Source organism: Yersinia sp. 2541 StPb PI (genome assembly GCF_052217145.1).
GTDB lineage: Bacteria > Pseudomonadota > Gammaproteobacteria > Enterobacterales > Enterobacteriaceae > Yersinia > Yersinia enterocolitica_E.
Window position 1 is genome coordinate 1,152,315 of the sequence record NZ_JAZGQB010000001.1, and the last position, 115,343, is coordinate 1,267,657.

The following is a 115,343-nucleotide window of genomic DNA, read 5'->3' on the forward strand; positions in this document are numbered from 1 at the left end:
TTTCACCATGATTACATTTAAAAGACCATGGTATATGAGTGATTTTAGCCAGTTGTCATTCTTTTTAATTACATCAAATACTATTTTTTTTCCTCGGGATAAAGAGTTTAAACTTACTATCCCGACATGCATGACTTGTTGATGGATTATTGTGTTTATCAGCGGGTAAGCATTAGTTATATTATTAATTATAATATTCCATGGCTGCAATTTAGAGGTGCGAAATGCCATTGTGTTAATTTTGCCATTAGGGTTTACTCCTGTATGGTATTTATGAATGTATTGTATTTTATTAAATGTAATAAAATAGACATTTCCACTGTGATGATTGAAGACCCGTACTCCTTTCTCATAAAGAAAGTAGGTAAACATTGGATTACAGTGTAAGCGCAAATACAGGAAGGTACTCAGCGAGATAGCTGCAATAGCGACACATAAGATCGAAAGAATTGATGGGGTTGAAAAAATAGATGTCGCTATTGATAAGGTAATTATTATAAAACTAAATACTAATATAAGTATTATTGCGACGATAGTGGCTCTGGAGTTATTTTTTCTAAACTCATGGCGGCTCAGTATTTTTCCTTCATCGATCATAATATTCTCCATATGGCCGCCAAGAGGATATTTCACTTGGTTGTTATAAAGTCACATGAATACTTTAAATTATTATCCGACAGGGTAAATGAGCATTTTCCGAAAATGAATTAATCATCAGTTCGACAAAATAGAAATATGTGCACCCCTAAATTAGGCAGGTAGGGTATCTATCGTGCTGATTATAATCAGTTAAATAATAGACACTAGTGCGCTTTATAAGCGATAGGTACAATAAAGTTATTGGTATTAAACTATTTTTACCGGGATATCAGCACGGAACAGCGCTAAGAGTATGTACTATCAATAGCGATGTAAGGTAAGGCGTTGATACATTTTTACAGGATAAATCAGCTAACAAGCTAAGTGTGATGCCTTTCACGAGGCAGACTTACAGTGTAAGATGCGTGCATATTTATGTGGGTAGTTTTGGGTTTGAGTCCATCGCTGTGTCCACCAATAATTAATTAAAGACAACGACTAGAGAAAAATTCATATAAATGAAGCACATAAGAAACTTTTCTATTATTGCCCATATTGACCACGGTAAGTCGACGCTGTCGGACCGTATTATTCAGATTTGTGGCGGATTATCTGAGCGTGAAATGGCCGCTCAAGTACTGGATTCTATGGATCTAGAGCGTGAGCGTGGTATTACCATCAAGGCACAGAGTGTGACGCTTGATTACCATGCTAAAGATGGTCAAACCTATCAGCTCAATTTTATCGATACCCCTGGTCACGTTGACTTCTCTTATGAAGTTTCCCGCTCCTTAGCGGCTTGTGAAGGGGCGTTGCTGGTTGTTGACGCAGGGCAAGGCGTTGAAGCACAAACGTTGGCGAACTGCTACACCGCGATGGAAATGAATCTGGAAGTGGTTCCTGTTTTAAATAAAATCGACCTGCCGGCTGCTGACCCTGAGCGTGTTGCGGAAGAAATTGAAGACATCGTGGGCATTGATGCAACTGATGCGGTACGTTGCTCAGCGAAAACTGGTGTAGGTGTACCCGATATCCTTGAGCGTTTGGTGCGTGATATTCCGCCGCCAGAGGGTGATCCTGATGGTCCATTGCAAGCGCTAATTATCGACTCCTGGTTTGATAATTATCTGGGTGTTGTATCGTTAATTCGTATTAAAAATGGCTCATTGCGTAAAGGCGATAAGGTTAAAGTAATGAGTACCGGGCAGAGTTATAATGCTGAGCGCCTCGGTATTTTTACACCAAAACGTATAGATCGCGATATGTTGAACTGCGGTGAGGTTGGCTGGTTGGTGTGTGCGATAAAAGACATTTTAGGCGCACCGGTCGGCGACACATTGACTCTGACCCGTAACCCGGCGGAGAAGTCATTACCTGGCTTTAAGAAAGTAAAACCACAGGTTTATGCAGGTCTGTTCCCTATTAGTTCAGACGATTATGAAGCTTTCCGTGATGCACTGGGCAAGTTGAGTCTTAATGACGCCTCTTTGTTCTACGAACCAGAAAGCTCCACCGCATTGGGCTTTGGTTTCCGCTGTGGCTTCCTTGGCTTACTGCACATGGAGATCATTCAGGAGCGTCTGGAGCGTGAGTACGATCTGGAGTTGATCACCACCGCACCGACGGTCGTATATGAAGTGATCACCACCAGTCAGGAAACTGTTTACGTTGATAGCCCATCCAAGCTGCCTGCGTTGAACAACATCGAAGAGCTACGTGAGCCAATTGCTGAGTGTCATATGCTGTTGCCGCAGGAATACCTGGGTAACGTCATCACGTTGTGTATTGAAAAACGTGGTATGCAGACCAACATGGTTTACCACGGTAACCAAGTGGCGCTGACGTATGAAATTCCGATGGCTGAAGTGGTGCTCGATTTCTTCGATCGCCTGAAGTCGACATCCCGTGGCTACGCCTCGCTGGATTACAATTTCAAACGTTTCCAGACCTCTGACATGGTGCGTGTTGATGTGTTAATCAACAACGAGCGTGTAGATGCGCTGGCGCTTATTACCCATCGTGATAATGCGCAATACCGTGGCCGTGATCTGGTTGAGAAAATGAAAGAATTGATCCCGCGCCAGCAATTTGATATTGCAATTCAGGCTGCTATCGGTAACCACATCATTGCCCGTTCTACTGTGAAACAGTTACGTAAAAACGTACTGGCGAAGTGTTATGGCGGTGACGTTAGCCGTAAGAAGAAACTTTTGCAGAAACAGAAAGACGGTAAAAAACGTATGAAACAGGTCGGTAACGTTGAATTACCGCAAGAGGCTTTCCTGGCTATTCTGCACGTTGGAAAAGACAGTAAATAAGGAGTTTTGATGGCTAACATGTTTGCCTTGATTTTAGCGATAGCAACACTGCTGACAGGGATTATCTGGTGCTTCGAGCGGTTTAAATGGGGACCGGCTCGCCAGGCAAAAATTGCGGCAGTTAATGCGCAAACTGCGGCGATCAAGGCACAAACGGGTTGTGCTGTAGATAATAAGACTTTAGCACAGACGGCAAGGCAGCCTGGCTGGATAGAGACTTGTGCTTCAGTCTTCCCGGTGTTAGCTCTGGTATTTATCGTTCGTTCGTTTATTTACGAACCGTTCCAGATCCCTTCTGGTTCGATGATGCCAACGCTATTGATCGGTGACTTCATTCTGGTTGAGAAGTTTGCTTATGGTATTAAAGATCCCATCACGCAAACTACGCTGATCCCTACGGGACATCCAAAACGTGGTGATATCGCGGTATTTAAATATCCGCTCGATCCGCGTTTGGACTATATCAAACGTGTAGTGGGCTTGCCGGGTGACCGCGTTAGCTATAATCCAATCAGCAAGGAAGTGACGGTGCAGCCTGCATGTAATACCGGTACTTCTTGTGATAGTGCGTTGCCAATTACTTACAGTGCATCTGAGCCAAGCGATTTTGTGCAGACATTCCGCTATAGCGGCAATGGCGAGGCTTCTGCTGGCTTCTTCCAAATCCCGACAAATCAGGCAGTGCCTGATGGTGGTGTACGTTTGCGTGAGCGCACCGAAACTCTTGGACCGGTGGCACACCATATTCTGACCGTCCCTGGGCGTCAGGAGCAGATAGGCGCTTATTATCAACAACCTAACCAGCCTTTAGGGGTTTGGGTGGTGCCGGAAGGTCATTATTTTATGATGGGCGACAACCGGGATAACAGTGCAGATAGCCGCTTCTGGGGGTTTGTGCCGGAACGTAATCTAGTTGGCAAGGCCACTGCTATTTGGATGAGTTTTGAAAAGCAAGAAGGTGAATGGCCAACGGGTATTCGTTTAAGTCGAATTGGTGGAATTCATTAGTATCGGCTATACCCAGATGGTGGAGTTGCAGCCAGGTAGCAAACGAGCACATCCCGATGAACCGACAAAAGTCAGTAATTCGGGTGACAAATCTGCTGGGAGTAGATTTGAACGCCGCTAGCACTGCTGCAACTTCAAGTAAGCAGGGTATTTAAACGCAGCATTATATTTCCACTCGTTGTAGAATAACCCTTCGAGCGATAAAAGTTGGCTTCTTTATGGGAGCCACTGCAAACGAAACAGTTTTGTCCTGCAATATTGGCGGATCAGACCTGTTCCGTATGCTGTAGTTTTTGACGCATTCTTGATCTATTGGTAACTCATGAACCCCATCGTAATAAACAGGCTACAGCGGAAGCTGGGCTACACTTTTCAACAGCAGGAGCTCTTGCTGCAAGCACTGACTCATCGTAGCGCCAGTAGCAAACACAATGAGCGTTTGGAGTTCCTGGGTGACTCTATATTAAGTTTCGTTGTTGCCAATGAGCTGTATCGTCGCTTTCCCCGTGTCGATGAAGGGGACATGAGTCGGATGCGTGCCACATTGGTTAGAGGAAATACACTCGCTGAAATGGCCCGTGAATTTGACCTCGGTGAATGTTTACGCCTTGGGCCGGGTGAATTGAAAAGTGGTGGTTTCCGCCGTGAATCAATTTTGGCAGATACCGTCGAAGCCTTAATTGGCGGTATATTCCTCGATAGCGATATTCATATGATTGAACGGCTGATTCTCGACTGGTATCGCAGTCGGTTGGAAGAAATCAGCCCAGGTGATAAGCAGAAAGACCCGAAAACGCGCTTGCAAGAATATTTGCAAGGCCGTCATCTGCCATTGCCCTCTTATCTGGTTGTGCAGGTTCGCGGAGAAGCACATGACCAGGAATTTACTATCCACTGCCAGGTGAGTGGCTTGAATGAACCGGTAATAGGTACCGGCTCAAGTCGCCGTAAAGCTGAGCAGGCGGCAGCGGAACAAGCGCTGAAACAGTTGGAGCTTGAATGAGCGAAGTAGAAAAAACGTATTGTGGTTTTATTGCAATTGTAGGTCGCCCGAATGTGGGTAAATCTACTTTGCTAAATGAACTGTTGGGGCAAAAAGTCTCCATCACTTCACGTAAACCACAAACCACACGCCACCGTATTATGGGGATCCATACTGAAGGGCCTTATCAGGCCATTTATGTTGATACCCCGGGACTGCATATTGAAGAAAAACGCGCGATTAACCGCTTAATGAATCGCGCGGCAAGCAGCTCTCTCGGTGATGTGGAATTAGTGATTTTTGTAGTCGAAGGCACCAATTGGACTGCCGACGATGAAATGGTTGTTAATAAGCTGCGCAGTTTACAATGCCCGGTATTATTGGCGATCAACAAAGTTGATAACGTAACAGACAAAACCAAGCTGTTGCCCCATATTCAGTTCTTAAGTAAGCAGATGAATTTCCTGGACGTCGTACCAATCTCTGCCGAGAAAGGGATGAACGTGGATACCATCGCTGGCATCGTGCGCAAGCTTATGCCGGAAGCGGGTCATCATTTCCCGGAAGATTATATCACTGACCGCTCTCAGCGTTTTATGGCGTCAGAAATCATTCGCGAAAAGTTGATGCGCTTCTTGGGTGAGGAATTACCTTACTCAGTCACAGTTGAAATTGAACAGTTTGTCCCAAATGAGCGCGGTGGTTATAACATCCATGGGCTGATTTTGGTTGAACGCGAAGGCCAGAAGAAAATGGTCATCGGTAATAAAGGTTCGAAAATCAAGACCATTGGTATTGAAGCCCGTCAGGACATGGAACAAATGTTCGAAGCAAAAGTGCATCTTGAGCTGTGGGTGAAAGTGAAATCAGGCTGGGCAGATGACGAACGTGCATTGCGCAGCTTAGGCTATACCGACGATCTGAAGTAAGACTTGCCAATGGACGGTTGGCAACGCGCATTTGTCCTGCATGGGCGACCCTACAGTGAAACCAGTTTGATGCTGGATTTATTTACTGAAGGAGAGGGCCGCATGCGGGTGCTGGCCAAAGGTGCGCGGGGTCGCCGCTCCAATCTAAAAGGCTGCTTGCAGCCTTTTACGCCATTATTGGTTCGCTGGACCGGGCGTGGTGAAGTTAAAACCTTACGCAGTGCTGAGCCAGTATCACTGGCTCTTCCATTGACTGGCTCTATGTTGTATAGCGGTTTATATGTCAATGAGCTGCTTTCCCGCGTGTTAGAACATCAAACCAATTACTCTGCTTTATTCTTCGATTATCTGCATTGCTTACAGGCTTTGGCAGGCAGTGATGGATCGCCCGAATATGCCCTGCGCCAGTTTGAATTGGCGATATTGGCTCATCTTGGCTATGGTGTGGATTTTCTCCACTGTGCGGGGAGTGGTCAGCCGGTGTCTGAGACCATGACCTACCGCTATCGGGAAGAAAAAGGATTTATCGCCAGCTTGGTGGTTGATCACTATAGCTTTACTGGCCGCCAATTATCGGCTTTGGCTAACCGTGAATTTCCTGATGCCGATACTTTACGTGCAGCCAAGCGCTTCACCCGCATCGCCCTCAAACCCTATTTGGGGGGTAAACCGTTAAAAAGTCGCGAACTGTTTCGTCAGTTTGTGATTAAGCCACCAGCGGATCCAGTGCCGTAGTAGCAATACCTTCATTTTTAAACTGCCCATCATCAACTTTCCCGTACAGTAACCTATCCGCTGACAGTCTAGTCGGTGTAAACTGCAAGGCACTTATGCGTTTAAGGGCCGGTTTTTGCGTGCTCATTGACCTATTAAAGATGCATCCATATCTGGAGGGCTGTCATGGCTGATTTGTTGTTGGGCGTCAATATCGATCACATTGCGACATTACGAAATGCACGTGGGACCATTTACCCCGACCCTGTTCAGGCCGCGTTTATTGCCGAGCAAGCGGGTGCCGACGGTATTACCGTGCATTTACGTGAAGATCGCCGCCATATCACTGATCGAGATGTACGCATCTTGCGCCAAACTATCCAGACCCGCATGAATCTGGAGATGGCGGTTACCGATGAAATGGTTGATATTGCCTGTGAGTTACAACCGCACTTTTGCTGTCTGGTGCCGGAAAAACGCCAAGAAGTTACCACCGAAGGCGGGCTAGATGTTGCCGGTCAACTCGATAAAATGACCATTGCGGTGAGCCGATTATCTGAGGCCGGCATTCTGGTGTCACTGTTTATCGATCCCGATATGCGCCAGATTGATGCAGCCGTTACTGTGGGTGCCCCTTATATTGAAATCCACACCGGCGCGTACGCAGATGCCACCACCGATTTGGTGCGTCAAGCTGAATTAGTGCGTATCACCAAAGCTGCGACCTATGCCGCAGGCAAAGGGTTGAAAGTGAATGCCGGTCATGGCCTGACCTATCACAATGTGCAACCGATCGCAGCCTTACCAGAGATTCATGAGCTGAATATCGGCCATGCAATTATTGGTCAGGCAGTAATGACGGGCCTTGCGGCTGCCGTTACTGAGATGAAAGTATTAATGCGGGAAGCGCGTCGTTAATGGCGATTTTGGGGTTAGGCACTGATATTGTTGAAATTTCAAGGATTGAAGCGGTGGTGGAGCGCAGTGGCGAAAAACTGGCGCGGCGTATCCTTAGCCCATCGGAATGGCAGCACTATCAGCAGCATCAGCAGCCAATTCGTTTTCTGGCAAAACGCTTTGCCGTTAAAGAGGCCGCGGCCAAGGCATTTGGTACTGGTATTCGTAATGGCTTGGCATTTAATCAGTTTGAAGTTGTTAACGATGCACTGGGTAAGCCGACGCTGCGTTTACATCAGCGCGCGGCAGAATTGGCCGCTGAGCTGGGTGTCAAATCCTTACATGTAACGTTGGCCGATGAACGACGTTATGCCTGCGCAACCGTAATTATTGAAAGCTAGGCCCGTTTTAGCCGCGAATAGTGGTGAAAGAGAGCAGGGGCGTGCATGCGAATGCCGCCCTTTTTGTTATGCGCGAATATATTGTTGGTATTAAAAACGAGTCTTGCTGCGGGGATTACAAACGTTCGGCGTGATGCAGTTGGACAAACTTATCCCACAATTGTTCGTTACTCTCAACCCAGGCAGGATCGATAGCAATCGTATTATCGATAGGACAGACCAACTGGCAGGTTGGTGTTTCGTAATGACCGACACATTCCGTACAGCGCATCGGATCAATCTGATAGATCTCTGCACCCATGGAAATTGCCTCATTAGGGCATTCCGGCTCGCACATGTCGCAATTAATACATTTACGAGTGATCAACAGGGCCATGCTTTCTCTTACCTTAGGTCGGGTATTCTCAACTGCGGGGGATTATACCCCTCTGGTATCCTTAGACCAGTTTTTTTACCAGTGCCGCACTGTGCTTAATACTCGCCTGCGCTCTTTCCAAGTCTTGTTGGATCATCGCCATAAATAATAGATCAGTCAGAGCATATTGCGCGGTGCTAGAGGAGATCGCGGCACTGCGAATCGCGGGTTCTTCCGAAATGGTATATAAGCAATGATCGGCACGTTGCTGCAAACTGTTGGGGGAAAAACTGGTCAATGCCAGCACTTTGGCACCACAACGCTGTGCCTCTTCAGCCGCCAGATTTATCTCACGGCGTTCGCCGCTAAATGAGATAGCCAGCAGTAAATCCCGTGCATCCAATGCTTGTACGGCGGCCAGTTGTGCATGCATATCGGTTTCGGAGACCGCCATAATGCCTATTTTCAGTAACTTATAAGCCAGATCTTTTGCCACCAGCCCCGAAGCACCAATACCGGTTAGAATAATCCGTCGTGCCGACAATAACATCTCTAATGCTTGCGTAAGTCGTTCTTCACTATTGATATCCAAGGTGGCCCGTAGTGCTGCGGCTTTCTCGCTCAGGAGTTTTTCCCCAACGATTTTTAAACTGTCAGTGCTCAAGATCTGATTATGCAGTGTCACTGCCTGTGCAGGGGCCGCGACAATTTCACTCAGGGCCAGTTTTAGCGCCGGGAAGCCTTTATAGCCTAATTTTTGGGCAAATTTAACCACTGCAGATTGGCTAACCCCGGTTTGCAGCGCCAACTTTTGCGAACTAAGATGACGTGCCTGCTCAGGATTGGTTAGCAGAAAATCGGCTAACTTACGGTCATTTTGTGCCAGCGTTGGATAAAGCTGACGAATGCGAAGAAGACTACTCATAAATCAGTTCCTGAATGCGGGAGAACTTAATAATACCCGGAAAGACTCAAGATAAAGGGCAAGTGATGGAGCATAGCACCCTTTTTTGCTGATCATTCGATGAATGGCGCAAGAAAATAGTCGCTTTATAGAATATAATATTCAATTATATATTTAATTTTACGAATTAAATATTCAAAGAGGAATATGTCATGAATCTAGGATCATTGATTTCAGAAAGTCGTAATCCGGCCACGATGGAGCTGGATAAGTTCTCTACGCTCGAAATGTTGACCTGCTTTAATGATGAAGATCGCAAAGTGCCGGAGGCCATTCGTTTGGTGTTACCGGCTATCGCTCAAGCGGTAGATTTAGCCGCGGAGTCCTTAAAGCAAGGTGGTCGGCTCATTTATCTGGGGGCCGGTACCAGTGGTCGGCTCGGCGTGCTGGATGCTTCCGAATGCCCACCGACCTTTGGTGTGCCTCATGGCAGGGTGATTGGTCTAATTGCCGGTGGCCCGGGTGCTTTATTCAAAGCGGTGGAAGGTGCTGAGGATGATATCGCGCTCGGTGTGCGGGATCTGCAAGATTTAAAGCTGATGGCAACTGATATGGTGGTCGGGCTGGCAGCTTCTGGTCGCACGCCTTATGTCATCGGTGCGCTACGCTATGCCCGCCAACTTGGGTGCCCAACGGCGGCTATTTCTTGTAACCCAGACTCTCCTATCGCGCAAGAAGCTCAGGTTGCGATTTCACCGGTAGTAGGGCCGGAAGCCCTCACTGGCTCTACGCGTATGAAGTCGGGTACTGCACAAAAGTTGGTGCTGAATATGTTATCCACTGGGGCGATGGTGAAACTGGGTAAGGTTTATCAAAATCTGATGGTCGATGTGAAAGCGACCAACGTGAAGTTGGTTGATCGCGCTTGTCGTATTGTGGTTGAAGCCACCGGGGCCAGCCGTGCAGAGGCTGAAAATGCCTTATCACAAACCGAGTTTGACGTAAAACCAGCCATTTTGATGATTCTGAAAGGCGTGAGTGCCGAGCAGGCTCGCCAGGATCTACAGCAACATAATGGCTATTTGCGTGCAGCATTGTAAGACTCACACTCAGGGGATTAGCACTCGTTGATAATTGGCCTCGATGCCGCAGGCAAAGTGATGTTGTATTTAGTCGCGATGATTGTCACCATACTTGCAGGTTTCATATTTAACTGGTTTATGGGATTCAATGATCCTGAGGAGTAACGTTTGAGCGCAGAGCAGGCCACATCGACCTTTGAGCAAACTGACAGTAACCGCGAGGGGACGGCCGAGGCATTATCAGAAAACGCCAAACGCATTGTCTTCTTTGATCTGGATGGCACGTTACATCAACAGGACATGTTTGGCAGTTTTTTGCGTTTTTTGTTGCGACATTTGCCGCTAAATCTGTTGCTGGTGGTCCCATTACTGCCGGTGATTGGGTTGGGATTGCTGCAGGGCGGTCGTTGCGCTCGTTGGCCAATGAGCCTGTTACTGTGGGCGATAACCTTCGGTCGGCGCGAAGCGCATTTGAAAGATTTGGAATTACGTTTTGTGAATGATTTTCGCCAAAAAGTTACTGAATTTCCCGTGGTCGTGATGCGTTTGCGCCAATATTTGGAGAGCCATGACGCACAGGTATGGTTGATAACTGGCTCGCCGCAACGGCTGGTGGAGCAGGTTTATCATGATTCGGCGTTTATTCACCGTTTGCGGTTGGTCGGTAGCCGCATGGCGCGGCGTAATGGCGGCTGGGTGCTACCTCTGCGCTGTTTGGGGCCAGAGAAAGTGGTGCAACTGGAACAGCGTTTGGGATCGCCGCTGAAACTTTATAGCGGATACTCGGACAGCAAGCAGGATAACCCACTATTGTATTTTTGCGAGCATCGCTGGCGGGTCAGTAAAAGCGGCGAATTACAGCAATTAGAATAAACGCCCATTGCAATCATTCGCCATTTTAAGTGGTTTTGGCTCTAGTGTGTGACGTCATTATCATGGTGGCCGAGCCGCCATATTCGTTCGGCATGCCGACCCAGTAACCACAAGCTAATGCCGAGCAGCAGGAAGAAGATAGTTTTCGGCATCGCATCCCAGAAGAACTCAAAGAAACGGGTATACAAGTTGATGGCCAAAAATGTCAGGCCGAAGCCGCGCAACATGGCATCATCTCGTTTTAGTCCCAGCCAAATAGCGACGCTGGCGGCAATGGCAAACAATAGACTCCAATGCAGCAACTCTATCTGGCGCACTTGATACCAATAGTCCAGGTCACCGTAATTGCCAAAAATAGACAATAACCACAGGGCAATAAACAGATAAAGCAGCCCCATCGCCTGTGACACCCGATCTAGCCGACGTTGTGCCAACTGCGGTTGCAACACCAGTGCCGCTGCACAAAGTAGCAGGCCAAAAGCAATAAAGCGTATCGGGTAGCTCATTCCCAGCCAGTAGGCACCCCAACCGGACAAATAGCCAGTTTCTGCCCCAAACGCATTACCCAGTGACAGCAAGGCAAATAGCCATACTAATGGCGCACGACCAAACCAGCCCACCACACCATAGATGACGGTACCCAACAGCAGTAATACTGAGATGCGGCCACTACCATTATCCAACCACTCACCGAGTTGGCCGATGGCGGCTGCGGTAAATATTACGCCGAGAAAGAGTACGGCTTCATTACTGTAGATCTTACTGGGATCTCGCCGGCGGCGGTTAAAGCCCCAGCCGTAAAATACGGCGGCCAATATCGCCGTGACCACCACCCGTACCGGGGGATCAAAGCGGAAAAACTGGCTTATCCAGTTGAGTAAGAAAGTATCAGCCATCAGGCTGCCAATGGCGATAACCAGCGAAGCCAGTGCGGCAAGAAAGGCGTAACCGGCTAATCTGCGCCAGTCAAACGGTTGAACATCGATATTCTGTAACAAACGTTGATGCTCTTCCTCAGGGATAACGCCTTCACTGGCCCATCCATTCAGGGTTTTACGTACTACCGCGGCATTTTTCTTGCTGAGCTTCATGTAGCTGGCTTCCATATGCTGATAATTTATATCAGGAATGATTTATATCCTGCCGGAACATTAACCGATCATTATGGACTGAGCTACTTTATATTGGAGATAGTGGGTATAGCGGTTGTCGCTGGCTGTGTATAATGCACGCCGCCAAAGTACCAGAGAGGTTAATGTGTCTGCTGATAAAAGTTTGTTTTCTGAATTTGATTTACCTGTTGAATACAGTGATGAGTACTGGATGCTACGGGCGTTGACGCTGGCTCTGCGGGCACAAGAAGAGGGAGAAGTCCCGGTTGGCGCGGTGTTAGTGCTGGGCAACCAGGTGATTGGCGAAGGGTGGAATAAGTCTATTCGCGATAACGACCCTACCGCTCATGCAGAAATCATGGCGCTACGGCAAGGCGGGCAGGTGGTGCAGAACTATCGCCTGCTGGAAGCCACGCTATATGTGACGCTGGAGCCATGCGTAATGTGTGCCGGAGCCATGATACACAGCCGGATCCGTCGCTTGGTCTATGGGGCCAATGATTTAAAAACCGGTGCTGCCGGTTCGCTGGTGGATATCTTGCGCCATCCGGGGATGAATCATCAAATAGAGGTCAGTGCCGGGGTACTGGCAGAGACGTGTTCCCACCAATTAAGTGCTTTTTTCCGCCTACGACGTGAGCAGCAAAAGGCGTTGAAACTCGTGCGGCAGTCATGATTCGGCCCATCCGTGGGCCTTGCGTCTAGGAGGCCACTGCTGGCAGCATCTTGAAATCTATTGATTAGTTACGTGTTTTCGCATCATGTTAGTTATTGATTGACCAGCCTGGGCCGACAACCGGATAAGCTTTACCCAGCTCAGCTTCGATAGCGGCATGTTGGGCTGCTTTTTTCTCTCTTTCCTGCAAATATCCCACCAGACTGACCTGATAACGACGGATGTTTTCCACATAGTTATAAGCCTCATGGCCACGGGCGTAGCCATAAGTGGTACTTGGGTAGTAGCGCTTTTGACTCAACATCGGTAGGCGCATTTTTACATCAACCCAACTGTCTGGATTACCATTCTGATTTTTAGTCAGGCGACGAGCATCCAGCATATGACCATAACCCAGATTATAGGCGGCCAGCGCAAACCAGATACGCTCATCTTCTGGAATGGTCTCCGGCACTTTTTGCATTAACCGCTGCAAGTAAATGGAACCGCCTTTAATGCTTTCCTCAGGATCAACCCGGTCTTTAACCCCTAAACCATTTGCTGTGGCGCGGGTTAGCATCATTAACCCCCGCACGCCAGTCGGTGAGGTGGCTTGTGGGTTCCAATGGGATTCCTGATAAGCAATCGCCGCCAGCAGTTTCCAGTCAATTTCCCCGGCGTGTTTTTCAAACAAGGATTGGAAAGAGGGCAACACACTGTCGATGGCTGACAGGAAGGTTTTGGTATCGACATAATCAAAGCTACCGACATGGCCGAGATATTTTTCCTCCAGCCGCGCCAGACTACCGTCTTCAACCATCTGGCTGTAGAAATCGAGCATGGCGGCATACAGGCTATCATCGTCCCCTTTCTGGAAATACCAAGTTACTGGCTCTTCATCCGTAACATCAAAGGCAACCGCTAATTGCGGATGGATGCGTTGCAGTAGGGCAATTGTCACCGAATCACCCAGGGTATAGTCAAGTTTGCCGTCCGCGACCTGTTCCAGTAACTCTTTGCCAGAACGATCAACGGATGATCCCCAGTTAAGATCGGGATATTTGCTCTGCTTAAGTTGTTTGAGGGTGGTCATATGGGCCGATCCAGAGGCGACAATCAATTGGCCCTTTAGATCACTGAATGATTTTGGTCGTGGTTTACCCAATCGGTATACTAACTGTTGCGAGACTGAATAATAGGCAGGGCCGGTACGCGCCCGATTAAGACGCTCACGGTTATAAATTAGCCCGGCAGCCAGCATGTCTGCATCATCGTTATCAAGTGCATCAAACAAGTCATCAATATTATGATGAGGGGTAATGACGAGCTTAACCCCCAGATAGTCCGCAAAACGGTTGGCTAGCTCATAGTCAAGACCGGAAGGGCCATCCTTTCCGGTAAAGTAGATAAGTGGTGAGCTAATCGTGCTAACACGTAGCTCGCCACGGGCTTTTATACGGTCTAGTTGTCCTTCTTGACTACTGCGCCAGGGAATATTGGGCCACAGCGCGAGGGCCAGAAGTAAGGCAACTACACCGATAACAAAGTAATTTAATTTTATGCGCGTCAAATAGTTATCTCTCGGCAGCGCTCTTTATGTGTGTGTTGTGAAGTAAGAATCGACATGGTTAAAACCCCAGTGGAGTGGCATTTTGCGCAACAAATCGTCAGTGTGCAACTTTATTGCGAGCTTATTTATTCAGTATTGGTGTTCTCTAGATAACGACAATTTCTGACTCAATTATTAATAATAGCTACGCAAACGGTTTCGTCGGAGGCGTAGATTCACTATAATGCCCGCGTTTTCCCCTGTTTTGCGCCAATAAATGCTGCGCCCAATGAAGTGCTGTTCCAGTCGCTTCGAAGAGAGAGAAACTTAGATTATGGAAATACTGCGTGGTTCGCCCGCTTTGTCGGCTTTTCGTATTACCAAACTGCTGTCCCGTTGCCTGGATGCTCACCTTTTGGTGAGTGATATCTACGCCGAATATGTTCACTTTGCCGATGTTAGCGCTCCGTTAAGTGCTGATGAACACGCCAGGCTCCAACGGCTGCTTAAGTATGGACCCTCTCTCCCTGAACATGCGCCAGAAGGGCGTTTGTTACTGGTTACGCCAAGGCCGGGGACCATTTCTCCGTGGTCTTCCAAAGCGACGGATATTGCGCACAACTGTGCGTTGCCACAGGTTCTGCGTCTGGAACGTGGCCTGGCTTTCTATATTCAAGGCCCAGACCTGAATGAAAGCCAATGGCAGCAATTGTCGGCGCTGCTGCATGACCGCATGATGGAAACGGTATTCACCGATTTGCAGCAAGCAGAGCAGTTATTCTCTCATCATCAACCTGCCCCAGTACAACGGGTGGATATCTTAGCGCAGGGCCGCAGTGCACTGGAGCTGGCTAATATTAAGCTGGGCCTGGCTCTTGCTCCAGATGAAATTGACTATTTGCTGGCCGCCTTTACCGGTCTGGGGCGTAACCCGACGGATATTGAGCTGTATATGTTTGCTCAGGCAAACTCTGAGCATTGTCGGCATAAAATCTTTAATGCAGATTGGATAATTGACGGTGTTTCTCAGCCTAAGACACTGTTTAAAATGATCAAAAATACCTTTGAACACACGCCGGATTACGTGTTGTCAGCCTATAAAGACAATGCGGCGGTGATGGAAGGTTCTCAGGTCGGGCGCTTCTTTGCTGCACCTGATAATGGCGTTTATGATTACCATCAGGAAGCGGCGCATATCCTGATGAAAGTAGAAACTCATAACCATCCGACGGCAATTTCACCCTGGCCGGGTGCTGCTACCGGGTCTGGTGGCGAAATCCGTGATGAAGGTGCTACCGGGCGTGGTGCTAAACCTAAAGCCGGTTTGGTGGGTTTCTCTGTTTCTAACCTGCGTATTCCCGGTTTTGAACAACCGTGGGAAGAGAATTTCGGTAAGCCGGATCGGATTGTGACTGCGCTGGATATCATGACCGAAGGTCCACTGGGCGGCGCGGCCTTTAACAACGAATTTGGCCGTCCGGCGCTGCTGGGCTACTTCCGTACTTATGAAGAGCGCGTCAACAGTCATAACGGCACTGAGTTACGTGGCTACCACAAGCCGATCATGCTGGCCGGTGGCATCGGTAATATTCGGGCCGACCATGTACAAAAAGGCGAGATAACAGTCGGTGCCAAGCTGGTGGTGCTCGGCGGCCCGTCGATGAATATCGGTCTGGGTGGCGGCGCGGCCTCTTCCATGGCATCGGGTCAGTCAGATGCGGATCTGGATTTTGCTTCGGTACAACGTGATAACCCGGAAATGGAACGCCGCTGTCAGGAAGTGATTGACCGTTGCTGGCAGTTAGGTGACCACAACCCGATTCTATTTATTCATGACGTCGGTGCGGGTGGGCTGTCTAATGCCATGCCAGAACTGGTCAGTGATGGTGGTCGTGGCGGCCGTTTTGAGCTGCGTGACATCCTCAATGATGAGCCGGGCATGAGCCCGCTGGAAGTGTGGTGTAACGAGTCTCAGGAGCGTTATGTTCTGGCTGTTGCCCCCGCGCAGATGGCTCAGTTTGATGAAATTTGTCGCCGTGAACGTGCGCCCTATGCCGTTATAGGTGAAGCCACTGAAGAAAAACATCTGACACTGAATGACCGCCACTTCGATAATCAACCAATTGACATGCCTTTGGATGTCTTGCTGGGTAAAACGCCGAAGATGCTGCGTGATGTCACCCGCCTTCAGGCACAGGGTGATGCATTGCAACGTGCTGAGATAAGCATCGCTGATGCGGTCAAACGGGTGATGCATTTACCGGCAGTGGCAGAGAAAACCTTCTTGATTACCATCGGTGACCGTAGTGTGACCGGCATGGTGACACGTGATCAAATGGTTGGCCCGTGGCAGATTCCGGTGGCCGACTGTGCGGTTACCAGTGCCAGTCTGGACAGCTACTATGGTGAAGCGATGTCATTGGGTGAACGTGCGCCAGTGGCATTGCTAGACTTTGCCGCCTCAGCCCGTCTGGCGGTAGGCGAAGCACTGACCAATATCGCGGCCACTCAGATTGGTGAGCTAAAGCGCATTAAACTGTCAGCTAACTGGATGTCAGCAGCCGGTCATCCGGGTGAAGATGCCGGTTTGTACGAGGCGGTGCGTGCGGTGGGCGAAGAGCTATGTCCTGCGCTGGAGATTACCATCCCGGTGGGCAAAGACTCCATGTCGATGAAAACCCGCTGGCAGGAAGGTGATGAGCAGCGCGAAATGACCTCACCGCTCTCTCTGGTCATTACTGCTTTCGCCCGTATCGAAGATGTTCGCCATACGGTGACACCACAGTTACGCACTGATAAAGGCGATAACGCGCTGTTACTGATTGATTTAGGTGCTGGCCACAATGCCCTGGGTGCAACCGCCCTGACGCAAGTCTACCGTCAGTTAGGTGATAAACCTGCTGATGTGCGCGATGTACAGCAACTGGCAGGTTTCTTTAATGCGATGCAGTGCTTAGTGGCCTCTCAGGCATTACTGGCCTATCACGATCGCTCTGACGGCGGCTTACTGGTGACACTGGCTGAAATGGCCTTTGCCGGTCACTGTGGGGTGCAGGTTGATATTCACACCTTGGGTGATGACGCGCTGGCGGCGCTGTTTAATGAAGAGCTGGGAGCAGTGATTCAGGTACGTGCTGAACAGCGTGCTGAGGTGGAAAAAATTCTGGCAGACCACGGTCTGGCAAACTGTGTTCACTATCTGGGCCGTGCTGTTGAGGGGGATAGCTTCGATATTCGCAGTGGCACTGAGGTGGTATACCGCGAGAAACGCAGTACTCTGCGCTTGTGGTGGGCAGAAACTACCTGGCAAATGCAGCGGCTGCGCGATAACCCTGATTGTGCTGATCAAGAGCATCAAGCTAAACAGGTTGAAACTGATCCGGGCCTGAATGTCCAACTGACCTTTGATCCCGCAGAAGATATTGCCGCACCTTATATCATCAAGCAGGTTCGGCCAAAAGTGGCCGTATTGCGTGAGCAGGGGGTTAACTCCCACGTAGAAATGGCTGCCGCCTTCCATCGTGCCGGGTTTGATGCAATCGATGTACATATGAGTGACCTGCTGGCCGGCCGAACTGATTTGCAATCATTCCAGACCTTAGTGGCCTGTGGTGGTTTCTCTTACGGTGATGTGCTGGGGGCGGGTGAAGGTTGGGCGAAATCTATTCTGTTTAACAACCGGGTTCGTGATGAGTTTGAAGCCTTCTTCCATCGCCCAGAAACATTGGCCTTGGGGGTCTGCAACGGTTGTCAGATGATGTCTAATCTGCGTGAACTTATTCCAGGGGCTGAACATTGGCCACGCTTTGTCCGCAACCTGTCTGATCGCTTTGAAGCACGCTTCAGTTTGGTTGAAGTGGCCAATAGTCCATCACTGTTTATGCAAGAGATGGCCGGATCTCGCCTGCCAATTGCTGTTTCTCACGGTGAAGGGCGGGTTGAAGTGCGTGATGCGGCCCATCTGGCGCAGCTTGAGCAGAACAATCTGGTGGCATTGCGCTTTGTGAATAATCAGGGTGAGGTGACCGAGGTTTATCCGGCTAACCCGAATGGCTCAGCTCACGGGATTACTGCGGTGACTAGCGCCAATGGGCGGGCAACAGTAATGATGCCGCACCCAGAGCGGGTCTTCCGCACCGTCAGTAACTCCTGGCATCCAGAAGAGTGGGGCGAAGATAGCCCGTGGATGCGTATGTTCCGTAATGCGCGTAAGCAATTAGGTTAAGTGAATCGGCTTTGATTGTGATAACAGGGGCATCAGTTGATGCCCCTTTTTTACGCATGCTGATAAGGGCTTAAGATATATTCATTTATCTTTAATAAATTGAGTCATACCCCGTGGTCTGATTCGCTAATGTCATATGAAAGGTTTTGCTAGAAATCTGGTGGTCGGTTGCCAATCCTGTAACGACTAATCGATAGTTCCCAGGTGGCAAGTTCACTAAAAACAAGGTCATATTTTTAGAGCGATTATCAATAAGTGTCGCTGTCTGTGTTTTCTTTTGCTGCATTTTGGCAATTTCTTGTCGGTACCTGAGTCAAGTAATCAACGTTACTCATATTTGTGAGTTATCAAACCTCATAATTTATAAAGTAATAATGATTTAAACAGCATGCCTCCAAAGGGAAGAGTAACGGGCGGTCAAAAGATGCACGGATAATTAAATGCCACTATATTTTTTAACTTACTGATTTTAAATGTCTTTATTGTTTTGTCGGTAAATTGCGACAATAGCCCTGCAACCTGTCTCAAATAGGAGACATATAAATATTTGATTTATATCATTTTTATTTAATAAGGGGATTGCTGTCGGGGATTGGCGACAAAACAGCAGTAATTGATGCAAGTTGGCGGGCATTACGTGGATAATAATCGGCTCAATAAGTTTATTTTTCTTTTAAATCATAATCTTAATTTATTTTTAATAAACTTGGCACGCAAGCTGCATTATTACTTACAGTTGCTCATTCAACTTATTATGATAGTCCCGCAGTTAAGCGGAATATGCGCTTCATAAACCATCGAATGATGCCTAAGACTGGTACCTATCGTCCACCAAACCGATATCGTGTGAATTCACTTTATCAAACATCGGACGACACGTTGAGTGAGGTACCGCCTATGTCCTGCTGTGATGAATGGTTCATCAATTTTGGACATGTTTGGATGCTATTCGTCTCATCCTCCCGATGATTGCTTCGGCTTCATCAAACTGGAGACGATGCTTAAGGGCATCCACATATTCTGCGACGGGGCAATTTTTTGCCCCGTTGTCACATCTATACCCGCCATACTTCAAGCTGCATGTGCGCTGGCCGCCTTCCCGCAACTCGAATTATTTAGGGTATATTATGGTCAAAGATAAGCTACGCTCGCCGTTTTTACTGCAAATAACAATAAAAGCAGGTCTGATGATGATTCTGACGATAATGGACAAGCCGCATTAATTAAAAGCACTTAGCTCAAAGCCAGGTGCTTTTTTTTTATCTCAATCAAGAGACATTGTTCCTGGTACATACCCAATAGACTTCAAGTTGTGGGCAGGCGGCAAACGAGATACAAATCGGTCGGGAACCGATTTGAACAGCATTTCTGCTAGCCCGCAGGGTGAGCCTCAAGGATGAGGCTCATTAATCCCAATGAGCTGACATCAGTCAGTGATTCGGGTTATTGAGTGCAATCAACACACCTGCAACTTAAAATATGACGGGTAATTGGGGCACAAGCATTGTAATCCTCACGCAGTCAGTTAGCATCACCACAGAATGATAGGTAATGAGATGATTTCGTTGAAAAGATGGCGTTTATTCCCCCGTTCTTTACGTCAATTGGTGCTCATGGCATTTCTGTTGGTGCTGTTACCTTTATTGGTGCTTGCATATCAGGCTTATCAAAGCCTTGACCATCTAAGCACGCAGGCGGCCGACATTAATCGTACTACGCTGGCAGATGCGCGGCGCAGTGAGGCGATGACCAGTGTGGCGCTCGAAATGGAGCGTAGTTATCGCCAGTACTGTGTATTAGATGATGCAACACTGGCAAAGTTATATCAGCACCAACGTAAACAGTACGCTCAAATGCTTGATGCGCACGCCTCTATCCTGCCAGATGCCCGTTACTATCAGACTCTGAGCAGTTTACTGACACAACTTTCTGATATTAAATGTAAAAATAGTGGCCCGGAACAAAATGCGTCAACGCTATTAGAGCAGTTCTCCCGCTCCAATGCCGAAATGGTACAGGCAACGCGCGATGTGATTTTCTCCCGCGGTCAGCAATTACAAAAAGATATTGCCGAACGTGGGCAATTCTTTGGTTGGCAATCCCTGTTGCTGTTTTTGGTCAGTGTGCTGTTAGTGGTGTTATTCACCCGGATGATAATCGGGCCGGTTAAAGGCATTGAGCGGATGATTAATCGCTTAGGTGAAGGGCGACCATTAGGTAATACGGCGCTATTTAAAGGGCCACGCGAGTTACGCTCACTGGCACAGCGTATTATTTGGCTCAGCGAGCGCTTAGCGTGGTTAGAGTCACAGCGCCACGAGTTTTTGCGCCATATCTCTCATGAATTGAAAACACCACTCGCCAGTATGCGCGAAGGGACCGAATTGTTAGCGGATGAGGTTGCCGGGCCATTGACGCAAGATCAAAAAGAAGTTGTGGCAATCCTTGATAACAGCAGTCGTCATTTGCAATTATTGATTGAGCAATTATTAGACTATAACCGTAAACTGGCAGACGGCCCCGGTGAACATGAGAATGTTGAACTGGCGGAAATGGTTGAGGATGTTATCTCAGCCCATAGTTTACCCGCACGGGCCAAGACTCTACATACTGAGACGGATCTGCAAGCGGACATTTGTTGGGCAGATCCGACATTATTAATGCGGGTATTGGATAATCTCTACTCCAATGCGGTGCACTATGGCGAGGAATCCGGTACCATTTGGATTCGCAGCCGTCGGGTAGATAACCGCGTACAAATTGATATTGCCAATACCGGGGCGCCGATCCCGCGTTCTGAAGAAACCATGATATTTGAGCCTTTTTATCAGGGAAGCCATCAGCGAAAAGGGGCCGTCAAAGGTAGTGGATTGGGGCTGAGTATTGCTCAGGACTGCATCAGACGTATGCAGGGCGACTTGCAACTGGTAGCTGTTGATTACGCTGCGGTTTGCTTTCGTGTTGAATTGCCATTAACCGCCGAGAATGAATGAATAATGTACAAATGGTCTATGAGCAGCATTATTAAAAAGACCGTCTTTTTATCATGTCCGACATCAACTGCGGCAGCTATGCCCGCGGGCAAATCTGGTACGGGTATTTTTTGGCGAGCATTGTTGCTGGCCCCACTCTTACTTACCGGATGTACTGATAATCCCGCCAGTAGCCGTTTTTCACAAGCAGTGCAGTTGGTCATACCGGAAACGAAAATCGTTGATTATCGGACCTTATCCTGCGATGTGCTGTGGGATCTTGATGATAAAGAGACACTGGAAAACTCCCTGTACTGGCTACGGGCAATGGACTGTGCAGAGCGTATGGGGTCTACTCAAGCGCGAGCATTAGCGAAGTCATTGCCGGTAGTGGCATGGCCTTCGGCCTTCAAGCAGGGCATTTTAGTCAGCAGTGCCGAGCCTTCAATGGCGGAACGTCGTCAAGTGGTTGAGCGTTTGAACAGTTATAGCCAAAGCGTCCCTGGCGCTGTGCGCCCACTGATTCAGCTATGGCGTGAGCAACAGGTGCTGCGCATCTCTCTGGCAGAAGAGCGCATTCGCTACCAGCGCTTACAGGACGAATCGGACACCCAGATTGATCGCCTGCGAGAAAGCCAGGTCCGGTTGCAATATAACTTACTGGATACTACCCGTAAGCTGGAAAACCTGACTGATATCGAACGGCAGCTTTCATCACGCAAGCAGTTGCAGAATGAAATTCCAGAAACGGATGTGGATAGCAAACCAGCCATCGTGCCGAAACCGCTAGAAGCTAAACCACAGCCCAAAGTTGAGCCAGCTAAACCGGTTGAAGCCAAACCGACTGAAGCTAAACCGGTTGAAGCCAAACCGACTGAAGCTAAACCGGTTGAAGCCAAACCGACCGAAGCTAAACCGGTTGAAGCCAAACCGACTGAAGCTAAACCGGTTGAAACCAAACCGGCAGAAACCAAGCCGACAGCGCCTCAAGCTGATACTAAAGCGGCCCCACAATCGGTAGAAAAACCGGCTGATACTTATACTCCGCCAGTGGTACCACCAACGGATGTACCACCTGCCACCAATAAGGAATCTCATGACGCCACGCAAACCGGCCAATCTACTGCTGGTTGATGACGACCCCAGCTTACTTAAGTTACTGGGGATGCGTTTAACCAGCGAAGGGTTTAATGTCACCACGGCTGAAAGCGGCCAGGAAGCATTGCGTTTGTTAATGCGTGAAAAGATAGACTTGGTTATCAGTGATTTGCGTATGGATGAAATGGATGGCATGGCGCTGTTCGTCGAAATTCAGAAACATCAGCCAGGTATGCCAGTGATTATCCTGACCGCCCACGGCTCTATCCCTGATGCGGTGGCTGCCACCCAGCAAGGGGTGTTCAGTTTTCTGACCAAACCGGTTGATCGCGATGCTTTGTATAAAGCCATTGATGCAGCTTTAGAGCTTTCTATTCCTGCCGGTGATGATACCTGGCGTGAAGAGATAGTGACCCGCAGCCCGGTTATGTTGCGCCTGCTGGAGCAGGCCAAAATGGTGGCGCAATCTGACGTCAGTGTGCTGATTATCGGGCAAAGTGGAACCGGTAAAGAGGTTCTGGCGCAAGCTATCCATGCTGCCAGCCCTCGGGCGAAAAAAGCCTTTATCGCCATTAACTGTGGTGCATTGCCGGAACAGTTGTTGGAGTCAGAACTGTTTGGTCATGCTAAAGGCGCGTTTACCGGTGCGGTCAGTAGCCGTGAAGGGCTATTTCAAGCCGCAGAAGGCGGCACGCTGTTTTTAGACGAAATTGGCGATATGCCACTGTCTTTACAGGTTAAATTACTGCGAGTGCTGCAAGAACGCAAAGTGCGTCCGCTGGGCAGTAACCGTGATTTAAGTATCGATGTGCGGGTCATTTCAGCCACCCACCGTGATTTGCCTAAAGCCATGGCAAAAAATGAATTCCGCGAAGATCTCTACTATCGTTTGAATGTGGTGAATCTGAAGATCCCGGCACTGCATGAGCGCTCAGAAGATATCCCGCTGCTGGCTAATCATCTATTACGTGAATCAGCTAAGCGGCATAAGCCCTTTGTCCGCAGTTTCTCAACTGATGCTATGAAGCGGTTAATGACCGCCAGTTGGCCGGGTAACGTGCGTCAATTGGTCAACGTGATTGAACAATGTGTGGCACTCACCTCAGCTCCGGTCATTAGTGAAGCATTGATTGAGCAGGCACTGGAAGGGGAAAACACGGCATTACCAACCTTTGTTGAAGCTCGTAATCAGTTCGAATTGAATTATTTGCGTAAGCTGCTACAAATCACCACCGGTAATGTGACCCAGGCGGCCCGGATGGCGGGGCGTAACCGTACCGAGTTTTACAAGTTATTGTCGCGCCATGAGCTGGATGCCAATGATTTTAAAGAATAATTATTGTGAATGCGTGGCAATAGTTATTCCCTGATAAAGCTGAAATAGAGTTTAAATACAAATGAGCAGATCACTTTCCATTGCGTTAGCCCAGTTGAATTGGCTGGTTGGCGATATTGAAGGCAACACTGAACGTATGTTGCAAACCTTAAATGAGCAGCAGAAGGCGGGTGCCTCACTGGTTATGTTCTCCGAGCTGGCTTTGTCCGGTTACCCGCCAGAAGATCTGCTGTATCGTGATGATTTTTATCAACGTTGTGAAGCGCAACTGGATCGTTTGCAGGCGGCAACGCAGCATACGGCGATACTGGTGGGGCATCCGTGGCGCGAAGAGGGCAACTTGTATAACGCATTGTCCCTGTTTGCTGATGGTAAATTGCTAGGGCGCTATTTTAAACAACAATTGCCTAACTACGGTGTGTTCGACGAAAAACGTTATTTCTCTGCCGGTCATGAAAGCTGTGTCGTGGAACTGAATGGCTACCGGTTGGGGCTGCTTATCTGTGAAGATTTATGGTTCGATGGCCCGGTAGATGCCGCTAAAGCTGCCGGTGCAGAGGTGATATTGTCGATCAATGCCTCGCCATATAACCGTGAAAAACCGTATATTCGTAAAACTCTGATGGCAGCACATTGCCAGCGTACCGGGTTGCCATTGGTCTATCTCAACCAGATTGGTGGGCAGGATGAGCTGATTTTTGATGGTTGCTCCAAGGTATTCGATGCGGCGGGTAATATGACGCATCGTTTGGCGGCTTTTGCGGAACAGACTACCTTATTGCAATTGAATGAGTGCAATGTGGTCCCTATGACGGCCCCTGTCGCAGAGTTACCGCCATTAGCGCAAGTGTATGAAGCGCTGGTGTTGGCGGTGCGTGATTACGTGACCAAAAATGGGTTTAATGGCGCGGTACTGGGCTTGTCCGGTGGGATTGACTCGGCGCTGACACTGGCGATTGCAGTTGATGCGCTGGGCAAAGATAAAGTCCAGGCATTGATGATGCCGTTCCGCTACACCGCCGATATCAGTATTGCGGATGCTAAAGAAGAAGCTGAAATTCTCGGTATTGAATTTGATGTGCTGTCCATCGAGCCGATGTTTGATGCTTTTATGGGCCAACTGGCACCGATGTTTGCCGGAACAGGGCGCGATACCACGGAAGAGAATCTACAGGCACGCTGCCGCGGTGTTGTATTGATGGCCTTGTCTAACAAGCGTCGCAGTATTGTATTAACTACCGGTAACAAAAGTGAAATGGCGGTGGGCTATGCCACGCTGTACGGTGATATGGCCGGTGGTTTTGATGTATTGAAAGATGTGCCAAAGACCTTGGTGTTTAAACTGTCGGAATACCGTAATACCGTCTCTTATGTGATTCCACAGCGGGTGATTACTCGTCCACCGTCTGCTGAGCTGGCTCCTGATCAGAAAGATGAGGACAGTCTGCCACCTTATGATATTTTGGACGCTATTCTCGAAGGGTACGTCGAGCAGGATAAGTCGGTGGCTGATTTGGTCGCAGACGGTTTTGATGAAACTATCGTGCGTAAGGTCATTCGCCTGGTAGATATCAATGAATATAAGCGGCGTCAGTCGGCTGTCGGGCCACGTATTACTGCCCGCAATTTTGGTAAAGATAGACGCTATCCGATTACATCAGGCTTTGGCCGCAAGAATTGGTAAAACAGGGATTCACCATGAAAAAAATTGACGCGATTATTAAGCCATTCAAACTGGATGATGTCCGTGAGGCACTGGCTGAAGTTGGTATCACCGGGATGACAGTGACAGAAGTAAAAGGTTTTGGTCGCCAGAAAGGGCATACCGAACTATACCGTGGCGCTGAGTATATGGTGGATTTCCTGCCAAAAGTAAAAATAGAAATTGTGGTTGCTGATGATATTGTCGATACCTGCGTTGAAGCGATTATGCAAACGGCCCAGACAGGTAAAATTGGCGACGGCAAAATCTTTGTATTTGATGTCTCTCGTGTGGTGCGTATCCGCACCGGTGAGCAAGACGAAGAAGCGATTTAAATTTGGCGACTGGTGGAGAGACTGCACCGATGGGCACGCTGCTACGACCCATTCGGCACATTTCCCCACCTATTGACATGATAATAAGCCCGTTTCCACAAGCGGGCTTTTTTACACCTAAATTCGAAGTAATTGACGTTGCAGGTAGGCCGCAAGCGAACACTCCTGCAACTTCAAGTACCAAGGATTTATGCTGGAACAAATAACCCCAGCCAGTAGAACAGGTTCAACACGATACCGGCAAGAATCACCGCCACCACTGGTGCGGCAATCTTCATCACCGGGCGACCAATAGCTTCATTCAGGAAATATAAGGCGGTAGTGATAGTGAAACCGGTATAACCGGCCATCTTGATCGACGCAAAAATTGCCCCGATTAACAGCGCGTATTCCATCAGCAAGTTCATGGCGTTACGGATATTATCAGACGCATTACGTACTGATGGGAAGCGGCCTAACCATTTTCCGATGGAACGCAGCATTAGCACTTCCAGTGATATCACCACCGCGCCGATTATCCCTGCCAGTAAGGGGTTTGGAACCAGATAACCGACCACAAACACGAAAGTGAAACCTGCAACGGCATAAACACCGGTCGCCAGTGCCGTAGTAGCAATCAGCGGCACAAATCCGAGGCCACGCATAAACTCAGCCAGTGATGCCTGATGGATTAATGCCAATGACTCTTCCGGCGTGATACCCGGCGCGTAAGCTTTTGCCAGTGTATAAATTGATACTTCGCTACCACCAAAAATCTTCATACTGGCGACGGCTGAAATTAATCCACCCACTACCGCCAGCATCGGCAAGTTCTTAATAATTCGCTGGGTTCGCTCTTCAAATACCGAGTGTCCGCCACCACCTCCCAGGTGGGTTTTTGCCCGTAAGTCTTGGGCAATGGCAATGCCGATAAGCAGAATCATACCGACAAAAATTTCAATTGATTCAGGGAATAGCCCGGTGAAACGGGTAATCAGCAGACGGGTCAGCAGCACGATAAAGGCGGAAATAACCGCAGTCTTCCAGCCAAATTGGTAGAAAATAGCCACCAACGGGAATAGGGCAAAGGCGGATATCACTGGGCTACTCAACTCCCCCAGAGAACCGATAAAATTCACTGGTAATGAGGTGAGCGCAGTATTAACTGCCGGTAAGCTGGTAAGGGCCAAAATACCCCACGCAGCACCCAGAGCAAATGCCAGATAGCTATTGATTGCCAGCACACCAATGATGTCAGTTGGCAAAAACAGTAACCAGGAGTTAAGTAAGCCGGTCGAGAGGGTAAATGAGATACCGACTGAGGCGATAAAACCCACACTCAGACCAAAAGCAATACTCCCCGCTTCACGGCGGCTCATATTCCCTTCAACCAACTGTGGCAAAATAGGGCGGATACCGTCATGAAACACGGCAACGGAACGGTGAGAAAGCAGCGCGGTCATCCCTGTCAGCAGAGCAACCACAACAATATGAATATAATCCACGGTGGTGTCCCCTTTAGCGCAACTGTGTAATCAGTAGTGGGATTGCATGTTCAATATGTTCGACGGATAAGCCAAATGCCACTTTGCCCTCAGTCACCCACTTCTCTATTTGCTCAGGTTTCGCCTTGATTCCAGGCTTGGCGATAGTGGCACTTTTGTTATAACCAATAATCGCGATAGCCATTGATAATGCCGCTCCAGCACCAGTGTTACAGGCACCGATATAATAGTCCAATTGACCTTCTTTCACTTTGATAGCCGCATCCATGTCCGAGAGAATAAATGTCTCAAAGGTATTAGGTGCCGTCTGCTCAATCATTTCGCGTATTAACTCTCGTTGCAGCCCGGCAATGCCAATCTTCTTCATAATCACTTTCCTTGCGTGGCGAAAAATTTATTAGGATTGTGGCGCAACATCATTTCCACCTGAGCGTGGGAAATCCCTGCGGCCAGTAACATGGGAACAAACGAATCAACTAAGTAACTAAACCCGCTACCGCCATTCGCTTTTAAATGTGAGCGACGGGTGATATCCATCGACAACATGACTCTGTCCAGCAACCCGCGTTCAGCCAACGCCACTAACATCGCGACCCTGCGTTGGTCCGGGAAATAACTATTTTTACCTATGGTGTCGAATTGGACATACACGCCCATCTCGATCATTTGCACAATAAGATCAGTTTGCTCTTTCAGGTCACAATGGCCGATAACGACGCGATCGAGCGCTACACCATGTTGTTTGAGTAGTGCAATTTGCTGCAATCCCATGGTACTGAAACTGGTATGGGTTGAGATGGGCAGGCCAGTTGCATGATGAGTCAATGCTGCAGCATGAAACACTTTCTCCTCATCAGGGGTAATAACCCCTTCGCTGGTCCCTATCTCGGCAATGACGCCCGCTTTTAGTGCCGTGCCATCAATACCTGTCTCGATCTCATCAATCATGGTTTGTGCCAATTGCTGTGCGCTACTTTCACGCACCCTCGGCGGGTAAAAACTGTCAGTGTAGTAACCGGTTGATGCGATGATATTTATGCCACTGTCACGCATCAGATTCAATAAAAACTGAGGGTTACGGCCCATGTATCGGTTGGTCACTTCGATGATGTTCAGTACCCCTTTACTCACCAGTTCACGCATTTCGTCACAAATCGGCTGATATTGATCGAGGCGACAGTCCAGATTATTTTTAAATCCAGACAAATCAATGTGGAGATGCTCGTGTGCGTAGGTGTATCCGTTAGGATTGATCATCGGGTAGGCTCCGAAGAGGGTTTGTATAGGGGCGAAATTTCATCCAGATATCGGCAGTTTTTTATTACTGAATGCGTAATTTCATTAGTAGTGCTTACGATATCGACAACTAATATATCGGCAGTTTTATCAATCAGTACAGTAACAATATTGTTTATCGGCCATATCATTCAATAAGACCATCATTAGAACCTATTACCAGGGCTAAAGCATTGGCTTCTTGTTTTACCTGAGTTGATTACCCTGACTGTCGTAACAGCCCAGTAGCCGGGGTTTTCCGCTCTGAATTCCATCCATCAATACCACGTCACTGCGGGTAACAAATATCTGAGTGCGGAAACTCATGATAATTGGGCTACCAATTGGGAATTTACCGGCCAAACGCAGGCAGTAATCGATACTGCTATCTTCAATCGGAGATACCGCGCGTTGGCTGAACTGATTGTCATGCCAAATTAATGCGTTTTGCAAATGGCCACGGCGATAATAACCGCCGCCAAAAAAATAGCTGCTATCAGCTACATGGTGTGAGATTTCAGACAGATAAAGCATAGAAATCTGTTCTGGTTGGTCAGCATGCTGATTGGCGGGGATAGTGCCGGTGAGGGCATGCCCGGGTTCACTGTGTGTCACGCCTAATTGAGCCAATTGGGGCAGGGTAGTGCAACTGGTGGCTGACGGAGCATTGATCTGTTGAATGTTAACGCCTTGTGCCAACAGGATATCGCGGGCCGCCAGCAAGGTATGCATATTAGCGGTCGGCAAGGTCTGGCGCGAGTGGGGGTCATACAGCATGCAAGGGAAGTGTGTTATCCCGACCAGGCGCACGGCTGGCATTTCATTGATGGCAGCAATAGTTACGGGTAAATTTTCTAAGGCGAAACCGGCTTCCTGCCCGGCATACAGTACGTCTCCGGGCTGAGATACTTTCAGCATCAGCGGTTGGATAGTATGTTGGCGGTACGCGGCTTGAGAGATCTCCAGTGCCTTCTCCAACGAGAAAACAGTAATGACCTCTGGCCGCTGGCGCACTATCTCCTCGACCATTGCTGAGGGCGGCTGTACTAAATGACCTACATGAGCGACAGGAATAGCATGGCGGTATAGTTGCCGCGCCTCCTTAAAATCAACCGCGACCATTCCCTGAAAACCACATGCCAGCAGACGGCGGCATAGTTCAGGGTTACGCCCAAACTGTTTACTCATCAGATACAGTTTTATCTGGTACCGACTGGCGGTTTCAACCAGTAGACGGGCATTGGCCTCAGTTTGTTCGACGTCAATAACATAGCTGTCTGGATAAATTTCCCCCTGTTGCCAATATGAGATAGCGGCATCGATTAATTTAGTATTTTGTTTTAAAAGGGTTTTTAAAAACATTTGATGTCCTAAGGGCGCCCGAGGCAGAATTATTTTGCTAAATTATTATTATTTTGAATATTTAGTGAAAAAAGACCCTGATGTTGTTTGTTTAACGACACATCCGCGAAGCTCATTTCAGCGCAGCGGAGGTATGTCACTAGAAAGGTATAGACCGTAAAGGTTCGCGAGTAAATATCCTATTTCGTTTTCTGTCGGTTTTAGTGAAAAATAGGCCAATAAATCCTGATTGATCTCACGGATATAGTAAATTTCTTCACTTTGGGTAATTTCCGCTAATATCGCCGGATCCAGGGCATGGATCTCTTCGCCCCGGCGGGTGCGCATTAATGCATTCGCCATATGGGTAATGGCCATCATGCCCTGCTCACCCCTAACCGGTAGTTGCCAAAAATTCTCTAAGCGGTTGATAACTTGGTCTAAACCTTGACCAATGTCGGTATCGATAACCCCTGATTGACACAGAATATTAAGACGCGCATCAATACAAATTTCCAAAGAGTTGACCTCCTGAAAATGGCTTAGTTTGCAGCCAGGCAAATAATATTAATAGCGAGGCTCTATCTCGCCATTTTGTACTGCCCGCTGATGGTTAAGCAACAATGCCTCATTGATGCCTTTTTCCAGTAATAATTTGATCGGATGGTTATCTGGCCGGATGAGGATCACCGCCTGCGAAGCCTGAATATATCGCTCATCACCTTGTAATTTGATCGCCTGCAAGTGTTCATGAGGAATATCTTCGGCCAGATTCCAGATAGCAGCATCAATATCACCACGGTTAATATGTGCGATACAGTCACTATAAGGTAATTCAATCCGCTCAATGGGTTGGCCAGCAAATTTAATGTCAGTCAGCAAACATTGGTCGGGTGAGCGCGGGTCCAATCCCACCCGCCGAATTTTGTGCTGCTCACCAGGGCGGCAAATAAGCTGGTGGCCGTCCACGTAAGAGCCATTACCCAGATTTAATGCCAGTGACACTTTCCCTTCGTTCAGATAACTTTTCGCTGCCAGATGCGACACGACGGCCATATCGTAGACACCATCTATCAGGCATTCGATACGTACTTCGGCCCCGCGCATATGGGCAAAATAGAGCGGAAGTAGGGTGAATTGTTCTCTTAAGCCGCTGGCCAAGCCTTCATAAAGCTTGGTATAGGGCAGTGGCATGGCGCATACCATATTGCCTAAATCAGCCTGTTGCAGTAACTGCGGCATATTCAGGTCAATAAGCAAGGTACCATTACGGCCTCGACGCTCAACGATGATCGCCCCATCAGCTTCCAGTACTTTTAATGCGTGCTGAACTACACCGACTGAGATACCGAAATCTTCTGATAATTCATCGATGGTTTTAAGTCGATTACCGGGGCGCTCACCAATTAAATAGCGCGCCATGGATACCAATGCCAACCCTTCTTTTTTTATGAATTTCTTACTCATGGTAGGTCAATTCAGCCTTATTTCACTCAGCAATAAAATCTATTACCGAGTAATAAATAGTAAGGGGATAATTGTAGCCACACTATTAATTTTAGTTGTATGGATAGCTAGACATTCATCCGAATGTCTCATCGTGGCAATATTAAGGTAGGATATATGAGATCTGTATCACGTTCTACCAAATTTAAACGTAATAACCAGATGGTTTTTTTAGAACAGAAATAGAGGAGAGGCTGAGCAGCCTCTCGATGATAAATTCAATAGTTAGATGACTTTATGTGGGCCGAAACATTCATAATGTATATGCGCGGATGCTACCCCTTGCGCCAATAACTGGCTGCCAGCATATTGCATAAATGCCAGCGGGCCACAGAAATAATAATGTCTATTGGGATCGGCCGCCAGCCACTGATGTGAACTGAGATCCATCAGCCCTTGGCTGTGATAATCATCACCGGCACGGTCCTGAGCGGTGGGTTCGCGGTACCACACGTGGCGGCTAAGATTCGGCATATTCTGTGCAAGGGTCGCGACTTCATCGGCAAACGCGTGTACCCGGCCATTTTCAGCGGCATGTAGCCAATGTATCGGCGCTGCATGTTGGTTATCATGAAGGGTATTGAGCATACTTAACATTGGCGTCTGGCCGACACCGGCAGAAATCAATGCAACAGGCGTTTCTGGTGAGATATCGAGAAAGAAATCGCCACGAGGGGGAGCGATACGTACACTATCTCCTTCGTGCAGTTGCTGGTGTAAATAGTTAGAAACTGTGCCTTGTTCTTCGCGTTTCACCGCAATACGGTAAGTCTTGCCATTGGGTGCCGCAGTGAGTGAGTATTGGCGGATTTCCTGATATTCAAGTTGTTCATCTTCAATATAAATCCCCAGATATTGCCCCGGTTTGAAATCCAATACCCGGCCACCGTCTTCCGGCGCTAACACAAAGCTGCAAATCACCTCACTCTGCATCTCTTTTTTAATGATACGAAAACGGCGTAAGGTCCGCCAGCCACCGGTGCTGGCCTCTCCCTGCTGATAAATCTGACTTTCTCGCTGAATAAAAACATCTGCCAACACACCATAGGCCTTACCCCAGGCATCTAACACTTCTTGGCCGGGGGATAACATCTCATCCAGAGTGCTGATCAGATGATGGCCGACAATGGCATAGTGCTCAGGTTGAATATTCAGGCTGGTATGTTTCTGAGCAATACGCTCAACAGCGGGCAGTAGTGCAGCCAAATTATCGATATTGGCTGCATAGGCGCAAATCGCATTAAACAGAGCTTCACGCTGATCGCCATTAAACTGATTACTCATATTGAAAATGTGCTTCAGCTCAGGGTTGTGCTCAAACATGCGATCATAAAAATGTGCAGTGAGTTTGGGGCCGGTGGCTGCAAGTAACGGAATGGTGGACTGAACGGTAGCGATGGTTTGGTTATCTAGCATGGTGTGCTCCTTATTCCCGTGGTACTCGGCGTCACAGCGGTTTTGTTACTCGGCCCATCTACGAGCCTCGCTGTCACGCTAATTACTTTGGGTATTATAGTGTGTAAATCAATACATGTATTTTAAATGCATCTTATAGATTGCACCCTAATTTGTAAATGCAGATTCCACTTATAAGGGATTACCTTGACGTGTCAGCTCACAGAATGTGAAAAAATCACATGATGAATATGAGGATAATTCCGTTGCACTGGATGAAGTCTGAACAGGTCAAAGCCTTACGCAGTCTGAAGCCAATCGTTTGCGTAAAAACCTCTGTCAAGACCTATCTTACCGGGGGGGAAACAGTTTACACTGTGGGCTAGAACCCAAACGGGTAGCCCACTAGGTATAACTTGTTAGCTAAGTCAGGAGAGCCGGATGTTAAAGCGTGAAATGAACATTGCCGATTATGATGCAGATTTATGGCGTGCAATGGAGCAAGAAGTGGTGCGCCAGGAAGAGCACATTGAGCTGATTGCCTCTGAGAACTACACCAGCCCGCGTGTTATGCAGGCGCAAGGTTCTCAGTTGACGAATAAATATGCTGAAGGTTATCCAGGCAAACGTTACTACGGTGGCTGTGAGTATGTTGACGTTGTTGAGCAACTGGCCATTGACCGTGCTAAGGCGTTGTTCGGTGCCGATTACGCTAACGTTCAGCCACATTCCGGTTCTCAGGCAAACGTCTCTGTTTACTCTGCATTGCTGCAACCCGGTGATACTGTATTGGGGATGAACCTGGCCCATGGCGGCCACCTGACCCACGGCTCACCGGTTAACTTCTCCGGTAAACTGTACAATATCGTACCTTACGGTATCGATGAATCTGGTCAGATTGATTATGAAGATCTGGCGCGTCAGGCCGAAATTCATAAACCAAAAATGATTATCGGTGGCTTCTCCGCTTATTCCGGTATCGTTGATTGGGCAAAAATGCGTGAAATCGCTGATAGCATCGACGCATGGTTCTTTGTCGATATGGCTCACGTAGCAGGTCTGGTTGCTGCTGGCGTTTATCCTAACCCAGTTCCACATGCACATGTCGTTACCACGACCACGCACAAAACATTGGCTGGCCCACGTGGCGGTCTGATCTTGGCGAAAGGCGGTGATGAAGATCTGTACAAGAAACTGAACTCTTCTGTTTTCCCTGGTAACCAGGGTGGCCCATTGATGCATGTTATTGCCGGTAAAGCGGTAGCATTGAAAGAAGCCATGGAGCCTGAGTTCAAAATTTACCAGCAACAAGTAGTTAACAATGCCAAAGCGATGGTGTCAGTGTTCCAGGAGCGCGGCTATAAAGTGGTTTCTGGTGGTACTGAGAACCACCTGTTCCTGTTGGATCTGGTGGATAAAGATATCACCGGTAAAGACGCCGATGCCGCTTTGGGCCGTGCGAATATTACCGTGAACAAAAACAGCGTACCTAATGATCCAAGAAGTCCGTTTGTGACTTCAGGCGTGCGTATCGGTAGCCCAGCGATTACCCGCCGTGGCTTCAAAGAAGCGGAATCTCGCGAACTGGCTGGCTGGATGTGTGATGTGTTGGATAACATCAACGATGAAGCAACCATTGAGCGCGTGAAACAGAAAGTACTGGCTATCTGCGCCCGCTTACCGGTTTACGCATAATATTGCTGGATATCGTTAAGCTGTAATGAAAACCCGCGAATGCGGGTTTTTTTATATCTGATATTGATATCTGTAGCGTGAATGTAACGATGCGATAGCGGCCGCGCAATCTGTTGTTACTTTGTAAATTACCCTATTTAAATGTGAAGCTCATCTCAAACTGTATGTTTGCATAATTACAACGTTGCCAGCGGAAGAGGCCTCTGTCACAGTATCGGGCTGAGCCTGGAGGGATTCATGGTATTGCAATCAACACGTTGGCTGTCGCTCAGCTATTTCACCTATTTTTTTTCTTATGGCATTTTCCTGCCTTTTTGGGGCATCTGGTTACAAGGGGAAGGCATTCCACCGGAAACCATTGGTATCTTGCTGGGTGCCGGTTTAATCTCCCGTTTCCTTGGCAGTCTGATCATTGCCCCCAGCGTCAAAGATCCTTCTCATCTGGTGACAGCAATCCGAATTTTGGCACTACTGACATTGGCCTTTGCGGTGGGTTTTTGGTTTGGTAATGGTTGGGCCTGGTTGATGGTGGTTATTGCGGGTTTTAACCTGTTTTTTGGCCCACTAGTGCCACTGACCGATGCGTTGGCAGCCACCTGGCAGAAACAGATAACCATGGATTACGGCAAGGTCCGGCTGTGGGGGTCACTGGCTTTTGTTATCGGTTCGGCATTGACCGGTAAGCTGGTCTCTGTTTGGGGCCACACGGCTATTCTCTATAGCCTGACTTTCGGTATCGCCGCCATGTTACTCGGGGCGTTCCTCAAACCCAGTATTATGCCGCAGGGTGAGATTAAACATCGTAATGTTGTCGCCACCCACTGGAAAGTATTACTGTCTGAGCCACAGGTCTGGCGTTTTTTACTCTGCGTGACCCTATTACAAGGTGCGCATGCCGGTTATTACAGTTTTAGCTCTATTTACTGGCAAGATGCTGGTTATTCCGCCGCCACCATTGGTTATTTATGGTCGTTGGGCGTGGTCGCTGAGATTCTGGTGTTCGCATTTAGCAATGTACTATTTCGCCGCTGGACTGCCCGCAGCTTATTACTGCTTTCGGCGATCACCGGGATAGTGCGCTGGAGCTTAATGGCATCAACCACCGAATTGCCGTGGTTGATCTTGATTCAGATTTTACATTGTGGCTCGTTTACTGTCTGCCACTTGGCAGCCATGCGTTTTATTGCCGCGCGACGTGGGCCGGATGTGATCCGTTTACAGTCAGTTTATTCTGCACTGGCGATGGGCGGTGGAATTGCGGTCATGACGGTGATCTCCGGTTTCCTGTTTGAGCATTATCAGGGAGGGGTGTTCTGGGTTATGGCATTGATTGTGATCCCGGCACTGTTTATTCGCCCTCGGGTAGTGCCGAGTCAGCCAGAGTCTGCCAGTTAAGGCAGCTCCAACACACTGCGTAACTGCTTGTTTTGTTGCTCAGTGAGCGGTAGTAGTACCTGAATCAGCGGGGGCGTTGATTCAGGTTGCCGTACGGCATACGGTGTGAGCACCACAGTAGTACCGGGCGGGGCACCCGATTGCAGATAAACGTCGTGGGGCAAATATTTAATATGTAATGGCAGTAAGGTTAACTCACGTACCTGCTGTTCCACTTGCTCTTCCAATTCTGGGTTATTCCGCGTCAGCAGTAAAATCTGCTTTTCCTGTAATGCATTTTCCTGCATCAGCCAGGCACCAAAGCTAATGGCAATCAGACCGACTTCGTCGACAGAAAATTGAATCTGATATTCCTGTTCAAAAGTAGCCAGCGCCTGTCGCGTGGTTCGTAACAGCCGCGGGTATTTTTGGATAACTTCTTCCAACAAAGAATTATCAATCCCGATATTGAAATAACAGCGCTCAATTGCGGGAGCGAGATGGGCAAAAAGTTGGCTGATAAGTGCTTCATTGCTACTGAGTGTCATCCCCGAAAGTTGCTGAAAATGCGTGATCAATTGGTGAATGGCGTTGATTAGACGGGCATCTTCCGCTGATTGAGTGCTGTGATAGCTGTGTGCTTTAATCATCGTTAGCATCAGAATCAGCATATCCCGTTCAACTCTATTCAGCGCATGACCTAATAACGGATTAAATGAATCAAACAAGCTGTCAGCCGCCGCCAGTGCGGGTTTGCATTCTAACCACTGTTGCTGAGTGGGTGATAATTCCGGCAACACCTGCTGTCGATTTTCCCAAGCACAATAAGCCAAATACAGTTGTAAAAACTGACGGTCTTTTTCATTTAACTGTCGACTGAGATGGGGTTCACATTGGCTGATTATCTGTGGCAGATGCTGCGATAGCACCGTGTTATCCCATGACAAAGCCTGATACAGGTGGGGAGCAAACTGGTTCTCAACGAAATGCGGGCAATAGCGTAACCCACGCCGTAGCCAATGAATTAGGCACAGCCTTTTATCAAGATGGCTACCGTGAATCAGACAACTATCGTCACTATCGGCGCTAAGCTGCAAATGGTAGAAACGCTGGATTTCATTAGCAACCTCGGTTATATCTTGCCGGGTAGTCGCTAGCCCGACGCCATTGAATTGGCTGATGGTGTCCAGTTGTACTTTGTGTGCAGGCATGAATAGCATCAGCACCATATGGCAGCGTCGTTGTTGACCGGATAGCGGTTGATCGGATAACTGGGGCACAGAGGGAGTGTCCAAGCTCATATAACCTTCCGTGATGAATGTGTTGTTGTTTATCAGGCTTAAGCATAGCAAAAGAGATTCTATTCGGTTTAGTGGGGCTCTGGGCTTTTACATCGACTTATAACTTACATCACAGTTTTCCCCGCAGTGCTTGAGCTATAGGGTCGTTAGCTGACTGCCTGCCGGTAACACCAATGACTTTTGGCACATCATAAAATATCTAAGGATTGATTAATGTGTGATATGTTATACTATAACAATATGATGGTTAAACGACTGATAGCTTTGCTGCTGGCGGGGGGGATTTTTGTTTATAGCCAGTTGGCGCAGGCCCATCCGCACAGTTTTATTGATATGGATGCCACTTTCGTTAGCGATAAACAGATGCTGGTGGGGATGAAAATGGTATGGACTATGGATGAAATCACATCTGCCGATCTGTTATATGATGCAGAAAATGCCAAAAGTGACTCTGAAATCTGGAAAAAACTGGCGGCTGAAGTGATGGCTAATGTGCTGGGGCAGCATTATTTCACCGATATTTATCGTGACGGTAAACCGGTGAAATATAAAAACTTACCAACAGAGTATCACTTATCCCGCAAGGGGCATCAGGCAGTTTTAGAGTTTATTTTGCCACTGGCAGAACCCCAACCGTTGGCGGGGAAGCCTTTCATCATCTCCACTTACGACCCGACCTATTTTGTTGACATGACCTATGCGGGCAACAAGGCGGTAAGGTTATCAACTGACATGGAGAAAAGTTGCCAGTTAACCTTATTTACCCCAGATCCCAATGCTTCGTTACAAGCGTATGCATTATCGTTGGATAAAAGTGATTCGCCAGGAGAAGACATGGAACTAGGAAAACAGTTTGCACAGCGGGTTACTGTACAATGTCAGTAGGTATCACGGCAGTTTCACGCCCCCGGCACTGGCTGATAAATTTATGGCCGCTAATACTGTTTTTACTGATCTTAGCCGGTGCAGCCCAGCTGGCATGGCTTTATTGGCCTGAGATGCTTTTCAAAACAGTCGTTTGGCAGAAAAGCATGCATCAGCAGATGGCCCAATTACTGCAACAAGTTAAAGCTAATCCCCATCAGACCGGTTTTACATTGATGATGTTTAGCCTGATTTATGGCGTATTGCATGCAATGGGGCCGGGGCATGGCAAAGTGGTGATTGTCACTTATTTGGCGACCCATCCGGCACAATTAAAAGAGAGTCTGAAGCTAACTTTTGCCGCCTCACTATTGCAAGGTGGTGTGGCTATCTTGTTGGTAACGTTACTGCTGGGTGTTTTACAACTTTCATCACGGTATCTGCATCAAAGCAGTTTCTGGTTGGAGAAGGGCAGTTTTCTGCTGGTTATCGCACTGGGGGTTTTGCTGTGTTTACGGGCCTTAAAGCGTCTTTATCAGCAGATTAAACTACTCAAACCGCAAAAAATCAGCATCCAACGTATACAACCGTTGCCTGCCAACCATGTTCATAGTGACCATTGTGGTTGTGGGCATCGCCATCTCCCTAGTGCTCAAGAGCTACAAGCTGGTGATGACTGGCGCACTCGTCTGGCGATTGTTCTGGCGATGGGGATGCGGCCCTGTTCCGGCGCGATTATGGTGCTGTTATTTGCCAAAGTGATCGGCGTCTACGGGTGGGGGATTTTGTCAGCGATAGCGATGGCAATCGGAACATCCCTGACCATTTCGCTACTGGCGCTGTTTGTCCATTATGCGCGGCGTCTGGCGGTGTACTTAAGCCGTAATCGTGCACCGGTAGCCTGGGGGGCTATTGCGTGGTCTACTCTGGCATTAACCGGCGGGATTATTCTGCTGTTTGCCGGTGTGCTGCTCTATCTTTCTAGTCAGCCGGAGTTTATCGGCGGCATACGGCCCTTTGGCCGCTAAAGTTAACAATGAAAAAAGCCAGTCAGGATTAGCCGACTGGCTTTTTTTATATGGCTGGATGCGTATATACCCTATAGATTTCAAGGTGTAGGAAGGCGGCAAACAAGAGAACCCCGATGAGCTTACTCGAGTAAGTGATTCGGGTGAACGAGAGCAGCCAACACACCTGCAATTTGAAAGATGACGGGTATATGATATTAACGTTTCAATGCATCACTAATCTCATCGCTCATCGCTTGAACGATAGATTTAACAATACGTGGATTACCGGCTACGATATTGCCAGAACTGAAATGGTTATGACCGCCAGCAAAGTCAGTCACGATACCGCCAGACTCACGTACCAACAGTTCGCCACCAGCAAAATCCCATGGCTTCAGACCAATCTCAAAGAAACCGTCAACACGGCCAGCGGCCACATAAGCCAGATCCAGCGCCGCTGAACCGGTGCGACGAAAATCTGCACACTGTTCAAACAGTTTACCCACCACGCGCAGATAAGCTGGCGCATGTTGTTTTACTTTGAATGGGAAGCCGGTCGCCAGAATAGTGCCGTCTAAATCTTTAGCATTGGTGCCGCGCAGACGATAACCGTTTAATTGCGCGCCCTGACCACGGGTAGCTGTAAACAATTCGTTACGCATTGGGTCATAAACGACTGCCACTTCGGTACGGCCTTTGATGCGTACAGCGATAGAAACAGCGAAATGAGGGAGGCGTTTGATGAAGTTGGTAGTGCCATCCAGTGGATCAATAACCCATTGTACATCATCGTCTTCACCAACCAACTCACCGCACTCTTCACCAATAATGGTGTGTTTTGGGTAAGATTTACGGATGACCTCGACAATCAGGCGCTCTGCATCACGGTCTACATTAGTAACAAAGTCGTTAGTCCCTTTCTGGCTCGCTTCGACAGCGTCCGGGGTTTCATAATTTTTGGCAATCAGGTTACCGGCCTTACGCGCAGCGCGTATGGCGATAGTCAGCATCGGATGCATGGGTATCTTCCACTAGGATGTTAAAGAACGAGAAACGGGGCGCAGTATAGCAGGGGTTCTGATAAATGCCTATACCCGTCACCCTTCAAGATGCAGAGGTGTTGGCTGCCCTTATTTGCCCTGGTCACTTAGTTATCTAAGCTCCCAGGGACTCACTCGGTTGCCGCCTGCCTGCAACTCGAAGTAGCTTGGGTATATGTCTGTGTTAAGATATGGCGATTCCCCGTTATCTTCAGAGTTTGTATGCTACACAATATTCGTATCGTTTTGGTCGAAACCTCGCACACCGGCAATATGGGTTCAACAGCCAGAGCCATGAAAACCATGGGATTAACCAACTTGTATCTGGTTAACCCTTTAGTCAAACCCGATTCGCAGGCGATTGCGCTATCTGCCGGCGCCAGTGATGTCATTGGTAATGCTACTATTGTCGATACTTTAGATGAAGCATTGGCTGGGTGTAGTCTGGTTGTCGGTACCAGTGCCCGTTCACGCACCTTGCCTTGGCCAATGTTAGAGCCGCGTGAATGTGGTGTGCGCAGCGCCCACGAAGCAGAACATGCTCCGGTTGCATTGGTATTTGGCCGCGAGCGGGTAGGGCTGACGAATGATGAACTACAGAAATGCCATTATCATGTGGCGATCCCGGCAAACCCCGAATACAGTTCATTAAATTTGGCGATGGCGGTACAAATTTTAGCCTATGAAGTGCGGGTAGCATTCCTTGATCGCCAGCAGGCTGCGGCACCGGTAATAGAAGAAGAGGAAGCTCCTTATCCTTTGGTAGATGATCTGGAGCGCTTTTATCTGCATTTGGAGCAGGTGTTATCCCATACTGGTTTTATCCGACAGGCACATCCAGGCCAGATTATGAGTAAATTGCGCCGTCTGTTTACCCGTGCACGCCCAGAGGCTCAAGAGCTAAATATCTTGCGCGGTATGCTGACATCCATTGAAAAACAGGATAAATACCCACAGCATGATGCGGGTGAAAGTGCGTTAGATAACAAAAAATAAGGTTTTATATCAATTGGTTATTATTAAAATCCTGCCATATTATTCAAAATGGAATAGGTTAATAATACTTGAGTAAATTACTAGGTTAAATAGTTGACTAAAACAGTCAAGAATGTCAGAATTCTGGCTTGTTTTCACCAACAGGTAATTTTAGCTATGAGACTGACATCCAAAGGCCGTTATGCCGTGACCGCCATGCTTGATGTGGCATTACATTCCCAGGACGGGCCAGTTCCTCTGGCAGATATTTCTGAACGCCAAGGGATCTCATTATCCTATTTGGAACAACTGTTTTCACGGTTACGCAAAAATGGCTTAGTTGCCAGCGTTCGTGGTCCAGGTGGCGGTTACCTGCTGGGCAAAGATGCATCAGCAATCGCGGTAGGTGCAGTAATCACCGCCGTAGACGAATCTGTCGATGCTACCCGTTGTCAGGGTAAAGAAGGCTGTCAGGGCGGTGATCGTTGCCTGACTCACACCTTGTGGCGTGATCTGAGTGAGCGCATCAGCAGCTTCCTCAACAATATTACGCTGGCAGAGCTGGTGAATAACCAAGATATCCTAGAGGTTGCGGATCGTCAGAATAACGATACGCGCCGTACGGCTAATGGCCGACCGCAAGAGACGATTAACGTCAATCTGCGCGCATAAGCAGAATCTGCGGAATTTTACGTTTTGGAAGTGATGTACGGAGCATAAGAGCAATGACCGAATCAAAAATAAAGACACCGATCTATCTGGATTATGCAGCAACTACCCCGGTAGACCCTCGTGTCGCTGAAAAAATGATGCAGTATCTGACTCTGGACGGTATTTTCGGTAACCCCGCCTCGCGTTCTCATAAGTTCGGTTGGCAGGCAGAAGAAGCCGTTGATATTGCACGTAATGATATTGCTGCTCTGGTAGGTGCTGACCCTCGTGAGATTGTCTTCACCTCCGGTGCAACTGAGTCTGATAACCTCGCAATAAAAGGTGCGGCTAATTTCTATCAAAAGAAAGGCAAGCACATCATCACCTGTAAAACCGAACATAAAGCGGTGCTGGATACCTGTCGTCAACTGGAGCGTGAAGGCTTCGACGTGACTTATCTGGCACCACAGTCAAACGGTATTATCGACCTGAAACAGCTTGAAGCGGCCATGCGTGAAGACACCATTTTGGTCTCTATCATGCACGTGAATAATGAAATCGGTGTGGTGCAGGATATCGCTGAAATCGGCGAAATGTGCCGCAGTCGCGGGATCATTTTCCACGTCGATGCAACGCAAAGTGTTGGTAAATTACCGATTGATCTGAGCAAACTGAAAGTTGATTTGATGTCCTTCTCAGCCCATAAAGTTTATGGTCCGATGGGCATTGGCGCGCTGTTTGTTCGCCGTAAACCACGCATTCGCATCGAAGCACAACAGCACGGTGGTGGTCATGAGCGTGGTATGCGCTCAGGCACCTTGCCAGTCCATCAGATAGCCGGTATGGGTGAAGCTTACCGTATCGCCAAAGAAGAGATGGAAAGCGAAGCTGCGCGTCTGCGCTCACTGCGCCTGCGTTTGTGGAATGGTTTGAAAGATATCGAAGAAGTTTACCTGAATGGCGATTTAGAGAATGGCGCACCTGGCATTCTGAACATTAGCTTCAACTATGTTGAAGGTGAGTCGCTGATCATGGCACTGAAAGATCTGGCTGTTTCATCAGGTTCAGCCTGTACCTCCGCGAGTCTGGAACCTTCTTATGTGTTGCGTGCGTTGGGGATGAACGACGAACTGGCTCACAGTTCAATTCGTTTCTCTCTGGGGCGTTTCACCACTCAAGAAGAAGTAGACTACGCCATTGCACTGGTGCGTAAATCTATTGGCCGTCTGCGTGATTTGTCCCCGTTATGGGATATGTTCAAACAGGGCGTGGATATCAGCAGCATTGAATGGTCTCACCATTAATTCCAGACTTTAAGACTCAGGAGTAATCACATGGCTTACAGCGAAAAAGTAATCGATCATTACGAAAATCCACGCAACGTCGGTTCATTCGACAACGCAGACCCTACTATTGGTAGTGGCATGGTTGGCGCACCCGCTTGTGGTGATGTCATGAAATTGCAGATCAAAGTCAACGAAGCCGGTATTATTGAAGATGCTCGTTTCAAGACTTATGGTTGCGGTTCAGCCATTGCTTCCAGCTCTCTGGTAACTGAATGGATGAAGGGCAAATCTCTCGATCAGGCTGAAGCGATCAAAAATACTCAAATCGCTGAAGAACTGGAGTTACCGCCAGTCAAAATTCACTGCTCGATTCTGGCAGAAGATGCCATTAAAGCAGCTATCGCCGACTACAAAAGCAAACATACTGCCAAGTAGTTGTAACATAGGTTATCAATTGTTAGCAGAGTTGAGGAAGGTGTATGTCGATATCAATCAGCGACAGTGCTGCACAACGGGTCAGTGCCTTTTTAAATCACCGTGGTAAAGGCTTGGGTCTGCGCTTGGGCGTAAGGACATCGGGCTGCTCTGGTATGGCATATGTACTCGAATTTGTTGATGAAATGAACGACGATGACGTCATTTTTGAAGACAAAGGTGTGAAAGTGATCATCGACGGCAAAAGCATGGTCTATCTTGATGGCACCGAATTAGATTTCGTCAAGGAAGGGCTGAACGAAGGCTTTAAGTTTAACAATCCGAATGTCTCAAGTGAGTGCGGATGTGGTGAAAGCTTTAACGTCTGACTCCTGTTTTTGTTTCTACCTCAGGCACTTGTGCTTCATACAGCTCTCTTGCATAACAAGAGGGCTGTATAATATTTGCTAAGTCATCACTATATTCCAGAGCATGCTATGGATTACTTCACATTGTTCGGGCTGCCGCCCCGCTATCTGGTTGACGGCAACCAACTCACTACCCGCTATCAGGAATTACAACGTCAATTCCACCCTGACCGTTTTGCTAACCAGCCTGAACGCGAGCGTTTAGCCTCGTTGCAACAAGCCGCAACCATCAATGACGCTTACCAAACCCTCAAGCATCCGTTAAAACGTGCCGAGTATATGTTATCTTTGCAGGGTTTTGATTTAGGCAATGAACAGCACACCATGCGTGATACTGCGTTTCTGATAGAGCAGTTGGAACTGCGTGAAGAGCTTGATGAGATTGAACGCAAACCCGATGCTGAAACGCAGCTTGCTGCATTCGGTAGCCGCTTAGCATTGATGACACAAACGCGCAGTCAGCAAATGGTGGAGCAACTGGATAAGCAACAGTGGGAACTGGCGGCTGATACTGTGCGTAAATTGCGTTTTTTGGATAAGTTACAACAGCAGGTTGAACAACTTGAAGAGCGCCTGTTTGATGACTTTTCCTGAGTGCCTGATAAGGTAATGAAATTGTATCTAATTGATAAGAATAAATAAAATTCAATTTATTGATGACTGCAATGCCCAGCTACTTCTTATTAGGGCGCGTCACTAACGTTTTTATATGCTCTAAATAATTCGAGTTGCAGGAAGGCGGCAAGTGAATGAGTCCCGATGAGTTGACGGGTGTCAATGATTCTGGTGACAAATCTGCCGGGAGCAGATTTGAACGCTGCTCGCAGCGGCCTCGTAGAGGCGAGGCCTATGGATGGGCCGAGTAACGAACGTAGCCAACGAATATGCAGCTTGAAGTATGACGAGTATAGATTGATGGAAGCTCAACATGGCCTTATTACAAATTAGTGAGCCTGGTTTAACTGCGCAGCCGCATCAACGTCGGCTGGCCGCAGGCATAGACTTAGGTACGACCAATTCATTGGTCGCCACCGTGCGTAGCGGTAAAGCACAAACGCTGGTTGATGAGCAACAGCGGGATCTTTTGCCCTCAGTGGTTCATTATCAAGCAAATAGTATTGATGTTGGTTGGAATGCCCGCAATTTGGCGGCATTGGACCCAGTCAATACCATCAGTTCAATTAAACGTATGATAGGTCGCTCTTTGGCAGATATCGTACAGCGCTATCCTAATCTGCCTTACCAATTCCAGCCCAGCGAAAATGGCTTGCCGATGATCCAGACTGCCAGCGGGTTGGTGAATCCGATCCAGGTGTCTGCTGATATTCTTAAAGTATTGTCTGCACGTGCCCAAGCGGCACTGAGTGGTGATCTGGATGGTGTCGTGATCACTGTGCCGGCGTATTTTGATGACGCTCAGCGTCAGGGTACCAAAGATGCGGCACGTCTGGCGGGGCTACATGTATTACGTCTGCTTAATGAGCCGACCGCAGCGGCAATTGCCTATGGCCTGGATTCAGGTCAGGAAGGGGTGATTGCCGTTTATGATCTTGGCGGTGGCACCTTTGATATCTCTATTTTGCGTTTGAGCCGTGGTGTGTTCGAAGTGTTGGCAACCGGTGGTGATTCTGCCCTGGGGGGCGATGACTTTGACCATCTATTAGCCGATTGGCTGCGTGAACGAGCAGGTATTGACTCCCGTGATGATCATGGTATTCAGCGGCAATTACTTGATGCCGCGATCGCGGCTAAAATCGCGTTGAGTGACGCCGAGGTTGTAGATGTCTCTGTTGCTGGCTGGCAGGGGCAAATAACCCGTGGGCAGTTTGAATCGCTGATTGCAGCGTTAATCAAACGGACATTAATGTCTTGTCGCCGTGCGTTGAAAGATGCCGCAGTGACTCCTGATGAGGTGCTGGAAGTGGTGATGGTTGGTGGTTCAACCCGTGTGCCGCTGGTGCGTGAGCAAGTCGGGCAATTCTTTGGCCGCACGCCGCTAACCTCGATTGATCCCGATAAAGTTGTGGCGATCGGTGCCGCCATCCAGGCCGATATTTTAGTGGGTAATAAGCCCGATAGTGACATGCTGCTGCTTGACGTTATCCCGCTCTCATTGGGGCTGGAAACCATGGGCGGCCTGGTGGAAAAAGTTATTCCGCGCAATACCACTATTCCAGTGGCCCGCGCGCAGGAGTTCACCACCTTTAAAGATGGGCAGAGTGGGATGAACATCCATGTGCTGCAAGGCGAGCGTGAATTGGTGCAAGATTGTCGTTCATTAGCCCGCTTTACCTTGCGTGGCCTACCGCCACTCCCTGCAGGTGGTGCGCATATTCGTGTTACTTTCCAGGTAGATGCTGACGGTTTATTGAGTGTTACCGCGATGGAGAAGTCCACCGGTGTTGAGGCATCGATTCAGGTTAAGCCATCCTATGGACTATCTGATGATGAAATTGCCAATATGATTAAAGATTCGATGGCGAATGCGCAAAGTGATGTCAGTGCGCGTAAGTTAGCGGAACAACAGGTCGAAGCATCCCGTGTGCTGGAGAGTTTACAAGGCGCATTGGCAGGAGATGCAGCATTACTCAGTGAGCAAGAAAGTACCGCTATCGCTCAGGCGATGGCCTTATTACAGCAGCAGATGCAGGGTAACGACCCACACGCAATCGAAGCTGCGATCAAAGCGTTAGATGCGCAAACGCAAGATTTTGCTGCGCGCCGGATGGATGCTTCCATTCGCCGTGCGTTGGCTGGTCATTCAGTGGATGAGGTTTAATCATGCCCAAAATAGTATTTCTGCCCCATAAAGACCTTTGCCCGGATGGTGCAGTACTGGAAGCAACCCAAGGTGAGACGATACTCGACGTTGCCTTGCGCAATGGGATCGATATTGAGCATGCTTGTGAGAAATCCTGTGCCTGCACCACCTGCCACTGCGTGGTGCGTGAAGGGTTCGATTCCTTACCAGAAAGCAGTGAGTTGGAAGATGATATGTTGGATAAAGCCTGGGGTCTGGAGCCGGAGAGTCGCCTGAGCTGCCAAGCCAGAGTGACCGACGAAGACTTGGTAGTTGAGATCCCGCGTTATACCATTAACCATGCGCGGGAGCATTGATATGAGCTTAACGTGGCAAGATACTCGGGAAATCGGTGAAGCACTCTACGACAGATTCCCGGATACCGATCCGAAAACTGTGCGTTTTACCGATATGCATCAATGGATTTGCTCTCTGGAAGATTTTGACGACGATCCGCAGAAATCGAATGAAAAAGTGCTAGAGGCCATTCTATTAGTGTGGTTGGATGAGTTTGAGTGAGTATCGTAGGGTCGCGAAAGCGGCCTTTTTTGTACCTGATCTGATACCTTATACAAAGAAATATTATTGGGTCCGCCGCAGTCAACACAGGGCTGCGTATAACTAGCTGAATAACAGCAAAAAATAATAACGAGGTAATAATGACAACAGAATTGATGCAAGTATCCCTGTCGCATAATCCGGCAGATGCCCGTTGGGGCGAGAAAGCGCTGTTGAGTACCGACGCTGAAGGGATGACTATCCACCTGACGGACAACGGTCAATTAGGTGCGATTCAACGTGCTGCGCGCAAAATAGATGGGCAGGGAATTAAGCACATAAAACTGGCTGGCGAGGGCTGGGGGTTGGAGCAAAGTTGGGCATTTTGGCAAGGGTTCCGTGGGCCAAAAGGTCAGCGCAGCGTGGAGTGGGCAGAACTGCCAGAGAACGAAAAAACTGAACTGAAACAACGCATAAAAATTATCGATTGGGTGCGCGACACGATCAACGCACCGGCGGAAGACTTAGGTCCAGAGCAATTGGCTAAAAATGCCATTGATTTGATGTGTGCCGTCTCGTGCGATGCGGTCAGTTACCGTATTACCAAAGGCGAAGATCTACGCGAGCAGGGTTATGCTGGGATCTATACCGTGGGTCGTGGATCTGATCGTGCACCGGTATTGCTGGCCTTGGATTATAACCCAACCGGTAATCCTGATGCGTCGGTAATGGCCTGTCTGGTAGGTAAAGGAATTACATTTGATTCCGGCGGTTACAGCCTGAAGCAGAGTGCGTTCATGGACTCGATGAAATCCGATATGGGCGGTGCAGCCACCGTGACGGGAGCCTTGGCCCTGGCGGCGGCGCGTGGCTTGAAACAGCGTGTGAAGTTGTATCTGTGTTGTGCCGACAATATGGTTAGCGGTAATGCCTTTAAACTGGGTGATATTATCCGTTACCGCAATGGTAAAACTGTAGAAATCATGAATACCGATGCTGAAGGGCGTCTGGTACTGGCTGATGGCCTGATTGATGCCGCTGAACAAAACGCACCGCTGATTATAGATGCTGCCACTTTAACCGGTGCGGCCAAAACGGCATTGGGTAACGACTACCATGCTCTGTTCAGCTTTGATGATGAACTGGCACAAGCGCTGCTGAACAGCGCGCAAAGTGAACATGAACCTTTCTGGCGTTTACCGCTGGCGGAATTCCATCGCAGCCAGTTGCCATCTAACTTTGCTGAATTGAATAATGTGGCGGGCGCTGCCTACAGTGCGGGTGCCAGTACTGCCGCCGCATTCCTGTCGCATTTTGTGAAAAACTACCAACAAGGTTGGCTCCATATTGACTGCTCTGCCACTTACCGTAAAAGTGCGGTTGAACAATGGTCTGCCGGTGCTACAGGTTTAGGTGTTCGTACCATTGCTAATTTGTTGTTGGCGAAAGCAAAACAGTAAGTTTGGTGAATGAAGGGGCTAGCACACCCACGGGCACTCCGGCGGCTCACGCCGCTACGACCCGAACGGCGCGCTTCCCCTTCGTTTGGCTTTGTAAGCTACTAATGGGGCGCATTTACGTCCCTTTGTTCGATCTGCTTGACGTTTTTCGGAGTACAAGATGAGTTTGCTACAACCACCTGCCAATGATAACCATGATCACCACCATGATGAGGACCAGAGTCTGGAGTCGTTGCTAAAATTGGCGGCAACTGAGTCAATTTATCGCACTGCTTTTTTCCGCACGTTACTGGACGCCACGGTGTTAGTGCTGGTGGCCGGCTCAGAACCGGGCGGTGAGGATAGCGAGATGACCTTCACTGCGGGCAATGGGGTCAATATTCTGCATTGGGAAAAGCAGGATGGTGAATCAGTTATTCCTTTCTTCAGTTCGCCAGAAGTATTGCAACAGGCGCTGAGCCAGGCTGAGGATGAGCAAACTGACCTCGAAAAGCAGCCTTTTGTTGCTATGCCAGTACGAGTGTTATTTGAAATGACACAGGGTGCACATCTGTTCCTGAACCCGAAATCAGAACATGGCAAAGAGTTTTGGCCGCAAGAAGTGGCGATGCTATTGGAAAATGGCGGTTTAGCCCAACCGGCTGAAATGATGGTGGATAAAGAGAGCCAAATCTTGTTGGGCCAGCCGGAAGAGTATCCGGCGGCGATGGTTGATGCGTTGATCCAACTGTTCAGCCAGCGCAAACCGGTGCGGCGTGCTTTTCTGGCATTGATGCATGATAAAAGTGTGGATGAGCAAGCTAACTTACTGATTGGGTTAGAAGTGGATGGTTCGCCCGAAGAGATAGATCAGCTAATTCAGGAAGCGGGCAATGTGGCCAGTGACCATGCACCGGATGATCGCCCGGTCGATTTCTGTCTGGTTAATGAGAAAGAGCGTGGGGTAAGCCACTATCTGATGACCCATACGCAGGCGTTTTATCAGCGCCGTTGGGGCAGTTGGCTGAGAAATGTGATTCCCTCGACCAGCCATTAACTCGCTGTTGGCGGGTCAGGTTAGCTAGATATAGGAAAGGGAGCCGTAACTGGCTCCCTTTTTTGACACACCATTCTCATTGCTACATGAAGAACTTAACGTGTTATTTAGAAGGTGTAAGCAACGCCCATATTAATGGTCATTGGGGTCGCAATATTTTTACCTTTAGAGACTTTCACTTCAGAACCGATTGACAGGTTAGAGGTCAGGTTTACATTGACACCCACACCTGCGTTAGCTCTGGTCCCTTTCAGGCTGTTATCAAACATTTCGTTGTTAACCATCACCTTGTTACTGGCCATCAGGTCATGATCCACTGAGAAGATAGCGTAAGGCTTAATTTCAGTACCACCATTCAACACAAAGCGATAACCGGTGTTCATCCCCAAAGTACTAGTGGTAGAACGTGCGCCTTGGCTCTGTGCTTCCATGCCGTTAGACAGTTGGTACTGGCTCTTGCCGGAGCTAAAGGTGTTCAGCGCGACATAAGGAGAGATATACATCTCATTGATATTAATATGTTTACCTACCTTCATGGCCAGACCCAGACCGGAGAAGTTAGTATTGCCGGTGGCGCTGCCGCCTTTAGCGGTTACACTGAGGTTCTGTTTAAACTGGTTAGTTTTCAGCACACCATTAATGTAATAACCGCTGTTAGCCAAATATTGCGCGTAAGCACCCAATGAGTTGCTTTCCACACTGCCGCTGCTCTGGTAATCAGATTTGATATTTGAGCTGCTGTAGCTGGCGAAGCTACCGATACTGAATACGGCATTACCTAAATCAATGGCTTTATCGCCACCTAAAGTCATGCCATTCAACTTCTGGTTGAAGTTGGCCGCTGTGCCTTTCACGTTATAGCTGTCGTTCAGGTAAGTGAGCCACACACCGCTTTCGTTAGCTGACGAACTTTGTTTATCCAAACGATTCTGAATTGAACTTAACTCAGCATTAAAGATAACCGGCATGGTATTGGCGACAGCCAGCACACCCGCGGTGCTTGGTGTCAGAGCTGCTTTATCGGCTACCAGTTTGAAGCCGCCTTGACCATTACTGACTAGGTTGTGCTTATAGTTACCCAGATCTACCGGGCCATTAGCCAGTGCAAAGCGCGCGTTATTGGTACCCTGTACATCAACGACATTCAGGTTAGCCGGAGCAACACCGCTGGCATCGATCTGAACGTTGAAATCACCATTGGCATCACCCGTTACATTCAGTGGTGCCGTGGTATGGCTGTGCAGGGCTGAACCTAAGTTAAAGCTACCGTTACCTGCCAATGAGTTCATGGTCAGTTGCGCTTTTGTTTGGCTCATATCGATAGAGCCGCCCGCTAGCGTGACATCTTTAAAGGCGAATTTAGCGGGTTTGCCATTCATGGCGCTAAAGGCCGCACGGGAAGTTGGGTGTAGCCTGACATAAGGTGCATCTTCGGCCACCAGCACCATGTTACCGGCTAAATTCAGGTCTGCATTCTGGGTTGCTGCACCGTCATGGACGCTCAGGAAGCTGCCTTGGTTGGCATCAATAGTCCCTTCGACTGCGGCAGTTTGGGTGAAAATGGTGGTACCGCCATTTAACTCCGCGTCTTTCAGCGAACTGTAGATCAGCGCATAACCGTCTTCAACCAATATCTTATTGGCTTGCATGCGCGACTTAAGCTTCAAGATACCGCCGTTTACCGTGGTGTTGTCAGCTTTCGCATCGCCAATAACGGTGAATTCTGCACCGTTATTAACCGTGGTATGATGGGCGCTTGCGCTACCAGCAAGCTCGAAATGACTGTTATTCAGTTCGGTATGCTCGGCCGTGGCACCATCGTTAACAATGAACTTGCCGCCATTAACCGTCGTATACTCTGCTGTGGCACCGCTCGCCAAAGTGAAGGTACCGTTCTCTAGTGTGGTTTTATAAGCACTCGCCTTGTCATTAACCGCGAATTCGCCATCATTGATAGTCGTACGTATCGCTCCCGCACCAGCTTCAACGGTGAAAACACCGCCATTCAGCGTGGTATCTGCTGCGATAGCTTGGCTTTGCAGGGTTAAGTTCCCACCGTTGATGATGGCTTTAGAAATAACAGCTTTATCTTTGGCAGTAATGTCACCTTCACTGACCATATCACTGACAAAAGAATAATCTCCCGCTGTAACCTGGCCGCCTTTGGCAACAATAGCCCCTTCTGATTTGGCTCGTTCAGTCTCACTTATCCCTTTAAGGCTTAACTGACCTTCTGCACCAACATTGGTATTTTTATCCGTACCACCGTTATTTTCCATAATGCCTTTGGTGATAACAGTACTATTTGCCAACGCGCCAAGCGCCAACGTTACGGTGCCATCTTCGCTAATCACGCTGTTAATGATTTCGCCGTCTTTTTCCACATTTTGTGTGCCGCCTGATACTTGGGTATCGACTGCAAAGGTTCCGGTAGCGACGGTTTGTTGCTCAGTGCTGGCAATTTTTTGCTCAAATGCAGGTATATCAATAGTCGTAGTCGTTACTGTCTCTAAATTAGCTAATGCTGCTGCCGCATTGTGCATTTCTGTGGTGCTAGTGGCGAGCTTATCCGCAGCGTCAGTTTTAATATTAATGGCATTAATAGCCTTAAGCCCAATCATATTAAAATCAGCGTCGGCAGACTGATATTTATTGGTTGCGTCATCAGCTACCTGCTGTGCTGCCGCTGCATCCTTGATGGCCTTTTGCGCGGCTTCAGCCTCAGTTTTTTTGGTCGGAGGCGTGCTTGTATCATCAATCAGTTTTTGTAGCTCGTTGTCGAGATCTGGTGTGCTTGCATTCCAATTTGGATCTACAGCTGCAATTGCAGTACTTTTTTTAGTATCAAGCTGTTTTAAGCTATCTTCAGCTTGAGTTTTTTCTTTCTTAGCGTTTTCAACACTTGTCTTAAGAAGAACGGATTTAACATTCAGGACTGCAGCATCAGCTTTTGCCTTGATGTTTGCTTTTTTGGCTTCTTCTTCTGCCTGTTTAGCAACAGCCAGCTCGTTGAACTTAGCTTGTTTATCGGCAAAATAAGCCGCCAGTTTTTCTTTTTGTTCCTGGCTAATTACACCTTGAGTCAGGTAGTTTTGTACCTTAGTCAGAGTATTTTGGCTTGCTTGTTGCCGCTGTGTAACTGCCGTGGCTTTTTGCTCAAGTTCTGGCGAAATAGCTGAGTTATCGTTGGTTAATGACGCAGTAAACAGTGATTTGGCTTCTTCAGCGGTGAACTGGCCCGGTGCTTTGCTATTGAGCGAGGCTGTAAAAGCATCTGCTGCTGCTGCATTGAGTTTGTTTTTGTTGTCTTCGGTATCGTCTTTTGCATAAGCAACAACGGCCTCTAACTGCGTGATATTTTTTTCAAATACACCTTTAAATGAGTCTAGTTCTTTGTTCGCTTGTTCTTTTTGTGCCGGTGCTAATTTAGCAATGCTGGCTTCAATATCCTTAATCTGCTGCTGGTGATCCTGTTGCATTGTTGTAATTTGCGACTCAGCCCGAGTAATCATTTCTGGTGTGATTGTTTGGCCTTCAGGGAAGATGCTTTCCAGCAAGATATCTTCAGGGGCTTTGGTGTTAACCACCGGGGTGTTAGCGGGTATGGAAAAGCTGCCAGCATTGCCCATACCGAGAGTTGCACCGGGTATAAAAGTAGATGTTGATGCAGCAATTGCCCCACCAGATATCAATGATGAGACCAAAATAGATAACGGCAATAAACGTGTGTTTAATGTGTTGCGATGACCCATGGTTTTATATATTCCTATTTACAGATTAATTTAAAAGACGAAATACTCAAGAGGGGTAATAACGACAAAATGTTGGATTAAATATAAAGAAGTAAGCTACCCATTCCTATTTATTAAAATATTAATTCGGGTGGTTTATATTAATTTGATTTTTAATTTTATTTTATTGTGAGGGATTCCTTGTTTTTATGTTGATTTTATTGGTTTTTATTTTATGTTCTGCCTTGTCTTTCATTGGCAGATTGAATAATTTAATTTTTTTAAAAAAATATTAAATAGGTTTTTGGTGTGCGTTGTTTAGAAAGGGCGATATAAATGCGAGCCAATGCGCATTTTTTTATGAAGAGAATGATTTGACTCTTCCCTCCCTATATTCCCTTTCATACCAATGCTATAATCTTGCTATCAGCCAGGGAGCAAGATATGAATCACAATGGTTTGCGTCGGTTAATGTCAGGAATTAAGGGGGGTCGGGCGGCTATATTGCTCGCTGCGGCGTTGTTATTAGCCGCTTGTGATGACAGCAATAATAAGGGCGTGGTCACACCGCCTGCGGCTCAAGCCAGTACCTCGGCGGCAAAAACACCGGCGAGTAAACCCACAGATACGGTGGTACTGGCGGAGCTGGCAAAACGCCATGCTGGTCAGCCGCTCACCTTGCTGGATGCCTCTGAACTGCAACTTGACGGGGCCAGTGCCATGGTGCTGACCTTCTCGCAACCACTGAATCCAAATCAGGACTTCGCCGCACAGGTGCATCTGGTTGATACCGTCAGTGGCAACATCGACGGTGCCTGGGAGCTATCCGATAATCTAATGGAGCTGCGTTTACGCCATCTCAAACCGGAGCGTAAATTGCTGTTGACTGTCGACAGCACGCTGCAAGGGGTAGGTGGCGCGCAACTGGGTGCACAACAACAGCAACAAATCACCACGCGTGATATTAAACCGAGTGTCGGCTTTGCCAGCAAAGGCTCTTTGCTGCCGGGCAAACTGGCGCAGGGCTTGCCGGTGATGGCGCTCAATGTTGATAACGTCGATGTTAACTTCTTTCGCATTAAGCAAAGCAGCCTGGCTAACTTCCTCGCTAACTGGCAGAACCGCAGTGCGCTCTCTAACTGGGAATCGGACGAACTGCTGAAAATGGCTGATTTAGTCTATACCGGCCGTTTTGATCTCAATCCTGCGGTTAATACCCGTGAAAAGCTGTTGCTGCCCTTAGCCGATATCAAGCCGTTACAAGAATCTGGCGTCTATCTGGCTGTCATGCAGCAAGCCGGTCACTACAGCTATACCAATGCTGCTACCCTATTTACCCTGAGTGATATCGGTGTTTCGCTACATAGCTACCATAACCAGATGGATGTGTTCACTCAGGCATTAGCCGGTGGTGCGGCATTGAAAGGCGTGTCACTGCAACTGTTGGATGATAAAGGCCAGGTGTTGACTCAGGCCGAAACCGACGGCAAGGGCCATGCGCAGTTGGAAAAAAACGCTAACGCCAAACTGCTACTCGCCGCGCAAAATGGGCAGACCAGTCTGATCGACCTTAATGCGCCCGCTTTAGATCTGGCCGAGTTTGATATTGCCGGTCCAGAGGGTTTCCAGAAGCAGTTCTTTGTCTTTGGCCCCCGTGACCTGTATCGGCCAGGTGAAACCTTAATTGTTAATGGGTTACTGCGCGATGCTGACGGTAAACCCCTAACAACCCAACCAGTTAAAGTCGATATCCTCAAACCGGATAATCAAGTGGTGCGCAGCTTTACCTGGCAACCACAGGATGGCCTGTATCAATACCAATATGCCATACCTGAAGGTGGCCCAACTGGCGAGTGGTCACTACGCTTGAATGTGGGTGATAACCAGCCACGATTGTACAAATTCAAGGTAGAGGATTTTCTGCCAGAGCGTATGGCGCTCGATATTGCCACCAGTAAAGAACCGATCGCCACTGACAGTGAGGCTAACTTTGCCGTCACTGGCCGTTACTTATACGGTGCCCCGGCCTCGGGCAACCGTCTGCAAGGCCAATTATTCCTGCGCCCACTGCGTGAAGCTGTTGCCACACTGCCCGGTTTTGAATTTGGTTCGATTATCGAAGAGAACCTCTCCCGCACCTTAGATGAGTTTGATACCACCTTAGATAACGAGGGGCAGACAGATATTGCGGTGGATAACAGTTGGCAGCATGCCCAATCGCCGCTGAAATTGATATTACAGGCCAGCTTGTTGGAGTCGGGTGGCCGGCCAGTCACTCGCCGTGCGGAGCAAGCAGTGTGGCCTGCTGAGGCGTTGGTGGGGATTCGCCCGCTGTTCAATAAACAGCAGGTTTATGATTACCGCAGTGACAGCTATAAATCACAGGCGATGGTGGATCAGGATACGCAGGCTGATTTTGAAATTATCTATGCAAATGCCAGCGGCGAAAAACTGGCCGTCAATGGTATTAAAGTGAAGTTGGTACGTGAGCGGCGTGATTACTACTGGCAGTGGTCAGAAAGTGATGGCTGGCAGTCGTTATTTGATAAAAAAGATCTGACTCTGGCAGAGCAAAGCGTGAATATCGCCGCCAACGGGAGCGCTAAAGTCAGTTTCCCGGTGGAGTGGGGCGCATACCGCATTGAGGTGAGTAACCCAGATAATGAATTGATCAGCAGTTCTCGTTTCTGGGCCGGTTACAGTTGGCAGGATAATACCGCTGGCAGTGGTGCGGTGCGTCCTGATCAGGTCAAATTAACATTGGATAAACCCGCTTACCGCCCAGGCGAAAAAGTGAAGTTACATATTGAAGCGCCAGCGGCGGGTAATGGCTATCTGCTGGTGGAATCCAGCGACGGCCCGCTGTGGTGGCAGGAAGTGACTATTCCTGCGGGTGGTGCAGAGGTCGAAGTGCCGATTAACAAAGAGTGGAATCGGCATGACCTGTATCTCAGTGCCACAGTGATTCGCCCCGGTGATAAATCACAACAGGCGACGCCAAAACGAGCGATTGGTTTATTGCATCTGCCGTTGGTGGATGAAACCCGCAAGTTGGCATTGCAATTGGATGCCCCCGAGCGTATCCGGCCCAATCAAACTTTAACGGTAAAAGTGAAGGCCAGCCGCAGTGGCGCGCCGTTACCGGAAAAAGTGCAAGTTTTACTGTCAGCCGTTGACAGCGGGATCTTGAATATTACGGATTACGCCACGCCAGATCCTTACGATGCCTTTTTTGGCCGTAAGCGCTACAGCGCCGATCGCTATGATGTCTATGGGCAATTGATAGAAGGGCAAGGGCGTTTAGCCAGCTTACGTTTTGGTGGTGATGGTGATGAGGAAGATGCGCTGTCCCATGGGGGCAAGAAACCCATTACCGAAGTGACTATTGTAGCGCAGCAAGCCCAACCGGTGACATTAAACGCACAGGGTGAAGGCACCGTTGAGCTGGCGATTCCAGATTTTAACGGTGAGTTACGTTTAATGGCCCAAGCCTGGAGTGATGAAGATTTTGGCAAAGCAGAGTCGAAAGTGGTGGTGGCAGCACCATTGATTGCTCAACTGGCAGCGCCACGTTTTCTGGCCGGTGGCGACAGTACCCAACTGGCTCTGGACTTAAGTAATTTATCTGGTCAGGCACAAACCTTAGCGCTGAAATTGGCCGCCAGTGATTTACTGGCGCTAAATGGCGCGCAAACTCAGTCCGTTACGCTGGCGAACGGTGAGCGTAAAACGGTACTGATCCCGGTTCGGGCGCTGAACGGGTTTGGGCAGGGTGATCTTGGTCTGACGATCAGTGGCATGGTACTGCCAAATGAAGAACTGCCAGATTACCAGCATCATTGGAAAATTGGCGTGCGGCCAGCCTATCCGGCCCAAACGCGCCATTTCGCTAATGTGCTGCGCAGTGGTGAAAGCTGGAGCCTGCCTGAGCAGGCTACGGCGGGATTGAGTGCTGAAACATTGCAAGGTCAACTGCTGATAACCAGCCGCCCACCTCTCAACTTGGCTCGTTATATCAGCGAGTTATACGCCTATCCTTATGGCTGTCTGGAGCAGACAGTCAGTGGACTGTATCCCTCACTGTACAGCAACCATGCACAGTTGACTGCGCTGGGTATTAAGGCCGATAGCGATGAAAAACGGCGACAGACGATTGATGTCGGGATTGAGCATTTGCTCAGTATGCAGCGCTACAACGGCGGCTTTGGTTTGTGGAGCAACGACAGCCCGGAAGAGTTCTGGCTAACCGCCTATGCCACTGACTTCCTCTACCGTGCCAGCCAACAAGGCTACAGCGTGCCTGCGGCGGCACTGACGGCGGCGAATACCCGATTACAGCGTTATTTACAGGATCCTAATCAGGTTGAAATTCGCTACAGCGAGCAAACCAAGCATACCCGCTTTGCGGTGCAAGCCTATGCGGGGCTGGTATTGGCGCAGCAGCAGCAGGCTTCGCTCGGCGCATTACGGCAGTTATATAGCCGTAACAGTGAAGCGCGTTCTGGCTTACCACTGGTGCAGTTGGGTGTGGCATTGAAATTGATGGGCGACATGCCTCGTGCCAAAGAAGCCATCACTCAGGGGCTAAATACCATACGCAGTGATAAGGATTACTGGCTGGAGGATTACGGTAGCCCGATACGCGATGATGCCCTTATTCTGGCACTGTTAACCGACAACAATCTACTGCCGCAAGCACGTGATAGTCGTCTGTTGGCCCTGTCTGATGCCTTGACCAGCCGCAACTACCTATCAACGCAGGAGAGCAATGCTATATTCCTTGCGGGGCGCACCTTGATGAATGGCGCTGAAACGCCGTGGCAGGTTGCTATCGCGCCACAAGCTGAGCCAATTGCGGATAGCGTGACGCTGACCCAAAGTACCGCGTTAAACCAAAACTGGTCGGCATCACAACTGGCTGCGGGGATGCAACTGCAAAATCGGGGTGATACACCATTGTATAGCCGCGTTGCAGTGGTGGGATATCCGCAGCAAACCCCGGCACCATTCAGTAATAATTTGCATATCACCCGGAGTTACATTGGGCTAGATGGCAATCCGTTGCAGTTATCACAACTGAAAAGTGGTGAGTTAGTCTTGGTGCATCTGGATGTTTGGGCCGATAGGCGGGTACCGGATGCGCTGGTGGTTGATTTGCTGCCTGCTGGTCTGGAACTGGAAAACCAGAATCTGGGCGATAGCAGCGCCAGTTTGGGAGAGAGTGCCAGCAGCGTGACTGAGCTATTACAGGATATGCAGCAATCGGATATCAAACATCAGGAGTTTCGTGATGACCGTTATGTCGCTGCCGTCAATGTCGATGGTTACCGTCACACCACGTTGCTCTATCTGGCGCGGGCGGTCACGCCAGGCCTCTACCAGGTACCTGCGCCACAAGTAGAATCGATGTATGTACCCGATTGGCGTGCGCTAGGGAGTACTCCAGCGCAGCTTGAAATCGTTAAGTGAATACTCACTTCCCCTGAGCGACGAAACAGTTGTCGGGGGAAGTAATACGATTCATGCGCAAAAATATCTATTCCCGCTATCGGCGTATGGGCTGGGCGTTGGTGCTTATCTTGGTGTTGTTTCCGGCCACTCTTTGGCTGGCAGATAGACTTTGGCCATTGCCTCTGGCCGAGGTCCAGGTCGCGCGGGTAGTGGTTGGTGAAGATGGTACACCGTTATGGCGTTTTGCCGATGCTGACGGCGTATGGCGTTATCCGGTGACGTTGAGTCAGGTTTCGCCGTATTATCTACAAGCACTGCTCACTTTTGAAGACCGCTGGTTTTACTCTCATCCCGGGGTAAACCCATTGGCGCTAGCGCGTGCCGCCTGGCAGGATCTGCGCGCTGGTAAGATACTTTCAGGTGGCAGCACGCTATCTATGCAGGTTGCCCGCTTGATCGACCCACATCCGCGCACGTTAGCTGGCAAATTGCGTCAAGTCTGGCGTACTTTTCAGTTGGAATGGCATTTTTCCAAAGTTCAAATTCTCGAAATCTACCTTAATCGCGCTCCATTTGGTGGCACCCTACAAGGGATTGGCGCTGCCAGTTGGACCTATTTAGCTAAGCCGCCCTCTCAATTAACCGCGGCAGAAGCCGCATTGCTGGCAGCATTACCGCAAGCCCCTAGTCGGCTACGTCCCGATCGCTATCCTCTACGGGCAAAGGCTGCTCGAGACAAAGTGTTAACCCGACTGGCGGATTATCAGGTTTGGACAGCAAAGGATGTGGCTGATATTAAACAAGAAGAGGTCTGGCTGGCACCGCGTCAGATGCCACAATTGGCTCCTTTACTGGCTCGCCGTTTAACCAGTGGTAATCAGCGCGAAGTGATCCACACCACACTTGATACCGGATTACAGCGCCAATTGGAAGATATGGCGGCGAGTTGGCGTCATCAATTACCTGAGAAAACCTCGCTAGGCTTGCTGGTGGTTGACCATACCACGATGAAGGTGCGTGCTTATCTTGGGTCGGTGGATTTTCAGGACAACAGCCGCTTTGGTCATGTGGATATGGTCAGTGCATGGCGCTCACCGGGGTCGACACTCAAACCTTTCCTGTATGCCATGGCACTGGATGACGGCCTGATCCATGCTGAATCTCTGCTTCAGGACGTGCCACGTCGCTTTGGTGATTACCGGCCTGGCAATTTTGATACCGGATTCCATGGGCCGGTCAGTGCTAGTGAAGCTCTGGTGCGTTCGCTGAATTTACCGGCGGTTCAATTACTGGAAGCCTACGGCCCAAAACGTTTTACCGCCAATTTACGCAATGGTGGTCTGAACTTACGTTTCCCCTCTCACAGTGAACCCAGTCTGGCGGTCATTTTAGGCGGAACCGGTTCACGGTTGGATCAATTGGTTGCCGCGTATAGCGCTTTCGCCCGTGGCGGAATGGCAGCAACATTGCGTTTTGAACCGCAGCAACAAATACAAGAACGGCGACTATTCTCACCGGGAGCGGCATGGATTACCCGGCGCATTATGGCCGGTGAAGCCAGACCATTACCGGATGACATTTTGCCAGCTACCGTGCCACTGGCATGGAAAACCGGTACCAGCTACGGCTATCGTGATGCTTGGGCTATTGGCATCAATGCGCGTTATACAATAGGCGTGTGGGTGGGGCGTCCAGATGGCACTCCGGTTGCCGGGCAGTTTGGTTATGCTACTGCGATACCGATACTTAATCAGGTCAATAACCTGTTGATGGCAGGGTTACAGCAAAGCATTCGCAGGTTACCGTCAGATCCAAGGCCATCGTCAGTCAGTCGGGAAGAGATTTGTTGGCCGGGTGGGCAACCGCTAGCGGTTGGTGATAGCAACTGTCGACAGCGGCGTCAAAGCTGGGTGCTCGATGGCACTGTACCGCCCACACTGACCGCACCCGGCCAGGAAAATATGCAGGGTAGTCAACTCAGTATCTGGCTAAATCAGCAAGGCGAGCGGGTTGCCGCGGATTGCTTAGGAGCCAAGCCAACGCAAGTGGCCTTGTGGCCACTGCCACTGGAGCCATGGTTGCCACTGGCTGAACGGCGTAATCAACGGTTACCCGCAGCAAGCCAGCAATGTCCACCGCAAGGGGAAGGCAGTGCTGCGCCATTGCTGATTTTAGGTATACGTGATGGTGCTGTAGTTAAGCGCTTACCTGGTCATAATAGCCTTGATCTGCGCCTGGTGGCGCAAGGCGGGAGAGGTCAACATTGGTGGTTCCTCAATGGGGAGCAGGTGGCGGTAACCGAGAATAATCAGTCATGGGTACAAAGCTTATCTGTGCCGGGCGGCTATCAGCTTAATGTATTGGATGAAAGTGGCCAGGTGGGTAATATAATGTTCCGTATGGAATAGTCATACTGATAAAACTAATTAATAACAATGGCTAATTAATTTTTGTATTTATCATTAAAATAACATCCCTGTGATAAATAAAATGATATCAATGCTTTTATTAGCCAGATAAAGTAATTACATCATGGTTTTTAGCTCTGCTACTTATTGCTGGGGATTATTAGATGAACCATAATTACTTAATGATATTTTTTCACGCTAATATTAACTGAAAACGTTTCTGCTCAACAGGGAAAAGTGTGTTTCTTTGCTAATAATAACTATACGGGGAAATCAATTTGCGCGGGGCAGGGGCAAGAAGTAAGTGATCTTAAGGATGAATGGAATGACAAAATATCATCTATTTTTGTTCCCTCAGGTATGATTGTCACGGTTTATGAAAATAATGATTTCTCAGGAAAATTATTGACATTTAGAGATGATGTTGATTTATTTTCCTCTCGCAGTTGGGCTGATTTAAATAATGAGATTAGTTCCTTTAGAGTTCGAAGCGCTGCCTGTTTTTATGAGCAAGATGACTTTTTAGGTGAATCAATTTGCCTCTCTGGTAACGAGTACGTTGATCTGTTTAATAATACTGATCGCCGTAGGAAACAATCACATGTTTTAAACCCACTTAATGATCAAATTAGTTCGATAAAACTACCGCAAAATACCCAAGTGACAGTTTATAAAAATGATAACTATAGTGGTGATTATTTTACTCTGACTGATGATTACTTAACTTTTGACTTAAAAAAAATAGGCATGGATAATGGAATTAGCAGTATTCATGTTTCTCAGCAAGAATATTTTATTTGCGATCAATATTGTGCTGTAAAAGATAGAGTTATTATCCCGATACAATACACCTTTGGTCGATATTGGGGTGATGAACGAATAGGTCCAAAACAAGCTTTGGTCAGTTTTGATTTGAATGATCAAGGTGATTATTCTATAGAAATAATCGGCGGTGGTATATTTAAAATAAGAGATCGTGAGGTTTTTTTTATTCATGAAAGCAGAAATAATAGTTCTATATTCAAATTGAGCAATGAAAGCGATACATTGTCAATGTTATCGACATTTAATGGTGGCTATTTCGAAGTTCAATTTATGGAGTCTATTGGTGAACAGGTAGTCTATTACTATCCACTGATCACCTATTTGTTTGATGCGGATAAAACGAGTGTTGAGTTTTTTATTAATAACGCAAATGAAACTCAACCATTAATTATAAATAAAATAGTGTTGACGGCTGAAAAAAATAAAAGTAGGGCAGGGCGAAGTCTGGTTGGAAAAACCGCTTGTTGGTTAGTTCCCCTGCTTAATATTTATAATTATGTTATCCAAGGGCGGTGTAATCAGGTAGACCGGTTTGTCACTAATGCTTATGATTTTTTCAATGGCGATAACAATAAGATATTACAAGTATCCGGTTCTTCGAAGCCCTTCCCTAAATTAATGACGAATGAAGCGTTGTCTGCTGATGTTTTTTTGACGGAGTTGTCAACTGAGCCGGTCGGTATATTGACTCAAATTAATTCTGATATGAACGGTAAATCATTGACAGTACCGGCCAGTGCACGGGCCTGTAAAGTTTCAATGAAAGATGAAGTGCTCCCTCATTTACGCTTTCGCCGCCAGCTTATTCCCCCCTGCATTGATTGGACATTGAATATTTTGACTGATTTTACACTGCTCTTTGGTGACAGTCTTGATAGTTGGAACGCTGAAAATTTTGGTCGGGTTATTGCGCGGATTATCAGCTCAGGTGATACCGGCTATGCGGCATTAGATACAGCGACCGATGCGCGGTTTATTGAAAGTGTCCGAACCTATATCGCGGAGAATATTGATAATATCGCCCTGTTAAAGACAGCATTTGATTTTTCACAACTTAGCTATGCTGTTTATTTACATCACAATAATCTGGATTTTAATGTCGAAACACCACAAGTAGCACAGCTACTACCTCAAGGGCGCTATGAGTTGGCACTGCAAAATTTCGAGTTTGTCGAAACCATCCCCAGAAGACGGCAACACAATCAATGGCTAGAACAGCCTGAAATGCACTTTGATATTGAAATCATTAGCGGCGCAACCGAAGGCACGCTGGCTGCCAGGCAACATGTCCTCGCGGATATCGAAGAATGGCAACGGCGCTACAGTGAGGCCGCGCAGACCTTAAAAAGCGCAACGAATATTGAAAATATTGGCAATCTCAATCCGTATGAGGGGATGGATGTGGTTATTTCTGCCTCGAATTTGGTGAGTGACGTGGTGCTGAGTTGGCTAATAACACCCCGTGATGATTATATCTATGTGATCGTTCGTCTATCAGGAGAGGTTATTAGCATCACGCTGGCCGTTGATATTAATGAGTTTGATGTTGGTGTCGCCGGCTCGCTGACTCATCCAGCTTATGTGCTATATCCAACGGCTGAAGGCGTTATCAGAGGCGCAGGTACAGCGGCTATCAGAGCATTAGCCGACTATTTAGCCAAAAAAGGGAAACGCGCACTGGTATCGGATGTGATCAGCCAACCTTCAGCCATTGTGAAAAAGAAGGTGGGCTTTCAATTTATCAATGAACTTTGATATTAATAACGTTTTACCTGCAAAGCACTGCGAGTATGGCAAACGGTTTTTTATACAAAGTGTGAGTTGTACGCAAAAATGAGTAATTAAGATAAATATTTTTTAATGAAATGTTGTGATTCCCGTATGCAAGCGTTAATCGCGCACTTATAATCGGCGGCCACTGTACAGGGGTCGGCATAATTTTGTAGTAAAGGAACCGTTCGCCAGCCAAGTTTATATCCTTATTTAGGGTAGTTAGCGGGGCGGGTTCCACGTCCGGTCAATATTAGAAATTCAATAGAGGTTATCATGGCTTTAGAACGTACTTTCTCCATCATCAAACCCAATGCTGTTATCAATAACGACATTGGTGCTATTTATGCGCGTTTTGAAAGTGCTGGTTTCGAAATCATTGCTGCAAAAATGCTGCGCCTGACCAAAGAACAAGCAGAAGGTTTTTACGCAGAACATAAAGGCCGCCCGTTCTTCGATGGTTTGGTTGAATTTATGACCTCTGGCCCAATTATGGTACAAGTTCTGGAAGGTGAGAATGCCGTTCAGCGCCACCGTGATATCATGGGGGCAACTAATCCAGCTAACGCACTAGCAGGCACTCTGCGTGCTGACTTTGCCGACAGTTTTACCGCTAACGCAGTACACGGTTCTGATGCGGTTGAATCAGCTCAGCGTGAAATTGCCTATTTCTTCGCTGCGGATGAGATTATTTCTCGTCGCTAATGAGTTGATTCTGTGTAGAAATGGCCAGGATTTAATCAACTGAAACAATAAAGTTGCCCGGACGCCTTTCCAATCATGGAATCCATGCTCTAAAATTCGTACAATGCCGCGCCCCGGTGGAGACATCTCTCCCGGGGCGTTCTATTATTTATTTATCGCCGTTTCGAAAGCCTATCCGGTTTAACACGCAGCGCCGTAAAGTGTAACAACGAGGCCACGACAACTCATGTCTGAACAATTATTAACTTCATCAGCACCAATTGATGCTGTCCCTACGCCAGACAACGCGCCCGCCATTGCCGCGCCCGTCACTGGCAAAATTAATTTGCTCGACTTAAATCGCCAGCAAATGCGCCAATTCTTTGCTGAAATGGGCGAGAAGCCTTTCCGTGCAGATCAGGTCATGAAGTGGATATATCACTATTGCTTTGATGATTTCGAGCAAATGACCGACATTAATAAAGTGCTACGCGCCAAATTGCAGCGGGTAGCAGAAATCCGTGCACCGGAAGTGACTGAAGAGCAGCGATCAACTGATGGCACCATTAAATGGGCCATCAAAGTGGGTGATCAGCAAGTTGAAACCGTCTATATCCCAGAAGGCGACCGCGCAACGCTGTGTGTGTCATCTCAGGTAGGCTGCGCACTGGAGTGTAAATTCTGCTCCACGGCACAACAGGGCTTTAACCGTAACCTGCGGGTATCGGAAATCATCGGTCAGGTATGGCGTGCGGCCAAAATTATCGGCGCAGTAAAAGCCACCGGTATCCGCCCAATCACCAATGTGGTGATGATGGGGATGGGTGAACCTTTGCTCAATCTGAATAACGTGGTGCCGGCCATGGATATCATGATGGATGACTTTGGTTTCGGCTTATCTAAACGCCGTGTGACCTTGTCTACTTCCGGCGTGGTTCCGGCGTTGGACAAGCTGGGTGATATGATTGATGTGGCGTTGGCTATCTCATTGCACGCGCCGACCGATGATATCCGCGATGAAATCGTGCCAATCAATCGTAAATACAATATTGAAACCTTCCTGGCTGCGGTACGGCGTTATTTGGATAAATCCAAAGCCAATGGCGGGCGGGTTACCGTCGAATACGTTATGCTGGATCACATCAATGACAGCGTGGAACAAGCTCATCAACTGGCGGAATGTCTGAAAGACACACCATGTAAGATTAACTTGATCCCATGGAACCCGTTCCCTGGCGCACCTTATGGCCGTAGTTCAAACAGCCGGGTGGATCGTTTTTCTAAGGTATTGATGGAATATGGTTTTACCACCATTGTTCGTAAAACGCGTGGTGACGATATAGATGCTGCATGTGGGCAGTTAGCGGGTGAGGTGATTGACCGCACCAAGCGTACCTTGAAAAAGAAAATGGCCGGTGAACCTATCGCTATTAAGACAGTCTGATTGAAAGTATTGATTTGTTCTATATAACTAATTGTTATTTAACTTATAATTTGTTAGATGCTCAATACTGAAAAAGCTATACCCTAAATAATTCAAGTCGTGAGTATTGCGAACGTGCATGACGCTTGAGGTATGACGGGTATCTTCACATATAAGGACAATTGAGAAAGCATGAAGCTGACAAGACTGTGGAGAGTTTGCCTGATTGCGACCGTATTGGCTGGTTGTTCCGGTTCATCGCCGGAAAAGGTTAGCCAACCCGCCGCCGGGCAGACGCGTTTACAACTGGGTTTAGAGTATTTGGCGCAGGGTGATCTTAATGCCGCGCGGCAGAATTTTGAGAAGGCTGTAGAGGCTGATCCACAGGATTATCGCGCTCAATTGGGTATGGCGTTTTACGAACAACGTATCGGTGAAAACAGTGCCGCAGAGCAGCGTTATCAGCAAGCGATGAAACTGGCACCTGGAAATGGCACGGTACTGAATAATTACGGTGCGTTTCTGTGTGGTTTAGGGCAGTATGTACCGGCCCAACAACAGTTTAGCGCAGCAGCGCTGCTGCCCGATTACGGTCAGGTGGCAGATAGTCTGGAAAACGCTGGATATTGCTTTTTACGGGCCAATCAAAATGACCAGGCTCGGATACTGTTGAGTCGGGCATTGAAGTATGATCCTGATAAAGGTGAGCCGCTGCTTGCAGAAGCTCAAAGGCATTTTGGAGAAGGGAATCGCGCTCAGGCGCAACTATTACTGGATGTTTACCAACATACACTTCCGGCCAGTGCTGAAAGTTTATGGTTACAAATTCGTTTCGCCGCGCTAGCAGGCCGTCAAGATAGTGTTCAACGCTATGGCAAGCAGCTTGCGCGAAGTTTTCCACAATCCAAACAGTACCAGCATTTTCTAGCTAATGAATACTGAAGCCTCCCAAGATCAAACAGTTCCAGAGACGACAGGTGTGCGCCTGCGTCAAGCCCGCGAAGCTCTAGGGCTAACTCAGCAGACGGTTGCAGAACGTCTGTGTCTGAAGGTATCCACAATCCGTGATCTTGAGGAGGATAAAGCGCAAGCTAATCTCGCCTCAACATTCCACCGTGGTTACATTCGTTCTTACGCCAAATTGGTTCACCTCCCTGAAGATGAACTGTTACCCATGTTGGAAAAACAAGCACCAATCAGGGCAACAAAAGTGGCCCCAATGCAAAGTTTTTCATTGGGGAAAAAGCATAAAAAACGTGATGGCTGGTTGATGAGTTTCACCTGGCTTATTGTGTTGGTTGTGCTGGGGTTGACAGGAGCATGGTGGTGGCAAAATCATCAGGCGCAGCAAGCAGAGATAGCCACTATGGCTGATCAATCCTCTGCCCAGCTGTTGCAAAATGGCGGGCAATCTGTGCCGCTGTCTGATGAGAATAGCGATCCTAACGCGCCGACCGATACCCAGGCTCCGATTGCGAATAGTCAGCCTGCCTCTACACCTACGGCAAGTGGTACTGCACCGGTAACAAACAGTACAGCACCTGTGGATACGGTAAATAACCGTGTCGAGACAGCAACTAATCAGGGAGCGACTCCGGCGGAGTCTGTGGTCGTTTCCCCGAGTCAGGCAGTTGTGCCTGATGCTTCTACCGCGCAATCACCACTACCTACAGCAGACGCTGGGGTAAATGGTGCGGCATCATCTGTGGGTTCATTGGTAATGAACTTCAAAGCTGATTGCTGGTTACAGGTTGTTGATGCGAGTGGAAAAACATTGTTTAGCGGTATCCAAAAAGGAGGCGCGACCCTCAACCTATCGGGGAAATCCCCTTATAAACTGACTATCGGTGCACCTGGTGCGCTGACAATCACATATCAGGGTAATCCGGTTGATTTGAGTAAGTTTATTAAGGCTAATCGCGTAGCCCGCCTGACTGTCGGTGTAGAGTAATATTGTGGTTTTGACAAACTATGTTGTGGTTCAGCTAAACCGCCACTGTAGTTTTGAAAAACTGCTTTGTTGTATAAACTACACGACTGTAAAGGAGAGTGTGTAATGCATAACGAACCCCCAATTATCCGACGTAAATCTACCCGGATTTACGTCGGTAAAGTGCCAATTGGTGATGGTGCGCCGATTGCAGTGCAATCGATGACCAATACTAAAACCACGGATGTTGCTGCGACTGTTGCCCAAATCGTAGCATTGCAACGTGTTGGTGTGGATATCGTGCGAGTCTCAGTACCCACCATGGAAGCGGCTGAGGCGTTTAAATTAATCAAGCAGCATAAAGACGTCATTGTGCCGCTGGTTGCCGATATTCATTTTGACTACCGTATCGCCCTGAAAGTGGCTGAGTACGGTGTTGATTGCTTGCGTATTAACCCCGGTAATATTGGCAACGAAGCCCGTATCCGAGACGTGGTTGCTAGCGCTCGCCACTACAACATCCCTATCCGTATCGGTATCAATGGTGGATCGCTGGAGAAAGATATTCAGGAGAAATACGGTGAACCTACGCCGGAAGCCCTGCTTGAATCCGCGATGCGGCATGTCGACATTCTTGACCGCCTCAATTTTGATCAGTTTAAAGTCAGTGTTAAAGCCTCAGATGTTTTCCTGGCGGTAAACTCCTATCGTTTGTTAGCCAAAAAAATCGACCAACCTTTGCATTTGGGTATTACCGAAGCGGGTGGTGCGCGCAGTGGTTCAGTTAAATCTGCCATTGGATTAGGTTTGTTGCTGTCTGAAGGTATTGGCGATACGTTGCGTATCTCGCTGGCGGCTGATCCGGTTGAAGAAGTCAAAGTCGGTTTCGATATTCTTAAATCTTTGCGTATCCGTGCCCGTGGGATTAACTTTATCGCTTGCCCAACATGCTCGCGCCAAGAGTTTGACGTTATCGGTACTGTGAATGCTTTAGAACAGCGGTTAGAAGATCTGATTACACCTATGGATGTCTCTATCATCGGTTGTGTGGTCAATGGCCCGGGTGAGGCTTTAGTGTCGACTATCGGTGTGACCGGTGCTCATAACAAAAGCGGTTTCTACGAAGATGGTGTTCGTCAAAAAGAACGCTTTGATAACAAAAATATGATTGACCAGTTGGAAGCCAAAATTCGGGCTAAAGCATCAATGCTTGATGCTAATAATCGGATTGTTATCAATCAATTGGATGATGAATAAACATCGTTGGTCATGGGTTGTCGGTCAGCACAAAAGCGGGTTTTAGCCCGCTTTACATTGCGCCTGTAGGGGTAACAAGTTGTCATCATTGAATATATGGGTGGCAAGCCTCTATAATCGGCTTTATTTTTTGCACCATGCCCAAAGTAATTAGAGTGGCTGCGAACGGCGCTGCTGCTTCAAGTAAATAGGGTATAAAACTACAGAGAACAGACGTGGCAAAGAACATTCAAGCCATCCGTGGTATGAACGACTACCTGCCAGCCGATACGGCAGTATGGCAGCGCATTGAAAGTATCTTGAAGCAAGTACTTGCAGGCTACGGTTATAGCGAAATTCGCATGCCGATTGTAGAGCAGACCCCGTTATTCAAGCGCGCGATCGGTGAAGTCACCGACGTGGTTGAAAAAGAGATGTATACCTTTGATGATCGCAATGGCGAAAGTCTGACACTGCGTCCTGAGGGAACCGCAGGGTGTGTACGTGCAGGTATTGAACATGGTCTGCTGTACAATCAGGAACAGCGTCTGTGGTACATCGGTCCGATGTTCCGCTATGAGCGCCCACAGAAAGGCCGCTATCGTCAATTCCATCAGTTGGGTGCGGAAGTTTTCGGTCTGCAAGGGCCGGATATTGATGCCGAATTAATTTTGCTGACTGCCCGGTGGTGGCGTGCTTTAGGTATCTCAGAGCATGTGCAACTTGAACTGAACTCCATTGGATCATTGGATGCGCGTGCTGATTACCGTGAAGCGCTGGTGACTTTCCTCGAGCAACACGTTGAGGTACTGGACGAAGATTGTAAGCGCCGGATGTACAGTAATCCGCTGAGAGTGCTGGACTCCAAAAATCCCGATGTTCAATTGCTGCTAAATGATGCGCCTAAGCTATCTGAATATCTGGATGAAGAGTCAAAACAACATTTTGCAGGTCTGTGTGAACTTTTAGACCAGGCCAGCATCCCATATACCGTCAATGAGCGTTTAGTTCGTGGTTTAGATTATTATAACCGTACGGTATTTGAGTGGGTCACCAATAGCTTGGGCGCCCAGGGCACTGTGTGTGCCGGTGGGCGTTACGACGGTTTGGTTGAACAACTCGGTGGGCGTGCAACGCCTGCGGTTGGTTTTGCCATGGGCCTTGAGCGTTTGGTTCTGTTAGTGCAGGCCGTAAATGCTGACTTCCAGGTACCAGCGACAGTAGATGTTTATGTCATTTCGTCTGGTCAGGATACGCAAAGTGCTGCAATGCTACTTGCTGAGAACCTGCGTGATGCCATGCCAACGCTGAAATTAATGACCAATTACGGCGGTGGTAATGTCAAAAAGCAATTTACCCGCGCTGATAAGTGGGGTGCCCGTGTTGCATTAATGCTTGGCGAAAGCGAAGTAGCAGCACAGCAAGTGGTCGTAAAAGATTTGCGAAATGGTGAACAAGAAACGCTGGCGCAAGCGGATGTTGCTGCGCGTCTGGCTTTGATGTTGGGTTAAGGAGAGAGACACCGTGGAAGTCTATACCACTGAAAATGACCAGGTTGATGCAGTGCGCCGTTTCTTTAGTGAGAATGGTAAAGCGCTGGCCGTGGGTGTGGTGCTCGGGATTGGTGCATTAGTGGGTTGGCGTTACTGGCAGAGTCATCAGAACACTGTCTTGACGGAAGCCTCCTCTGCCTATCAGCAAGCCAGTGATGCTTTGTCAGCTAACAGTGCTGATGGTGTTGCTCTTGCTGAAAAATTTGTTCAGGGCAATAGCAATAACTACGGCGTACTGGCCGGGTTAGAGCTGGCTCATCACTTTGTTGAGCTAAATGAGTTTGATAAAGCGGCGCAACAACTCACTCAGGCGCTGGGTCAGACCAAAGATGAAAATCTGTTGTCACTGATTAATTTGCGTCTTGCACGTCTGCAATTGCAATTGAAGAAACCAGACGACGCATTGAAAACGCTGGATGCGGTGCAGGGTGATGGTTGGACTGCGATGGCTCAGGATGTCCGTGGCGATGCGCTATTGAGTAAAGGTGATACCGCAGGTGCGCGAGCTGCTTACAGCAAAGGCGTCGAATCAAATGCTTCTCAGGCGCTGCAAGCTTTGCTGCGCATGAAATTGAATAATTTGTCCAGCTAAGGGGTATTCCCATGCAATTGCGTAAAACACTCTTAGTAGGACTGGTATCTGTTGCCCTATTGAGCGGTTGTTCACTGTTTAACAGTGAAGAAGATGTGGTTACCATGTCACCACTGCCAAAAATTGAGAATCAATTCACACCAACTAAAGTGTGGAGTACCTCAGTAGGTGGTGGTGTCGGTGATTATTACTCCCATTTGCGCCCAGCCTGGCAGGGGACGACTGTCTTTGCCGCCGACCGTAAAGGCTTGGTGAAAGCCATGGACGCCGACAGCGGTAAGCAAATCTGGCAAACCGATTTGTCTGAAAAAACCAACTTCCTTTCCAGCAACCGTTCTGCAATGTTATCTGGTGGCGTCACTGCATCAGGTGCCCATGTGTATGTCGGCAGCGAGAAAGCGGTAGTTTATGCGCTTAATTCCGATGATGGTCAGGTTGCATGGCAGACCGTGGTGGCGGGTGAAGCATTATCTCGTCCGGTTGTCAGCGATGGGGTGGTACTGATCCATACATCAAATGGCATGCTGCAAGCACTGAATGAATCAGACGGTGCGATTAAGTGGACATTAAACCTCGATACACCAGCGCTGTCTCTGCGCGGTGAATCTGCACCAGCAGTCGCATTCGGTGCAGCGATTGTCGGTGGTGACAATGGCCGCGTCAGTGCGGTAATGATGGAACAGGGCCAGTTGATCTGGCAACAGCGTATTTCCCAAGTGACAGGTACCACTGAAATTGACCGCCTGAACGACGTTGATACCACGCCTGTGGTTGTTGATGGTGTGGTTTATGCTTTGGCATACAATGGTAACTTGACTGCATTAGATCTGCGTTCCGGCCAGATCCTGTGGAAGCGTGAAATGGGATCAGTGAATGACATCATTGTCGACGCGGGTCGCATTTATCTGGTCGATCAAAATGACCGAATTGTTGCGCTGAAAACAGATGGCGGTATAACCCTTTGGAGTCAAAGCGATTTATTACATCGTAACTTGACAGCTCCTGTGATGTATAATGGGTATCTGGTTGTAGGTGATGCCGAAGGTTATCTGCACTGGGTGAATACCGATGATGGCCGTTTTGTAGCTCAGCAGAGCGTAGACAGCTCCGGCTTCCTGAGTGCGCCAGTGGTTGCCAGCGATAAGTTGCTGGTTCAGGCGAGAGGCGGCACGGTATACGCGTTCACCCGTTAATCCTGATTTAGTGCCTGTTTAACAGGCCAATAATAGGTCAATACCCAAAGTTATTGGTGTTGCAGCAAGGCAGCAAACGAATGAACCCTAATGAACTGATACCGTCAGTTATTCGGGTTAGTGAATGCCGCTAATATCGCAGCAACGTTCAAAACGCAGGGTTTTAAGCGGCTCCTGAGATTCAGGGGCCGTTTGTCTTCTAAAAACTGCGCTGTTGCAGGTTTGGTACAGCGCTGTAATGATTTGAAAATTAAGTAATGAGGCTTCAACAATGATACCTGTCATCGCGCTGGTCGGGCGCCCGAATGTGGGTAAATCCACTCTATTTAACCGTTTAACGCACACCCGTGATGCGTTAGTTGCGGACTTTCCCGGGCTAACGCGTGACCGTAAATATGGTCGTGCCGAGGTCGAGGGGCATGAGTTTATTGTTATCGATACCGGAGGTATTGATGGCACAGAAGATGGCGTAGAAACCAAGATGGCAGGTCAATCGTTATTGGCGATTGAAGAGGCCGATATTGTCCTGTTTATGGTTGATGCCCGCGCAGGCTTGATGCCTGCGGATCAGGGGATTGCCCAGCATCTGCGCAGTCGTGAAAAAGCGACTTTCCTGGTTGCCAACAAAACTGATGGTATTGATCCAGATACTGCTACAGCAGATTTCTATTCATTGGGCTTAGGTGAAGTTCATGCTATCGCGGCGTCCCATGGTCGTGGTGTGACTCAGTTGATTGAAGATGTTATGGCACCTTATATGGATGCCGTAGAGTCTGAAGTTGAATTGACCGATGAAGAAGCGAATGCGGCTTATTGGGCCGCACAGGAAGCTGAGGACGACGCTGTTCCTGAAGATGACGCAGAAGATGATTTTGATCCACGGACTCTGCCAATCAAACTGGCAATTGTCGGGCGTCCTAATGTAGGTAAGTCCACACTAACCAACCGCATTCTCGGTGAAGATCGGGTGGTGGTTTATGATATGCCGGGCACCACGCGTGACAGCATTTATATTCCTATGACCCGCGATGAGCGTGAATATATCCTGATTGATACTGCGGGTGTGCGTAAACGCGGCAAAATCACCGAAACGGTGGAAAAATTCTCAGTAATTAAAACCTTGCAGGCAATCGAAGATTCCAATGTTGTACTGTTGGTTATTGATGCTCGTGATGGTATTTCGGATCAGGACCTGTCGCTGTTGGGCTTTATTCTCAATAGTGGGCGCTCACTTGTTATTGCGGTGAACAAATGGGATGGCATGACAGAAGAAGCGCGTGCGCAGGTTAAAGATATGCTGGATCTGCGTCTTGGCTTTGTCGATTTTGCGCGGATTCACTTTATCTCAGCCTTACATGGCAGTGGCGTGGGTAATCTGTTTGAATCTATTCAAGAAGCCTATGACTGCTCAACCAAACGTGTGGGCACTTCCTTACTGACCCGCATTATGCAGATGGCCGAAGAAGACCATCAGCCTCCTTTGGTGCGTGGCCGTCGCGTCAAATTGAAGTATGCCCATGCTGGGGGTTACAACCCGCCGATTGTCGTAATCCACGGCAACCAGGTTACTGACCTGTCGGATTCGTATAAACGCTACCTAATGAATTACTTCCGTCGTTCACTAAAAGTAATGGGTACGCCAATTCGCATACAGTTTAAAGAGGGCGAAAACCCATTCGCGGGTAAGCGCAATCCATTAACACCAAATCAGATGCGTAAACGTAAACGTTTGATGTCGCACCTGAAAAAAGGTAAGTAGTAACAGCAAAGCGCGGGCATTCCGCGCTTTTTGCACATTTAACGACCGCCGTCAGTAAAACGCAGCTTTGGCCGCTTAACCGTAAACAAAGGGAGTTGAAAGTCAGTCATGTCTTGGGAAACCTGGAGTTTTGCATTTAGTGTTACGATGCCTAACTTGCTGATGATGTTACTCGGTGTGCTGTTACGGCGCTTTGGCTTGATGGATGATCGTTTCTGCGATGGTGCCACCAAGCTGGTCTTCAATCTCGCCCTCCCTTGTCTGCTGTTTTTTAGTGTCGCGACCAATCATGTCAGCTTATTGGATAACCTACCCTTGGTTGTTTATGGCGCTATTGGTACGTTGGTGACCTTCTTGCTGTTGGAAGTCGCCGCCAAGTGGTTGGTAAAAGACCCAAAAGAGCGTGGTGTATTCGTGCAGGGAGGGTTCAGAGCCAATACCGCTATCGTGGGGTTGGCTTTTGCCATGACGGCATATGGTGCCGAAGGGGTGGCACTCGGCTCGATGTATCTGACGGTGACAGTGATTTTATTTAATATGCTGTCGGTGATCACCCTGACTCGCAGTCTGCAAGCTGGGCAGGGCGGCAAAATCAGTAAATTGGCACTGTTACGCAGTATTGTGACTAATCCGCTGATAATTGGGCTACTGTGCGGTTTACTCTACGCACAAACGCAATTACCTCTTCCTCAGGTGATTGTCCAGACGGGGAGTTATATCTCTGCTTTGGCATTACCATTGGCTCTGTTGTGCACCGGAGCGAGCCTCGACTGGCACGCGATGTTCCGTTCTTCCAATGTGGCAGCGTTATCTTCAACAGCTAAATTATTTGTGGTGCCAATATTGATGACCGTTGGTGGCTTGTTGATGGGCTTTCGTGGGGCGACATTAGGGATTATATTTCTGTTCTCTGCCACCCCAACGGCGGCTGGCAGTTATGTTATGACCCGCGCCATGGGAGGCAATGCCACCCTGGCAGCGAATATCATTGCCATCACCACGGTCGGTTCATTCTTTACCACCGCGCTGGGGATTTACTTCCTACGATCGCTCGGGGTGATGTAGTTTTTAAGGAGAAGTCGATGGATGCATTATGCCCGGTTTGCCAAAAACTGATGACCGAAGTAAGTGGCCACTTTCATTGCTCTAATTGCCATGGCAACTATCAGCAACAGGCGGAGTGCCCTGATTGCGTCAAACCGTTGCAGGTACTGAAGGCGTGTGGCGCGATTGATTATTTCTGCCAGCACGGTCACGGACTCATTTCGAAAAGCCGCGTTCACTTTAGTTACTTGCCGACGATTTGACTGGCAGCAATTGAGCCAGGCGGCGTTACTCTTTTGCCGCTTTCCGTTGACGAGCCTTCTTCGCCACATTGATTTGGGTGATTTCACTTTCTACCCAACCGTCCTGCAATCGGGTGGTCAGCTTATCACCAGCCTGCACCTGCTTAGTGGTTTTCAGCACTACCCCAGCCGGAGTCTGCGTGACACTGTAGCCACGGGCCAAGGTTGCTAATGGGCTGACGGCCTCTAACTGCGAGCAGGCGATACCAAAACGCTGCCGGTAACCATTAAGCTGGCGCTCTAATGCCTGGCGCAAACGGTATTCCTGCTGCTGTACTTGTTGGCTGTAACGGTGAATTTGCCCTTGCGGTTGCACTTGCGCGAGGCGCTGCTGGAGCCTTTCGGTGCGCCGGCTTAACCAGCGGATTTGGTTTTGCGCGCTCTCTTCCAGACGGCGTTGCAGCTTTAATAACAGGGTCTGCTGACGTGCCAGTCGCAAATGTGGGTGTTGTTGCTGTAAACGGTGTTCAAGGCGGGTGAATTGCTGGCCGCGCTGTGCCAGATAATAATCCATCGCCATTTCCATCCGCTGCTGCTGTCCTTGAATTTGCCTGACCAGCTCAATCTGGTTACGGCTCACTAATTCTGCGGCAGCAGACGGTGTTGGCGCCCGCAAGTCAGCAACAAAATCAGCAATAGTGATGTCGGTTTCATGGCCGACTGCACTGACTATTGGGATGTGGCTATTGAAAATAGCGCGGGCGACCCGTTCGTCGTTAAAACTCCACAGGTCTTCCAGCGACCCGCCGCCGCGCCCGACGATTAATATATCGCACTCGGCACGTAGGTTAGCTAACTGAATGGCACGGACTATCTGCAATGGAGCATCAACGCCTTGCACTGCTGTTGGGTAAATAATTACTGGCAATGATGGGTCACGGCGTTGCAAAACCTGTAGAACATCATGCAGCGCCGCACCACTGGCAGAGGTGATGACGCCAACTTGCCTGGCAGGACTTGGCAACGGTTGTTTATGATGCTGATCAAATAGCCCTTCTGTCGCCAGTTGTTGCTTGAGTTGATCAAACTGTTGTTGCAGCAATCCGTCACCGGCAGGCTGCATGCTTTCCGCAATTAACTGATAATCGCCACGCGGCTCGTACAGGGTAATCGATGCCCTAACCAACACTTGTTGACCATTTTGTGGGCGAAACGTAGTACGGCGGTTAGTGTTGCGAAACATCGCGCAACGCACCTGCGCTTGGGCGTCTTTTAGGGTGAAATACCAGTGACCGGATGACGGTTGGGAGAAATTGGATATCTCGGCCGTGAGCCAAATCTGGCCCATTTCCATTTCCAGCAGTTGTCGCACCGTCTGATTAAGACGGCTAACAGTAAAAATTGTTGATGCGGAAGATTGTGACATGTGACCTGGATCAAATTTTAAAACAAGCACTTAATTGATCGATATTACCTACCTCAGACCGGTTGGCAAGAAAAATTATGAGAAAGTGCTGGAGGCAACCGATTACGCTCTGTATAATGCCACGGCAATATTTTATCTTTTCACATCCACCTTGGTGAGATATTGCCCATGCTACGTATCAAGAAAGAAGCTCTGACATTTGACGACGTTCTCCTGGTTCCAGCCCACTCCACAGTTTTGCCTAATACGGCCGAACTTGGCACTCAACTGACCGCAACTATCCGCCTAAATATCCCTATGCTGTCCGCAGCCATGGATACCGTTACCGAAGCTCGTCTGGCCATTGCGCTGGCACAAGAGGGCGGTTTAGGTTTCATTCACAAAAATATGTCCATTGAGCGCCAGGCTGAAGAAGTCAGCCGCGTGAAAAAACACGAAAGTGGCGTTGTTACCGAGCCGCAGACTGTTACCCCAACCACCACCCTGCGCCAAGTGAAAGAATTGACTGCCCGTAACGGTTTTGCAGGTTACCCGGTGGTAACCGAAGATTATGAGCTGGTTGGCATTATCACTGGCCGTGATGTGCGTTTTGTGACTGACTTAGACCAACCCGTGACGGCGGTGATGACACCGAAAGAGCGTCTGGTTACCGTCAAGGAAGGCGAAGCTCGTGAAATTGTCTTGCAAAAAATGCATGAAAAACGTGTCGAGAAAGCATTGGTTGTTGATGATAGCTTCCATCTGCGCGGCATGATTACTGTAAAAGACTTCCAGAAGGCAGAGCGCAAGCCTAACGCCTGTAAGGACGAGCATGGCCGTCTGCGTGTTGGGGCTGCTGTGGGTGCCGGTGCTGGCAATGAAGAGCGTATCGACGCGCTGGTCACCGCGGGTGTTGATGTTTTACTGATTGACTCATCCCATGGTCACTCTGAAGGTGTTCTGCAACGAATCCGTGAAACCCGTGCCAAATATCCTAACCTGCAAATCGTTGGCGGTAACGTTGCGACGGGCGCGGGTGCAAAAGCCTTGGCTGATGCCGGTGTAAGTGCCGTAAAAGTAGGGATTGGTCCAGGTTCAATCTGCACCACCCGTATTGTGACTGGTGTAGGTGTGCCACAGATCACGGCGATTGCTGATGCAGTCGAAGCACTGGAAGGTACCGGTATTCCGGTGATTGCCGATGGCGGTATCCGTTTCTCTGGCGATATTTCTAAAGCCATTGCCGCGGGTGCTTCCTGTGTCATGGTGGGGTCTATGCTGGCAGGGACTGAAGAGTCTCCGGGCGAAATCGAACTCTATCAGGGCCGTTCATTCAAATCTTACCGTGGTATGGGCTCACTGGGCGCGATGTCCAAAGGCTCTTCTGACCGTTACTTCCAAACTGACAATGCTGCCGATAAACTGGTACCGGAAGGTATTGAAGGTCGTGTCGCATACAAAGGTTTGTTGAAAGAGATTGTACATCAGCAAATGGGGGGCTTGCGCTCCTGCATGGGGCTTACCGGTTGTGCCACTATCAATGAATTGCGTACCAAAGCTGAGTTTGTGCGCATCAGTGGTGCAGGGATTCAAGAAAGCCATGTGCATGATGTGACTATCACTAAAGAATCCCCTAACTATCGCATGGGCTAATTCCAGGGGCTTAAACCGGCGAATTTGGTCATCGTTCTCGGCTCGCATTGCTCATTGACTTAGTGTCAACTGCGTATGCTGTGCTGCGGGCGGTAACTAACTTTTTGGCTTCGCCGACTGGAATGATTCATAAATAATTATGGTAACTATTTAATTTTATTATTTCTCTGTGGAATACGCCGCACATGACAAAAAATATCCATAAGCATCGCATCCTTATTCTTGATTTCGGCTCGCAATACACCCAACTGGTGGCGCGACGCGTTCGTGAAATCGGTGTCTATTGTGAACTATGGGCGTGGGACGTAACCGAAGCTCAGATCCGCGAATTTAATCCAAGCGGCATCATTCTTTCTGGCGGTCCTGAAAGCACTACTGAGCACGACAGCCCACGCGCGCCTGATTACGTGTTCACTGCGGGTGTCCCGGTATTAGGTGTGTGCTACGGCATGCAGACTATGGCGATGCAACTGGGGGGCAAAGTTGAAGGTTCAAATCAGCGCGAGTTCGGTTATGCGCAGGTGGAAATCAAAACTGACAGCGCACTGATCCGCGATATCAAAGATGCTATCAATCCAGCCAACGAAGCAATATTGGATGTATGGATGAGCCATGGTGACAAAGTCACTGCCATCCCTGCTGATTTTGTGACGGTTGCCAGCACCGATACCTGCCCGTTTGCCATTATGGCCAACGAAGAGAAGCGTTTTTATGGCGTGCAGTTCCATCCAGAAGTCACACATACCAAACAAGGCCAACGCCTGTTAGAGCGCTTTGTGTTGGATATCTGCGGCTGCGAAGCCTTATGGACCCCGGCCACCATTATCGAAGACGCCATTGTTCGTCTGCGTGAGCAAATTGGTGAAGACCATGTGATTCTTGGCCTGTCCGGTGGTGTTGACTCCTCTGTGACGGCAATGCTGCTGCATCGCGCTATTGGTGACCGCCTGACTTGTGTGTTTGTCGATAACGGGCTGCTACGGTTGAATGAAGCCGACCAAGTGCTGGAAATGTTCGGTGATAAATTCGGCCTGAATATTGTTCATGTTGCCGCCGAAAATCGTTTCCTTGCAGCGCTGGCTGGTGTCGATGAACCTGAAGCGAAGCGTAAAATCATTGGTCGCGTGTTTGTCGAACTGTTTGATGAAGAAGCGTGTAAGCAAGATCAAGTGAAGTGGTTGGCACAAGGCACCATCTACCCTGATGTGATTGAATCAGCAGCGTCTGCTACTGGTAAAGCACACGTAATTAAATCTCACCACAATGTGGGCGGTTTGCCGAAAGAGATGAAACTGGGGCTGGTTGAGCCACTGAAAGAGCTGTTTAAAGATGAAGTACGCAAAATTGGTCTGGAATTAGGTCTGCCGTACGACATGCTATATCGCCATCCATTCCCAGGTCCAGGTTTGGGTGTACGTGTTCTGGGCGAAGTAAAAAAAGAGTATTGTGACTTGCTGCGCCGCGCTGATGCCATCTTTATCGAAGAGCTGCATAAAGCTGATCTGTACAATAAAGTGAGCCAAGCCTTTACCGTATTCCTGCCAGTGCGTTCTGTTGGTGTGATGGGCGATGGGCGTAAATACGATTGGGTGGTTTCACTGCGCGCAGTAGAAACCATCGATTTTATGACCGCACATTGGGCGCATCTTCCATACGACTTCTTGGGCCGCGTTTCAAACCGCATTATCAATGAAGTGAATGGTATTTCCCGTGTAGTTTACGATATCAGTGGCAAGCCACCAGCTACCATTGAGTGGGAATAAATACTATCACTCGTCGATAAGATAGTGTTCTGACATTAATTAAGCCTCCGAACTTTCGGGGGCTTTTTATTTTGGCTGCGATGAAATAAAAATTTATATTTTACCTTCACGGATAAATAAAAAATGAACGATGCTTTTGTGAGTATCGCTTTTAGGTAAGATTACTATATGTGAATATAAAAATTGTAACGCTTACCTTCCCATTTGATGTGAAAGATTATATTTGGTTTCTTTATAATTAACAGGTGAAATATGAATGCTAAAATTAGTATTTTGATTGTTCCTTGGATCTTTATATCAATATCCACAATAGCAGAGCATAATAATGAAGATAATGTCTGTTTTTATTCAAAAGATAATTACTCTGAAAAGGAGGACGGCACAAAATTTTGCGTGCCTTATTATACCGAGGATGAATGGCTATTTAGCCAATGGAATAATAATATTGCATCAATAAAAATTCCGCTAAATTTACGGGTTGAGGTTTTTAGTGATTATTCATTTTTGGGGAAGTCTGCTTCGCTTTATAAAAACACCAATGCGGCTGAGTTGGCTCAGTATGGATTAACAGCAGATATCAGTTCTTATCGTGTATTACCAAAGAGTTTATATCCTGAGAATAAGAGGGTGACATTCAATTACCATTCAGACATTTTAGCTGAAAAATATTTCAGCTATGATTATTATGTTAACAATGGTCATAGCATCTTTTTAACCAAGCAAAGTCAGCCTATTGGTGCTGATGGACAAAGTTCTTACTTCTTTTATAGTCATGCAGGGCAGATAATGACGGCCTTTATCGGGCAAGGGTTTGATCGCAACCTTTACTGTTTGTCACCGGTGGTTCGGCGTAGTTCCCAGCTTGATGCTGATGTGGCATTTACCTATTGTGATTTTAATAATTCTGGCCAGTATTGGTTCCCTCAGGTGGTAGAAAATGAAATAAGATTAGTCAATCAAGGGACGGGTACCGCGTTATCATTAGATCAAATCGGTTTCTATGTGAGCTTACATACTAGCCCGATTAATATTCTACATGGCAGGGAACAACATTCTCAGCAGGGGACCGTGAATAAATACACTCTATGGTTTGATGCGTCTACTATTGAAACGTGGCAGGAAAAGGCAGTAAGACCCTTTTTACAATATAAGGAAACGCTTGAATCAAGGGGTGTAAATGACCAACGTGAGGTAATAACCCATCGTTTGGACCAACCAGATGATACCTATATCTATTTGGGGAGTAAAAAAGGTAGGAATCATATTTATTATAATGCAGAAACTCAATTACTGATGGCTTATAATAAATTAAGTGAGGGTAAAGCGTTAATAGAGTCCTCGTGCCTTTCATTATTGAATGATGGCACTGACCAACCTTCGGCGATTAGCTTTACCTACCATCGCAGTAACTACAGTGATAATAGTTTAGAGTACCGTTGTGATAATGGAGTAGCTTATAATATATACAGCAAAAAATGGTACTTTATGGCTGACTGGGAATATCATTATCTGGTTAATGGATATAAAAATAAACTTTTGCATTTTTATATGAATGAAAAAACATCATATATTAACTTCAAAGGTGTGCTGACTGGGCCAAAATTAGGTGAATATATAGGTGCTGTAGTGAATTTTAATGAGCGAACCCCTCATGATGCTGTATTCATTAATAATCCGGCCTTAGGCTATGTGCTTGATGTAGAAAAGGCTATTTGTGCATTGCACGGATTTACCGATGATCAAGGCACACATTGTGGTGATCTAAGTGCCACATGGTCTGTAACAGATGCTGATACTTGGGATGTTAGCCTCAGTCGCGACTATATGCCCTGGCTGCTGGCGCAAATTTCTCACAAGTTGCATACAAGTGAATGGACTGCTGCGTTGGATGCTTACCTGCAAAAAGTTGAAACACTGGAAACCTTCTTTGAGACAAATAAAGAGCATCCGGTCGATGATGCAATATGGCAACAAACCAAAACACTGCTGGTGGAGTTTTTACGTACCTATAACTCAACCGAATATCAGCAAGTTTGGCATCAAGTGGCATATGTCCTTAATCGTATTGAAGTAATGATTGAGGTGAAGGCATGATCCGGCTCTATAGTTACAAAATGTGATATGAATCACGTTTTGCTTTACCCCTTCACTGATGAGGTATAATCTTGACGAATCTTTACAACTCAACTAAATATTTAACATCCGCATCTCATAACTTACATCGTCAATAAGACGAGAAGTCCATTCATTATTAGTCAAGATTGCCACTGCCGCTGTGTAAAACGCAGGGTAGTTTAGCTCGCAGTAGCCCGCATCTGTTAGCACATGCCGATTAGCAGCATGTTCCTAAATACAACGGATGAATACTGCGTGCGTGCTGTTTTGTGGAGAAAAAACATGTCGGTAAATCTCTCTCCGATACCTCAGGTGCGGGGTATTTCACGCCGCCGTCTGCTGGGATATATCGGCGTCGGGCTAGTCAGTAGCCTGATGAGTCCCCTTTCACTAGATGCTTTCGCGGCATCGACCCAAACCTCGCCACAGAATTTAGAAAGATTCATGTTGGTATCACGCGCATTGACCGGTAAGCGCCAGCTTAATGCGCAGATTGGTCAACGAATCTATCAGGTTCTGCTCGGGAAAATAGGCGATTTTGACCAAAAACTCTCCTTGTTACAACCGTTGCCTTCGGGTGAACCTCAGCAATGGCTACCCCTGCAACAACAAATCGCCCGGCAAATATTGCAAGGCTGGTATATCGGCGTGATCGGTGAGGGAACCGATGCGGCGGTAATCAGCTATGAGAATGCGTTGATGTTCGATGCGGTATCCGATGTGTTGGTTATTCGCTCTTATTGCCCGAATAAACCCGGATACTGGGCTGTAAAGCCTGATGTCGCCTTATAATTTTGGAGAATACATTTATGGCTGACACACTAAAGGCGGATATCGTCGTTATTGGCTCGGGTGTTGCAGGAGGGCTGGTTGCCCATCAACTGGCCATGGCTGGCAAGTCAGTACTGGTTTTAGAGGCAGGTCCGCGCCTCTCTCGCTGGGAAATTGTAGAAAACTTCCGTAATCAGCCGGATAAATCAGACAACATGGCGCCATATCCTTCCACCGCGTATGCGCCTCATCCTGAATCTAACCCAAATAATAACTATCTGATTCAAAAGGGTGAACATCCGTATGATGTGCAATATATCCGCGCAGTGGGTGGCACAACCTGGCACTGGGCGGCTTCTGCGTGGCGCTTTTTGCCTAACGATTTCAAACTGAAAACCGTGTATGGCGTCGGGCGAGATTGGCCAATTGAGTATGCCGTGTTGGAAAAGTGGTATCTGCGCGCTGAACAGGAATTAGGTGTTTGGGGGCCAAGTGATGAAGATCTAGGATCACCCCGCAGTGAACCCTATCCGATGGCACCATTGCCATTATCGTGGAATGAACAGCGCATCAAGACGGTGTTAAATAGCCATGTTTTTAACGGTGGCAGCTTTAACGGCGGAAGTTTCAATGTGGTCACTGAACCGGTCGCCCGTAACAGTCGACCTTATGATGGCCGGCCAACCTGTTGTGGTAATAACAACTGCATGCCTATTTGCCCGATTGGCGCCATGTATAACGGTATCACTCATGTCGAAAAAGCCGAGCAGGCGGGGGCAGTCGTGCGCCCCAAAGCTGTGGTTTATAAGTTAGAAGTTAATGATAAACAACAGATTACTGCGGCACTGTTTAAAGATGAACAAGGCAATGAGCATCGGGCTGAGGGTAAATACTTCGTACTGGCCGCTAATGGGATTGAAATTCCGAAACTGATGCTGATGTCCACCGATGAGAAAAATCCACGGGGAGTGGGTAATAGTTCCGATATGGTGGGGCGCAATCTAATGGATCACCCCGGAACCGGGGTGACTTTTATGGCCAGTGAACCCTTGTGGCCAGGGCGTGGGCCGCAGGAAATGACGTCGATGATCGGCTTCCGTGATGGTGCATTTCGTGCTGATTTTGCAGCGAAAAAAATTCATTTATCCAATTTGTCACGTACCGATCAAGTCACGATTGAATTACTCAAACAGGGGGATTTGCAACTCGGGCCACAGCTTGAGGCCAAAATCCGTGACAGGGCCGCGCGTTTTGTACAATTCGACAGCTTCCACGAGATTTTGCCTCATGTCGAAAATCGCATTATCCCCAGCGCTAGCGAGAAAGACGCCATCGGCATTGCGAAACCCGAGTTTTACTATGCAATGGATGATTATGTGCGAAAAAGTGCGGTACACACTCAGCAGGTCTATGCCGAGGCGGCAAAGTTGATGGGGGGAACCGAGGTTAAATTCAACAATAACTTCGCCAATAACAATCATATTACGGGTACCACCATTATGGGCAGTGACCCGAAAGACTCGGTAGTGGACAGCGATTGTCGCACCCATGACCATAAAAACCTGTTTATCGCCAGTAGTAGTGTGATGCCAACTGTCGGTTCAGTTAATTGTACTTTGACGATTGCCGCACTCTCGCTGCGTATCGCTGAAACATTAAAGGCCGAGGTGTAAGATGAGAAAACAAATCTTGGGCTGTTCAGTGAATCTCCTGCTTATCGCATTAGGTTTAGCCGTAACTGGGTATGCCAGTGCTGATGCTGACCTAATTGCACGTGGTGAGTACCTGACTAAGGCCGCTGACTGTGTGGCCTGCCATACCACCAAAGACGGTAAGCCTTTTGCCGGTGGACTTGCCTTCAAGACGCCGATGGGCACGCTATATTCGCCCAACATCACGCCCGATAAAGAGACCGGAATTGGCAATTGGACGGATGAAGAGTTCTTGCGCGCATTACATGAAGGGAAAGGGAAAAATGGTGAGAATCTCTACCCAGCATTCCCTTACACCTCATATACCTTGTTGACGGATGCTGACGTCAAAGCCATTAAAGCCTATCTGTTTAGTCTGCCAGCAGTGCATCAAGCTAACCGCGAAAATGACATGCCTTTCCCATTCAACCAGCGTTGGGGATTGTGGTTCTGGAATTTGGTCAATTTCGAGGGGGAGCGCTTTCAGCCGGACAACACTAAAGATGCACAATGGAATCAGGGTGCTTACTTTGTTGAAGCATTGGGGCACTGCGCTGAGTGCCATACCCCGCGTAATATCACCATGGGGATGAAAGAGAGCAAAGCCTATGGGGGGGCAGAGATTAATGGTTGGACGGCGTTTAATATTACCTCTGATCCACATGCCGGTATTGGCGGCTGGAGTCAGCAGCAGGTGGTGCAATATCTGCGCACCGGCCATGTTGACGGTAAAGCACAAGCTGCCGGGCCGATGGCTGAAGTTATTGAGAACAGTACTCGCCACCTGAGCGAGAGTGATCTCAATGCCATGGCGGTGTATCTGCGTACCCTGGAGCCATTAAATCCAGATGACGAAACCAAGAGTCGTTCGGATTGGGGGCAAGCGGCAAGTAGTGTTAATTCCTTACGCGGTATGCCTTTCACGGCAGATAACAACACTGACGGCGCGCGCCTGTATTTGGGGAACTGTGCCAGTTGCCACAGTTTCACCGGTGAGGGCGTGAAAGACGGTTATTACCCTTCATTGATGAAAAACTCGGTGGTCGGGGCATCCGAGCCCAATAACCTAATTAATGTGATTCTCCACGGTGTGTCACGCAAAACCAATGACGGTGAAGTCTTTATGCCCGGATTTGCTAACACCTTAACCGATGAGCAGGTTGTTAGTTTGAGTCATTATCTGCTACAGCAATTCGGACAACCGGCACTGAATATAAAAGCCGATGATGTGAAGGCGCTGCGCGGGGAATAGAAAATAAGCACAAGGAAACCCAGTTCCCTTGTGCTTATTTCTGATTTATCTGTGAGGGGAAAATAACCCATATAACGATGCAGCGATGTTTGATAGTAAGTTAGATATTAAATTTTATTTTTTAACTAATATTATCAATATTGTTCTTATTTAACCTTCTCATTATGCCAATGCATTAATGTATATTCGCCATCATTACTGATGCCGGTGGCAATAGCTACCCACCCCTGTTTTTGATAAAACGCCAGCGCCTGCTGGTTTTTTGCCAGACATTTGAGTGAGCCGTGGCTGGTAAATAGCTGTTGTGCTGCCTGCAATAAGGCTTTTCCCGTACCGGACTGTTGTAGTTCAGGGGCAATAAACAGATGATGCAGGAAACTCTCTTCCATAAAAATTGAGGCAAAACCTAAGTGTTGATCGCCATCAACGGCGACCAGCACAGTTTCACCAATGGTTGAGCGATCAAAATCTTCCAGCCTAAAGTGTTCAACGTCCAGCCAGGTAAAGGCTGCTTTACGTGATGCCAGATACAAGGTGCGCAGGAATGGCCGGTCACTTTCCTGATACTGACGAATCTTGATACTCATCCTATGGTTATACCTCCAAAACAGGGTGCTTTCGCGAAATTGATCATTGGTTGAGCCAATACATGATTGATCTTCTACCACCTGCCCATGATAATAACAATTCTGACTCGGGGTGCCTGCCACAAACAGTGGCATGGCTGAGATATTACCCGTATTACCTGATCTGGATTATGCCAGCGTAGGGAAGTCTCGGCACCTTAGGGTTCCGCCTTCTTGACCGCCGGTTAGGAGGAATATGTTCGTTCAACCTGCCGTTTTCTCTTTAGCTATTCTCGCTGTTGCTGCTATTCGATCTCCCATTGATATGAGTGTGGAGAGATATTCATGAAGCGAATTAATGCACTCACGATTGCCGGAACTGACCCTAGCGGTGGGGCCGGTATTCAGGCTGATTTGAAAACTTTCTCTGCTTTGCAAGCTTACGGCACCAGTGTGATCACCGCCTTGGTGGCACAAAATACCTGTGGTGTGCAGTCAGTTTATCCCATCGAACCGGCGTTTGTTGCAGCTCAACTCGATTCTGTTCTCAGTGATGTGCGCATCGATAGCGCGAAAATCGGTATGTTGGCTAATGCTGACATTGTCGAGATTGTTGCCACACAACTGCAACGTTATCCCATCCCATTTGTGGTGCTAGATACCGTTATGGTCGCCAAAAGCGGTGATCCATTATTGGCACCAGAGGCCGTAGACGCAGTACGTCAACTGCTGTTACCGCGAGTGGCTTTGATTACCCCGAATCTGCCAGAAGCAGCCGCGCTACTCAATTGCCAGCCTGCGCGCGATGAGCAACAAATGTGTGAACAGGGGCGAGCACTGTTGGCTCTGGGGTGTCAGGGAGTATTGATGAAAGGAGGGCATTTGAGCGGTGAAGATAGCCCCGATTGGCTGTTTACGGCACAAGGCGAACAGCGTTTTGTTACCCGCAGAGTAAATACTCGCCATACCCACGGCACCGGCTGCACCTTATCGGCCGCATTGGCGGCCTTACGGCCACGGCTCCACGATTGGGCAGATACAGTGAATGCCGCCAAACACTATCTGCAAGGTGCATTAGAACAAGCCGATACCCTTGAAGTCGGACAGGGGGTCGGGCCGGTGCATCATTTTCACCGGTGGTGGTAATCCCCTTCGTCCTTGAAGTCGCCGAGGTGTTAGCTGCGCTCACCCCCCCGAATCACTGACTTGAGTCAGCTCATCGGGATGTGTTCACTTGCCGCCTACCTGCAACTCCAATGACTTTGGGGATCCTTCGTCCTTGAAGTCGCCGAGGTGTTAGCTGCGCTCACCCCCCCGAATCACTGACTTGAGTCAGCTCATCGGGATGTGTTCACTTGCCGCCTACCTGCAACTCCAATGACTTTGGGGATCCTTCGTCGTTGAAGTCGCAGGGGTGTTAGCTGCGCTCACCCCCCCGAATCACTGACTTGAGTCAGCTCATCGGGATGTGTTCACTTGCCGCCTACCTGTAGCTCCAATGACGAAGTGCATGCCTTATTTATTGAAATGGCAGAGATTTTTATGCCAATAAATAGCGCTGAGTCATCGCAAACATCGCGATAGCACGTTGCAAGTGATGGGCATCAAAACGGTTAAGCAGATAGCTGTCCGCGCCTTTGCGTGGGCGGATACACAGTGAGAGTTTTGGCTCGCCTGTTTCATCGTTAATCAGATCAAATTGATAACTGCCGATATCTTTTTCATCTTCACGCCAGGAGATTTGTACCGCAGGTAATGGGTTGCCTGCGCTAGGTTGGCGAACGGCAAAAAAGTACTCTCCGGCCCAGAACCCGGCGTAATCCCCATCAGCCTGTAGATGTTTGGTGCGAAAAATAGGCGCATCGACTAACTGACGGATAGTCTCGGGCGTTATCTGTTGTCGGGTTTGTTGCCACAGCGGGGTGTCATTTTCAAGTTGCCAGCAGGCTGCACCAAGATAATCATTCAATTCGCGCCAATCGGCATCGAGTTGCTGTAGCAACTCTTCATCGAGGATATTACGGTACTGCTGCATACCGCTGGGTTGTTCGCCCAATGTTTCGTAGGTGATTAACTCCATGGTGCGGGGTTTACGGCGAAAGCTCATCCACAACACGGCCTTCGGAATGCGAAATTCAATGGATTGAATGCTCAGACGATAGCGATCGCCTTTATTCACCACAAAACCATTGGCTGTACCGCGCTTATTTTGGTAATTACGTACCACCACCACGCTATTTAGCCCCATCCAGCCAGTGACATAATGCTCGCTGTCGGAATTGGCAACATCCAGATCGATAACCATCTGGATAATTTTATCCGTTTCAAGCTTAGCCAGCGGGTGGGCATCCCCGGCAGAGTAATACAGCTTCTCGGGTTCTTCGGGTAACTCAACGGTTAACATGGCATGGCCTTTTATCGGGTGGGCTCGGCTGATAGCTATCTGGTTCATAGCTTAACTCAAGCTGTCATACAGATTGTGATATAACTGGAATTAGGATGAAAATTCGTGCTATGGATCAACTTTTTCGCCGGTTGATGGTCATAGACAGGCAAGCTAATACCACGCCCGCTAAGCCGTTGCACAGAGCCTGGCTCACTGTCCGGCGAGTAGATTAATCAGATAATAAGGATTTCGATAATGAAAGGTAACAAAACCCGCCATTGTCTTGTGGCTGCGGTGATGCTCAGTGTCAGCGCCTGGGCTTTCGCGCAGCCAGCCACCACAACTGTCACAGCCACGTCAGTTGCCCAGACTTCTCCTGTCAAAAGCCGCCCGACCACGGCGGATCTGCTGCAACAGCCGGTGTATAAAAATAGCTGGCAAAAAATGGTGAAAAGCCAAAAGAATCTCCCCGCCTGGGCACGCAAAGGGGTGGGGACGTCAGCACCTTATGAGGTGATAAATTGGCAAGGGCAGCAATATAAGGTGGGGCGAATTTGTAAACCTCATGATTGCAGTAATAACTTTATGTGGGTGGCGTTTAGTCAGGATAAAAAACAAGTATGGCAGGCATGGGGAATGCGTATTTCCGTGGCAGACAAGCCACAAGCACTTGATAAACCGAGTGAGTTCGCGACCTATCAATGGCTCGGTCGTCCCAATGACAGTATCCAGGCCATGCTCAAAAAGCAGTTACAGCAAGATCCTAATTGGCACTGATTGCAGGCAGGCCGCTAATAAGTAAATTTATCTAGATTAATTGATTATATTGATGAAGATGTCACTGGCGGATTTGAATGCTGGTTGCAGCGGCCTCGCAGCAGCGAGGCCTGAATCGTGAATGCAACCAACACAGCTACAACTTGAACGATGACAGGGATATCAACCAACGCCAGCTTGATGCAGGTCGTGCAGATTAATGGCTCCGACCAGTTTTCCATCCAGATTCACCACCGGTGCGGCACTGAGATGGTGCTGATGCAGTGCCTCCAGCGCTTCTCCTGCGCGCCATTGCTCAGGTAATCGGTAGCCTGGCCGTGTGATGGCATTTTCTAAGGGTTGCTGTAAGGTGCCACCTTTTACCAGCCAGCGGCGTAAATCACCGTCAGTGAATACCCCCACAACCCGTTGCTCCGGATCACATACAGCCACCAGCCCTAGTCCTGTACGGCTCAGTTCTAACATGGCTTCCATTACGCTGTCGGATTCATTCACCATCGGCAGGCGATCACCGGTTCTCATTAAGTGATGGACTCGATTAAGTAGCCTTGCGCCCAAGCTGCCGCCAGGATGTGAGCGGGCAAAATCTTCTGCACCGAAACCGCGATGGCGCATTAATGCCATTGCCAGAGCGTCCCCCATCATCAGGGTATTAACCGCGCTGGAGGTAGGAGCCAATCCCATCGGGCAAGCTTCGTGTTCGACACTGATATCCAATACACAGGCTGCACCCAGCGCCAGCGGGGACTCTTTGCCGCCAGTGATGGCAATCACGGGGATCTGGCTATCCGCCAACAAGGGCAGAATCAGGTCCAGTTCTTTGGCGCGCCCTGAGTAGGAGATAAAAATCACCACATCCTGAGGGCCAATCATGCCCAAATCGCCGTGCAATGCTTCCGCCGGATGTACAAAGAAGGAGGGGGTGCCAGTGCTGGCCAGTGATGCGGCAATCTTTTTACCAATATGGCCAGATTTGCCAATCCCTGAAACTACAGCCTTACCGGTGCAGGCTAATAATAACTCACAGGCGCGGATAAAATTATCATCTAAACGTGACAGCAGCTTATGCGCTTCTGTCAGTTCAATTTCCAGTGTTTCACGGGCATAGGTAATCAATGGATTAGTCATTTTTATCAACCAGAATGATGTTAATGCCCATGTCCTGTAGCGCTTGCAAATATTCTGGGCTAATACCTTTATCTGTAATCAGGATATCAACGGCACTTAACGGGCACACTACATTTGGGCTTTTACGGCCAAATTTGGAGGAATCGACCAGCAAAATAATGCGGCTAGCGGCACGGCACATCGCCGTACTAACATGATAAACTTCGTTAAACGTGGTGACACCTGCTTTCAGATCGACACCATCTGCACCGATAAACAGTTGATCGAAACTAAAATTATCAAATGCAGATTCTGCCAGACTACCATGAAAAGAGGCTGAACCTTTACGGTAAGTGCCACCCGGCATCAAGATAGTTTGATCGTTATCCAGCTCAACCAGTTCATTGACGATATGCAGGCTGTTGGTCATCACCGTGATATTGTTGAACTTTGTCAGGTGGGGAACCATTTGCAACACGGTACTACCGGCATCAAAAACCAGGCTATCACCGTCTTTAATCAGTTTGCTGGCAGCTTGAGCAATTTGCTTTTTCTTATCGGTATTAATGTGAGTTTTACGGTCAATGGGTTGTTCTATATCATCACGATTTAATACAACCCCACCGTAGGTACGGATAACCGCCCCTTCATTTTCAAGACTGGTTAAATCCTTACGAATTGTGGTACCGGTGGTTGAAAAATGTGCGGCGAGTTGATCGACGGCCGTCTTTCCGTGTTGTTGGAGATATTCCAGTATTGCAACCTGTCGCTGCTTTGGCTTCATAACGATCCCCGCTCAAGTATTTCCATTGCCTCTTTTTCAGGCATAACTTTCACATGAAAAAGAATAGCTTTCATTGTGAAAATATCATGATTTCGGTTTAATCGCTAATAATAGTGCAGTTTGACATGCTTTATCCGTAGGGAAGATCACATCCGGGATTAAATCCTGCTGATGTAAGCCATGAAGCTGAGGTAATGGGCGTGGGCGGGCGAAAACGCTAATGCCACGCATGATCATGCTGTCACTGACCCGCATATTCTCATCGAAAGCCAGCGCCATTACCACGCGGGGCTTAAAGCGCCCACCAGATCGGCCAACACCAACTGATTTACTGTGCTGACACAGGCGATCAAAAGCACGGTTAAACCGATTGATTTGCCACCAGCCAAGCATGATTTGCAGCACCCAGGCGATGATAACAATAGTGATCAGTGCTGATGTTGGAGACATATTTTTATCCTTCTTACTTGACGTTGCAGCAGTGTTAGCTGCGTTCGTTGCTTGGCCCATCCTTGGGCCTCGCCTCTGTGAGACCGCTAGAAACAGTCCCCTTAGCTTGCTGGGATGACAAACTGTTTTTTCAGACAACATCAAACTTAAAACATCACCTGACCACCGGTAATATTAATTGATTGTCCGGTGCAATAGGCGGCTTTATCGCTAGCGTAGAACAACAGCATGTTAAGCACATCCTGATAATCACAACCCCGTTTTAGTGGCACTTTATCGGTGTAGTATTTTTCAACTTCTTCCGGTTGAATACCCAACTTTGCAGCGTACTGCGGTAAAAGAGATTGGAACATCGGTGATTTCAACAGATTGCCTAACATCAAGGAATGCACAGTGATACCGTAGTCAGCCAAGTCCAGAGCCAATGATTGGGTCAAACCAACGCCACCAAACTTGGCAGCACTGTAACCCGAGTTGTGTTTACTGCCCACTTTACCTGATTTGGAGTTGATCTGGATAATTCGCCCGGCAACGCCATCACGGATCATCAGGCGAGAGAATTCACGAGCACATAAGAAGTAACCGACCAGATTGACCTGTAGTGAGCGGTCAAAATCATCCAGTGGGAAATCAGTAATCGGTGCGGCCTTGGCAATGCCTGCGCTGTAAACGAGCAGGTTAGTTTGATGGAAACTTTGATCTACTGCTTTTGCCAGCATCTGCACGCTGCTTTCATTGGTGGCATCAACCTGAAAACCACGGGCGCTATCTGCGCCGTATTCGGCATTAATCTGATCAGCGACTAACTGTGCGTTATCTGAATTTAAATCAGCAACTGCAACTTTATACCCTGCTTCGGCAAGACCATGACACAAGAATGCGCCCAATGTTTGTCCACCGCCAATAACTACTGCTACTTGTGACATAACTACCTCCAAAATTATCCTTGGTACTTGAAACTGCAGCGGTGTTAGTCGAACTCACTCACCCGAATCACTGACGAGAGTCAGCTCATCGGGATTTGTTCGTCTACTTCCTTTGCAATTCCAATTACTTCGGCTAATACCCTTAGTACTTGAAGTTGTCGCAGGGTTAACTGCGATGCTAATGACATCGGGTATAAATGAATAAATTAACGAATAAATTTCAGTGAGCTACCGATAGGAATATCATCGGGTGTTGGCCCTATTACATGGATAGAACCGGGGAACTCAGGTTGCTTATCACCATTAAAACGAATGGTGACATGACCCAATTCACGCAGGTTCTGAGTTGCCACCTCGCCAACTGCGGTGATGACATAGCGCAGATCAGCCAGTTCCATAATGTTGCCAGCCTGTAGCTCTCCATCGGTGTCGCTGTGCTGATGGATAAAACAGAACTCTTCAATATCTTTGGGTGCCCCTTCGCGGAAGGTGATAAGCATGTCATCAAGCAGCGCCTCGCGGGCGCTGTCGCCGATATTGGTAATAGTTGTCTGATAAATAGTATTCATACGTACATCCTTAACCGTTGAATGTATTACAGATAATTTTGTATTTAGTGCTTACTGATAGATAAAGGCTGATGCTGCCCAGGCAATCAATACTGTTGGCGCTCCGGTAAGGAAGCGGCCAACCAGAACCGAAGGGACACCGACACGAACGGTATCTTGTTTCGCTTCGGCCAGAGACAGACCTACTGGGATAAAGTCACATGCTGCTTGGGCATTAATTGCAAATAACGCTGGCAGGGCTAATTGCGGTGGAATATTCCCCAAACCAATTTGTACCCCAACCAATACGCCGATAACTTGTGCGATAACGGCCCCTGGGCCTAAGAACGGTGACAACAGCGGGAAGGAGCAGATCAGTGCCAAGAGCACTAAGCCTATCGGGCTGCTGGCCAGCGGTGTTAAGCCGTGAGCGATAAAGTCGCCCAAACCGGATGCCATAATGATGCCGATTAACGCCGAAACGAAGGCCATAAACGGTAGGATAGTTTTCAGTACGGTATCGATGGTGTCGCGGCCTGACTGGAAGAATACCGCCACAACAGACCCCATCCCCATCCCGACTTTCGCCAGTAACCCGTCACTTTGTTCGGTAATTTTCTTGCTGGTATCGTAATCACGGCCAGCTTTGCTTGCGGTTGCTGTTGCCGGTTCTGCTGGTGCAGCCGTTGCGGTGGCGTGATCGGTTCCACTGACTTTATGGATATTTTTTTCACGCACACCGGAAACATAAATATCTTCCAGTATGTATTGCGCCATCGGCCCGGATTGACCGGTTGAATGGATATTAACGGTTGGAATACGGCGTTTCGGATACAGGCCACAGCGCAGGGTGCCACCACAGTCAATAATCGCCACGGCGATCTCTTCGGCTGGTGGTTCACCTTCTTTGAACCCATCCACCGCTTCCCAGCCAGTCAGTTCACTGATACGGTCAATAATGGCCGGGCGGGTACCCGCGGTGATATAGACAATTTTCTTACCCGGTACGATTGGCAACACTAATGGGCCACCCCAGCCGCCTTCGCCTTTTTCAATCCTGATGAATTCACTCATGCTCTGCTCCACACAGTATGTATTTAATTTACATATTAAAGTTGTACGTTACGGTCCAGACGGATGCCCATTTTGCGTTCAAAGATGGAGGTCGTCAGATCGGTAACCCAGCCACGGAAGAAGTTGGTGAACAACCCAACCAGGAAGTAGCTAACAGCCAGCGGGCCGAGGGGTAAGCCCAGTGTGGTTAAACCACTGGCAATACCTAAGAACACGAACAACTCACCTGGGTTAATGTGTGGGAACAAACCATTCATTGAGTGGCAACTGTAAGAGGCGGCCGCGTAATAACTTGGTTTATATTTTTCTGGCATAAAACGCCCGAGACTTAAGGTCATCGGGTTACAAAATACAAAGGTACCGATCAGCGGCAGCAACAGGTAACGGGAAACAGGGTTACCGGCACAGCGTTGAGCCAATCGTTCAATCCTATCCTGACCAACAAACTTGATCAGTGCATTCATGATTACTAACAAACTGATTAATAAAGGTAAGATCCCGGTGACCATGCCAACAAAAACTTCGCCCCCTTTTTGGAAGAGTCCGATAAACCACTCGGCTCCATGGGTTATGAGTTCAATCATTTTTTTCTCCTGTAATCGAGGTTATGGCTGTTTTTATAAACTTTTGTTTTGAAAAGAAACTTCAGGAACCGCGTGATAAAGCGGTATTCAAAATACTGAGGTTCCAGAATGGACTTCAGCATCTTGTCTGTCGCCATGTGAACTACCATAATCATTTTTTAGATCTATTTATTGCATATGGATCACACTTTGAAAGTAAAACCTTTCAAAGTGAAAATTAAATGTAAAAGAAAAGAGGTTTGAAATGAAAGGTTTTTGCGTAAGAAAATGCGTTAACTCGAGCTAAAGCCAGGTCAACGTTGAGTTAGGCAGAGCGATAAGGGTAATAAAATCTAGAAGAATCATGGGCTAACCGAAGATAGCCCACAGATTGATATTTAGCCCAGCAGTTCACAATTTGGCGGCAGACGGCAGCCAATCGCATTGGGGATTATTTCGATACGGAAATGCTTGCCTGCCAGTGGTTCGCCATCCAGATTAAAAGTGATGTCATGGGGGGCTGTGATTTCCAGCCAAGGCAAGGTAGCCTCCACTACATTTTTATTTTTCTCACCACTGAACACGCTGGTCAGTAGAGCAGGAAGTAATTCTTCTGCGGTCAGCAACCGCAATTGCAGCAAGCCATCATTAATCAGTGCATCGGGGCAGAGAGGCTGTCCACCACCGGCTTGCCGACCGTTGCCGATACCTATTACCAGTGCATCACCCGCCCATTCGAAATCCGGCCCATGTATTTCACAACTGTCTGCTTTAATCGCATCCATGCGCATCAGGCCATGAATAAAGTATGAAGCCCCACCCAGTACGGCTTTGAGTTTTTCCGGTGTCTCAGTGGTAATGCGAGTGCCAAAGCCACCGGTCGCCATATTGATAAAGTAGTGCTCGCTATTTACTCGCGCGATATCAATGGTGACCGCCCGGCCTTTGACTGCCAATTGAAATGCATTTTCTATGTGCAGGGGAATGTTACAACTGGTGGCAAAATCGTTGGCTGTACCTAAGGGCACAATACCTAAATTGGGGCGATTGTAGGAGGGCAGGGCCATCAGCGCACTGGCGACTTCATTAATAGTGCCATCTCCCCCGCCTGCAATTACCGTATCGACCCCCAGACCGGCAGCTTCGCCAACATAACGCTTCGCATCCCCGTGTTCCCAAGTGACTCGAACATGAAGCATAATGCCTTCATCACGCAAGTTCTTGACGGCATTGCGAACTTCAAGATTACCCGATTCCTTACCGTTCAAGATGAGAAGGGTACGTGGCATTGAGGTCATAACGTGCTCCAATCGTTTCTGCGATAGGAGTAACAGTAACCCATAGCTGTTTAATTTACCTATCCCCTTCTTACTTGAACTTGCAGCGGGGTTAGCGGCATTCAAATCTGCTCCTGACAGATTTGTCACCCGAATCACCTGACTGCGTAAGCTCATCAGGATTAGTGAGGGGCTAGCATAAATGCAGCTCGAATCACTTGCTGGTAGTGGGTTTGGCTTCTTTAGCTATATGAGATTATTCCGACAATATTGCAAATATCAATTATCTTTAAGTTTAATAAAAATAGGTTTTATTTTTGTTGGGATATTTATTTAACGGAGATAATTATTATTTGATGGTGAGGTTATTCATAAAACAGGCTTTCTTATTATTAGTTAATAGCTTAACAAGAATCATTAATAATAAAATTTAGGAAAAATTAATAGTAATCAGATGGATAGGGCCATAAAAAAGAAAAGGCCAGCCCAAGGGAGATTGGGCTAGCCAAGGAGGTGGTTCCTAGTCTTGCTGTAAAACTTTTTTAGTTCTTGATTGTACTCGAGCTATGCTACCCCAGCGTAATTATAATTGATGTGATCCATTTCTAATATTTGCTAAAAATGCCATCTTGGCGATGGCATTATTTTTTTATCGCTTTACGTTACGCTTTTTCATGGGGATTTCGGCTATTTGTCCCATTTAGATTACGTACCAGTAAGCCATATTCCACGTTAATGTCCGCGGGGATGGGCAAATACATGATATGACCATTACCCGGTGCAATATCTGCCGGCTGACCTTTTTTATCTTGCATGCTGTCGAGAATAAACTGGATATTGCCGTTTGGCGTCATCAGCTCAACACTATCACCAACCGAGAATTTGTTTTTGACCACCACTTCAGCCAAGCCGTCACGACGCACTCCGGTAAACTCACCGACAAATTGCTGGCGTTCAGAAACTGAATAGCCGTAATCGTAAGTTTGTTGCTCTTCATGCACATGACGGCGCAGGAAGCCTTCGGTATAACCCCGGTGAGCCAAGCCTTCCAGTGTGGTCAACAAGGTTGGATCAAAAGGTTTACCCGCAACGGCATCATCGATAGCACGGCGGTAAACCTGCGCGGTACGCGCGCAATAGTAGAAGGATTTAGTCCGACCCTCAATTTTCAGTGAATGCACACCTAATTGCGTCAGGCGTTCCACATGTTGAATAGCGCGTAGGTCTTTTGAGTTCATGATGTAAGTGCCGTGCTCATCTTCGGTGGCGGTCATGTACTCACCAGGGCGCTGTGCTTCCTCAATCATAAACACTTTATCGGTTGGTGCACCGATACCCAGTGTTGGCTCGATATTCTTTACCGCAATCGGTTGGTGAATATGCACGATGTTGCCGATTTCATCTTCTTTGCCTTCCTGAACATTATATTCCCAGCGGCAGGCATTGGTGCAGGTTCCCTGGTTCGGGTCGCGTTTATTGATATAACCAGATAGTAGGCAACGGCCGGAATAGGCCATGCACAGTGCGCCGTGGACAAAAATCTCCAGTTCCATATCAGGAACTTGTGCGCGTATTTCTGCAATTTCTTCCAGTGATAACTCGCGGGAGAGAATAACGCGGGTCAACCCCATCTGTTGCCAAAATTTGACGGTAGCCCAGTTGACGGCGTTAGCTTGTACTGACAGATGAATATCCATCTGCGGGAATGCCTCACGTACCATCATGATCAAGCCGGGATCCGACATAATCAGTGCATCCGGCCCCATATCGATCACCGGTTTTAAATCACGCAGAAAGGTTTTCAGTTTGGAGTTGTGGGGGGCAATATTTACGACCACATAGAAGCGCTTACCGAGGACATGCGCTTCCTGAATACCTAATGCCAGGTTCTCGTGATTAAATTCATTATTACGCACCCGTAGGCTATAACGTGGTTGGCCGGCGTAAACCGCATCTGCCCCATAAGCAAAGGCATAACGCATGTTTTTAAGGGTACCGGCAGGCGATAATAATTCCGGGGTAAAAGGAATAGATGAAGACATATAAGTGGCTCTCAGTCTGAGTTCAAGTCAGAACCACGCCCGAAGGGGTGGTTAAAAGCCGGGGATTGTAACCTTGCCAATCAGGAAAATCAGCCATCGCACAATTTTTGTAGGGTTTAAATGATCTGGATCAGTTTAAGCGGATTTTAATGTCTTGGAGCATAAAGGAAAAATTCGTTAATTGAGCGATTTTTTGCTCATTTTTTGACTAAATGATTTTCTTTGAGTAATATTTTGCACATAAATACTGATTTATTCTTTATATGAGCAGTTTTTTGCTCAAGAGGTGTTTGTGGCTAAACTAACGATACAGATCTTCAATCACGGCCTTTGGCATGATGCTGCTGAACTGACTTTTACAGAGCCGGCTCGTGGAAGGCAAGGCGCGGCAGTGCTAGGCTATGACGGCGATTATGCTATTGAGTGGATGTATCGTGATGATGAATTCAGTTGTAGCATAAATTTACCGGTTGAATTAGCTCACACCTATTCGTCTAAGCATTGGTTTGCTTTTATTGACGATATAATGCCCGCAGGCGCAAGCCGCCGCTATTGGGTTAACCAACTTGGTCTGCAATCAATGTCAGCGAGCGAGCAGGATTATATTTTGCTGAAAACGGGCACTATCGCCCCTGTTGGCAATATGCGAATAAAAGATGCAATACCTGAGTTACATCCTGATAGCCAGTTAAACCATATCCGCTTTACATTGCAGGACGTAGTTGAGCGTGACTCATCTTTTTTGGAATATGCGCAGCAAAGAGGGGCCTCGGCAGGGGGGGCGACAGGGGCCGGTGGCGAAGCGCCGAAGCTACTATTATGTTGTTCAGATAATGATGAAATCTGGATTGATACTTTCCAGGATGGCATCAGTAACCAAGATACTCATTATTTAATTAAATTCCCAAGAGGGAAGCGTAGCACTATTGATTGCGATATTTTACGTGCTGAGTATCACTTTTATCAGGAACTGGCAAGCATTGGTATCGATACGATAAAGACTGAAAAGATGAGGCTGATAGAGGGAGATAATTATCCTTCTTTATGGTTACCTCGCTTTGATATTGATTCAATTGAGAATAAGCGAGTTCAATATGGTCTGGAGTCACTTTATTCAGTTATGGATGTTGCTTCGGGTAGCTATTTAAATCATTTTGAGGTAATCCGAACTTTAGTAAAAAAACTGACTTCTCAGTATCAAGTTAATGAATTAGGTCGGCCTTTAAATGTTGAAGCTCTCGTTATTGAAATGATTAAGCGAGATTTATTAAACGTCGCTTTTGGTAATTCTGACAATCATGGCCGCAATACTGCATTAATTAAACGGCCTGAGGGGATCTGGCTCTCGCCTATCTATGATTTTGCCCCGATGAAAGCAGATCCTGAAGGTATTCCCAGAGTGACTCAATGGGGGTCGCCTTATGAAGAGGGAGGGAATTTCGACTGGAAGGGTATTATTACTGAGTTATCTGATCTTGCTGACCCTGACAGTGTCTTTTTGGCATTCCAGCAAGTGGCTGAAAATCTAATAGGTTTGAAGGTTCGTCTTAAAATGCGAGGAGTACCGGACAGCATTCTTAATATGCCGGGAATGGCTTTTGATTATTTGGATGAAAAATTACAACGCTGGGCACATTTATGAAAGTGAAACTTTCACCGCAAGAGCGTGAGAACTTGTTACTGATGTTACTAAGCCAGCTATTTAGTGAACAGATATCTACAGGGGAATTACTGCGCAAACTTAGAAAAGAGATGCTAACCATGTCTCAGGACGAGTTTTCATCTTTGGTTAATATCAGCCGACGTACTCTGTCTGATATTGAAACTGATAAAGGGGGCCAGACGTTATCTGTGCTTGGGCGTGTTTTTCGGCCTTTTGGTTTGAAAATAGGTTTATTGCCACGTAACCAGCAAGTATTGAAAAAAATGCTGGCGAAAGAGTTTGCAGCGGTAACCGAAGATCAGGAGCGTTTGAAATGAGATGCGCGGTCACTCGCCCCGCGCGGGTACCTTTAAGCAACGAATGTAGGTAAAATAGCACTATCAGATAAATAAAAATTACAGCGTCAGATCTTTAATTATGGTGGTCGGGCCATTTTTTATTACGGAGGCAATGCCTTTTTTGGCAGCAGCGTCAGAACTGTAGGATTCACTGACGCCAATAACCTGATGGTTTTTCGCTTTCAAAACGAAATAAGGTTCATTTTTGACGTTGTGCTTCAGCTCATATTGGCTTTCCAGTGGCGAGTTACTCTGCACTGATGATATGCCGTTTTCAGCCGAAGCCTTACTGGCGTACATCTCACTGGAGAGAATAGTTTCGCCATTGCTGGCTTTTAGATTGAAATAGTGCTGCCCATTCTTTGCCTTATTAAGCTCATAGTGACCCATGGTCATAGTGGTTCTCCTGTTGGTTGTGATACCTCTAATGAGTGTAGTCAACGTTGACCGGATGTCAGGTCAATGCGCTATGCACCACCAACATAACGCACCTTTGGCAAAGACGGCATTACAGTAAACGACAGATCTCTGCTTCCCAGCGATACCCCATACCGTACACTGCACGGATAAATGGCTTCTTGCCATCGAGTGATTCCAGCTTGCGCCGGAGATTTTTGATATGGCTATCGATAGTGCGATCCGTCACTACGCGGTAATCGTCATACAGATTATTCAGCAGTTGCTCACGGCTAAACACATGGCCTGGTTGAGTTGCCAGTATTTTCAGCAGACGAAATTCTGCCGGGGTCAATTCCAACTGATGGCCCAGATAACTGGCCTGAAAGCGGGATTCATCAATCAGCAGTGGCACCGTATCACTTGGCTGCTGCGGTAGCGGTCGGCAGCGGCGCAGAATGGTTTTGACCCGCGCCACCACTTCCCGCGGGCTATAGGGTTTGCAGATATAGTCGTCAGCACCGATCTCCAGCCCCAGTAATCGATCAATCTCTTCGGTTTTTGCCGTCACCATCATAATCGGCACATCAGAGAAACGGCGAATTTCTCGGCAAATGGTAATGCCATCGCTACCGGGTAACATTAAATCCAGCAAAATAATGGCCGGTGGCGACTGACGGACTGCCGCCACTACCTCGTCACCCCTGGTGAGCCATTGGGTCTGATAACCCGCAGCCTGTAGGTAATCGACCAATAACTGGCCGAGCTTCGGTTCATCTTCAACAATCAATACGGAGCCAGATTGGCTGGCAGACTGAAGCGGCTCGTGCATTACAATGAATTACCCTATGGAATGGAATAGCGGAAATACTACCGTAATCCGCAGGCCACCCAAAGGTGAATGTTCGGCGCTGATTTTGCCACCGTGGGCCTCGACAATATTGTGGCATATCGCCAGCCCTAGTCCTGAGCCGCCGCTTGCGCGGTTACGTGAGCTTTCGGTGCGATAAAAACGCTCAAAAATACGTTGCAGCTGTTCATCACTAAGGCCCGGTTTACTGTCCTGCCAGTGTAGGGTTAATGTTTCTTCTTCTGGCAGTGCGATAATCTCAAGCTGCCCGCCTTCATTGGTATAACGCAGACTGTTTTCCAGTAAATTATGAAATAGCTGATTCAATCGGTCGGGGTCGCCGAACATTATTGCCTGTTCAGGCAGATGGGCAGTAATGGTGATATTTTTACTTTGGAAACGGCCATGGAAGCTGGCGATAGCGATTTGTAACAGACGCACGGCATCCAGTTGGGTTTTACGGTAGGCCAGTGCACCACGATCTGAGAGCGATAACTGATGCAGGTCGTTGACCAGTTTGGTCAGAATTCCTACCTCGGCTTGCAGTGAGATCAAGGATTCAGGTGTTGGTTGCCGCACACCATCCTGTAGCGCCTCCAACTCGCCGCGCAGTACCGCCAGTGGCGTGCGTAATTCATGCGAGACATCGGCCATAAAGTCGCGCCGCATTTGCTCGTTTTTCTCCAACGAACTGGCAAGTTGGTTAAAGTCTTGTGCCAAACGGCCCAGTTCGTCACGGCTACTGACCGCCACTCGAGTGCTGAAATCACCGGCAGCTAAGCGGTGAGTGCCTTCCACTAACCGTTTTACCGGTGCTAACATCCCGCGCGATAAAACCCAGGTCACCGCTGCCGCCAGCAGGGTTGATAAGCCGACAATAATCCAACTGGTGCGGCGCTGTTGCTGGTCAAAGTTAATATCTGCATTACGCGTCAGTTTTTCGGGGGGAGTCGACATCACCCAGCCCACCACGTTTTTATTCACCTTGATGGCGCGACGGCTAGCTTCTTTCGGCACCTGACCGGTGTGTCCGACCAGTAGATTATTGTGATTATCGACCACCCAGAACTGAGCGCGCCAGCCTCGTGGCGGCAGATTGCGGCTGTTATCACTGCTCTGCTCGAAAGAGCGCATGATCTGATAAATCACCTGATCATTATTACGCAGGAAATCCCAGTTACCGTAACGCTGATATTGCACCTCAAGCGCGTCTCCCAACATGGCGATACGCTGCTCATTGCTCTGTTTGATGTAGTCAATGAAACCGCGCTCGAAACTGGCTCTAACCCCCCAGTGCATCGTGATCAACACCAGCATGCAGGTAGCAAATATCGCCATAAACAGTTTTCCGGTAATGCCGATTCTCATTATGTTTTCACCTGTTCTATCGGTTGGCTGGTTTAATGGGTTGGCGGGCCAGATTACGATTGGTGCCGGTATCCGGTGGCACGCGATTAAATATCAGGGCGGGCAGAGCAATGATAATGGCCATGCACATATAGCTGTACAAGAACGCGCTGTGGGTGGCCGAGGTATTGGTTACCACCTGATTATGCGCAAACACGCCCAATAATATCCCGGCGGTGCTGACCCCCAGACTCATGGAGAGTTGCATCACCATCGACAGCAAGCTATTGCCGCTACTGGCAAGGCGGTTTGGTAAATCTTTCAGGGTTAAGGTATTCATGGTGGAGAAGCGCAGTGCGTTAACCATTCCCTGGAAAAATAGCACCACCGGCAGTAGCCATAGCCAGCCCATCAGTGCCACCAGTGGGAAGCTCAGACTAACCACCGCCAGCAGCAATGTCGCGCTGACCAACACTTGCCGGTAGCCGAAGCGGTTAACCACCTGCACGATAATTCGCTTCATGCCCATACTGCCGATAATCATCGGGATCATCATTAAACCTGCATGGAACGGCGTGAATCCCAGCCCGATTTGCAGGAAAACCGGGGTCATAAAGGGCAGCATGCCACTGCCAATGCGCGCAGTCATACTTGCAGTCAGGCCAAGGGCATAGGATTTGTTTTTGAACAATCGCAGTGAAAATAGCGCAGCGTTATTACCTCGGGCATGCCACCAATATCCGGCCAGAGCCAACATCCCAGACAAGACTAAACCCGCAATTGCCAGCGGTGGCAAACCCAGCCCTTTATGGCCATCTAACGCCAGTGTTAGGGTTGCCATGCCGATAGCCAGCATGATAAAGCCGCTGATATCAAAGCGACGGGTACGCATGGTGTAGTTAGGCATCAGCATCAGAGTAGCTAACGCGCCAATCACCCCCACTGGCAGGTTGATCAAGAAGATCCAGTGCCAACTGGCGTATTCCACCAGAAATCCCCCCAGCGCCGGGCCAACCAATGGCCCAATCTGGCCGGGTAGGGTGACAAAGGCCATCGCCGACATATATTGTTCGCGTGGCACGATCTTCATCACCGTCAGGCGGCCCACGGGTACCATCATTGCGCCACCGACCCCTTGAATCACGCGAGAGGCGATAAGCTCATTCAGGGTTTCAGATTGCGCGCACATCAGTGAACCAAGGGTAAACAGAATGATTGCTGAGAAAAATACCCACTTAACCCCGACACGATCAGCCAACCACCCGCTAGCGGGCAGCATCACAGCCACCGTCAACACATACGACACAATGACCGATTGCATACGCAATGGGTTTTCACCCAAACTGGCCGCAATCGAGGGCAGGGCGGTATTGACGATGGTGGTATCCAGCGTCTGCATAAAGAAACCGAAGGCAACGATCCACAGTTGCCAGCGTATACCCGTCATCTTTCAACCTGCTGCTGTGTTGACTGCATTCGCTTACCCGAATCACTTACGGGTTTTGACCTTAAAATATAAGTCAGCTCATCGGGACTCTCTCGCTTGCCGCCTGGGTATATCGCCATAGGCTATTCCAGCTTCATTAGCGGCTGCTTACTAAAGCGGCTGCGTAATCGGTCAAAATAGAGGTAAACCACCGGTGTGGTATACAGCGTTAGCAGTTGGCTCATTACCAGCCCACCGACAATGGTTATCCCCAGTGGTTGACGTAACTCTGCCCCATCACCACTGCTTAGCACCAGTGGCAGCGCCCCGAACAAGGCGGCCAATGTGGTCATTAGAATCGGCCGAAAGCGCAATAAACTGGCCTGAAAAATAGCATCGCGGGCGCTGAGATTGCCATTACGTTGCGCGTCGAGGGCAAAGTCCACCATCATAATGGCGTTCTTTTTCACGATACCAATCAATAGCATAATGCCAATAAGTGCGATCAGGCTAAAGGGGGCGTCGAACAGTTCTAGCGCCAGTAGCGCGCCCACCCCAGCAGAGGGCAGTGTGGACAGAATGGTCAGTGGATGAATATAGCTCTCATACAACATCCCGAGCACGATATACACCGTAGCGATAGCGGCCATAATCAGCCACAACTGCGATTTCAGTGTTTCCTGGAATACCTGCGCGGTACCAGTAAAGGTGCCGCGCACGGTGGCAGGCACCCCAAGTTCCGTCATTACCCGCTCAACGGCGGCGGTTGCTTCAGATAAACTTCCGCCTTCCGGTAAGTTAAATGAGATGGTCGAGGCGGCGGATAAGCCTTGATGATTAACCGACAGTGGTGCATTGGCCGGTTGCCACTTGGCGAAATAAGACAATGGAATTGACTGACCGCTGCTATTAATCACAAACATCTTATCGAGCGAACTGACATCCTGAGTGTATTGGGGGGCAACTTCCATCACCACTTTGTATTGGTTCAACGGTTGATAAATGGTGGAGATCTGCCGTTGACCAAAGGCGTTGTTTAACAGGGCATTGGCTGTGGACACATCAATCCCCAAGCGCGCCATGGTCTCGCGATCGTAAGTCAGTGCCATCTCCGAGCCTTTATCCTGCTGGTCAGAGTTAACATCTGCCAGCTCCGGCAATTTAGCCAGCGCGGCGCGGACTTTGGGTTCCCATTCACGTAGTGCGGCTAAATCGTCTGCTAACAGCGTAAATTGATAACTGGCGTTGGCTTGACGGCCACCGACGCGAATGTCCTGCACCGGTGCAAGGAACAGGCTCGCCCCCGGTTCTTTGGCTAGTTTGGCACGCAGACGAGTGATAATTTGCTGAGCGCTCTCACTGCGCTCACTCAAGGGTTTGAGCGAGATAAACATCGACCCGCTATTCGTGCGTGAGCCACCGGTGAAGCCGGTGACATTGTCGACCGCCGGATCATCGTTGACTATCTTCATGAAATCCTTCAGCTTCTGCTGCATCGACTGAAACGAAATACTTTGATCAGCTTGAATAAAACCCATCATCCGGCCAGTATCCTGCTCGGGGAAAAAGGTTTTCGGGATACTGATATAGAGCCAAACATTGAGCGCGATAGTGGAAAGCAGCACCACCATCACCCAACGTGTATGACCCAGTACCCAATTGAGTGAGCGACCATAACCTTGCTGAATAGACAGCAGCATTTTACCAAACCCGCGAATCCGGGGTTGCTGACCAACCGGGTGTGATCGTAGCAAATGGGCGCACATCATTGGCGTCAAGGTGAGGGAAATGACCAGTGAGATGCCGATAGCCACCGACAGTGTTATGGCAAATTCGCGGAATAAACGGCCCGGTAACCCTTCCATCAGCAGCAGTGGAATAAATACGGCCACCAGCGAAATACTCATCGACAACACGGTAAAGCCCACTTCGCGCACCCCGCGCAGGGCGGCGGCCATTGGTTTTACCCCCGCTTCCAGATGGCGGGAAATATTCTCCAGCACCACAATGGCATCATCAACTACGAAGCCGGTGGCGATGGTCAATGCCATCAATGACAAGTTATTCAGGCTAAAACCGCACAGATACATAGCGGTAAATGTTCCGATCAACGAAACCGGCACGGCAACCGCGGGAATAAGCGTGGCACGGCCGGAGCGCAGAAACAGGAATACCACCAGAATCACCAAAGCTACGGCTATCATCAATGAGCGCTCCACTTCATCTAACGAAGCACGAATGGTCGGCGAGCGATCTTGTGCAATAGTCAACTGAATTGAGGCGGGGATCGAGGCACGCAGGGCCGGAAGTTCTGCTCGAATCCGGTCGACGGTGGCGATAATATTTGCCCCCGGCTCGCGGCTGATTACTAACAGCACCGCCGGTTTACCATCGGACATCCCGGCGTTACGCACATCTTGCACTGAGTCCACCACCGTGGCGACATCCTGTAGCCGTACCGCTGAACCATTGTTGTAATGAATCACCAGTGGGCGATAACCCTCTGCGGTTTTGATCTCATCATTGGCCTGCACCTGCCAGTGCTGTTGGCTGGAATCGATAGCACCTTGTGGGCGGCGAACGTTGGCGGCGCTGATTGCTTGTCGCACCGCATCCAGCGAAACGCCTTGGTTAAACAGCGCCCCAGGATTCAATTCAACCCGCACCGCAGGCAGGGAACTGCCTCCCACCGAGACATCACTGACCCCCTCGGTTTGAGCAATTTTCTGCGCCAATTTGGTAGAGGCAAAATCATACAACTGACCTTGGGTAAAGGTATCCGAGGTCAGCGTCATTATCATGATGGGCGCATCCGACGGGTTCATCTTACGATAGGTCGGGCGGTTTGGCATGCCGGTGGGCAGCAAGCTTTGCGCGGCATTAAGCGCTGCCTGCACATCACGGGCCGCACCGTTGATATCTCGATTGAGGGAGAATTGCAGAATGATCCGCGTGCTGCCCAATGAACTGGTAGAGGTCATTTCATTGACGCCCGCAATTCTGCCCAGTGCGCGTTCCAGCGGTGTGGCAATTGAGGACGCCATGGTCTCAGGATCGGCCCCTGGCATCGATGCACTCACCGAAATCACCGGATAATCCACCTGCGGCAGCGGTGATACCGGCAATAAGCTAAAACCGATAATTCCGCTGAGGGTGATAGCCAGTGTCAGCAGGGTGGTAGCCACCGGGCGATGGATGAACAGAGCGAAGAATTTCACGGCTGCTCCTGTCCATGGGGTAATTCAGGTGTGTCAGTATCCTGATGGCGATAGCGATTTTTGCCATGGGAGTTGCGTGCCAGTTTATCGAACAACAGATAGATAACCGGAGTGGTAAACAGGGTTAGTACCTGACTGACAATCAGCCCGCCGACCATACACACACCCAGCGGTTGGCGTAGCTCGGCCCCGGCCCCGGTACTGAGCATTAATGGCAATGCACCAAACAGCGCTGCCAATGTGGTCATCAGAATCGGGCGGAAACGTAACAAGCACGCCTGATAGATAGCATCATACGGGGTCATCCCCTGATCCCGCTCTGCGGCCAGTGCAAAGTCGATCATCATGATGGCATTCTTCTTTACAATTCCGATCAGCAGAATAATGCCGATAATGGCAATCACATCCAGCTCATTGCCGGTCAGCATCAGCGCCAGCAAGGCACCGACACCGGCGGTGGGCAGAGTTGACAAGATAGTGACCGGATGAATAAAACTTTCATATAACACGCCGAGCACGATATACATCGCCACAATCGCGGCGATAATCAGCCACAGCGTGCTACCGAGTGCGGCCTGAAATGCCAGCGTAGAGCCTTGGAAGCGGGTGGTGATATCCGCCGGTAGCTGAATTGCCTGCTCAGCTTGTGTCACCGCGTTTACCCCCTCACCCAAGGAATATCCCGGTGCCAGATTGAAGGAGATAGTGGCTGACGGGAATTGATTCAAATGGTTAATCGATAATGGCCCGAAGCGCTCCTCAATGGTGGCAATACTGTTCAGCGGCACCCCTTTACCGTCGCTGCCGGTCAGGCGGATATCGTTAAACGCCGCCAAGCCCGGCGTGGCCTGCACGTCATGTTCTAGCACCACGCGGTATTGGTTGGCTTGGGTATAAATGGTGGAAATCAGGCGTTGACCAAAGGCGTTATATAGTGCGCTGTCGATAGCTGCCATCGTGATACCTAAACGGCTGGCGCTATCGCGATCGACATTAACAAACGCCACCAATCCTCGGTCCTGCCAATCACTGGTGACATCCTGGAAGGGAGCTTGTTGCTGCAACTGACTAACCAGCTTCGGTACCCAAGTGCTCAACTCCTCAAGTGTCGTGGCTTGCAGGGTGAACTGATATTGTGTCCGGCTCAGTTGCGTATCAATGGTCAGATCTTGTACCGGCTGTAAGTAAAGTTTAATCCCTGGGACGCCGGTAACGCTTTCCTGTAAGCGGGTAATGATCTGTGGGATGCGATCGTCACGGCTGTTGAGTGGTTTAAGGTTAATCTGCAACCGGCCATTGTTCAGCGTGGCATTGGTACCGTCAACGCCGACAAATGAGGTCAGGCTTTCTACCGCTGGATCTTTAAGGATAATGGCGGCCACTTGTTGCTGGCGTTCCGCCATATTACTGAATGAAACGGATTGCGGTGCTTCCAGGGTTCCTTGAATCAGACCATTGTCTTGCAACGGGAAGAAACCTTTCGGCATCAGCAAGTAAAGCAGCACCGTCAGGACCAGTGTGCTCACCGCTACACCCAAGGTTATCCATTGATGATTAAGCACTTTTTTTAGTGCCACGGCATAATGGGCGATCACCCAGTTAAAGAACTTCTCACTGGCGCGTGACAGGCGGTTTTGCTTACGCAGTGACTCATAACTGAGCATCCGCGCGCACATCATTGGGGTCAGAGTCAGCGAAACTACCGCTGAAATCAGGATCGCCACCGCCAGTGTTACGGCAAATTCGCGGAACAGCCGGCCCACGATATCGCCCATAAATAGCAACGGAATCAACACTGCAATTAATGAGAAGGTGAGTGAAATAATGGTAAAGCCAATCTCTCCGGCCCCTTTCAGCGCCGCATCCAGCGGTCTCTCGCCTTTTTCGATATAACGAGAGATATTCTCTATCACTACGATGGCGTCATCGACCACAAAGCCCGTGGCAATGGTCAGCGCCATTAACGTCAGGCTATTGATTGAAAACCCGAGAAAATACATCGCCGCAAAGGTCCCGATCAGTGACAGCGGTACTGCGACACTGGGGATAATGGTGGCTGCGGCATTGCGCAGAAACAGATAAATCACCATCACCACCAGCACAATGGCGAGCAATAACTCAAACTGCACGTCACTGACGGAGGCGCGGATGGTGGTAGTGCGATCGGTTAGTACCTTGACATCAACCGACTTGGGCAAGCTTTTGATCAACTCCGGCAGCATCTCGCGAATACTGTCCGCGGTGGCAATGACGTTGACCCCCGGCTGGCGCTGGATATTCAACACAATCGCCTGCTGGGTATTGGCCCATGCAGCCAGTTTGTTATTTTCCGCGCCCTGCTCAATGGTGGCGACATCCTGCAAGCGGATCGGCGCTCCATTTTGGTATGCAATGATCAGATCACGGTAATCCTCGGCAGATTTCATCTGGTCATTAGCCGACAATGTCACCGAACGGGTGGGGCCATCGATGCTACCCTTGGCAGAATTGACGTTAGCATTGCTGATGGCAGTACGAATGGTTTCGCTGTCCAGCCCCAATGCGGCGACCGCCGGGGCATTCAGTTTCACCCGCACGGCGGGGCGCTGTCCGCCGGAAATAGTGACCAGACCGACCCCGGTGACTTGCGATATTTTCTGCGCAATCCGGGTTTCGACCATATCTTCTACTTGCGTCATCGGGATGGCAGTGGAGGTCACGGCTAAGGTCATAATCGGCGGATCAGCCGGATTCACTTTGCTGTAAATCGGGGGGTAAGGCAGATCATTGGGCAGTAGATTGGTGGCGGAGTTAATGGCAGCCTGCACCTCTTGCTCTGCTACATCCAGTGGCAAAGTAAGCTGGAATTGCAGCGTAATCACTGACGCACCACCCGAACTTTGTGATGCCATCTGCTTGAGGCCGGACATTTGGCCAAACTGGCGCTCCAGCGGCGCGGTAATGGATGATGTCACCACATCCGGGCTGGCCCCAGGATAGAGTGTCACCACCTGAATCGTCGGGTAATCAACCTCCGGCAGGGCAGAAACCGGCAGCGCGCGGTAACCGAGAATCCCGGCCAGCAGAATGGCAATCATAAATAATGTGGTGGCAACCGGGCGCAGGATAAACAGCCGTGACGGCCCGCCACCAGGTGTTGGAGGCATCACTTGCATCAGGATTTCTCCGCAGGAACAGTGTTACTCGTCGCTCTTCTGCCCCGATGTGTGGCTTTCTCCTCCGTGGCTGCTTTCTCTGCGACACCCGTTTGGTTTGCTGCTGCGGCCCGTGGTGTTACCACTTCGACCTGTAAGCCTTCGGTCAGGCGATCAATACCGTCAGTGACCACGCGTTGACCCGCATTCAGGCCGGCGCTAATAACCACTTGTTTGCTGTCTTGAATACCGGTAGTGACCAGATGCTTACTGACTTTATTTTCATCATTTAGGGTCCAGACAAAGCTCCCTTCGTTACCCATTTGTACGGCGGCGGTTGGCACCACCACAGCATTTTGCAGTAAATCGACTTTGATACGGGCGTTGACAAACTGGTTGGGGAACAGGATGTCATCGTTATTGGCAAAGCGTGCTTTCAGCTTAATGGTGCCGGTGGTGGTATCAATTTGGTTATCAATACTGAGCAAATAGCCCTGCGCCAGTCGCTGTTTATTGGTGCGATCCCAAGCTTCTACTGGCACGGTAGTGTTATTTTTGGCCGCATTTTTCTGCGCTTGCATGATAGCGGGGATATCGCTTTCTGGCAGCGTAAAGACCACATCAACCGGATGTGTCTGAGTGATCACCACTATGGGGGCTGTGGTACCGCTGGTAATGTAATTACCGACATCGACCTGTTTTAGGCCCACTTTGCCAGATATTGGGGCGGTAATTCGACTATAAGTCAGTTGCAGTTTGGCACTGTCGATAGCGCCTTGATCGGCTTTAACACTGCCTTCACTTTGGCGCACTAACGAGGCTTGAGTATCGAGCTCTTGTTGTGAAATGACCCCGGTTTTCACCAATTTTTGGTAGCGGGCTAAATCACGGCGGGCATTGTCCAGCGTGGCCTGATCTTTTGCCAGTTGGCCCTGTGCTTGGGTCAGTTGTACCTGATAAGGGCGTGGGTCGATCTCCACCAGTAAGTCACCGGCGTTGACCTGTTGCCCTTCAGTAAAGTGGATTGCCATTAATTGGCCATCGACCCGGCTGGTCACGGTGACGGTATTGGCGGCAATCACGGTACCTAGGCCGGTAAGATAACGGGGTACGGCTTGTTCGGTGGCGGTGGCCGCCTGTACCGGCGACATGGGCATATTACGTCGGCCACCGGCGCGGGCTGTTGTCGTCCCGCCAGCGGTGTGCTGCGCACCTGGCGCGGTGTTGGTGGTGGCCGCGCTAAAATAGCGCCAGGCAAATATAGCAACAGTAATCGCCACCACCGCCCCGAGTAACATCAGTACCCTGGAAGTGCGTTTGGATTGAGCTTTCATGATGGCGGGAGTCCTTTTTGTTTATTTTGTTATGCGCACATAGATGCAATCAATTGGGTATTGATATGTTACTAGTTTAGCGGGGATTTACCGGATAAAAATGGAGGAAATATGGAAGTAGTGTCAGGGTATGTGGGATTTTGGTTTTTATAATTTTAGGATTCAAAACTGATAGGGTTTGGCTGCGGTTGATATTCGATTAAGTGATGTGATCTGTTTCTTGATTACCCACTGCGCAGTGGGTAATCAAAATAGCATTAACGATACAGGGTCTGCGCCCAACGGGCCAAACCGGCGGTCACTGAGCCGAAGTCATTGCCACCCACCAACGGGATACCCGGTAGTTGCTGTTGCAGGGCGGTTCGCAATAACGGGGAGCGAGCACTGCCGCCTGTCAGATAAATGACATCTGGAGTGATATGGCTGGTGGATAATGCCAAACTGACTTGTTCCTGAATCCGTTGTAGTGGCTGAGATATGGCTTCAGCAAGCTGTTGCTGGTTGATAGTCTGGCCTAACTCTGGCTCGACAAAATTCAGTGCAGTCGCTACTTGTACTTGTTCGGATAGCGCGATTTTGCTCTCTTCCGCCGCCCGAACTAAACGATAACTCAGGCGCTGTTGATACACTTTCAGCAGGCGCTCTACTTGCTGTGGATTGGCCGCGTCACGAATCAAATCACGCAGGAAGCGGCCGTTAACCGTGCTGTAGAAATCGCTCTGTGCCGGAACATCGTTAGTCGCAACGGCATTCCAATAGGGCAGTGACGGCAGAGCAATCCCTTTTTCGGTTTCGCCCCCCATGCCAAACAGCGGCATCAGTTGTTTAAACGCGAGCATAATATCCAGATCGTTACCACCAACGCGACAACCACTGTGACCCAGCAGGCTTTGTTGACGGTCTGCCAGCCCCTGCCATTTAGGCCCCATCAATAGCACCGAACAGTCAGTGGTACCACCACCGATATCCACCACTAGTACGGTTTTTTCTTCTGTCAGCGTCGCTTCAAAATCTAGCCCTGCCGCGACCGGTTCAAACTGGAAAGCAATATCGCGAAAACCGGCGCGTTGGGCGGCGCGCAGTAAAATCCCTTCTGCCTGGCGATTAGCATCCTCACCGCCAGAGCCTTGGAAGTTGACTGGACGACCAATTACGGCCTGACTAATTTCTGATGCCAGTACGGATTCTGCCTGACGTTTGATATGGAACATCATGGCGCAGACCAAATCCTCAAACAGCGCCAATTGCTGAGGTTTCAGCCCATTGGCACCTAGGAAGGATTTAGGTGATTTTACAAAGTATACGTCTTCAGGGTCTTCGATATAGTGGGCGAGGGCAGACAGGCCAAATGTCAGACTGTCGGCAGCAACCGGAATATCCTCTTCGCGATTGAATGCCATGGCCCGGCGTAATAGCTGCTGATTTTCGTCGCTACCGGTGGGTACCTGCCAGTGGCGGTGCAGGCATTCACTGACCGCTTCCCGTGTTGGCGCGCACAACATGGAGGGCAGATAGACGTCATTATTTTCCAGTGCCAGTAAGTTGGGAGCATCATCCCGCATCACGGCAACTGAGCAGTTTGCTGTGCCGTAGTCAAAACCAATGAACATAATTGCCCCCCAGGCCAAATAAAGGGGTGCGACTTTACCCGAGAGTGGGCAGCGGGGCAATCGTCATGTTAGTGATTTTTTAATCATGGTTGAGGATGCAATATGACGAGCCGGTTATTTAATCGCAAAATAGCCACTGTCGAGTAAATCAGACAACGGTTGCGGCGGGCTGATGGTTTCACCGTCAGCTAAATCGACACCGATGGTTATCAGTTTATTGAGCGTTAGAGGGAGTTCTGCTGGCCCAGCCAGAGTGGCGATATTGGCTCGCTGAGCGGTACCATTAATGATAGAGACCAGCACTTCATCCATCTGGTTAATATGGATATGGGAAATTAACTCGCTGTTAAACTTAAGATAATCGATAGTGTGATCCGCCAGTAACTCGAAATCATTCAGGTTATGACCAAACTCTTTAACGATGAGTTTACAGCCCAGTTGTTGCAATTTGGCGAGAAAATTGCCAATCGCGAAGGGGTATTGCAGTAAGGTGGATTCATCGACCATCCAATAGAGACTTTGTGTTGGCAGTACGGTTTGCCGCACCAAGGTCAGCAATGATTGGCGAAACTCTTCTTTGAGCAGCGCCGCCTCTGACAGCGGGATAGCCAGCGCCAGCCCTTTATGTTTGATAGCTTGGGCATGTGTCATTAACAGTTGCTCACAGACCCAATTATCAATCTGCGGCAGCAAGCTATAGAGCAGCGCGGCTTCCTGAAACTCAGCCTGGCTGACGTTAAGGCCATGTGGCCGATTAACCTCGAAACTGATTTGATAGAAACAGACAGACAATGGCGTTCTGGGGGGCGCGGTTGGGGTGAGTTGCAATACCAGTTGGTTATCATTGAGAATATTCTCAACATCTTCCCTGCTCAACAGCTCGTGTTGGCGTGCTAATAGCTGCTTTTGCCGTGGCTGATAGAGATAAACCTGACCGCGTCCACTGTGTTTAGCGGTGTAACAGGCGATATCTGCCTGTGCCATAATTTCACTGCGCTGATTGTTATTGCTACTTATTTGCGTCACACCGGCGCTGGCCCCAATACGATAGAGCTTATCTTCCCAGTAGAAATGATAGCCATTAATCAGTGATACCAGACTTTGGGTAATGGCTTTGGCATGGGGTAGGGTGCAGTTGAGCATCAGTAAGCCAAACTCATCACCGCCGAGGCGTGCA

Annotated in this window: 90 protein-coding genes, 2 pseudogenes and 1 riboswitch (2 of these 93 cut by a window edge); of the genes and pseudogenes, 56 read left to right on the plus strand and 36 right to left on the minus strand. The window is 48.6% G+C overall.

Going from position 1 to position 115,343, the window contains the following annotated elements:
* On the minus strand, positions 1-597 hold the 5' portion of the coding sequence (locus tag V1953_RS05110) for a hypothetical protein (RefSeq protein ID WP_442850723.1). 252 nt of this gene lie to the left of the window's left edge; 597 of the gene's 849 nt are visible here — the first part of the coding sequence; its start codon is at positions 595-597; its stop codon lies off the left edge, out of view.
* 500 nt (positions 598-1,097) lie between these two features.
* On the opposite strand from V1953_RS05110, the gene lepA reads away from it, so the two are divergent.
* The 7 genes from lepA to acpS all read left to right on the plus strand — a co-directional run bounded on the left by lepA (position 1,098) and on the right by acpS (position 7,828).
* Complete coding sequence (lepA, locus tag V1953_RS05115) at positions 1,098-2,897, plus strand: translation elongation factor 4 (protein ID WP_083163131.1); 1,800 nt, start codon at positions 1,098-1,100, stop codon at positions 2,895-2,897.
* Between the two features lie 9 nt (positions 2,898-2,906).
* Positions 2,907-3,905: a signal peptidase I gene (lepB, locus tag V1953_RS05120; protein WP_442850724.1), complete on the plus strand. Its 999-nt coding sequence runs from the start codon at positions 2,907-2,909 to the stop codon at positions 3,903-3,905.
* Positions 3,906-4,227: 322 nt separating this feature from the next.
* Positions 4,228-4,908: a ribonuclease III gene (gene rnc / locus V1953_RS05125; protein WP_083163135.1), complete on the plus strand. Its 681-nt coding sequence runs from the start codon at positions 4,228-4,230 to the stop codon at positions 4,906-4,908.
* Positions 4,905-5,816, plus strand: a complete 912-nt coding sequence (gene era / locus V1953_RS05130) for a GTPase Era (protein ID WP_083163137.1) — start codon at positions 4,905-4,907, stop codon at positions 5,814-5,816. Before rnc ends, era begins: the two co-directional genes overlap by 4 nt.
* Before the next feature lie 9 nt (positions 5,817-5,825).
* A complete protein-coding gene (gene recO / locus V1953_RS05135; RefSeq protein WP_083163139.1) occupies positions 5,826-6,551 on the plus strand; it encodes a DNA repair protein RecO in 726 nt (241 codons plus the stop codon).
* Between the two features lie 165 nt (positions 6,552-6,716).
* Positions 6,717-7,448 carry a pyridoxine 5'-phosphate synthase gene (pdxJ, locus tag V1953_RS05140; protein WP_083163141.1) on the plus strand — a complete coding sequence of 244 codons (732 nt, stop codon included), beginning with the start codon at positions 6,717-6,719 and terminating at the stop codon, positions 7,446-7,448.
* Positions 7,448-7,828 carry a holo-ACP synthase gene (acpS, locus tag V1953_RS05145; protein ID WP_083163143.1) on the plus strand — a complete coding sequence of 127 codons (381 nt, stop codon included), beginning with the start codon at positions 7,448-7,450 and terminating at the stop codon, positions 7,826-7,828. Before pdxJ ends, acpS begins: the two co-directional genes overlap by 1 nt.
* 115 nt (positions 7,829-7,943) lie before the next feature.
* Here acpS and V1953_RS05150 read toward each other — a convergent pair whose 3' ends face one another.
* Together V1953_RS05150 and V1953_RS05155 are read right to left on the minus strand one after the other, a co-directional pair.
* A complete protein-coding gene (locus V1953_RS05150; RefSeq protein ID WP_032906988.1) occupies positions 7,944-8,204 on the minus strand; it encodes a YfhL family 4Fe-4S dicluster ferredoxin in 261 nt (86 codons plus the stop codon).
* Between the two features lie 61 nt (positions 8,205-8,265).
* Positions 8,266-9,108 carry a MurR/RpiR family transcriptional regulator gene (locus tag V1953_RS05155; RefSeq protein ID WP_083163145.1) on the minus strand — a complete coding sequence of 281 codons (843 nt, stop codon included), beginning with the start codon at positions 9,106-9,108 and terminating at the stop codon, positions 8,266-8,268.
* A gap of 191 nt (positions 9,109-9,299) precedes the next feature.
* Here V1953_RS05155 and murQ point away from each other — a divergent pair, with 191 nt between their 5' ends.
* The 3 genes and pseudogenes from murQ to yfhb all read left to right on the plus strand — a co-directional run bounded on the left by murQ (position 9,300) and on the right by yfhb (position 11,042).
* Positions 9,300-10,187: an N-acetylmuramic acid 6-phosphate etherase gene (gene murQ / locus V1953_RS05160; protein ID WP_083163147.1), complete on the plus strand. Its 888-nt coding sequence runs from the start codon at positions 9,300-9,302 to the stop codon at positions 10,185-10,187.
* 51 nt (positions 10,188-10,238) lie between these two features.
* Positions 10,239-10,334, plus strand: a pseudogene (locus V1953_RS05165) (PTS transporter subunit EIIC); the annotation flags it as partial.
* Between the two features lie 3 nt (positions 10,335-10,337).
* Positions 10,338-11,042 (plus strand): phosphatidylglycerophosphatase C, encoded by a 705-nt coding sequence (gene yfhb, locus V1953_RS05170; RefSeq protein ID WP_193784796.1) that lies wholly within the window; start codon positions 10,338-10,340, stop codon positions 11,040-11,042.
* 41 nt (positions 11,043-11,083) lie between these two features.
* Here yfhb and V1953_RS05175 read toward each other — a convergent pair whose 3' ends face one another.
* The gene (locus V1953_RS05175) at positions 11,084-12,133 is read right to left on the minus strand and encodes a DUF2157 domain-containing protein (RefSeq protein ID WP_083164126.1); all 1,050 of its coding nucleotides are present in this window, start codon (positions 12,131-12,133) and stop codon (positions 11,084-11,086) included.
* Positions 12,134-12,260: 127 nt separating this feature from the next.
* On the opposite strand from V1953_RS05175, the gene tadA reads away from it, so the two are divergent.
* Positions 12,261-12,830, plus strand: coding sequence for a tRNA adenosine(34) deaminase TadA (gene tadA / locus V1953_RS05180; RefSeq protein ID WP_442850725.1), 570 nt, complete (start codon positions 12,261-12,263; stop codon positions 12,828-12,830).
* Between the two features lie 88 nt (positions 12,831-12,918).
* Here tadA and mltF read toward each other — a convergent pair whose 3' ends face one another.
* On the minus strand, positions 12,919-14,379 hold the full coding sequence (gene mltF / locus V1953_RS05185; RefSeq protein ID WP_083163148.1) for a membrane-bound lytic murein transglycosylase MltF: 1,461 nt from the start codon (positions 14,377-14,379) through the stop codon (positions 12,919-12,921).
* Positions 14,380-14,692: 313 nt separating this feature from the next.
* On the opposite strand from mltF, the gene purL reads away from it, so the two are divergent.
* The 6 genes from purL to glnB all read left to right on the plus strand — a co-directional run bounded on the left by purL (position 14,693) and on the right by glnB (position 26,026).
* Positions 14,693-18,583 (plus strand): phosphoribosylformylglycinamidine synthase, encoded by a 3,891-nt coding sequence (gene purL, locus V1953_RS05190; RefSeq protein ID WP_442820595.1) that lies wholly within the window; start codon positions 14,693-14,695, stop codon positions 18,581-18,583.
* A gap of 1,556 nt (positions 18,584-20,139) precedes the next feature.
* Positions 20,140-21,576 (plus strand): sensor histidine kinase, encoded by a 1,437-nt coding sequence (locus V1953_RS05195; RefSeq protein ID WP_193784797.1) that lies wholly within the window; start codon positions 20,140-20,142, stop codon positions 21,574-21,576.
* A gap of 78 nt (positions 21,577-21,654) precedes the next feature.
* Positions 21,655-22,689, plus strand: a complete 1,035-nt coding sequence (gene qseG / locus V1953_RS05200) for a two-component system QseEF-associated lipoprotein QseG (protein WP_083164130.1) — start codon at positions 21,655-21,657, stop codon at positions 22,687-22,689.
* A complete protein-coding gene (gene glrR / locus V1953_RS05205) occupies positions 22,652-23,989 on the plus strand; it encodes a two-component system response regulator GlrR (RefSeq protein WP_442850726.1) in 1,338 nt (445 codons plus the stop codon). Before qseG ends, glrR begins: the two co-directional genes overlap by 38 nt.
* Positions 23,990-24,050: 61 nt before the next feature.
* On the plus strand, positions 24,051-25,673 hold the full coding sequence (locus tag V1953_RS05210; protein ID WP_083163152.1) for an NAD+ synthase: 1,623 nt from the start codon (positions 24,051-24,053) through the stop codon (positions 25,671-25,673).
* A gap of 14 nt (positions 25,674-25,687) precedes the next feature.
* Positions 25,688-26,026 (plus strand): nitrogen regulatory protein P-II, encoded by a 339-nt coding sequence (gene glnB / locus V1953_RS05215; RefSeq protein ID WP_002231018.1) that lies wholly within the window; start codon positions 25,688-25,690, stop codon positions 26,024-26,026.
* A 188-nt stretch (positions 26,027-26,214) separates the two neighbouring features.
* Here the strand turns inward: glnB and V1953_RS05220 are convergent, their stop codons facing one another.
* The 7 genes and pseudogenes from V1953_RS05220 to hmpA all read right to left on the minus strand — a co-directional run.
* A complete protein-coding gene (locus V1953_RS05220) occupies positions 26,215-27,510 on the minus strand; it encodes a YhfT family protein (protein ID WP_083163153.1) in 1,296 nt (431 codons plus the stop codon).
* A gap of 13 nt (positions 27,511-27,523) precedes the next feature.
* Positions 27,524-27,877, minus strand: a complete 354-nt coding sequence (locus tag V1953_RS05225; protein ID WP_083163154.1) for a DUF2620 domain-containing protein — start codon at positions 27,875-27,877, stop codon at positions 27,524-27,526.
* A gap of 2 nt (positions 27,878-27,879) precedes the next feature.
* Positions 27,880-28,767 carry a phosphotriesterase-related protein gene (locus V1953_RS05230; protein ID WP_442850727.1) on the minus strand — a complete coding sequence of 296 codons (888 nt, stop codon included), beginning with the start codon at positions 28,765-28,767 and terminating at the stop codon, positions 27,880-27,882.
* Between the two features lie 225 nt (positions 28,768-28,992).
* Complete coding sequence (locus V1953_RS05235; protein ID WP_083163156.1) at positions 28,993-30,147, minus strand: YhfX family PLP-dependent enzyme; 1,155 nt, start codon at positions 30,145-30,147, stop codon at positions 28,993-28,995.
* Between the two features lie 117 nt (positions 30,148-30,264).
* On the minus strand, positions 30,265-30,645 hold the full coding sequence (locus V1953_RS05240) for a PRD domain-containing protein (RefSeq protein WP_083163157.1): 381 nt from the start codon (positions 30,643-30,645) through the stop codon (positions 30,265-30,267).
* A gap of 48 nt (positions 30,646-30,693) precedes the next feature.
* Entirely contained in the window at positions 30,694-31,593 is a 900-nt protein-coding gene (yhfZ, locus tag V1953_RS05245) for a GntR family transcriptional regulator YhfZ (protein WP_442850728.1), read from the minus strand.
* A 264-nt stretch (positions 31,594-31,857) separates the two neighbouring features.
* Positions 31,858-33,057 (minus strand): annotated as a pseudogene (hmpA, locus tag V1953_RS05250) (NO-inducible flavohemoprotein); the annotation flags it as partial.
* A 411-nt stretch (positions 33,058-33,468) separates the two neighbouring features.
* On the opposite strand from hmpA, the gene glyA reads away from it, so the two are divergent.
* The gene (gene glyA / locus V1953_RS05255; RefSeq protein ID WP_372559680.1) at positions 33,469-34,722 is read left to right on the plus strand and encodes a serine hydroxymethyltransferase; all 1,254 of its coding nucleotides are present in this window, start codon (positions 33,469-33,471) and stop codon (positions 34,720-34,722) included.
* A gap of 237 nt (positions 34,723-34,959) precedes the next feature.
* Positions 34,960-36,117 (plus strand): 3-phenylpropionate MFS transporter, encoded by a 1,158-nt coding sequence (locus V1953_RS05260; protein ID WP_442850729.1) that lies wholly within the window; start codon positions 34,960-34,962, stop codon positions 36,115-36,117.
* Here V1953_RS05260 and csiE read toward each other — a convergent pair.
* Complete coding sequence (csiE, locus tag V1953_RS05265; RefSeq protein WP_083163167.1) at positions 36,114-37,397, minus strand: stationary phase inducible protein CsiE; 1,284 nt, start codon at positions 37,395-37,397, stop codon at positions 36,114-36,116. The two genes, V1953_RS05260 and csiE, sit on opposite strands and share 4 nt — an antisense overlap.
* A 222-nt stretch (positions 37,398-37,619) precedes the next feature.
* Here csiE and V1953_RS05270 point away from each other — a divergent pair, with 222 nt between their 5' ends.
* Both V1953_RS05270 and V1953_RS05275 read left to right on the plus strand, forming a co-directional pair.
* On the plus strand, positions 37,620-38,282 hold the full coding sequence (locus V1953_RS05270; protein ID WP_420073054.1) for a DUF1007 family protein: 663 nt from the start codon (positions 37,620-37,622) through the stop codon (positions 38,280-38,282).
* The gene (locus V1953_RS05275; RefSeq protein WP_442850730.1) at positions 38,273-39,289 is read left to right on the plus strand and encodes a nickel/cobalt transporter; all 1,017 of its coding nucleotides are present in this window, start codon (positions 38,273-38,275) and stop codon (positions 39,287-39,289) included. The genes V1953_RS05270 and V1953_RS05275 overlap by 10 nt, the downstream gene beginning before the upstream one ends.
* A 197-nt stretch (positions 39,290-39,486) precedes the next feature.
* On the opposite strand, the gene suhB is transcribed toward V1953_RS05275, so the two are convergent.
* The gene (gene suhB / locus V1953_RS05280) at positions 39,487-40,290 is read right to left on the minus strand and encodes an inositol-1-monophosphatase (protein ID WP_005192722.1); all 804 of its coding nucleotides are present in this window, start codon (positions 40,288-40,290) and stop codon (positions 39,487-39,489) included.
* A 243-nt stretch (positions 40,291-40,533) separates the two neighbouring features.
* Here suhB and trmJ point away from each other — a divergent pair, with 243 nt between their 5' ends.
* From trmJ to sseB, 11 genes are all read left to right on the plus strand, one after another.
* Entirely contained in the window at positions 40,534-41,307 is a 774-nt protein-coding gene (trmJ, locus tag V1953_RS05285; protein WP_372569471.1) for a tRNA (cytosine(32)/uridine(32)-2'-O)-methyltransferase TrmJ, read from the plus strand.
* A 156-nt stretch (positions 41,308-41,463) separates the two neighbouring features.
* On the plus strand, positions 41,464-41,958 hold the full coding sequence (iscR, locus tag V1953_RS05290) for a Fe-S cluster assembly transcriptional regulator IscR (protein ID WP_004707916.1): 495 nt from the start codon (positions 41,464-41,466) through the stop codon (positions 41,956-41,958).
* Positions 41,959-42,026: 68 nt separating this feature from the next.
* Positions 42,027-43,241 (plus strand): IscS subfamily cysteine desulfurase, encoded by a 1,215-nt coding sequence (locus V1953_RS05295; RefSeq protein WP_083164132.1) that lies wholly within the window; start codon positions 42,027-42,029, stop codon positions 43,239-43,241.
* 30 nt (positions 43,242-43,271) lie between these two features.
* On the plus strand, positions 43,272-43,658 hold the full coding sequence (gene iscU, locus V1953_RS05300) for a Fe-S cluster assembly scaffold IscU (RefSeq protein WP_005159510.1): 387 nt from the start codon (positions 43,272-43,274) through the stop codon (positions 43,656-43,658).
* Between the two features lie 44 nt (positions 43,659-43,702).
* The gene (iscA, locus tag V1953_RS05305; RefSeq protein ID WP_005192709.1) at positions 43,703-44,026 is read left to right on the plus strand and encodes an iron-sulfur cluster assembly protein IscA; all 324 of its coding nucleotides are present in this window, start codon (positions 43,703-43,705) and stop codon (positions 44,024-44,026) included.
* A gap of 108 nt (positions 44,027-44,134) precedes the next feature.
* Entirely contained in the window at positions 44,135-44,659 is a 525-nt protein-coding gene (hscB, locus tag V1953_RS05310) for a co-chaperone HscB (protein ID WP_083163175.1), read from the plus strand.
* A gap of 334 nt (positions 44,660-44,993) precedes the next feature.
* Positions 44,994-46,844, plus strand: coding sequence for a Fe-S protein assembly chaperone HscA (gene hscA / locus V1953_RS05315; RefSeq protein ID WP_442850731.1), 1,851 nt, complete (start codon positions 44,994-44,996; stop codon positions 46,842-46,844).
* 2 nt (positions 46,845-46,846) lie between these two features.
* On the plus strand, positions 46,847-47,182 hold the full coding sequence (gene fdx, locus V1953_RS05320; protein ID WP_004713939.1) for an ISC system 2Fe-2S type ferredoxin: 336 nt from the start codon (positions 46,847-46,849) through the stop codon (positions 47,180-47,182).
* Between the two features lies 1 nt (position 47,183).
* On the plus strand, positions 47,184-47,384 hold the full coding sequence (gene iscX, locus V1953_RS05325) for a Fe-S cluster assembly protein IscX (RefSeq protein WP_372559672.1): 201 nt from the start codon (positions 47,184-47,186) through the stop codon (positions 47,382-47,384).
* A gap of 140 nt (positions 47,385-47,524) precedes the next feature.
* The gene (gene pepB, locus V1953_RS05330) at positions 47,525-48,823 is read left to right on the plus strand and encodes an aminopeptidase PepB (RefSeq protein ID WP_442820598.1); all 1,299 of its coding nucleotides are present in this window, start codon (positions 47,525-47,527) and stop codon (positions 48,821-48,823) included.
* 160 nt (positions 48,824-48,983) lie between these two features.
* Entirely contained in the window at positions 48,984-49,859 is an 876-nt protein-coding gene (gene sseB, locus V1953_RS05335) for an enhanced serine sensitivity protein SseB (protein WP_372569469.1), read from the plus strand.
* A gap of 107 nt (positions 49,860-49,966) precedes the next feature.
* On the opposite strand, the gene V1953_RS05340 is transcribed toward sseB, so the two are convergent.
* Complete coding sequence (locus tag V1953_RS05340) at positions 49,967-53,611, minus strand: autotransporter outer membrane beta-barrel domain-containing protein (RefSeq protein WP_442850732.1); 3,645 nt, start codon at positions 53,609-53,611, stop codon at positions 49,967-49,969.
* A gap of 423 nt (positions 53,612-54,034) precedes the next feature.
* On the opposite strand from V1953_RS05340, the gene V1953_RS05345 reads away from it, so the two are divergent.
* The 14 genes from V1953_RS05345 to V1953_RS05410 all read left to right on the plus strand — a co-directional run bounded on the left by V1953_RS05345 (position 54,035) and on the right by V1953_RS05410 (position 75,721).
* Complete coding sequence (locus tag V1953_RS05345; protein WP_442850733.1) at positions 54,035-59,059, plus strand: alpha-2-macroglobulin family protein; 5,025 nt, start codon at positions 54,035-54,037, stop codon at positions 59,057-59,059.
* 53 nt (positions 59,060-59,112) lie between these two features.
* Positions 59,113-61,449 carry a peptidoglycan glycosyltransferase PbpC gene (pbpC, locus tag V1953_RS05350; protein ID WP_083163187.1) on the plus strand — a complete coding sequence of 779 codons (2,337 nt, stop codon included), beginning with the start codon at positions 59,113-59,115 and terminating at the stop codon, positions 61,447-61,449.
* A 237-nt stretch (positions 61,450-61,686) separates the two neighbouring features.
* Positions 61,687-64,029 carry a peptidase inhibitor family I36 protein gene (locus tag V1953_RS05355; RefSeq protein ID WP_442850734.1) on the plus strand — a complete coding sequence of 781 codons (2,343 nt, stop codon included), beginning with the start codon at positions 61,687-61,689 and terminating at the stop codon, positions 64,027-64,029.
* A gap of 291 nt (positions 64,030-64,320) precedes the next feature.
* On the plus strand, positions 64,321-64,749 hold the full coding sequence (ndk, locus tag V1953_RS05360; RefSeq protein WP_083163189.1) for a nucleoside-diphosphate kinase: 429 nt from the start codon (positions 64,321-64,323) through the stop codon (positions 64,747-64,749).
* Between the two features lie 226 nt (positions 64,750-64,975).
* The gene (locus tag V1953_RS05365) at positions 64,976-66,172 is read left to right on the plus strand and encodes a bifunctional tRNA (adenosine(37)-C2)-methyltransferase TrmG/ribosomal RNA large subunit methyltransferase RlmN (protein WP_083163193.1); all 1,197 of its coding nucleotides are present in this window, start codon (positions 64,976-64,978) and stop codon (positions 66,170-66,172) included.
* Between the two features lie 171 nt (positions 66,173-66,343).
* Complete coding sequence (gene pilW, locus V1953_RS05370; RefSeq protein WP_442850735.1) at positions 66,344-67,093, plus strand: type IV pilus biogenesis/stability protein PilW; 750 nt, start codon at positions 66,344-66,346, stop codon at positions 67,091-67,093.
* Positions 67,083-68,102, plus strand: a complete 1,020-nt coding sequence (gene rodZ, locus V1953_RS05375) for a cytoskeleton protein RodZ (RefSeq protein ID WP_083163197.1) — start codon at positions 67,083-67,085, stop codon at positions 68,100-68,102. The genes pilW and rodZ overlap by 11 nt, the downstream gene beginning before the upstream one ends.
* Positions 68,103-68,207: 105 nt before the next feature.
* The gene (gene ispG, locus V1953_RS05380; protein WP_083163199.1) at positions 68,208-69,338 is read left to right on the plus strand and encodes a flavodoxin-dependent (E)-4-hydroxy-3-methylbut-2-enyl-diphosphate synthase; all 1,131 of its coding nucleotides are present in this window, start codon (positions 68,208-68,210) and stop codon (positions 69,336-69,338) included.
* Positions 69,339-69,553: 215 nt separating this feature from the next.
* A complete protein-coding gene (hisS, locus tag V1953_RS05385) occupies positions 69,554-70,828 on the plus strand; it encodes a histidine--tRNA ligase (RefSeq protein WP_083163201.1) in 1,275 nt (424 codons plus the stop codon).
* A gap of 13 nt (positions 70,829-70,841) precedes the next feature.
* Positions 70,842-71,462, plus strand: coding sequence for a YfgM family protein (locus tag V1953_RS05390; RefSeq protein WP_083163203.1), 621 nt, complete (start codon positions 70,842-70,844; stop codon positions 71,460-71,462).
* Between the two features lie 11 nt (positions 71,463-71,473).
* Entirely contained in the window at positions 71,474-72,655 is a 1,182-nt protein-coding gene (gene bamB / locus V1953_RS05395) for an outer membrane protein assembly factor BamB (protein WP_083163205.1), read from the plus strand.
* Between the two features lie 271 nt (positions 72,656-72,926).
* The gene (gene der / locus V1953_RS05400; RefSeq protein ID WP_083163207.1) at positions 72,927-74,414 is read left to right on the plus strand and encodes a ribosome biogenesis GTPase Der; all 1,488 of its coding nucleotides are present in this window, start codon (positions 72,927-72,929) and stop codon (positions 74,412-74,414) included.
* A gap of 108 nt (positions 74,415-74,522) precedes the next feature.
* Positions 74,523-75,479, plus strand: a complete 957-nt coding sequence (locus V1953_RS05405) for an AEC family transporter (protein ID WP_083163209.1) — start codon at positions 74,523-74,525, stop codon at positions 75,477-75,479.
* Positions 75,480-75,496: 17 nt separating this feature from the next.
* Entirely contained in the window at positions 75,497-75,721 is a 225-nt protein-coding gene (locus tag V1953_RS05410) for a zinc ribbon domain-containing protein (protein ID WP_083163211.1), read from the plus strand.
* Between the two features lie 25 nt (positions 75,722-75,746).
* Here the strand turns inward: V1953_RS05410 and xseA are convergent, their stop codons facing one another.
* A complete protein-coding gene (xseA, locus tag V1953_RS05415) occupies positions 75,747-77,126 on the minus strand; it encodes an exodeoxyribonuclease VII large subunit (protein WP_083163214.1) in 1,380 nt (459 codons plus the stop codon).
* 168 nt (positions 77,127-77,294) lie between these two features.
* Between xseA and guaB the strand changes: the two genes are divergently transcribed.
* The 6 genes from guaB to V1953_RS05445 all read left to right on the plus strand — a co-directional run bounded on the left by guaB (position 77,295) and on the right by V1953_RS05445 (position 86,350).
* Positions 77,295-78,758 carry an IMP dehydrogenase gene (guaB, locus tag V1953_RS05420; protein ID WP_083163216.1) on the plus strand — a complete coding sequence of 488 codons (1,464 nt, stop codon included), beginning with the start codon at positions 77,295-77,297 and terminating at the stop codon, positions 78,756-78,758.
* Between the two features lie 185 nt (positions 78,759-78,943).
* Positions 78,944-80,521: a glutamine-hydrolyzing GMP synthase gene (gene guaA / locus V1953_RS05425; RefSeq protein ID WP_083163218.1), complete on the plus strand. Its 1,578-nt coding sequence runs from the start codon at positions 78,944-78,946 to the stop codon at positions 80,519-80,521.
* Positions 80,522-80,773: 252 nt separating this feature from the next.
* On the plus strand, positions 80,774-82,615 hold the full coding sequence (locus V1953_RS05430; RefSeq protein ID WP_442820604.1) for a hypothetical protein: 1,842 nt from the start codon (positions 80,774-80,776) through the stop codon (positions 82,613-82,615).
* A 303-nt stretch (positions 82,616-82,918) separates the two neighbouring features.
* Positions 82,919-83,428: a sugar dehydrogenase complex small subunit gene (locus tag V1953_RS05435; RefSeq protein ID WP_442847625.1), complete on the plus strand. Its 510-nt coding sequence runs from the start codon at positions 82,919-82,921 to the stop codon at positions 83,426-83,428.
* A gap of 17 nt (positions 83,429-83,445) precedes the next feature.
* A complete protein-coding gene (locus tag V1953_RS05440; RefSeq protein ID WP_083163222.1) occupies positions 83,446-85,080 on the plus strand; it encodes a GMC family oxidoreductase in 1,635 nt (544 codons plus the stop codon).
* Between the two features lies 1 nt (position 85,081).
* The gene (locus V1953_RS05445) at positions 85,082-86,350 is read left to right on the plus strand and encodes a c-type cytochrome (protein WP_442850736.1); all 1,269 of its coding nucleotides are present in this window, start codon (positions 85,082-85,084) and stop codon (positions 86,348-86,350) included.
* A gap of 146 nt (positions 86,351-86,496) precedes the next feature.
* Here V1953_RS05445 and V1953_RS05450 read toward each other — a convergent pair whose 3' ends face one another.
* On the minus strand, positions 86,497-86,937 hold the full coding sequence (locus tag V1953_RS05450; protein WP_083163224.1) for a GNAT family N-acetyltransferase: 441 nt from the start codon (positions 86,935-86,937) through the stop codon (positions 86,497-86,499).
* 98 nt (positions 86,938-87,035) lie between these two features.
* Positions 87,036-87,139, plus strand: a riboswitch (TPP riboswitch).
* Positions 87,140-87,261: 122 nt separating this feature from the next.
* Here V1953_RS05450 and thiD point away from each other — a divergent pair.
* Positions 87,262-88,062 carry a bifunctional hydroxymethylpyrimidine kinase/phosphomethylpyrimidine kinase gene (gene thiD, locus V1953_RS05455; RefSeq protein ID WP_083163226.1) on the plus strand — a complete coding sequence of 267 codons (801 nt, stop codon included), beginning with the start codon at positions 87,262-87,264 and terminating at the stop codon, positions 88,060-88,062.
* A 394-nt stretch (positions 88,063-88,456) separates the two neighbouring features.
* On the opposite strand, the gene V1953_RS05460 is transcribed toward thiD, so the two are convergent.
* Positions 88,457-89,320 carry a hypothetical protein gene (locus tag V1953_RS05460; RefSeq protein ID WP_193784874.1) on the minus strand — a complete coding sequence of 288 codons (864 nt, stop codon included), beginning with the start codon at positions 89,318-89,320 and terminating at the stop codon, positions 88,457-88,459.
* A 237-nt stretch (positions 89,321-89,557) separates the two neighbouring features.
* On the opposite strand from V1953_RS05460, the gene V1953_RS05465 reads away from it, so the two are divergent.
* On the plus strand, positions 89,558-90,079 hold the full coding sequence (locus V1953_RS05465) for an inhibitor of vertebrate lysozyme family protein (protein WP_420073620.1): 522 nt from the start codon (positions 89,558-89,560) through the stop codon (positions 90,077-90,079).
* 162 nt (positions 90,080-90,241) lie between these two features.
* Here V1953_RS05465 and gutQ read toward each other — a convergent pair whose 3' ends face one another.
* From gutQ to trhP, 9 genes are all read right to left on the minus strand, one after another.
* Positions 90,242-91,207, minus strand: coding sequence for an arabinose-5-phosphate isomerase GutQ (gene gutQ, locus V1953_RS05470; RefSeq protein WP_083163230.1), 966 nt, complete (start codon positions 91,205-91,207; stop codon positions 90,242-90,244).
* On the minus strand, positions 91,200-91,970 hold the full coding sequence (gene srlR, locus V1953_RS05475; protein WP_083163232.1) for a glucitol operon DNA-binding transcriptional repressor SrlR: 771 nt from the start codon (positions 91,968-91,970) through the stop codon (positions 91,200-91,202). Before srlR ends, gutQ begins: the two co-directional genes overlap by 8 nt.
* An 84-nt stretch (positions 91,971-92,054) precedes the next feature.
* The gene (gene gutM, locus V1953_RS05480; protein ID WP_083163234.1) at positions 92,055-92,420 is read right to left on the minus strand and encodes a transcriptional regulator GutM; all 366 of its coding nucleotides are present in this window, start codon (positions 92,418-92,420) and stop codon (positions 92,055-92,057) included.
* 146 nt (positions 92,421-92,566) lie between these two features.
* Complete coding sequence (srlD, locus tag V1953_RS05485; RefSeq protein WP_083163236.1) at positions 92,567-93,346, minus strand: sorbitol-6-phosphate dehydrogenase; 780 nt, start codon at positions 93,344-93,346, stop codon at positions 92,567-92,569.
* A 206-nt stretch (positions 93,347-93,552) separates the two neighbouring features.
* Positions 93,553-93,915, minus strand: coding sequence for a PTS glucitol/sorbitol transporter subunit IIA (srlB, locus tag V1953_RS05490; RefSeq protein WP_083163238.1), 363 nt, complete (start codon positions 93,913-93,915; stop codon positions 93,553-93,555).
* A 51-nt stretch (positions 93,916-93,966) separates the two neighbouring features.
* A complete protein-coding gene (srlE, locus tag V1953_RS05495; protein WP_083163240.1) occupies positions 93,967-94,968 on the minus strand; it encodes a PTS glucitol/sorbitol transporter subunit IIB in 1,002 nt (333 codons plus the stop codon).
* 35 nt (positions 94,969-95,003) lie between these two features.
* Entirely contained in the window at positions 95,004-95,552 is a 549-nt protein-coding gene (gene srlA / locus V1953_RS05500; protein ID WP_004877312.1) for a PTS glucitol/sorbitol transporter subunit IIC, read from the minus strand.
* 377 nt (positions 95,553-95,929) lie between these two features.
* A complete protein-coding gene (gene yegS, locus V1953_RS05505; RefSeq protein ID WP_083164140.1) occupies positions 95,930-96,820 on the minus strand; it encodes a lipid kinase YegS in 891 nt (296 codons plus the stop codon).
* Between the two features lie 650 nt (positions 96,821-97,470).
* The gene (gene trhP, locus V1953_RS05510) at positions 97,471-98,850 is read right to left on the minus strand and encodes a prephenate-dependent tRNA uridine(34) hydroxylase TrhP (protein WP_083163244.1); all 1,380 of its coding nucleotides are present in this window, start codon (positions 98,848-98,850) and stop codon (positions 97,471-97,473) included.
* Between the two features lie 292 nt (positions 98,851-99,142).
* Between trhP and V1953_RS05515 the strand changes: the two genes are divergently transcribed.
* Together V1953_RS05515 and V1953_RS05520 are read left to right on the plus strand one after the other, a co-directional pair.
* Entirely contained in the window at positions 99,143-100,492 is a 1,350-nt protein-coding gene (locus V1953_RS05515; RefSeq protein WP_372569457.1) for a type II toxin-antitoxin system HipA family toxin, read from the plus strand.
* Positions 100,489-100,830 (plus strand): helix-turn-helix transcriptional regulator, encoded by a 342-nt coding sequence (locus tag V1953_RS05520; protein ID WP_050084756.1) that lies wholly within the window; start codon positions 100,489-100,491, stop codon positions 100,828-100,830. Before V1953_RS05515 ends, V1953_RS05520 begins: the two co-directional genes overlap by 4 nt.
* A 78-nt stretch (positions 100,831-100,908) precedes the next feature.
* Here V1953_RS05520 and V1953_RS05525 read toward each other — a convergent pair whose 3' ends face one another.
* From V1953_RS05525 to V1953_RS05565, 9 genes are all read right to left on the minus strand, one after another.
* Positions 100,909-101,247, minus strand: coding sequence for a YegP family protein (locus V1953_RS05525; protein WP_083163248.1), 339 nt, complete (start codon positions 101,245-101,247; stop codon positions 100,909-100,911).
* A gap of 112 nt (positions 101,248-101,359) precedes the next feature.
* Positions 101,360-102,079 (minus strand): two-component system response regulator BaeR, encoded by a 720-nt coding sequence (gene baeR, locus V1953_RS05530; RefSeq protein WP_083163251.1) that lies wholly within the window; start codon positions 102,077-102,079, stop codon positions 101,360-101,362.
* Between the two features lie 9 nt (positions 102,080-102,088).
* Positions 102,089-103,465 carry a two-component system sensor histidine kinase BaeS gene (gene baeS / locus V1953_RS05535; protein WP_372569456.1) on the minus strand — a complete coding sequence of 459 codons (1,377 nt, stop codon included), beginning with the start codon at positions 103,463-103,465 and terminating at the stop codon, positions 102,089-102,091.
* A 16-nt stretch (positions 103,466-103,481) separates the two neighbouring features.
* Positions 103,482-104,891, minus strand: coding sequence for an MFS transporter (locus V1953_RS05540; RefSeq protein ID WP_420073064.1), 1,410 nt, complete (start codon positions 104,889-104,891; stop codon positions 103,482-103,484).
* 122 nt (positions 104,892-105,013) lie between these two features.
* Positions 105,014-108,088, minus strand: coding sequence for a multidrug efflux RND transporter permease subunit MdtC (gene mdtC / locus V1953_RS05545; protein WP_442848567.1), 3,075 nt, complete (start codon positions 108,086-108,088; stop codon positions 105,014-105,016).
* Positions 108,085-111,243 carry an MdtB/MuxB family multidrug efflux RND transporter permease subunit gene (locus tag V1953_RS05550; protein WP_442850737.1) on the minus strand — a complete coding sequence of 1,053 codons (3,159 nt, stop codon included), beginning with the start codon at positions 111,241-111,243 and terminating at the stop codon, positions 108,085-108,087. Before V1953_RS05550 ends, mdtC begins: the two co-directional genes overlap by 4 nt.
* Entirely contained in the window at positions 111,243-112,556 is a 1,314-nt protein-coding gene (locus tag V1953_RS05555) for an MdtA/MuxA family multidrug efflux RND transporter periplasmic adaptor subunit (protein WP_442850738.1), read from the minus strand. Before V1953_RS05555 ends, V1953_RS05550 begins: the two co-directional genes overlap by 1 nt.
* A 257-nt stretch (positions 112,557-112,813) precedes the next feature.
* Positions 112,814-114,166, minus strand: a complete 1,353-nt coding sequence (gene yegD / locus V1953_RS05560; RefSeq protein WP_442850739.1) for a molecular chaperone — start codon at positions 114,164-114,166, stop codon at positions 112,814-112,816.
* A 114-nt stretch (positions 114,167-114,280) separates the two neighbouring features.
* Positions 114,281-115,343: the 3' end of a diguanylate cyclase gene (locus V1953_RS05565; RefSeq protein ID WP_442850740.1), read on the minus strand. It continues 2,288 nt past the right edge of the window; 1,063 of the gene's 3,351 nt are visible here — the last part of the coding sequence; its start codon lies off the right edge, out of view; its stop codon occupies positions 114,281-114,283.

What these genes read in the sequence shown, in the direction of transcription:
- lepA (WP_083163131.1), top strand. Translation starts at nt 1,098, where the DNA reads ATGAAGCACATAAGAAACTTTTCTATTATTGCCCATATTGACCACGGT.
- lepB (WP_442850724.1), top strand. Translation starts at nt 2,907, where the DNA reads ATGGCTAACATGTTTGCCTTGATTTTAGCGATAGCAACACTGCTGACA.
- rnc (WP_083163135.1), top strand. Translation starts at nt 4,228, where the DNA reads ATGAACCCCATCGTAATAAACAGGCTACAGCGGAAGCTGGGCTACACT.
- era (WP_083163137.1), top strand. Translation starts at nt 4,905, where the DNA reads ATGAGCGAAGTAGAAAAAACGTATTGTGGTTTTATTGCAATTGTAGGT.
- recO (WP_083163139.1), top strand. Translation starts at nt 5,826, where the DNA reads ATGGACGGTTGGCAACGCGCATTTGTCCTGCATGGGCGACCCTACAGT.
- pdxJ (WP_083163141.1), top strand. Translation starts at nt 6,717, where the DNA reads ATGGCTGATTTGTTGTTGGGCGTCAATATCGATCACATTGCGACATTA.
- acpS (WP_083163143.1), top strand. Translation starts at nt 7,448, where the DNA reads ATGGCGATTTTGGGGTTAGGCACTGATATTGTTGAAATTTCAAGGATT.
- V1953_RS05150 (WP_032906988.1), bottom strand. Translation starts at nt 8,204, where the DNA reads ATGGCCCTGTTGATCACTCGTAAATGTATTAATTGCGACATGTGCGAG.
- V1953_RS05155 (WP_083163145.1), bottom strand. Translation starts at nt 9,108, where the DNA reads ATGAGTAGTCTTCTTCGCATTCGTCAGCTTTATCCAACGCTGGCACAA.
- murQ (WP_083163147.1), top strand. Translation starts at nt 9,300, where the DNA reads ATGAATCTAGGATCATTGATTTCAGAAAGTCGTAATCCGGCCACGATG.
- V1953_RS05175 (WP_083164126.1), bottom strand. Translation starts at nt 12,133, where the DNA reads ATGAAGCTCAGCAAGAAAAATGCCGCGGTAGTACGTAAAACCCTGAAT.
- purL (WP_442820595.1), top strand. Translation starts at nt 14,693, where the DNA reads ATGGAAATACTGCGTGGTTCGCCCGCTTTGTCGGCTTTTCGTATTACC.
- V1953_RS05195 (WP_193784797.1), top strand. Translation starts at nt 20,140, where the DNA reads ATGATTTCGTTGAAAAGATGGCGTTTATTCCCCCGTTCTTTACGTCAA.
- qseG (WP_083164130.1), top strand. Translation starts at nt 21,655, where the DNA reads ATGCCCGCGGGCAAATCTGGTACGGGTATTTTTTGGCGAGCATTGTTG.
- glrR (WP_442850726.1), top strand. Translation starts at nt 22,652, where the DNA reads ATGACGCCACGCAAACCGGCCAATCTACTGCTGGTTGATGACGACCCC.
- V1953_RS05210 (WP_083163152.1), top strand. Translation starts at nt 24,051, where the DNA reads ATGAGCAGATCACTTTCCATTGCGTTAGCCCAGTTGAATTGGCTGGTT.
- glnB (WP_002231018.1), top strand. Translation starts at nt 25,688, where the DNA reads ATGAAAAAAATTGACGCGATTATTAAGCCATTCAAACTGGATGATGTC.
- V1953_RS05225 (WP_083163154.1), bottom strand. Translation starts at nt 27,877, where the DNA reads ATGAAGAAGATTGGCATTGCCGGGCTGCAACGAGAGTTAATACGCGAA.
- V1953_RS05230 (WP_442850727.1), bottom strand. Translation starts at nt 28,767, where the DNA reads ATGATCAATCCTAACGGATACACCTACGCACACGAGCATCTCCACATT.
- V1953_RS05235 (WP_083163156.1), bottom strand. Translation starts at nt 30,147, where the DNA reads ATGTTTTTAAAAACCCTTTTAAAACAAAATACTAAATTAATCGATGCC.
- yhfZ (WP_442850728.1), bottom strand. Translation starts at nt 31,593, where the DNA reads ATGAGTAAGAAATTCATAAAAAAAGAAGGGTTGGCATTGGTATCCATG.
- glyA (WP_372559680.1), top strand. Translation starts at nt 33,469, where the DNA reads ATGTTAAAGCGTGAAATGAACATTGCCGATTATGATGCAGATTTATGG.
- V1953_RS05260 (WP_442850729.1), top strand. Translation starts at nt 34,960, where the DNA reads ATGGTATTGCAATCAACACGTTGGCTGTCGCTCAGCTATTTCACCTAT.
- csiE (WP_083163167.1), bottom strand. Translation starts at nt 37,397, where the DNA reads ATGAGCTTGGACACTCCCTCTGTGCCCCAGTTATCCGATCAACCGCTA.
- V1953_RS05270 (WP_420073054.1), top strand. Translation starts at nt 37,620, where the DNA reads ATGTTATACTATAACAATATGATGGTTAAACGACTGATAGCTTTGCTG.
- V1953_RS05275 (WP_442850730.1), top strand. Translation starts at nt 38,273, where the DNA reads ATGTCAGTAGGTATCACGGCAGTTTCACGCCCCCGGCACTGGCTGATA.
- suhB (WP_005192722.1), bottom strand. Translation starts at nt 40,290, where the DNA reads ATGCATCCGATGCTGACTATCGCCATACGCGCTGCGCGTAAGGCCGGT.
- trmJ (WP_372569471.1), top strand. Translation starts at nt 40,534, where the DNA reads ATGCTACACAATATTCGTATCGTTTTGGTCGAAACCTCGCACACCGGC.
- iscR (WP_004707916.1), top strand. Translation starts at nt 41,464, where the DNA reads ATGAGACTGACATCCAAAGGCCGTTATGCCGTGACCGCCATGCTTGAT.
- iscU (WP_005159510.1), top strand. Translation starts at nt 43,272, where the DNA reads ATGGCTTACAGCGAAAAAGTAATCGATCATTACGAAAATCCACGCAAC.
- iscA (WP_005192709.1), top strand. Translation starts at nt 43,703, where the DNA reads ATGTCGATATCAATCAGCGACAGTGCTGCACAACGGGTCAGTGCCTTT.
- hscB (WP_083163175.1), top strand. Translation starts at nt 44,135, where the DNA reads ATGGATTACTTCACATTGTTCGGGCTGCCGCCCCGCTATCTGGTTGAC.
- hscA (WP_442850731.1), top strand. Translation starts at nt 44,994, where the DNA reads ATGGCCTTATTACAAATTAGTGAGCCTGGTTTAACTGCGCAGCCGCAT.
- fdx (WP_004713939.1), top strand. Translation starts at nt 46,847, where the DNA reads ATGCCCAAAATAGTATTTCTGCCCCATAAAGACCTTTGCCCGGATGGT.
- iscX (WP_372559672.1), top strand. Translation starts at nt 47,184, where the DNA reads ATGAGCTTAACGTGGCAAGATACTCGGGAAATCGGTGAAGCACTCTAC.
- pepB (WP_442820598.1), top strand. Translation starts at nt 47,525, where the DNA reads ATGACAACAGAATTGATGCAAGTATCCCTGTCGCATAATCCGGCAGAT.
- sseB (WP_372569469.1), top strand. Translation starts at nt 48,984, where the DNA reads ATGAGTTTGCTACAACCACCTGCCAATGATAACCATGATCACCACCAT.
- V1953_RS05340 (WP_442850732.1), bottom strand. Translation starts at nt 53,611, where the DNA reads ATGGGTCATCGCAACACATTAAACACACGTTTATTGCCGTTATCTATT.
- V1953_RS05345 (WP_442850733.1), top strand. Translation starts at nt 54,035, where the DNA reads ATGAATCACAATGGTTTGCGTCGGTTAATGTCAGGAATTAAGGGGGGT.
- pbpC (WP_083163187.1), top strand. Translation starts at nt 59,113, where the DNA reads ATGCGCAAAAATATCTATTCCCGCTATCGGCGTATGGGCTGGGCGTTG.
- ndk (WP_083163189.1), top strand. Translation starts at nt 64,321, where the DNA reads ATGGCTTTAGAACGTACTTTCTCCATCATCAAACCCAATGCTGTTATC.
- V1953_RS05365 (WP_083163193.1), top strand. Translation starts at nt 64,976, where the DNA reads ATGTCTGAACAATTATTAACTTCATCAGCACCAATTGATGCTGTCCCT.
- pilW (WP_442850735.1), top strand. Translation starts at nt 66,344, where the DNA reads ATGAAGCTGACAAGACTGTGGAGAGTTTGCCTGATTGCGACCGTATTG.
- rodZ (WP_083163197.1), top strand. Translation starts at nt 67,083, where the DNA reads ATGAATACTGAAGCCTCCCAAGATCAAACAGTTCCAGAGACGACAGGT.
- ispG (WP_083163199.1), top strand. Translation starts at nt 68,208, where the DNA reads ATGCATAACGAACCCCCAATTATCCGACGTAAATCTACCCGGATTTAC.
- bamB (WP_083163205.1), top strand. Translation starts at nt 71,474, where the DNA reads ATGCAATTGCGTAAAACACTCTTAGTAGGACTGGTATCTGTTGCCCTA.
- der (WP_083163207.1), top strand. Translation starts at nt 72,927, where the DNA reads ATGATACCTGTCATCGCGCTGGTCGGGCGCCCGAATGTGGGTAAATCC.
- V1953_RS05405 (WP_083163209.1), top strand. Translation starts at nt 74,523, where the DNA reads ATGTCTTGGGAAACCTGGAGTTTTGCATTTAGTGTTACGATGCCTAAC.
- V1953_RS05410 (WP_083163211.1), top strand. Translation starts at nt 75,497, where the DNA reads ATGGATGCATTATGCCCGGTTTGCCAAAAACTGATGACCGAAGTAAGT.
- xseA (WP_083163214.1), bottom strand. Translation starts at nt 77,126, where the DNA reads ATGTCACAATCTTCCGCATCAACAATTTTTACTGTTAGCCGTCTTAAT.
- guaB (WP_083163216.1), top strand. Translation starts at nt 77,295, where the DNA reads ATGCTACGTATCAAGAAAGAAGCTCTGACATTTGACGACGTTCTCCTG.
- guaA (WP_083163218.1), top strand. Translation starts at nt 78,944, where the DNA reads ATGACAAAAAATATCCATAAGCATCGCATCCTTATTCTTGATTTCGGC.
- V1953_RS05430 (WP_442820604.1), top strand. Translation starts at nt 80,774, where the DNA reads ATGAATGCTAAAATTAGTATTTTGATTGTTCCTTGGATCTTTATATCA.
- V1953_RS05435 (WP_442847625.1), top strand. Translation starts at nt 82,919, where the DNA reads ATGTCGGTAAATCTCTCTCCGATACCTCAGGTGCGGGGTATTTCACGC.
- V1953_RS05440 (WP_083163222.1), top strand. Translation starts at nt 83,446, where the DNA reads ATGGCTGACACACTAAAGGCGGATATCGTCGTTATTGGCTCGGGTGTT.
- V1953_RS05445 (WP_442850736.1), top strand. Translation starts at nt 85,082, where the DNA reads ATGAGAAAACAAATCTTGGGCTGTTCAGTGAATCTCCTGCTTATCGCA.
- V1953_RS05450 (WP_083163224.1), bottom strand. Translation starts at nt 86,937, where the DNA reads ATGAGTATCAAGATTCGTCAGTATCAGGAAAGTGACCGGCCATTCCTG.
- thiD (WP_083163226.1), top strand. Translation starts at nt 87,262, where the DNA reads ATGAAGCGAATTAATGCACTCACGATTGCCGGAACTGACCCTAGCGGT.
- V1953_RS05460 (WP_193784874.1), bottom strand. Translation starts at nt 89,320, where the DNA reads ATGTTAACCGTTGAGTTACCCGAAGAACCCGAGAAGCTGTATTACTCT.
- V1953_RS05465 (WP_420073620.1), top strand. Translation starts at nt 89,558, where the DNA reads ATGAAAGGTAACAAAACCCGCCATTGTCTTGTGGCTGCGGTGATGCTC.
- gutQ (WP_083163230.1), bottom strand. Translation starts at nt 91,207, where the DNA reads ATGACTAATCCATTGATTACCTATGCCCGTGAAACACTGGAAATTGAA.
- srlR (WP_083163232.1), bottom strand. Translation starts at nt 91,970, where the DNA reads ATGAAGCCAAAGCAGCGACAGGTTGCAATACTGGAATATCTCCAACAA.
- gutM (WP_083163234.1), bottom strand. Translation starts at nt 92,420, where the DNA reads ATGTCTCCAACATCAGCACTGATCACTATTGTTATCATCGCCTGGGTG.
- srlD (WP_083163236.1), bottom strand. Translation starts at nt 93,346, where the DNA reads ATGTCACAAGTAGCAGTAGTTATTGGCGGTGGACAAACATTGGGCGCA.
- srlB (WP_083163238.1), bottom strand. Translation starts at nt 93,915, where the DNA reads ATGAATACTATTTATCAGACAACTATTACCAATATCGGCGACAGCGCC.
- srlE (WP_083163240.1), bottom strand. Translation starts at nt 94,968, where the DNA reads ATGAGTGAATTCATCAGGATTGAAAAAGGCGAAGGCGGCTGGGGTGGC.
- srlA (WP_004877312.1), bottom strand. Translation starts at nt 95,552, where the DNA reads ATGATTGAACTCATAACCCATGGAGCCGAGTGGTTTATCGGACTCTTC.
- yegS (WP_083164140.1), bottom strand. Translation starts at nt 96,820, where the DNA reads ATGCCACGTACCCTTCTCATCTTGAACGGTAAGGAATCGGGTAATCTT.
- trhP (WP_083163244.1), bottom strand. Translation starts at nt 98,850, where the DNA reads ATGTCTTCATCTATTCCTTTTACCCCGGAATTATTATCGCCTGCCGGT.
- V1953_RS05520 (WP_050084756.1), top strand. Translation starts at nt 100,489, where the DNA reads ATGAAAGTGAAACTTTCACCGCAAGAGCGTGAGAACTTGTTACTGATG.
- V1953_RS05525 (WP_083163248.1), bottom strand. Translation starts at nt 101,247, where the DNA reads ATGACCATGGGTCACTATGAGCTTAATAAGGCAAAGAATGGGCAGCAC.
- baeR (WP_083163251.1), bottom strand. Translation starts at nt 102,079, where the DNA reads ATGCACGAGCCGCTTCAGTCTGCCAGCCAATCTGGCTCCGTATTGATT.
- baeS (WP_372569456.1), bottom strand. Translation starts at nt 103,465, where the DNA reads ATGAGAATCGGCATTACCGGAAAACTGTTTATGGCGATATTTGCTACC.
- V1953_RS05540 (WP_420073064.1), bottom strand. Translation starts at nt 104,891, where the DNA reads ATGACGGGTATACGCTGGCAACTGTGGATCGTTGCCTTCGGTTTCTTT.
- V1953_RS05550 (WP_442850737.1), bottom strand. Translation starts at nt 111,243, where the DNA reads ATGCAAGTGATGCCTCCAACACCTGGTGGCGGGCCGTCACGGCTGTTT.
- V1953_RS05555 (WP_442850738.1), bottom strand. Translation starts at nt 112,556, where the DNA reads ATGAAAGCTCAATCCAAACGCACTTCCAGGGTACTGATGTTACTCGGG.
- yegD (WP_442850739.1), bottom strand. Translation starts at nt 114,166, where the DNA reads ATGTTCATTGGTTTTGACTACGGCACAGCAAACTGCTCAGTTGCCGTG.